The following is a 115,343-nucleotide window of genomic DNA, read 5'->3' on the forward strand; positions in this document are numbered from 1 at the left end:
CAAATTGTTTTTAAACACTCTCTACCATGTTGTACATCTTATTCAAGAGCTTCGTCAGAAGGGTCTGCTCCGCGCACAAACACGATGAAGTGTTGCTCGGAGCTTAAATAACCTGAATCTTCATCAGTTGCGGTGATGTGCGAAAGCGCAGGTCAGCTTGCATCTGATGTGTACGGGTAGAGAAGGCGGCCGGTGATGCTTCATCACCGGCCTTTTTGTATCTGAAATTTATCAGAAACGAGATGACAGTGAACGTTATCCAGGGGTCGGTGCATTGCTACCGACCCCTTTTTTTATGGTTTAAAAACATGAGTTTATTAGTGATTCAAAACCTGACATATCAGGTTGCCGACAAAGTATTATATCAAGATGCCAATTTCGCCCTGCACACCGGCGAGCACATCGGGGTGACCGGCCACAACGGCGTTGGAAAAAGTACCCTGCTGAAACTCCTGCAAGGGGAGTATTTACCGGATCAGGGGGAGATCCATTGGCAGCCGAATCGTGTGATGGGGTATCTGGATCAGCACGGGACGGTCAACAAGGCGTTGTCGATTCAGGATTACCTCGCTTCTGCATTTGCCGAGCTGTTCGAGGCGGAACAGATCCTGATGGCCTTGTACGAACAGATGGCAATCGATACCTCGACGGTGCTGCTCAACCGGGCTGCGGCACTGCAGTCGCTGTTGGAAAAAGAGCAGTTCTACACCCTGGATCACCGGATCACCCAGATTGCAGCCGGGTTGGGGATAGACCGCTTCGGACTCGAGACCCGGATGGGCGCGCTCAGCGGCGGCCAGCGGCACAAGGTGATGTTGGCTAAACTGCTGTTGCAACAACCGGATGTGCTGTTGCTTGATGAGCCGACCAACTATCTCGATACCGATCATGTCGAATGGCTGGGCGGGTTTCTCGAACAGTATCCGGGCGCATTTATGGTGGTGTCGCACGACATCGCATTTCTTGAGCGCATTGCCAATGGCATCTGTGACATTGACCATCAGCAGATCAAAAAATACAAAGGTCACTACGCCAAGGCGATGGCGCAGAAAGCGCAGGAGCAGCAGCATCTGGTCAAACAATTTGAAGCGCAGCAACGCCAGATTGAAAAGCTCGAGGCTTACATTTCCAAAAATGGTGCCGGGGTCAATGCGACCATCGCCAATGGCCGCAAGAAGCAGCTGGCCAAGATTGATCGGCTGGCGAAACCGGAAGAAAAGTCCACGCCGGCATTTCACTTCGCCGCCGCACCGCTGAACGCCCAGCGGGTGATTGCCACCCGAGGCTTGAAGATTGGCTATCAGCGACCACTGTTGCCGCCGGTGAACCTGGATATCCAGCGCGGCGAGAAAATCGCAATTGTCGGCTTTAACGGAATGGGGAAATCGACCTTACTGAAAACCCTGATCGGCGAGGTCGATGCACTCTCAGGCCAGGTGGAAACCGCCAAGGGTATCAAGTGGGGTTATTTTGCCCAGGACTTGTATTGGCCGTACCCGGACAGTACCCCGGTTCAGGTGGTGCGGGCGGCCAATGCTGCCCTGAATGATAAAATGGCCCATCAGCAACTGGCCCGGTTTGGTGTTTCCGGTCGCAAAGCGCAGCAAAGCCTGGCAACGCTGAGTGGCGGTGAGCAAACCAAGGTGAAGCTGTGCTGTCTGGCGGTGGAGAACACCAATGTCTTGATCCTGGATGAGCCGACCACGCATTTGGATGTCGATGTGAAATCGGCGCTGAAGGAAGCTTTGATGCGCTATGACGGTACCGTGGTGTTGGTCTCGCACGAAGCCGAATTTGTGCGGGGCTGGCCGGATAAAGTGTTTGATATTTCGCAGCTCAATCCGACTTCGGCGTAATCAACAGCAGACCATGACAACGGGCGTCCCGGTTAACACCTGGGCGCCCGTTTTGTTTTTTGTGCCGATGGTTTAGCGGCTCAGCTGAATTCTCGCAAAATGACTGTTGCTCTCCTGGATCTGGATTGCATGCAGCGGCAGGTTCGGATTCAGGCGCCATTGCGTCTCGTCAATGCCGAATTCGGTAAGGACACGCTGGCTCAGCTCCGGCACGATCGGCAAATAACTCAGGGCGACCTGTTGCAGCACGTTGGCGATCACAAAGCAGGTATTGATCGTTTGTCGGCGGTCCTGTCCCTTACTGATCAGCCATGGCGCCCGGTGGTGGAAAAAGGCGTTGAGTTGGTCCAGCAGCTGTTTGAGCACCAAAGTGACCTGGTAAATATCATAGTCCTGATAGTGCCGGATCACTTGTTCCAGCTGTGCCCGACTGGTGCTCAGCAATTGCTCACATTCATCATCAAGGTATTTGCCAAGGCTGCCTTCGAGCTGACCGTCAAAGTATTTCACGACCAGGGTGTTGTTGCGTTTCACCAGATTGGCGAAGTTGTTCGCCAGGTCGGCATTAATCACTTCTGCCAGCTCGTCAATCGCGACATTGCCATCGCGGTAGAGCGGTTTTTGCCGAACCAGGGCATAACGCAGGCCATCGGCGGTGAGCTGGTGGCTGAAGGTGCTTGGATTGACCGTGGTTTCCGGATTGGATTTGGAGATTTTCTGGCCTTCAATCGTCCACCATCCGTGTACCACCAGTTTCTTCGGCAGCGGCAGATCAAGCGCCAGTAGGAATGCCGGCCAGTAGAGCGCGTGGAATTTCAGGATATCTTTGCCCAGGATGTGCGCCGTGTTCGCGATTGCGGTACTGGCATGGCCGGTTTGCTGGATGGCGGTAATGTAGCTAAACAGCGCGTCTATCCACACATACACCGTATGTTCGCTGTGGTTCGGTACCTGTACGCCCCAGCTGTTATTGATCCGCGACACGGACAAGTCTTCCAGCGGGCCTTCCTGGAGCAGGGCGATGATTGATTCCTGAAAATGACTCGGGGTGATCAGATCCGGATGAGCCAGATAGTCATCCAGGAGTTGCTGGCGGTAGTTTTCCAACCGGAACAGGTAGGTTTCTTCAGCCACGGTAACAACCGGTTTTTTGTGGACCGGACAGTGCTCGTCCTCCAACTCACGCGGCGAATAATATTGCTCGCAGGCGACACAGTACTGACCGGAATAGGAACCCAGATAGATGTCGCCGCGTTCAAACAGTTGCTGCCAGACGTCGCGCACATGGGCTTTGTGCGCCGATTGCGTGGTCCGGATGAAAATGTCCGGTCGGATGGTCAGCTCAGGCCATAACGCGGCGAAGGTTTCTGCCTTGGTATCAACAAAGGTTGCGATATCTGTCGCGGCTGCCTGGGCAGTGGACGCAATTTTCTGACCGTGTTCATCGGTACCGGTGATCAGCACATTTTCCTCGCCGATGAGTTGGCTGAAGCGGTGGCAGATATCGGCAACAATACCGCTGTAGGCATGGCCCAGATGCGGCTCACCGTTGGCATAAAAAATCGGCGTGGTTACAAAAGAAGTCATCAGTGCGTCTCCATACGTAAAATGAAATCGCTGGAATGGACGCAGTCACTGAGGGTTTTGAGTGGGGTTCATTGGCGCACCATTCCAGTTTGTGAGTGTGGAATGGTGTTGCTTGGTGTTTTCTTTAGAACAAGCAGCCCATCCCCCGCAGCATTCGCTGAGAAGGCATGTGCATCATTGACATTAGGGGGAGTGAGATCTTGTTCATATGGCTCAAGTTAACAGAGACTTAGCGATGCGACAAGCCTGTTGTTACCGATAATTTTCCTTATTCATGAAAGAAAAGGGAGCAACCTGTGCTCCCTGGAGTGATTAGCGGTCAAATCGTTGGTGGGCTTGTTCAAGCGCATCAATATCATGGTTGCAAATCAAATCTTTCAACGCCTCGAACTTTTCCTCGGGCCAGTCGTAGATCTTCAGCGCCATCAGTCGGCGGATAGTCTCTTCCGGAAAACGCCGGCGGATCGCTTTGGCCGGGTTCCCACCGACGACAGTATAAGGCGCGACATTCTTGGTGATCACGCTATTGGCAGCGACAATAGCGCCTTCACCCACAGTGACTCCCGGTATGATCATTGCCCGCATTCCAATCCAGCATCCGTCTTCCAGCACCGTATCTCCCTTGGATTGATAAGCCTCTTCAATGCGATCCATGAAGGGGTAGAGGCTGAACCAGTCGGACCGGTGGGTATGGTTACCGCCCATCAGGATCACTGCTTCCGCACCAATACAGACGTAATCGCCGATGTAGAGTTTGTCGATCTCCCAGCGTGGCTCCCAGTGTTGACTGGCTTCATCGCCATGCAGGTAACGGACGACCGAGTGCTCGAAGCCCTGATCGTAAGCGTCACTGTAGTAACTGTGAGTGCCTTTCAGGATGATGTTTGGGTTTTTGACGGTCTCATGGAGCATTTCCATTTTGGACCAATGTTTGATTGTCATATTTTGTTCCTGTGGATGTCTCGCAGTACATGCGAGCTTGGATCAGCCGCAGAGACAGAACCTTACTCACGCATTGGGCGTATGTATGAGTTCAGGATGTTGATTCGGCGGCAGTGAATCAAAGAGGGATTCACTGCCCAAGCTAAGCGATTTGCGGACGCTTCAGGTAAGCGATTTGAACAGCGAAGATGCACGCGAGCAGACGAGCGAACTGAGTCATATTGAGCACCTCCGGTCAATATGGGTAAGCAATGGCGATCATAGGCCTGCCGGGTGAAAAGTCAAGCCTGCTGGTTGAATCATGAAAGTTGTCCAAATCAATGGCAGGTTAGTGCTTGCCGGTTTGATTTTGTTCATTTTCCAACGCTTTATCGGTGATCTCTTTGTACAGATTGATCAGGCTGGCAGCCAGGCTTTGCCATTCCGGATGACGCTCCATCAGCGGCATGGCACGATGTGCATCTTCCAAGACTTCTTTCAGAAACTGAATATCGAGATCATTCAGGGTTTCGCCGTTATCAACGCGTTCTTTCATCGATAATGCGCGGGGCAGGCGTTGCGATTCCATCCGTTCAGCCACTGCTTGCAAAATACCGGCATCTTTTTCTTCTTTGTCCATCAGTGTCCCACAGGTTCGAGTGTATCGATGAGGATATTGTAGTCGCTTCTCCCTGGGAAAGCGTCTGTCGACTGCTGAATTTGCTAGCCGGATCGAATGGGCCGTAAAAGAACTCTCGAGTTGGTGATGATGCGACAGCCGTCTTTCGAGGTATTTCCATAAACGCTGAGTGTACGGGTACAACACGCCATAGAATCGTTATTCTGAGCCATTGATCACACCGTATTTCACGTTTGCTGGCTAGGTTTAATGATGTCGTATAGCGAGCTTAGGTTCATATAGGGAAAGCAATGGCTTATTTAATCGTCTGCTGTGACGGGACCTGGAATGATCCGGAAAACAGCGATGATGGCGTTTCGAGCCCCACCAATGTGCGGCAGATCTTCAATTTCCTGCCGTCAAAGCCCGATAAGCAGGAAACTCGTTATCAGTCTGGTGTGGGTACCGGCGGGTTTATCGATCGTGCAGTGGGCGGGATTTTGGGCTATGGGCTCAGCGAAGACATCCGCGACTGTTATCAGTGGCTGTCCGATAAATATCAACCCGGCGATCAGATCATTTTGCTTGGATTCAGCCGCGGTGCTTATTCTGCCAGGAGTCTGGCCGGCATGATCGCCCGTTACGGTCTCATTGACTTTTCCTATGTGAAAGATGTCGATCGTGACAAAGTGGTAAAGCAGATCTATCGGGAAGGGTATCGCCGTCAGGAATCACGTAGTTATCTTGAAGTCCACTATCACCTCGATTTTTATCCTGATTCCGATCAGGTGAAATTTCTTGGCGTGTGGGATACCGTCGGTGCGCTGGGGATCCCCAATGACAAGGCATTGCTGGATCTGTTTGATAACCCGAAAAATTACGAGTTCCACGATGTTTGCCTGAGTCCCAAAGTCGAATGTGCTCGCCATGCGGTGGCGATTGATGAAGAGCGGGGCAGTTTTTGCCCGACGTTATGGGCAACCGGCCAGCATCCGGATGTCAAACAAGTCTGGTTCCCGGGTGTACATAGTGATGTCGGCGGGGGGTATCGGGAAAATGGGTTATCCGATGGTGCCTTGCAATGGATGATTGACGAGTTGAAACAGAAAGTTCCGGCTTTGCTGTGGGATCCGCTCCAGGTGTCGCAGGTCGTCCCGAATCCGCAAGATGAGCTGCATGAATCACACAAGGGCTTCATGAAAGTGTTGGTGACTGCGCCGCGTTCCATTCCGAACCTGGATCAAAAAAAGAGCCAGGAGAGCCTTCATACCTCCGTCCAGGCACGTCGTAAGCAACCGCCCCGTACCCATGGGCCCTATCGCTCCACCCAACTATTGTCACCGCAGCACCCCGTCACCGTTGATATTTACGCCAGGCACCAATGGTACTGGACCGGCATTTATTTAGAAGCCAACCGGACCTATCAGTTTAACGCGACCGGTGCCTGGGTGGATTCCAATATCCCTTGCGGGCCGGGCGGCACCATAGACAGTAAGTTTTCCCCGGGAGAATTGCTGCGCATGATGGGTACGCTGACCGGGAAACTTGAATCAGCCTTTAAAAGCATTTTTGATAAAGAGGATGCCAACTTTGTCGGCACCAAGCGGGTTGAAAGCTCGCCCTGGTTCTGCCTGATGGGCGCCATTGCCAACAGCGAAAACCCCGGCAAAGACGGCACCCACGGCCAACTGCGGATTTTCGAGATAGGGGAAAATGCGATGTTCACACCGAAGAAATCCGGTTATCTGTATTGCTTCGCCAACGACGCCTGGGGCTTTTACGGTAACAACCGGGGTTATGTTACGCTGACGGTAACGCAGGGGGATGGGGCGTAGGGTGGGTGTATAGGGGCAATATATTGTTATTGCCCCAAACCAATTTAGAGCTTAAAAGTTGAGACAACCTTTTGTGTCTTGGTTGACCTATTTTATCTAATGACTAACATTAACTTGGTCTGGAAAAAGTATACTTGGGTAAAGCAGAAGCATGCTCTATTTTACCGGGCAAGCCTCTTAACAGTGTGAGTACATTATTTGATATCGCTAAAAATTGATCGTATCAATAAAGCCCGTCAGTCGAGATACCAGTTTGTCGCATAAATCACTGAAAGGACGAGAAGGACTAGAAGAACTGGGAGGGCTAACATCCTTGCCAACTTTTTCATAAAGCTTGGTTTATCAAAGACCACGCCTTCTGCTTCCCTCACTCTTCTCTCTTCATCAAAATGCCACTTAATAGCTAAGTAGGCTCCAATACCTAATACAATAAGCTTAAAAGCTCCGGCAAAGTACGGAAAGATGTTAGCCCAACTGCCGTTCATTATCTATCTCCATCAGATTAAATATCGATTTTGCGTTAGCATAATCAAAGGTTCATGTTTAGTGCGCACCCAAAGTCAGGCGTTCTAGCCTGCGCAAGTCTACTGCTCGCGCTAGCTGTCCACAACTCTCTTTGCAATACCTGTAGTGATTGGTGGTTTGCTAAATTAGCAATAGCACTGGCAGATTGTTGTCCAAAACCGTGATAGACAAGGTTTGCGTTGCCTCTCGCCGTGATGCCCCTTGAGTTGTGCTTACGGCTGGCGAACCACCTTTTCCGCCTCCGTAAACTCTGGGAAAACCGCCTGAATAGAGGATACCCCCTTGATCAGAACTGGTTGCATATCCTCCTTGTTTGTGAGTAACTTAGCGAAAAGTTGAAATGAGCAGTTCAGGCTGCCGTGTTCACCAGTCGCCCTGGATTGCCGCTCTTTATTGGAGAAAACATGGAAGTACGATTCTTAGATCACGATTCAGATCACTCCGCGGTGCTTGAGGTGCTGCTGCAATTGCGACCAAGCTATGACATCGACTCATTGTCAGCCCAGATCAAAAAACAACAGGCGAACGGCTACCAGGTTGTTTACGTGAAGTCTCCGGACGGTATTCTCGCAGTGGCGGGTTATGTGGTGGGGGAAAAACTGGCTTGGGGCAAATATATCTACATCGATGACTTAGTCACCAATGCAAATCATCGTTCCAGTGGCGTTGGCAAGTTTCTCATCGACTGGTTCAAAGCGTATGCCCTGGAAATCGGGTGCGAACAAATCCATCTCGATTCCGGTGTTCAGCGTTTTCCAGCCCATAAGTTCTATTTACGGGAAGGGTTCCACATTGCGAGTCATCACTTTTCTTTGCTGGATGTGAAATGTTCGAACCTTTAATCGCTGATAGGGATGAACTGAAGCTGGGAATCTCGGCACCTGAAGCTGGCTCAGTTGATCAGGAATACTTCATCCCTTTAAGCCAACTTTCAAAGGCGCTGATACTGGATTCATCTTTTGATCTTCTGTTGGTTTCTGGTGCTTCTCCTCAGCAAGCGCAAATCGTCACTGCGTCCTGTGAAAAATCAGCAACCGTTGTCGCCTTTGTTGAAAGCCCATCCGCTGATATGACTGCGATTTGGGACGTTATGGTAAATCTTTCAGGCAAGCTCTTTTCTAATGAAATGCCGGATAATATTGATGTGGCTGATGTTCGTAACTTAGTTCAAGACTCTGATGTGTTGTTTGCTTTTAACTGTAAAAATACAGCAATCGATTATCTCGCGGATCAGGATTCAGGCGAGGTTGTCGGTGGGATTTATCTTGCCCATCGCCATACAGATTTAGCTGAATATGAATCAACCAATCAGCAACTGCTAAGGTATATCTCGGCGTATGGCTACTTAAGTTCAAGTGTTTACCGTCGTGGTCGCGCGGACAGTACGATCTTGCTGGGCATCAGAGCCTTGCTCTGATGATCCTATCCGTGGATACTGCACGGATGTTCGGCTCGGTCAGTGTAGCCTTCAGAAAGTGATATGGGATCGCCTGTGATGACACAATTGAACTGACCAAATGTATTAAGCCTGATGAGGGGAGAGCCCCTGTTATTCGTGATGTTTACAGGAGAAATTGATGATTGCGTGGCCTTGCGTATTTCACCTCGAAGGTGATGACGAACTGATTTATCTCGCTTCGGAATCTGAGTTCATCAATGAGTCGGAGTCGCTGATCTGGGGTGAAAACGACCGAGTCATCGATTCAGCCGGTCAAAGCTATGGCTTATTGTCAGGCGAAGCCGGCAATATTGAACTCAAGCCGTGTGGGCATCGGTTGGCACTCAGCGAGGTAACCGCGCTGGTGCAAGCGCATGAGTTTTCAAAAGCAGAAATGTGTCTGACCAAAATACAATTTCTATCCATTTCCGAAGCAATCAGCTCGGTGTCTTGAGACAAGTTAATATCCGATGTGGCGTGTGGCTCATCAGCTTGCCCTGGTGAATCGCTCTGTGGATACTGATATGATGTTTGGCTGAGTCTGTGCCATCTTCAGATTGTGGTTTGAGATCACCGCCGATAAGGGCGAGCCTGATTGATTCATGAGAGTACAACTGGGGGCTATATGTTTTTCACGTTGTTGTTCGTCACATTTGCTTTAGCAATCGCTGTCTCATTTTGTGTCGTTAAAATATTCGACAGTCCAATTGCCTCAATATTCAGTCGAATTATTCAGGACCCAATCAGCAGTGCATGGCATAAATACGTGACGTTTGCAGCCTATGTGGTGGGTATTTCTGGTGGGGTAAGAATATATCAGCTCGAAAGGTATATCAGCGCACCTCATAAAGATACGCAAATACTTGAACTCACCGTTGAAAGGTGGACGCTGGAAGTGTATCGAACCATTATTGAAACGCTTCAGGCAATTGCGTGGATGTATTTGGTGGTATTTATATTCGCATTAATTGCCTATGTCATCGTGCGAGGATTTGAGTTAAAGCATGGAAAACTTAACAGTTCAAAATAGTAGTGACGCGTGTCAAATAGAAAAAGACCTTTACGACGCAGCCGTTCAGCTCATCAAATCGCGTTATCCGGCAGGTTGGGGTGGTGCTGCCGCAGTGAGAACGGCTTCCGGCAAAATCCTCACCAGTATTGCGCCAGATGTGAACAATGACGCTTTATCGCTCTGTATGGAAGTTGGAGCGTACTTGGAAGCGCATAAGCTTAACGAAGCGGTGACTCATTCATTGTGCTTGTGTCGCGAAGACGAGCAGAGCGAATTTCTCATTTTATCCCCTTGTGGGGTTTGCCAAGAGCGTTTAGTTCATTGGGGGGGCGATGTGAAAGCAGCGATATCCACCGATAGTAATCATTTGGTTTTTAAAACGATACGAGAGCTGATGCCGCACCACTGGTCTTTGGTGAATGGTGATGTGTTGTAACAACACGAACTGGGGATACTTTCTCCGGTTCGTGATCAAGCTGATTACCTCTGTCAAAGCCTGATGAGAGAGCGAAGTTATGGGTGTGAGGTCTGGAGGAGAACAACGTGAAAGTTTCTGCATATATGGCGCAAAGCCTGGATGGGTATATCGCCGGACCAAATGGAGAACTGGACTGGCTTGAAGACATCGAGAATCCGGAGGGGAGTGACTTTGGCTTTGCCGAATTTATGTCCACTGTCGATGCATTGCTGATGGGGAAGCATACTTTTGAAAAAGTCGCTTCGTTTGGCTTCTGGCCATACGACAAGCCTGTTTACGTGGCCAGCAATTCATTGACATCTCTGCCTGAGGAGCTGGAAGATAAAGTCACGATTGTTTCCGGAAGTTTGTCGGATATGCTCGCGCAACTTGAGTCCCGCAATGTCAGATCCGTTTATGTTGACGGTGGTCAGCTGATTCAAAGCGCGCTTCGCCATGGTGTGCTCCGTGAAATAACCGTGACGACGATGCCGGTCATCCTTGGTGACGGTATTTCGCTGTTTGGCCCGTTAGAGAGCAAAGTGACATAATCTGACAGGTTGCCCTAACTCGGTTCTGCCCCTTTATGCGTTAGCCCTTTGACTCATTCACATCCTGTTCATGCACTTTTTCCCTAGTAAAAGTTATCCATTCTTCTAATGCTGTTCGCTGTGAATCCCTGTGATGTTCTACGGGGGTACTTTCAACGATCACATGAGGTCTGAGTGGTTATTGAAGTTAAAGTCGTTGAGTGTACAATGAAATAATAATAAGACATTAGGAATAGTAATTGTATGAATCAACGAATAATTAAAGCTATAAATACGTCAGTTGTAGAAGGAAACATACAGCAACTTACCCTATGGAAAGCTCAAGATGATTGGCGTAATTATGCGAAGGCATTCGGTGCATCGCGTAATTCCATAAAATTAGCGGATCTTATTGAAGAAAAACATCCTAGGTTATCTTCTTCAAAATTTCGCGCTGGAGGGCATGGTGAAAAAATTAATGCATTGTATTTGGCGAAATGGTTAGTTTTAGCGGCTTCTACGGTTGGGGCAGAACTTGCTTATTCGTCTTTGCTAGAACTTGAATCTTCATCAGATGTTGTGGTTTATAATATGTCACTGATTAGTGGGGTTGATTTTAAAGGGAAAGTAGAATTAATAGATGGTATTTATTTTTGTGATTTTGATAATTTACCCAGTACAATAAGGGAAAATGTAAATAACAAATTAATAAATTTATCTTCAAATATTTCATCTAGTGATAGAGTTCACCCGCCCTACACATTTCTATGTCAACCCATGGAAAGCAAATTACTTTCAAATGTTCTTAGTGATGCTAACATCAATACTATTAAAGGTTACGTAAATAACGAATTTTTAATAACTAATTTTCTATCTTTATTCGCTTCTAACCACGCTCCTTGCATTGAATTACGTTGGTGTATTTTAGAAGATGCCACACCTCTTTCTGGCATAATAGACACACATTCAACTCAATACTTAGAGGTTGTTAAGCCTAAACATTATGATTCATGGAATGGTATTGACGCTGAACAAATTACTCATTTATTTGAAAAATACTTTTCTATGAATGAGAAGCTTAGATTGCCTTTAGATATTTCTTTGGCGCGTCGCAGTCAGGCTATGAATACTTGGAATGATATAAATAAAGCTATTGACTTAGGTATTTCTCTTGAGTCGATATTAACAAAACCTGATACTAATGGAGAGCTAACTCTCCAAATAAAAATTATTGGTTCAAAATTGGCGTCTTCTGACCTTGGCAAGCGGAAGGAAATATCTTCTTTATTAAATGCAGCATACAGTATACGCTCCTCTGCCGTTCATAATGGCATTCTTAATGATTCTTACAAAGTTAACGGTCGAGGGAAATTAAAACCTAGTATTATTATGGATGAAACTTTTCCAATTTTGAGGGATTGTTTAGTAAAAATTATTGAAAAAAATGGATTAACTAAAGATGACTATGAAGAACTGTTTTTTTCGTAATTTTATCGCTATGTACAGAAACAGCAGTTCCGAATTACTTAGCTGATATTCTGAGTCGCTTACAAGTACAGATTCTATTTTAATAAATACGATGCTTCAGTTTCACGATGGTTAAGTATTAAAATAACTTTACTATACTTGAAGTTATCAATGAATCACTTGAATTGGTATGAATGCTAACTTGGAGTTGTACAGTTGTGAGTTGCGATACCAGCAGACCGTCTGTACCGGTTTAGTCATGACTTACGAGCAGATGTATAATATCGAGTATGAGCTACTACAACTCCACAATTCAGAATTTACTTTTGCTTACTTGCACTTAATTTCTCAGTGGCATCAATCAAGATAACGTGATCAGTCTTTAACCCTAAATCTTTGTACTCTTTAATATTTTCAATTAGTTGGAAGTATGATTTACTAGGATTTCCCGAATTGAGTACGATATAGATTCCTTTGTCAGTTTTTTCACTACGCTGGTATTGAGTTAGCTGATGAACTAGCCCATTGAGGACATTTTGGTTTTGGGATAGTTTAAGTTCTACGCAAATTTTTGAGCCGTTTCCTTGGGAAAATTTGAAATCAACGATACCATTTCCAGTACTTGTTTCTGGTGAGATATCGACATCATATAGCTCGCATATTCTGCCCAAAACGGCCTCGAATATACGTTGAAACTGCTTCTCTGGTTTGGAACTCAAACTTCGCCATAAACCTTTTTCTTCGACACGATGTTTAAATGACTCAATCTCGGTTAGTAACCAACTGTATAGCTCGTCTTCGTTCATCTTTAGTTGGAAAAAAGACTTTCTACTGTTCATTAGAAAACCAAAGTTATCATCAATTAGCCTCAAGTGATGTTGAATGCCGATAAAGTTCTTTGTTTCAATTCTACTGGCTATTTGAGAGCTTATATCAAAGAGATGTTCAAACATTAGCCAAGCTCTAAATACTTTGTGATCAGTCTCTCCTTCAAACTCATAATCAGCTATTAAATACTCGTTAAAGCCCTCTTCGTCATGGCTCCTGAAATAATCCAAGATTTGACTTTGTGCATAGAATTTTCGACTTTGATTGGAGTTGTACTTGAGTTTGAATGCTAGAAAGTCATGGAAGGTTGTTACTTCCATTCTCTCTATATGGGTATCACCATACGACGGAATATTATCGATGTTATAGTTGTAATAGCGGGCATTGCAGGTAGCTCTATCATACTCATGATAAACGGTTTTAGCTTCTGAAGAATTAGGGTTAATCAGAGGCGAGGTATACTTAAAGATGTGGTTCCTTTCGGTGACGATAGATGACTCAATACGATTTTTTAATTCTTTCATCTCATCAATCATAATCAAGTAGTCCCGCTGATTCTAAGCATTTGTTGATTGTAATTAATTTATAGATAATAAACAATTTAAAGTTGAAGGGACGGATGGGGCGTCTTACCTTTCGTCTATCTAAGTTTCTCTTACTATAGATAATCCATATATCGCTAAATTAGCAAAATCATTGACACGTTTTTGTCCAAATCCGCGCCAGCTCGTCTGGAGTAACTTGGGATCAGCAGCAGGGTGAGAGCACGTATGTTCACTTTTTGAACATCTGTGAATTTCCTTGGGCTGGTTGAGTATTTATTAGACACCTCATGCATTTCACACCTGTGGCAGATGGTTAAAAATTACTCTTTTTGTAGATCCCAACGTGCCTTTCGTGTGGCGACTTTACAATTTGTTAACTCACGCTCTCACCCTGGGATCAGCAGAATGCAAAATTGGGGTGTTTTTCGATAAGCGCCGAGCCAGAAACTCGACGCCTCTATCGTTAGATAGTTACCGCAAACCAACTGTGGTAATCATTACTCCGCTCAAGCACTCCCTTGTTAGAAAGTCGTATTAGGAACCTCACCCTGACGACGTAATCCATCCATCCCTCTACCTCTAGAATTTCGAGGGGATTAGATAAGCGCCGCGCATGAAGATATTCTGCCGCAAGCTGATAGCATGTGTTGTTTGGACGCTTTGGCGTCAGAGTGAGTTGGTTGGTCGTGAAAGCTTTAGAGATATATTGCATGGTAGCTCCTTCAAAATAAGTAAATGAATGAAGCCGTGATGGGGTATGTGAATCAAGGACAAGAACACCACGGCCAGAGCCTTTAGTGTCCAGACTACTATGCTAGAGTCATTGATGAGGGCATCACCACCATACTTGACCAGCTCCCAAATAGCAAGACTATGCTGTACTTAGCCAAGAATCCATTAGTTTTTATTATTAACTTTGCTACCTATTAATTGGCCTAGGCAACTCGCTTTTGTCCAGTTGTGAGTTACGATACAAGCAGTTCAACTATACGATCTAGTTGTAACTTTCCAGCGGATGTGTAAGAGCGAGTATGAGCGACTCTATATCAGGTGGTAGCGGCCTGATCGATGTGCTAAACGGCCTTATCACTCGATGACAAGCCTGCGTATTGCAGGCTTGTTTATTGTGCATCGCACGCACTTGTGCAGATGCCCTACTGAGTTGGGTCAATCGTTAGCGGCGTAAAGGTCGCCGTGGCATTGTTGCCTGCTGCCGTGTAGTCCGTATAGGTCTGGCCTTGGCGCAGGGTGTAGTAAACATCAATAAAGTCATCGTCGTTGGTCGCCCAGCTATCCGGGATCGCTTCCAGTACTTTGCCGGTGAGCTGTGGAATCACCGCATAAGCCTGCACTTCCGGATCGGGAATCGCCTTCAGGGCTGCGGTCGCCACTTCTAATAATGCGCGCGCTAAGTCTTTGTAGTTGGTACCGTCATCTTTCTCCATGAGCAGCATATCAGCCGCCGACCAGCGGTAGCGCTGCCAGTGGATCATCACCTGGTTCGGGAAGTAGTCTGTCTCACTGTAGTCCAGATACGGCATGTCGATGATATCCAACACCGGCTCATCACGGCTTGGATTCACCCCCGTCACAATTGCGTACACTTCCGCTTTGCCGGAGATCCAGGGTTCCTGATCATCTTTCAGGCGGATTTTGCTCAGCACCGTGGTTGAGATGCTGGGAACCTCTACTTGCGTATTAAAGTCACTTGCGGCCGCTGAAAACGATTGGTGTGTCATTGAGCGGGGTGCGGCATCGGGATGATGTTCCCCTTGCAAGCGTTTAATCTCATCATTCATTGCTTTGATACCGGCTTCCAGCTCTTTGCGGGAATTGGTATCAACGACGAGCACCGGGCGATCCGGCACCTCATAGACATCCAGTAGGTGAATATTGCCGTCGATATCGTAGGCTTCGATGTACTGCCAGTGTTGATCGTTCCCTTCCGGTTCCCAGGCAAAAAGCGGGGATTGGCCTGCCTGCCAGCGGGCCAGCATGGATTGATCCGCCAGGCGTAGTTCCATGATGGTGTCGGTATAGCTGTCGATGCCTTTTTCGACCCGTAAAGCCTCATCCATTGCCATCATCGACTGCGCAAATGGTGCCGCACGTTTGCTCTGCTTGAGTTCGTTGAGGGGCGCATTGAGCTGGTACTGGCTGATCGTGCGATGCAGAACTGGTGCCAGCTGCTGGTACTGCTGGCTCAAGCTCAAGGCTAAGGTGCGTTTGGATTCTGCTGTGGAGACTACCGTAGATGATGTGGATGCGATAGATGCGGGTGAGGCTGGTGCCGGAGATGCGTCTACCGCACCGGTTGCTAAAATCCCGGCCGCGATGGCAAGAGGTCGTGTCAGATACATTTGAGGGGTCCTTATAAGAGTTTTTATTCTAATTTATACGCACTGCAATGCAGCACATAAGTTTGTTTATGCCACTGAATGAATCAGGCGAGCAACAAGCATGTTTCTAACTGTGAGATGCGTTCAGTGAATGATAGCCATTCTCATAGGGAATGGCGTGGGTTGTGGCGGTTTAGCGTTTACCCGTCGCGCCGGATGCTGTCTAATATGAAAAACAACAACAGATAAACCAGATATGGCGTGTCGGGCAGTGCCCGGTGTTCGCCTTCAAATGACAGGGACTGACATGAGTGTATTGAATACTGAACAACTGATCCGTGACTTTCCGTTAGTGAACCAGCTGATTGCCCTGGAAGAGGTCTGCTGGTTTAACCCGAACAGTACAACGCTGGGGGAAGGCTTGCCTTATGTCGGACTGGAGCAGAAGGATATCCGTGATGCCAGTGACCGTCTGAAACGATTTGCGCCGTATCTGATGAAAGCGTTTCCGGAAACCGCGGCATCGAACGGGATCATTGAATCCGACGTTGTCGCCATTCCTGAGATGCAGCGTGCCTTGTCGGCGCAATACGGTACTGAAATCACCGGGCGACTGCTGCTGAAAAAAGACAGCCATTTGCCGATCTCCGGTTCGATCAAAGCGCGTGGCGGGATCTATGAAGTGTTAACCCATGCGGAAAAGCTGGCCATGGCGGCGGGCTTACTCACGGAAGCTGACGATTACAGCAAGTTGTTGAGTCAGGAATTCAGAGATTTTTTCAGTCAATACAGCATTGCGGTTGGCTCGACGGGCAACCTGGGAATGTCCATCGGCATCATAAGTGCCAAGCTGGGGTTCTCGGTGTCGGTACATATGTCCGCTGATGCGCGCGAGTGGAAGAAACGTAAACTCCGCTCGCACGGGGTGACGGTGGTCGAGTACGCACAGGATTACGGGGTCGCGGTGGCTCAGGGACGAAAAGAGGCCGAGCAGGATCCGAACTGTTTCTTTATCGATGATGAAAATTCGAAGACTTTATTCCTGGGCTATTCCGTTGCTGGGGAGCGGGTGAAACAACAGTTCGATGCGCAGGGAATCACGGTTGATGCCGAGCATCCGCTCTTTGTTTATCTGCCATGTGGCGTTGGCGGTGGCCCCGGCGGGGTGGCTTTCGGCTTGAAGATGGCCTTTGGCGATCATGTCCATTGTATTTTCGCCGAGCCGACTCATTCCCCCTGTATGCTGCTGGGCGTTCACACGGGCTTGCATGACGGCATTTCGGTGCAAGATATCGGGATCGACAACGTGACCGCAGCCGACGGCTTGGCGGTAGGGCGCGCTTCCGGTTTTGTCGGCCGGGCGATGGAAAGGTTGCTGGATGGGTACTACACCATCAGTGATGAGCGGATGTATCGCCATCTGGCAGAGTTGAGCCGGTACGAAGCGATTCAGTTGGAGCCGTCTGCATTGGCGGGCATGATGGGACCGGTTAGGGTCACCAGGGATCAGGCATACCGCGCGCGTTTCGGGCTTGATGAGCAGACGATGAAAAACGCCACCCATTTGGTCTGGGCCACCGGCGGCGGGATGGTACCGGATGAGGAAATGGCGGTCTATCTCGCTCAACCCCAAGATTAATCCTCACTCATCAGGCACGGCCCCGGCTGTGCCTGATGTCTTCTGGTGTTCACTTAAACATCATCTTTCTGAATCGACGCTCTCCAAATTTTCCGAGACTGCTTTAAAACCTGTTAAACAACAGGGAATTGCCACTTAGATTGGAAGCGGTTTATCACTTCTAATATGCGGTAAATGTTTTCATTATCATTTTCATCAATTGATCAAGAATCTGTAACGTAAATACTCTAACTTCGGCCATTCTTTTAGCAAAACAAAAGGATGTACCATGAATATCAAGCAGTGGACCGCAGCGCTTCCTTTGATGCTGGCCGCACCAGCCATGGCGGATACCGATGTGTATCTCACCAATAATTCTGATCAACCGCTATCGATCCAGATCAAGCACACGGGAAGCGATCAACTGCAATTGGGCGAGGAATGGCAGCAGCACACCCAAACATTAGGCCCGTGGGAAACCAAAGCAGTGATGAGCTTTAACCGGTGGGAAGGGGTGGAATCGGGCCAGACGTATCAGTTTGAGACGGTGGTTTCCAATGTCCGGGGTGAAAGCGTCACACTGTTCCAAAAAATGGCGGGACACTGGTACAACTCGACCATCGAGCACGGCGTCACCGCAGCGGATGTCCCGCTGGCCCTGAAAGATGACCGAAATGTCCATCGTTACCAATCGGCATCGTTTGGGGAACGCGCGGTCGAGCTCGCCTTTAAGTCAGAAAGTACGGCCCGCTACGACGATTTGTACTACACCATTACACCGGAAAAACAGGATGAAGGGGTCGATCCGGATGCCAATACCCTGAAGATGATGACGTACAACATCTGGATGCTGCCGGCGGTGGCCTCTCATATTGACGACCGGTTCGATATCATCCCGGCGCATGTCAAAGGCTACGATGTACTGGCGCTTCAGGAAGTGTTCGCCGGTGGCCGGGATGCATTTCTGCGCGAGCTTGCCAAGGAATATCCGTACCAAACCAAAATGCTGGATCAGGATGGGTTTAACATCCATGACGGTGGCGTGATGATTGTCAGCCGCTACCCGATTGTGAATCAGGCACAGTATGTGTTCCCGGATTGCAGCGGCACCGACTGTTTTGCCGATAAAGGGGTGAACTACGCGGAAGTGATTAAAAATGGGCAGGCGTATCATGTGTTCGCAACCCATACCGCGTCGTTCGATACCGATACGGCCCGCGAATACCGCCAGCGCCAGTTCAAACAAATGCGGGATATGGCCCGGTCACTGAATATTCCGGCTGACGAAACCGTGGTCTACAGCGGCGATTTCAACGTGAATAAGCTGAAATTCCCGGGAGATTATCAGCAGATGATGGCCAATTTGAATGCAGCCGAGCCAACCTACACCGGTTATACGGCATCTACATTTGATCCGCGCATTAATGACTTTGCCGGAGAAGCGCTGTCCGGCGGCGAAAATGTTGAGTATCTCGATTATGTGATGGTGAGCGAGGAGTACGGCCAGAAATCGGAAAACACCAACCGGGTCGATGTTCCGCGAACCACCGATGAGCGACTGTGGCAGCATTACAACCTGTCGGATCACTTCCCGGTTACGGCGGTGATTAAGTAATGGGGCGCATGTTCCCGATCCTCATGCTCGCCGCAATGGCGGGCATGTTTCTGGTGTTTGAATCGGACGAGGATGCCGAAGTGCCAACCGGCAATCGTACAGGGACGGCGGAATCTCGCGAAGTACATACCGTCGCTGAGCATAATTTCCCAGCCGCTGTGACCGGCCAATCGACGGAATTGACCTCGACAGTCGAACCAATATCAGTGACAGCGTCACAATCTCCTCTGCCGGCAAACCTCGAAGCGAACAGTCAGATCCTGAATCAAGCCTCTGGTCGTGAGCTGCGGGATGCATTAGAAGCATTCTGGTTGGCATGCGGTCAGCAAGAAAATTGCCTTCATCAGCTGCGCACGATGGAGGGCAGGCTGGATGCTGATAGATATGCTTTGCTGGCAGACTATCCGGCCATGAAAGGGGGATGGCAGCAAACACTGGGTGAGCTGGATTTGGCGCAAACGCCGGATATTGCCGAGCGGGTTGAAGCGGTGAAAACGCAGGCAATTGCCGTCTGGGGAGCCGATGCCGATCAGCTATTTGCGGATGAATTTGCGTTATACGATTTTAAGCTTGAATCCCGGGCACTGGCGGACGCACCACCAGAGACATTCATCGATCAATATCAAGCGCTGGTGGCGACATGGCAACATCGTGCAGGTGCTTTGGCCATCGACAGCAGTGCTGGCCGATATGAACAAGCGGTTGCGCTGATCCCGGTGAGCTACAGTCCGCAACAAAAGCAGCGCCTTCGAGCGCAGCTGGCACAGGTTTATTTAACGGACTTTGAGCAAGCGGCCATCACGCAGCGCCAGGAGCAAGTGGCGCAACAAGCGAAGCAGGTGAGTGACTATCAGTCTGCCCTGAGCCGGCTCAAACAGGATTTGGCCGAGCAGCGTGCGACGGACGCTGTGTCGATGCCGGAAGCTCAATGGCAAACCTATTCTCAGCAACAGATAGCCGACTTCCGCCGGGATTTCTTTGCTCAGTGATGTTTGTTGAGTACGGTTTGTCCAGCTTTCTGAGCCAAAACAGCTACAAAATCCGGCCATCTTTCATCTCAATCACACGGCTGGCGCGGCTGGCACGCGCCAGATCGTGAGTGACCATCAGGACGGTGACTCCTTCGCGATTCAGCGCCTCAATGGTTTGCATGATCTCATCCCCAGTGTGCTGATCCAGATTCCCGGTGGGTTCATCAGCCAGCAAGATCGACGGGTCGCCGACCAGCGCCCGGGCAATGGCGACCCGCTGGCGTTCGCCGCCGGACAGCTCCTGCGGCTTGTGGCAGGCGCGCCGGGTCAGTCCCACTTTCTCCAGCACAGATTGGACTTTGCAGGTGCGCTGCTGGCGGGTGAGTGGCCTGTAGAGCAGCGGCAGTTCGATGTTTTCCCGCACATTGAGTTGTGGCAACAGGTGGAAGGCCTGAAAGATAAATCCGATTTGGGCATTGCGGACACGGGACAAGGCGGCATCGGAGAGAGTGTTGACCCGGGTGCCGTCCAAGCGGTAGTTCCCCTGCGTCGGGCGATCCAGACAGCCGATAATTTGCAGCAGGGTTGACTTGCCGGAGCCGGACGTGCCGGTGATCGCGATGTATTCGCCGGGCATCACCATGAATGACACCGCATGCAGTGCGGTGACATCCGTCTGGCCCATCGGATAAGTCCGGCTGACGCCGTCGAGGTGAACCAGCGCGTCCGCGTGATCCCGAGGATCTTGCTTGTCAGACGTTTGGGGGCCAGGCTCTTGGTTGCCGGTCTTTGGGCTGCCTGGCTCTTGGTGACTAGGCTCTTGGTGACTAGACTCTTGGTGAATAGGCGCTTGGTAAATAGACGCTTGGTGCATCGCCCCTTGCCGAAATGGATCGGATGTAGATTTCATGGCTGAAGGTTACTCCTGTTTCAGGGCGCGGATAGGGTCGAGCCGCGCGGCGAGCAACGCGGGATAGAGCCCGGAGAGGATCCCGACCGCAGCGGCAGAGCCGAGCGCCAACAGTACGGCGCCGGGGGTGATCACCACGGGAAAGTCCCGTAAATGGGCGATGATTGCCACGAGTCCGCAGCCCAGGATCAGTCCGGAGAGTCCGCCGATGGTCGTCAGGCAGGTTGCTTCAATCAGGAACTGATTCCTGATGTCCCGGTTCGTGGCACCCACCGCCCGCCGCAGACCTATCTCTTCGGTTCGTTCCCGCACCGCGACCAGCATAACGTTCATGATGCTGATCCCCCCGACAACCAGCGAAATGGCGGCCACCGAAGTGAGCCAGAAAGTCAGCGTGCGGGTTGCTTCGGTCATGCTTTCCTGGATCGCGGTCAGATCGTTGATGAAGAAATCATTGGGTTGGCCGTCCGGAATCCGGTGCTGATGGCGCAAGACCTGCTGAATATCCAGCACGGTTTGCTGGATCCGGCTTGGATCCTTGACCCGCAGATGGGCATAGTGAATCGCCCCAGGGTGGGTCTGGCTCAGGCCAATCACCCGCAGCCGGGCCGTGGCGAGCGGCACCAGGACTTTATCGTCCTGATCGGCGCCGCCGGGGGCCTGTCCCTTGCGTTTAAGCACGCCGATCACCTTAAACGGTGTTTTACCAATCCGGATGGTTTTGCCGATGGCGGCTGTGAGGGGATCAACCGAGCTATCGCTGGTGGCGAACAGCTCCCGGGCAACGGTATGCCCCAGAATCGCGACTTTTCGGGCGCGGGTTGCTTCGCGCTCGGTAAACACGCGTCCCTGAGCCAGCGTCCAACCCCGAAGCTGAAAGTAATCTTGGGTGGTTCCCTGGATCAGGCTGATCCAGTTTCTGGCCTGATACAGCACCCGGCCGTCGGCGTAAATCGACGGTGCCGCAGCCTGTATCTCCGGAACTGCCTGGCGAATGGCTTCAATATCGCGGTCGGTCAGGGTCGGGGTGTGGTGTTCCAGTCGTACACCGCCGTTTTCCAGCATCCCCGGCTCGATAAACAACAAATTGGCGCCCAGGCTTTCGACGCGCTGCAGTACCTGATGCTGGCTACCGGCGCCGACACCAATCACGGTGACCACCGCCGCAACGCCAATCAAAATCCCGAGGATCGTCAGCAGGCTTCGCAGGCGGTGGCGGTAAATCGTGCGCAGCGCATGGGTGAGGTGCAGCCCGGCATACATCATTTGATCCCGTTAACTGTCTCGGCAACCGACGACACGGCTGCTTCTGGGGGATTGGAGATTGATGCGCGGGGCATTGTGTGAAGTGGGGCGGTTGTTTCACGGGTGTATTCCTGAGGCGTGTTTGGCGCTGCTGGGGTCGGGACAGGTTCGGCTTCGGCGTTGATTTCAACAATGGCCGTCATCCCGGGCAGCAGGGATTCGTCCGGATTCTCTGCCAGCAGCACCACGGTATAGGTTACCACGTTGTCGACGATGATCGGAGCGACCCGGATTTGCGTGATCCGGGCTTCAAATTGCCGCTCACCGTAGGCCGGTACGGTGAACACAGCGAGTTGGCCGATTCGGATCAGGCCAATGTCCGCTTCATCAATTCGGGCGTGGATCTCCATTTCCGTCAGGGTACGGGCTATTTTGAATAATTTTGGCGCTTCGAGACTGGCGGCGACGGTTTGTCCGCGCATGACTTCGCGGGAAAGCACCACACCGTCAATGGGCGCACGAATGGTGGTCCGGGCCAGGGCGACGCGGGCTTCTTGAAGCGCGGCTTCCTGATTTCTGACCACGGCCTGAGCCCGGTCCAGCTCGGCACGGGCTATCCAGACCTCAGTTTCGGCTTCATCCAGCGCATTTGCCGATGCGGCGCTGCGTTTGTTGAGGGTTTTGACCCGATCCAGTGAGCGCGAAGACTGACGCAGTGAGGATTTTCGGACATCGACGGTGGCTTTGGCATCAAGCAATGCGGCTTCCGCCTGCCGTAACTGAGCCTCGAAAAATTCCGGATCCAGGCGGGCAATCACTTGGTCGCGATGTACTTTGTCATTGAAATCCACCAGCAGTTCGGTGATCCGCCCGGAGACTTCAGAGCCGACTTCAACCTCGCCAACCGGTTTCAAGCTACCCGAGGCGATGACCAATTGCGCCAGCGTGGGATTCAGTGACAGCCCGGTCGGCTCAGCCCCGGAAAGTGTTTCGTCCAAGACCGGTTGGGAGCGGCCGGCGCTTTGGAAAGAATCGCATGCGGCGAGGAAGAAACAGAATAGCAAAACGACATAGCTGAGCCAGAAAGAATGGGGCATCGGTCTGAATTCTCCATATATTCAGCGGCTGAGAAACGGTGGCTTCTTCCGTGCAGTTCGCGGCAGAATACAGAACTGTCATGCCGACCAGGCGTCGGGATGAGGCAGCGGGCGCTTCAAGCGTCCCGCTGCGATCGGTATGAAAGATCGCGAGGTGAAGGCACGTACGATCTGCCTGCGCAATACTGCGGCTAGCCCCAGTATTTATCGCAGCGTTGCACAACATGTTTATTGTTCTTGTAATCTTTGTCCCGGTATTCATAGGACTTTTTAGAACCATAGTACTTGGTATAACGTTTTTTCGGCTTGTAGTCCTGATACTTGCTGTCTTTATGGACGTAGGTGTTGTAAGACTTTTTCGAAACGGAGCAACTGACTTTCACTTTAGAAGAGATATAACCGGAACTGTGAACGCCATAGTTGCTTTTGGCGTGCACACCTGTGGTCACAAGTGCAAGTGCTGCAAGAAGGCCAACTGTTTTTACATTCATTGTTTCAAATTCCTAATTATTTTATCTAAAGGGCACTCCTGTACGATTCTCTGGTCAATCCGTTTACCACGATATTATTTATAGGTACCCCGGATAGGCTCCGCAAAAATTCAGCGGAAATATCCGTTCCAATCTTGAGACGTCTTTATTGTTTATCAGAAAGGGGTAGATTATTGAGACAAATCGTCGGCAACGAGCGTCCTTTCATCGGTCTGCGTGACCACAGTTCCGGTTGGCGTGCGTCCTTGTTCGACAGGGGCCGTCTCAATACCTAGACTGATCATCAAGAGCCTGCTTTTGCCGCAGGCGAAATCCTGCATGGCTACGCGACCGACAGGCGCTGTTTTATGGCTACACATCCAGCTGATATCCCCAACGAAGAAACGCTTTCGCAACTGCCGGAAAACGGAGGTGGTTACTGGAACCGTTTGGTCTTTGAGCAAAGTCCATATCTGTTACAACATGCCGCGAACCCGGTGGACTGGTACCCCTGGGGCGACGCCGCGTTTGAAAAAGCCAAGCGGGAAAACAAGCCGATCTTTTTGTCGATTGGCTATGCGACATGCCATTGGTGCCATGTGATGGCCCGGGAATCCTTTGAGGACGCTGAAGTCGCGGCGTTGCTGAATCGGGACTATGTAGCGATCAAAGTGGATCGGGAAGAGCGCCCGGATATCGACCATCTACATATGACCGCTTGTCAGGCCATGACCGGCAGGGGTGGCTGGCCGCTTAGCTGTTTTCTGACCCCCGACGGTCAAGTGTTCTATGCCACGACTTATTTGCCGAAGCTGGGAAGCGGGAATCATCCCGGGATGATGGAATTGCTGCCGAGTGTGATGCACGCCTGGCTGACTCAACCGGAGATTCTGCGCAATGGCGCGATGCAGCTCAGCAACCGGTTTCGGGCACTGACGCAGCAGGCGCCGTCGGGAGCACTTGCCAGCCACATTGAAACTCAGGCGTTTGAATGGTTTGAGCAGAACTTCGATCCGTTGAATGGCGGATTTGGCCAGGCACCCAAGTTTCCGTCACCGCATCAGCACCTGTTTTTGCTCCGATACTGGCATCGTCATGGCACGCCACAGGCATTCGCCATGGTCCGGAAATCCTTGCAGGCGATGCGCCTGGGCGGACTGTTTGACCATGTCGGATTTGGTTTTCACCGCTACAGTACGGATAACCGCTGGCTGCTGCCTCACTTTGAAAAAATGCTCTACGATCAGGCGATGTTGCTGCTGGCTTATAGCGAAGCGTATGCAGCCACCGGGGAGACGTTCTACCACCAGACCGCCGGCGAGATTGTCCAGTACCTGACTACTCGCATGCAGCATCCGGGCGGGGGATTCTACAGCGCCGAAGATGCCGATATCGAAGGGGAAGAGGGGAAGTTCTACGTTTGGCGATATGAGGAGTTGAGCCGCATCCTGCCACCGGATGAGTTGACGTGGCTTGCCGGGCAATTTCATATTTTACCGCAGGGGAATTTCCTGGATGAAGCCACGGGTCGTCCGATCGGGGCGAATATCCTGCACCTCACGCGGCTTCCCCGCGAGCTGGCAGCCATTGCCGGCGAATCTCTGCCGGTATGGCAGGATCGTTGGACAGGGATCCGTCATCAGTTGGCCAGCCAGCGAATGCTCCGGGTGCCGCCGCTTTGTGATGACAAAGTGCTGACAGACTGGAACGGTCTGATGATTACTGCGCTGGCCCGCAGTGCCGGGTTGCGCGATGCCCCGGAAGATTTGCAGACTGCCCGGCAGGCCTTTGATTTTGTTTTAAGTCATTTGAACGACGAAACGGATCAGCTCAACAAACGGTACCGTAATGGCAAGTCCGGATTACCGGGCCTGCTGGATGACTATGCTGCTATGATCGGTGCGGCTCTGGCGTTACATCAGGCAACACTGGCATTCTCTTATCTGCGCCAGGCATTGCGTTGGATGGCAGTGGCGATCAATAAGTTCTGGGACCCCAGCCATGGCGGATTCTTCCTGACTGAATCGGATACTGAGTTGGCGGTGCGCGCCAAGGATGGTTACGACGGCGCTTCGCCGTCAGGCAATGCGTTAATGGCCCGGAACCTGGTGATGCTGTATCAGTTGACCGGACAGCGCCGTTGGCGCAATTACTTTGACAGCCTGGTGGGGGCTTTTGCTGATCAGGTGAACGCGTATCCGGCCGGATTCACCCTGTTGCTCAGTGCGCTGGATTGGATGAATCATCCCGGACCGAACCTGGTGCTGGCCGGTCCGGAGCCACTCGAAGCACTGATGGCGCCACTTCGGGGGCGGTATATGCCCAATGCGGTCTGGCTTGGTGTGGACGCGGCACATCAGGCTGAGCTTAGCCAGTTCGCGCCGTTTACTGGCCAGATGGAGACTCGGGAACCCGCTTTGTATGTTTGCCGGGGAACGGCCTGTGAGCTGCCGGTCACCGGACTGGAGCAGATCGCCGCCCGCTTACAAGCCCTGGCGGCAGAGTGTCGTCAGGCGGCGCCATCCGCATGAATTCAGGGCCGCATCGTCCTCAAGACAGCCAAGCGGATCCGCGTGCCGAATTCCATGCACCGGCATCCGATCCTGTCGCAACCGTCTTTGCCTATCACGAGCGCACCAAACATCAGTTTGATCGTTACGCCAGGGCGTTGGGGTATTTGGACTGGGTCAACCAGCCGTGCCCGTTTCGTCACTATGCCGGTAGTCAAACAATCGATTTACCGTTGCCAGAGCAGGACCTGACGCCTGGCTATGACGCCTTTTTTGCCGATCAGGCCATGACGCCACAGTCGGTTCATCCAACCTCGTTGTCCGCCTTCTTCTATTATTCGCTGGCTCTTTCCGCCTGGAAGCGGTATCAGCAGAATCGCTGGTCGCTGCGGGTGAATCCGTCGAGCGGGAATCTGCATCCCACCGAGTGTTATTTAATCGCGAATGCTTTACCCGGTTTCGCTGGACGGCCGGGGATTTATCATTACGCACCGCTGCAGCATCAGCTCGATTGCCGGGCCACATTGACGACTGCGGACTGGCAGGCTCTGATGGCGGAGCTTGCGCCGCGGGGGAGTGCATTGCCGGACGGAACTTTCCTTGTCGCGCTCAGCTCAATTCACTGGCGCGAAGCCTGGAAATATGGTGAACGGGCATTTCGGTACTGTCAGCATGACTGTGGTCATGCGCTGGCTGCACTGACGATCGCCGCCGGTCTGCAAGGCTGGCAACTTCAACTGCTGGAAGGGATCTCGGATCGGGATCTGGCGACCCTGACGGGCCTGGATCGCAAGCAGGATGGTTTTGACCCGACCGAGGTGGAATCGCCGGATTTGCTTGCCGTGGTGACCCCGGCGGGTACGCGCATCCAATCTGGCTGGTTGCCTTTACAAGACCTGATGAACACGATTGCTCATGCCGACTGGCACGGGCAAGCGAATTTGCTCAGTGACGCGCATCATCCCTGGCCTTGGATCGACAAGGTGGCGCAGGCTACACGCAAGCCAACAACAGACTCGGCCCCGGAAACAACAGCCAGCGCTGAGCCGGACAACATGGTTGGCGTTGAGCAGCCGCCGGAGGTCAAGCAGCATTCGGAGATCAAGTCGCAAACCGACCACTCGTCAATCACGGCAGGGCAGATCATTCGCCAGCGCCGCAGTGCGCTGGACATGGATGGTAACACCTACATCAGCCGTCCCCTGTTTTACGCCATCCTCCATCGCACGTTACCGCTCGAAAATCCCCGTTTGTTTGCTGCCTGTCGTTGGCCGCCCCGGGTTCATCTCGGGCTCTTTGTGCACCGTGTCACGGGCTTGCCGCCCGGACTATATGCGCTGGTCAGAGACGTGGCGGTGAACGCACAACTGCGTGAGGCGATGAATCCTGATTTTATCTGGCGAAAACCGACAGACTGTCCGCAATCCTTGCCGTTATATTGTCTCTGTGAGGGCGATGCCCGGGAAGTGTCTGAGCTGCTCAGCTGTCATCAGAGTATCGCCAGCGGCGGCGTGTTCAGTTGCGCGATGCTGGCCGAATTCGAACAACCGATCCGGACGCTGGGACCGTGGTGGTATCGGCGTTTGTTTTGGGAAACCGGGATGATCGGGCAGATGTTGTACCTGGAAGCTGAAGCCAGCGGGATCCGTGCCACCGGGATTGGTTGCTATTTTGATGATCCGGTCCATCAACTGTTCGGGATAAATGATCGCAGTTTTCAGAGTCTGTATCACTTCACCATGGGCGGCCCCGTCGAGGATACGCGTCTGGAAACCCGCGCAGCCTATGAGACCTATTGCCCGGATCAGGACGAGCCCTGAACTCATCAGCTTTGTCTCTGCTGGACATGCAAGCATAATAAAGCAGACAGCAATAAGAATAGATAAGGGATATCATGATGGAAAAAGTGCCGTTCGTGATCAGAACCATGGCCCGAGAAGAGGTTGATCTTGCCATAGAATGGGCCGCTCAGGAGGGATGGAATCCGGGACTCAACGATGCCGCCAATTATTACGCCGCCGATCCGAATGGTTTTTTGATTGGTTTGCTGGGGGATGAGCCGATCGCGACCATCTCGGCCATTCGTTACGATGCTTCATTTGGCTTTATCGGATTCTACATCGTGAAACCGGAATACCGTGGCCAGGGCTACGGCATTCAAATCTGGCAGACTGCGCTGGACTATCTCGAAGGCTGTAACATTGCGCTGGATGGGGTGGTGGCGCAGCAGGACAATTACAAAAAATCTGGTTTTCAACTGGCTTACCGTAATATCCGCTATGAAGGCGTCGGTGGTGGCCGTCATGAGACCGATCCTTTGATTGTTCCTTTGTCTGCGCTCTCTGTGGCTCAAATCCAAACCTATGAGCAAGATTTTTTCCCGGCACCGCGTCCTCAGTTTCTGCAAACCTGGCTCAGCCAGCCTTCGGCGCAGGTGTACGGGGTGCTCAAGGACGGACAACTGGGCGGATATGGCGTGATCCGCGCCTGTCGCTCAGGCTATAAGATCGGCCCTTTATATGCCGATACTCCGGAAATGGCCGGGCAGTTGTTTCGGGCGTTGAAAGCGACGGTGAGTGAGCACGATGCGATTTATCTAGACGTCCCGGAAGTCAATGCGGAGGCCGTGGCGTTGGCAGAACGTGAGCAAATGACGGTTTCTTTTGAAACCGCGCGGATGTATACCCAAATTGAGCCGGAACTGCCGCTCCATCGCATTTATGGCGTGACTTCTTTTGAGATCGGATAAGCGTCTCTGAAGAAAAGGCATTGCAATAGGGATCCGGCTTCGATTGAACGGGCACTCGGATGCCCGTTTTTCGTTCATTCTGGTTGATGTTTCAGGCGAATTGCTGCGAGTTTTGCTTGAGTTTCAGTTTGATCACCGGATAAGCGTTGCCGATGATCACCCCGCATCCCACCAGAACAATCCCGGCAGCCTGAGTCCACTCAATTCTCCCGCCATTGCTTATGCTGATCAGCACGGTAAATACCGGCATCAGGTTAAACAGGGAAGTCACCCGATCCGGGCCCAGATCCCGCGCTCCTTTCAGCCAGAAGTAATAGGCAACCAGCGTGCCGCCAAGCCCCATGTACACCAGAAGCGCGGCATCCTGAGTGGTCATCGCCTGAAAAGCATGGATGGGGGTATCAATGAGGCAGACGATCACTGACATTTGCAACATGCCCAGACTGAGCATCCAGCGCAATTGTTGGCTCAGCGGGACATGCGGGACCCAACGTTTGGCCAGGATGGTGTACAAACAACCGCTGATGAGGGCGATCAGCATGAGTAAATCACCGGGGTTGAAGGCCTGTGAGGTGAACTGACCTTGCGTGATGACCAGCAGGACACCGCCAAAACTGATCAGCGCCCCCAGGATGTGAAACCGGTAAATGTGGGTGTGCAGCAGGATTGCCGAAAGCAAGATACCGGCCAGTGGCATGTTGGCAGCCACAATGGCGGCATTGACCGGCGAGGTATATTGCATCGCATTGAAAATCGCAAAATTTTGGATTAGCACCCCAACCAGCGCAATGAAAAACAGCGCCCCTTTATCCCGGAGGGTCAGGGCAGACTCCGGCCCGGCGCGCATGGCTCTGAGTAACAGCAGGACCAGAGAGGCGACCGCTAGGCGCAGCGTGGCAGCCATGAAAGGAGATATGTCGCCATGAATGGCTTGAATCGCATTGAAATTACTGGCCCAGAAAAAGATGGCGAGCACTACGCCAAGCCAGGTAACGGTAGTTTTAGGCATCATCGACCTCAGGTTTGAATCAGAGGATGAAAGGATATAAATTGCATTTATGATTGTTAACTGACAGCTTTAAGAGGGTTTATCTCAAAAATGAAAGGTCACTCGCTGGACGATCTCCATCTTTTTGTACAGGCGACCCAATACGAGAGCCTGACCCAAGCGGCGGAGCGGTTGAATATTCCCCTGGCTACCCTGAGTCGACGGTTGAAGCGGCTGGAATCGCAGTTGAATTGCCGATTACTGAACCGAAGTGCCCACCATTTTTCACTCACGCGTGATGGCGCCCGCTATCGTCAGTTGTGTGAGCCCTTCATTCATGGCTTAGAGAATGTTCAATCACGGATTGAAGACGATCGACTGGGATTGTCCGGCAAGATTAAGATCTCCGCACCGATCAACATGACCCAAGTTTGGCTCAAGCACTGTATTTATGCGTTTGCCGAGAAACATCCGGATATTCATATCGAGCTGGATGTGCAGAATGAAAAAATTGATTTGCTCTCGAATCAGGTTGATCTCACTTTCCGGGTCGGCGATCGGATCGAGAGCGACTGGATTGCCCGCAAACTGTGGCAGCTACCGTTTAAGTTATGTGCCTCGACCGTGTATCTGGAGCAATATGCGCCAATCACCCATCCGTCTGAACTGGCCCAGCATCGTCTGTTGACGATCACCGCCGATGCCAATTGGGCGATGCAACATCAAACCACAGGCGAGACATTCCAGCTGGATCAAGGGTTTTGTTTCACTTCAAATGATGTACTACTGGTGCGGGATGCTGCCAGCCAGGGGCTGGGGATCGCTTGGATGCCGCCGTACTATTTTGAAGCCCACTCTGAAGTTCGTCACCATCTGGTTCCGGTACTGCCCGACTGGAAAGGGCACGACCGGGAAGTTTATCTGATGTACCGGGATCGGGAACACCGACCCACGAGAATCGAGGCTTTCATACAGCATGTGCTGGCCTGGAAGTCGGATCATTACAGACATTTAGAGATGAACTAAGGCATTTTCGCTGAGTTTGCCGTTCAGCCATGCCGTAAATTGGTTTGCAGCCGGATGGGCCCGGCTTCGCTCCGGGGTGATCAGGTAATACTCCAGACCGGGGAGCGTTGGGGCGGTGGCGTTCATTGCTGGCTCATGCGGCATTGGGACCAGCCAGCCGTTGGCCAGCGGGGTTTCGATCAGCAAGGGGCTGACCAAAGCGATGCCCTGACCGGCAAGGGCGGCCTGGATGATTTGGTTTTCTTCATCGAACTCGCGAATGGTGATGGGGTGGTGATTGGGGAACAGATTTCGGAGCTTTTGTTCATCATACACCGGGGGAAGCGCCGGATTTTTCCACCGGGTGCCCATGACGGTGGCTGGCATGGCCTCTGGCGAGGTGATACTTTGCCAGTACGCCGGTGTTGCATAGCACTGGAGGGATTCACGAAACAGCAGCGATGCCGTGGGATCATGCTCCGGCATAATCCCGTAGCGGATCACCAGATCCACCTGATGCGGGCTGGCCATATCCACCGGCTGATCATCGGCTTTAACCCGGACATCAAGGGTTGGGTGTAAGCTGTGGAACTCGGCCAGATGCGGGACCAGCCACATCGCGGCAAAGGCGGTTGTGGTCCCGATGGTCAGGGGAACGTCGCGACAAGTGATCTCATTGATGGTGTCGGAGAGGGCCCGCAGCATTTGATGGGCGATGCGGGCCAGTTGTTCACCATCCGGGGTTAATACGACGGCGCGGGTATGGCGCTCGAATAGTTTGACCTGAAGCCTCTCTTCCAGTGTGCGGATCTGGTGAGATACAGCCGTGGGGGACACATGCAGCTCCTGGGCCGCCGCTTTAAAACTCAATAATCTCGCAGCAGCCTCAAAGGTCCTGACACTCCTGAGCGGTGGTAATTGCGCAAACATAGCCCCTCTTATAGATGAGATTTTCTCACCTGTCTGAAAATTAATCCCTTTTGTCAAAATGTACTGCGTTGAAGAGAATGACCCTGTTCAGCACATTTTGTTACGACCAATCTGATTCAGTCGTTCTGACTGTGTTCAGTTTGGAATAAGGAGATTACCATATGAAAAAGTTACTTGTTATCGATTCCAGTGCCCGCCAGACAGATCATTCTGTTGCCGGATACAATTCAATTTCGAAACAACTTGGCACCTTGTTTATCGATGAGTGGATGAAGAAAAATCATCAAGACAGGGTTGTCTACCGGGATGTCGGCGCAGCGCCGCCAGCGTTTATCTCGCAAGATTGGATTGCTGCGGTGTTTACCCCGGAGGGGCAACGCAGTGCGGCACAACATCAATTACTAACACTCTCCGATGCTCTGATTGCCGAAGTTGAAGCCGCTGATGTGATCATCATGACTGCGCCGATGTATAACTACGGTATGCCGGCGGCATTGAAAGCCTGGTTTGATCAGGTGATCCGCATCAATAAAACGTTCACCTTTGATCGAAGCCGGGGTGATACACCACTTGAGCCTATCTTTCAGGGGAAGATCCTGGTGCTCCTGACTTCTGCGGGTGAATTCGGGTTTGAACCAGGTGGCAGCCGGGCGCATATGAACCATCTGGGCACTCACATTGAGGTGCTCAGCAAATATCTCGGGGTGAATGCATTTTATGAAATCCGTTCTGAGTATCAGGAGTTCGGCGATGCGCGTCATGAGCAATCGCTGGCTGCGGCCCGGGAAGCCGTGATTGAGCTGGCAGGCCGCTTGCGCGATTGCTAAGCGACCTCAGCTCCGAACCTTGCTGAGCGATCTGAAGCGACAACTGGATGAACGCTTAAGAACAGCAATACCCAAGATCAGCTAGGACTCCCTATCGATATGTAGTAATGTATATAACGCTATTTTTATTGATAAAGAATTCAGGAGTCAGGTTGTGAAAATGTTGAGATCCGGGTTGTTTGCATGTTGTGCGGTATTGGCGGCGGGAAGCGCCTCGGCGGCAGAGAAAGTCACGGTGTTTGCGGCGGCTTCGCTGACCAATGCGATGAAGGAGGTGGCAGCGCTGTATGAGCAGCAAACAGGGACCGGCTCGACGTTGTCGTTTGCATCTTCTTCGGCGCTGGCCCGACAGATTGCTCAAGGTGCTCCGGCCGATATTTATCTCTCCGCCAATGAAAAGTGGATGGACTATGTCGCGCAGCAAGAAGCCATTGAACCCCAGAGCCGCAAAACACTGCTGACGAATCGTCTGGTGATGGTGGCGCCGACAGGGTATCCGGCGGATCAGATTGAAGTCTCGGCCTCCTGGGATCTGACCGCTGCGCTGCAAGGAACGCGCTTGGCGACCGGCGATCCGAATCATGTCCCGGCGGGGATGTATGCCCAGCAATCGCTGGAGAGCCTGGGCCTCTGGCAGCAGGCGATGCCTTTGCTGGCGCGGGCCAATAATGTCCGCTCGGCGTTGTTGCTGGTGGAGCGTCAGGAAGCCCTGCTGGGGATTGTGTATAAAACCGACGCACTGGTGTCGGAGAAGGTGAAGATTGTTGCGGAGCTCCCGGCATCGAGTCATACCCCAATTTCTTATCCGGCAGCGCTGGTGAAGGGGCAGGCCGATGATGCGGTGAAGGCTTACTATGATTTTCTGCAATCGGATCAGGCTCGGGTTATTTTTGAGAAATACGGCTTTGGGGTAGCAGAGCGTGCTCTCTGACTATGAATGGCAGGCGCTGCTGCTGAGCTTGAAGGTTTCCGGTGTTGCGGTCATGGTCAGTCTGCCATTCGGGATTGGTTTTGCCTGGCTGCTGGCCCGACGCCAATTTTTCGGCAAGGCTTTCCTGGATGGGGTGCTCCATCTGCCGTTGGTCCTGCCACCGGTGGTCATTGGCTATTTACTGCTGATTGTACTGGGACGGCAAGGTGTGGTGGGGCAATGGCTCTACCACTGGTTTGGCATCACGTTCAGTTTCAGCTGGCGGGGCGCTGCACTGGCAGTTGCCGTGGTGGCGTTTCCTTTGATGGTCCGTTCAATCCGGCTGGCGCTGGAAAGTGTTGATACCAAGCTGGAACAGGCTGCCCGCACCTTGGGTGCGGGACCGCTCAAAGTCTTCTTGACCATTACATTGCCGTTGACGCTGCCCGGTATTTTTACCGGCACGATTCTGGCGTTTGCCCGGGCGTTGGGCGAGTTTGGCGCCACCATTACCTTTGTCTCCAACATTCCCGGCGAGACTCAAACCATCCCGCTGGCCATGTATTCATTTATTGAAACCCCGGGCGCAGAGAGCGAAGCGGCTCGCTTGTGTGTGATTGCCATCGGGATTGCACTGATCTCTTTGCTGGTGTCTGAGTGGCTGGCCAGATTGGCGCGTAACCGGCTGGAGGCTGCATGCTGACGCTTGAGATTCAAAAGCAACTGGGCAGCCTGACACTGGATGTGAATCTGGAGCTTCCGATGCAGGGGATCACGGCGATTTTCGGCCGCTCCGGCACCGGAAAAACCTCGTTGATCAATGTGATCAGCGGGCTGAGTCAGCCCGATCGCGGGCGCATCCAACTGGGCGAGCATGTGTTATGCGACATTGAACGTGGGGTGTCGCTGCCGCCGGAAAAACGTCGCATTGGTTATGTGTTTCAGGATGCCCGACTGTTTCCGCACTATATGGTGAGCGGGAATCTCACCTATGGCTGTCGGCAGTTTGATCAGACCCATTTTGATGATGTCGTACAATTGCTGGGCATAGAGCATTTGCTGAAGCGTTATCCGGCGTCGTTATCGGGCGGTGAGAAGCAGCGGGTGGCGATTGGCCGAGCACTGTTGAGCCGACCGGACATGCTGCTGATGGATGAGCCGCTGGCCTCGCTGGATTTGCCGCGCAAGCAAGAGCTGATGCCTTATCTGGAATCGCTGGCAAAGCAAGTCAAAATTCCGATTTTGTATGTGACCCACAGTCTGGATGAGATCCTGCGTCTGGCCGACCACATGGTGATGCTGAATCAGGGCAAAGTCGTGATTGCCGGTCATGTGAACAGCGTGTGGGGTTCGGCTGAAATGCGCCCCTGGCTGCCGGCCCGGGAACAAAGTTCATTGATCAGTGCCCGGGTAAATCATCATCACCCCAGATACGCCCTGACTCAGGTGGTGCTCGACGCGAATGCCAGTCTCTGGGTCGGACGCCTGAACCGGGCGCGCGGCGAATGGGTTCGGGTTCGGATCCATGCCAATGATGTGTCCCTGACCAAAGTCCAGCCAAGCCAAACCAGTATTCGCAACATTCTCAAGGCCAGCATCGATAAAGTACTGCCTGCGGATCAGGATCAGCATGTTGCGGTGCGGCTTCGGGTTGGGGAAGCTCGGTTTTGGGCCAACCTGACCTTGTGGGCGGCGGAAGATTTGCAACTGGCCGTTGGCGATGATGTGTTTGCCCAAATTAAAGGGGTGAGTGTCACTCAGGATGACTTGGCATAACTCTACTTGGGCGCAGATCTCACGCCGCCTCTGAAACGTTGCGTGACAGGGCGCAGGAGATAAGCCGGATGAATGCATCCGGCTTTTTGTTATCTGTATTTTGTCGCCATAACAATATTTCAACAAATAAATGTCAGCACAATATAAAAACTTGCCATAAATAAAAACGTCAAAAAAATAATTACTGTGATTTTTTTGTGACCCGTAAAGTTATATGTTCTCAATTCCCGTCATTGATTACTTCGTTAGGTTTTATTACGTGTCTAACGAGCAGAAAAAATATGTCTGGTTTACTTTCACTGATTGTCTGCTGGACTGTACATTAGAAGAAGTATGGTGCTGTGATTTTATCTGACTGTTTTGTTTGGTATTAAAGCTGGAGTTGTTCAAAAAATACACAGAAAAGATTTGTCAAAAGTCTGTCAGAATGGATAAAAAGTAATCGTTGCATATTGCCGTGTTCAGCATCCGGTCAGTATATTGTTTCGCACATTAAGGTTATCCGAGCATTTGCTCAGCTAATAATATTGCTTTCATAATAGACTTTTTTGCGAATCGAATAGCATCTAAGTGTATTTTGAAAACATAAATTCAACATATTAACTGGATGTACCCATGCGAACACTAGCACTCTTAATTCTTTCTTCGTTATTAGTTACAGGTTGTGGCGGCTCAGGTGGCGGCTCCGGCGAAAGTACAACGTCTAGCGGTAATTCCGGTAATGGTTCAGCCATTTCAGGCGACAACGGGTTTGATAACAGCTCAAATAGTTCGAGCACCTCGGGCAGCGGCTCTAACGCCGGTAATAGCGGTAGCACGGACAGCGGTGACAGTGCTTCAAATGGTGACTTCGCCGAGCAAATGCTGGCGGCAGTGAATGCGGCCCGTGCCGAAGCGCGTGACTGTGGTGGTCAGATGATGCCAGCGGTTCCTGCGCTGACTTGGGATTACTCGCTGGAGCAAGCCGCGTTCGTTCACTCCAGCAACATGGCAAACTATAACTTCTTCAGCCATACGGGACTCAATGGTGATTCACCAAGTGATCGTGTGACGGATCAAGGTTACAGCTGGTCAGCAACCGGTGAAAACATTGCCGCAGGTCAGAAGTCGATCGCTGAAGTGATGGATGGCTGGCTGAAGAGCCCGGGTCACTGTAAGAACATCATGGGCGCAAATTATACGCAAATGGGGGCGTCTTCCGTGACTAACTCCAGTGCGCAATACGGCATTTACTGGACTCAGGTGTTTGCCCGTCCGCGTTAATTTGCTGTAAATCACGCAGAATGAAAGAAGATCGCCGTCAGTCCACTTGGGCTTGCGGCGATTTTTTTATGGCTGGCTTTTGATGACTGGTTTTTTCTGATTGGTCTTTCATGACTGGCCAGTCGCCACGGGTGTGTCGGCCTGTGCCTGGCAAGTGCGGTCAAAATGGCGAATTTGCTCCAGCAGCCAGTGTGGATCATCGAGCGGTAAGTCATGACCTGCGCAAGGGTGCAACACCAGCGGAACTTGCCAGCGGGTCGCCAACATCTGACTGCAACTGACATCGACCAGCTGATCCTGGCGGGAGGCAACCAGCAAAGTGGGTTTGGTCGGTGAGACCCGGGCGTTAAAGCGGGCGGCAGCAGACAGCTGTATCAAGGCGTTTGAACGGTTCACCGGAAACTCTTGGCGCCAGCGGATCCACTGTTCGAGCTCCGCCTGGTGCTGCTCTGGGAAGTTTGAGGTTAGCTGCATGATGGTGGCTTCCTGAACAGCCGGCGGGCTGAATAGGGTGCGGCCAATCCGGGGCAGTTGTCGCCAGTTTAAACGGCGATAAAAGGGCGAATAAGGTCGAACACTGGTGTTGATCAACACCGCCGAATGGATTTCATTCGGGTAACCCGTCATCCAGTCCAGCGCAATCATTCCCCCCATGGAGATGGCAATCAGATCAATCTCATCCGTCTCATCCATCTCATCTATCATCGTGTCGTGCAGGTGTAGCTGACCGCGTAGATCATTGACCATGGCCCGGATACTGCCGGGGGACTGAGCCTGATAACGTGCCCCGTTGCCCGCCAGATCCAGACAAATGACCTGACGCTGCGGATAGTGTTGACACAACAGGGGGTAAAACGCGCCCCAGTGGCGTTGTTCGCGCAGTAGTCCTCGTAACAGGACCAGCGGACGAGATGAGACGGAGCGGCGCGTCGTTGGAGTGGAGGGCGGGCTGTGGTCCATGGCGGCGTCCTACGATAGTAATGAGAACTTACAGGCTTTGAGTTTACAGGCTTAGACTGAGCGGTGATGCGTCGGGATACCACAAGGCTCTGGCGGTGTCGGCATGACGCTGGCTGCTCTCCCCTTGATACCATGACGGATAAGCATAGGTCGCATTGATTAAAAACTCCATCAGCGTCAGATGGGTCCGCAACACCCGCTGGATACGATGTGGCTTCATGGGATGGAAAAGCCCCAGCCGGTCAATGAGCTGGAGCGGATTTTTACGCACCCAGCGCCAGGAACCCATTTCCAGGGTGATCGGCAGCAGATGAGTTCCGTTGGCTTCGGAGCGATCATACAGGTAGTCCCATAAATCCCCGTGGCAGGTGTAATGTAGGGCCTGGGGCTCAAAAATATAGTTTTGGTGCGGATAAGCGTTGAAAAACAGTTCTTTGAGGTGATAAACGTCGCCGATTTTTCGCATCGGCTGGGTCCGGCTTTTGGCATAGGGGAACCATAGCCGGTCTTTGCTGCCGAAACCGGAATGGCAATCCAGCGCCAGGGTCAGCGGGCGGTGCGCGGCTTCCAGGCTGATCAAATCAACCAGGGCCTGGGCTTCGGCTTCCATGGCATGTCCGAGATCCCCGCGATACCAGGGAAGATGTTTACTCAGCCGGTGGCCGCCCACCAGCCAGGCGGTTGGTTCCTGGCTGTCGAGGGGCGCATTACGCATCAAATCGACATGGTTGCCGTTGGAGCGATAGCGTTTCGCCATCCCCACCGGGTTGAGCAGCGGCAGGAACACCAGCCGAATGGCCTGGAGTTTCAGCTGCAGGGCGCTATCCCAGTGCAGTCGCTGGCACAGGCTGTTCATAAAAGAGATCACGACTTGCGAACCAATGCGTTCCAGTCCGTGAACGCCGCCGACAATCACCAGCCCTGGCGCCTCTGGATCCGGATTTCCGAGACTCACGGCGTAGAGTGGAATGGGTTGAGAATCAAGGTTGACGGTGGTGAGCTGGCGGGTTTCGACGGGCACTGCGCGAATATGGGGAAGCTGGTGTTTGATCAGCGCTTCCAGCTGGCCAAGTTCGGGCAGGCGGGCGTAGAGCATGGATGCGTGCAAATTCTGCCTCCCGAGGCGTATCCTTTGGGGTTTCCTCCTCCGGTGTCGGGGAGGAGAGCGTGACGTCCTTTGAATGATTTTAGGATGCGGGCAGAGTTTGACGCGAATATTTCAGTCAGGTAACAGTTTTATCTCCGGCGCTGGCTCTGTGGGGAGAGAGCTGCGCCGGGCGGATGCTGGGTGCGTTGGTTAACCCATTTTACGGTTGGCCTTAATCGCGGCTTCTAATAAATATTGTTGTACGCCGATGACCCATTGCGGCCGGTTGATATAGCGGCTGATCAGGTAAAAAGGGATCAGGAATACAAAGAGTGGCACGGACTCGTGGAGAAACGTCGAGGCAATCGCATCCTCATGCGAAAAATGGGTGAGGATTGCCAGAACGCCGAAAATACTGCCGAGCGTGACCAAAATTGCAGACAGGATCATGGTTATTCCCAGCAGATCCCGTAAGTAAAGTTTGGACGCAGTCATGATGATTCCCTCAAAAAAATAACGTTCAGTCCGTAAATCATACGCCCAAATGCACTTTGATATGTGATGTGTATCACACTCAAAAAATGCCGGGGAGGGAAAAAATTAATTCGTTGATTTAAAACAAATGATGACAACTTCGCGGGGGCGCTACAGCGCCCATTTGAATGCCTGGTGAAACTGAGCCTTGCCGTTACTGCCTATCAGCTGGCCGTGGGAAAGGATAATACGGTCAAAGGGCCAGGTCAGCACTTCCTGTAAGGACTGACGTAAGCGGGTTTTGTCTTTGAAAGTGATTCGCAAGTACAGCGGCATTGCCGGAGACTTAAAGCAGCCGTTCAGCAGTCCCAGCCCGATGGCGAGCGGGTGGGTTGAATTGCCGAGCCAGGCGAGGGTATCGCCGACAATCAGGGTTTGGGATTGCGGATCGCAAAACAGCACTTCTTCCATTTTATCGCTGCCGCGCAACAGGGTTTGATACAACTGATGGCGCCATAGCTCTGGTGTGGATGCACCCAGGGCATCATCGAAGACTAAATCTGTGCGTTTGTTTTGCAACCCGGGCGGCGCGAAAAAATAGGCGTTCGGGTAAGCCAGCCACCACTCCGACAGAAACAAATGATGGTTCATATTGGGGCTGACAATCGCATGGACCTGCCCAAGTTTGGATAACTCCAACTGAAGCTTGGTGGTCAGCTGCACCGGGGAGTGGATAAAGAGTTTGTTGTCGTTTAGCCGGATCACGGTCATTCGGGCACCAACAGGAATGCCGTTCACTTTGAACGGCATATCCTGGTACCAGATCCGGTTGGTGCTCCATTCGTTCATCGGTCATCCTTAACCTGTTCCAACGTCTGATCGGTCGACTTGTTCTTGTGCGATCAGAACCCCATTAGTTTCAACAGATTTTCCGCTGTCTCGATCGCCTGCTGGCGATTGGCAATGTTCAGTTTCTGATAGAGGTTTCGGATATGAGTTTTGATCGTTGTCGAGGCAACATCAAGCTCAGACGCAATTTGCTCGTTACTATAACCAGTGTAGATCAGTCCCAGGACCTGCCATTCCCGTTGCGTCAGCGGACTGGTCCGGATCAGCTCCGGAACATCCGGCAGGTTCAGTAGTTTCTCGACGAAATTCTCGTCGAAATGGACTGAGCGGTTGCGCTCTTTGCTGGTCATTTCTCGCAGGAGCTGACGGGCCCGATGCAATTCCAGTTCACTCAGACGTTTACTGTCGACTAGCTCTTGCAACAAGTCACTGATCTCCCCACCGTCACATAAAAAGATCCCGACCATGCCGGTACTGTTGGTCAGGACCAGGGCTTCATGCAGATGGGCCAGGGCCTGTGCCCGGTCATTCTGACGCTTGCTCAGGACGGCCTGCACCACCAGGTTGCGGTTCTTGTCTGTGATCAGATTATGCTTATCACAGCTGTCCAGCAACATGTCGAGGATCCGCTGTGCGCGCTCCAGTTCACCGACATTCACGCAAGCGCGGGCGATGTTGCGCCATTGCAATTGCTGGAAGTGGTTACAAGCGGCTTCCGGCTCTTCGGCGTTCTCCAGCCAGGACTGGATGCTGTCGATATCGCTTTTCAGCTGCCAGTAGAACAGGTTGGCCAGATCGGTATTGGCACGCCAGTCGATGTGGTACACCGAGCGATCCATCATGCTGTTACATAAGTCCAGATACCGAGCGGCTTTGTCCTGCTCGCCACGGGTAACGGCAATTCGGGCCAGCATCGAATAGGCGTGAAGTGATTTGGTTTCATCAAACGGCGCCAGCACTTCCAGGCTCTTCTGGGCGGCTTCCTCAGCCTCGTCAAGTCGGTTCCAGCACCACAGAATTTGTGCTCGTAAGCGGAGCAGGAATTCATGCAGCGGCACTTGCTGCAGGTGCTGCTCTTTCACCAGTTTGAATGCCTGATCCAACAGTTCAAAGGCGGACTGGACAAAGCCCTGAGCCAGCAGAATTTCACTCTGCTGCAGAATCGCCCACAGTGCCTGGTGGTAGACATGATACTGACGGGCCATCTTTTCGGTCTGCTGCATCATCGGCAGGGCACGACTGAGGTTACCGAGGCAATGATGCACTTCGCCAACCACGGAGGTCGCGACAATCCGGCTGCGGTAGGTGGTGGACGGCAGCTGACCGAGGGCTTGCTCGGAGAGCACCAGCGCATCTTCCGGTTTGCTCTGGTTGATGGCCACCTGGGCACGCAGGGCGTTGAACTCGCCTTGCAGGGCCTCGTCGAGTACCACATTGTGTTTTTGCATCTGGGCTTCGGCTTCGGCAATCAATTCACCGACATCATTGTAACGGTGCTGGCTCTGCATCAGCCACAGGCGCAGCAGGGCAAGGCGTGGGGTGCTGAACACTTGCTCCCGGTCGAGCAGGGCAATGCTGTCTTCGAGGAGATTCAGCTCGCCATGGTGGAACATCTCCCAGCCAAACTCCGTCAGAATATGCACACTGAGCTCTTTATCTTCGATTTTCAGCGCATGGAGCAGAGCTTGCTGGGGAGAGTTCTGTTTCAGCCAGGCTTTTGCCGCCAGGGAATGCAGCTCGGCGCGCTGCTGCGGAATTTGCGAGTAGCGTTGGTGGCGCAAGAACTCGGCAAACAGGTTGTGGAAGCGGTACCAGTTGTTATCGCCTTCCAGCGTATTGAGGAACAGGCCGAAGCGATTGAGGGATTCCAGCATCGCCAGGGCGTCGGTGCGGCCGGTCAGCTCTTGGACCAGTTCCGCATTGAACATATCCAGCACGGAGCATTGCAGCAGGAATTGCTGGGTTTCCCGATCCAGCTGATCAAAGACTTCTTCGGCCAGGTAATCCCACAGGTGGCCGCGATTAAAGCTGGCCATGGACACCGCTGATTCCACCAGGTTGTTCGGTTTTTGCTGGGCATGGAGCGCAATCAGCTGCAAGGCTGACGGCCAGCCTTCGACTTGCTCGCGCAGGGTGGTCAGTACATCGGACTCCACGCTGGTGGTTACCCGCTTGTCAAAAAAGCGCCGGGTTTCTTCTTCATCAAACGCCAGCAGGTGGTTATCCACCTCTATGAGCTGATCGCGTACCCGTAAGTTTGCTGTGCCCAGCGGTGGCAGGGTCCGGCTGGTCACCACTAAAGTCAGATTGTCCGGCATGCTTTTCAGGAAGAAGCGCATGCCGTCATGAATATCATCATTGTTGATGACGTGATAGTCATCGAGGACCAGATAGGTTTGTTGGTGGTATTCGCCGAGTTCGCCGAAAAGTTCGCTGAACAGGGTCGAAAGGCAGGCAAACTGGCGGCGTTCGGCCATCGCCTGGGTTTTCAGGCAGGCATTGCCGGTTGCTTTGTTGATGGCCTGAAGCAGGTAATTGGCGAACCGGAAGGTCTCGTTGTCGTTTTCATCGATACTGAACCAACCGGTGTGCGAATGTTCATTCAGCCATTGGGCCGCCATGGTCGTTTTACCGTAGCCGGCCGGAGAGCGAAATAACACAAGACGATAAAAAGGTGCCTGTTCAAGGGTTTCCAGCAAACGAGGACGCAAAATCGCATTATGAAGGCGTGCCGGACGGGTGAGTTTCGAAGGTATCCACATAGTCTTGTTGTCTTTGTAAGGTTTCAGGAATGAGCAATCGTAATTCGGGCTTTTTGGTTCTTTTTATTGTGATATCAGCCAACTTATTAAAATTTGATCTACGCCATAACTTTACCCGGCTTCATGTTTAATTCAGCAATTGTATGCCCTCTCATCCCTAAAATTATGAGAGCTATCACATATATTGAATATTTCACCAAAGATTAAGACCGCAGTTGCGCATCTGATTTAAGCTGGGTTTGTGAATCATGTTGCATTTGGTTTTCTTCGGCAGTCGCCCTCCGCCTCGAAACTTTGCAGAACGTCACAGAAAGGGAGGGTTCGGATGAACTACGCCCCTGCCACTCCTCCCTCATCCTCCGTTTTGCGGGAGGATGTTTTTAGGGGGGAACGAAGGCAACATGGACATCAGTTGGAAATCATCCTAGAGCGAGATTGAGCCATGTCTATGAATGGTCAGACAAAACAATTCGATAAGGCAGCATTCAAAGCAGCTGTCGAGAAACACCTTTCCACCACCTATGCCCATACTGCCGAGACAGCAACAACGCGGAGCTGGTACCTGGCGATGGGCCGTGCCTTGGCAGAAATCAGTACCAGCAGTCTGCTGGCGACGGAACAGAAGTTGGCCGCAGAAAATGCCCGCAGCGTGAACTACCTGTCGCTTGAATTTCTGATCGGCCGCCTGACCGGGAACAACCTGATCAGCATGGGTTTGTATGAGAACGTTGCTGAGGCAATGGAAGAGCTGGGTCAGAACCTGACGGATCTGCTGGAAGAAGAGCGCGATCCGGCGTTGGGTAATGGTGGTTTGGGACGCCTGGCGGCTTGTTTCATGGACTCACTGGCTGCTCAGGAATTTCCGGCAGTGGGTTACGGCCTGCACTACGAGTATGGCTTGTTCCGGCAGTCGTTTGTCGATGGTCGCCAGATGGAAGCCCCGGATGCGTGGCGTGGTCTCGAAGGCTACCCGTGGGAAGTACTGCGTCCTGAATTGTCGCAAACCGTGAGCCTGTACGGTCATGTAGAGACTTACACGGACGAGCAAGGCAATGCTTGCCGTCGCTGGGTACCGGGGATGACGGTTGAGGGTGTGGCCTGGGATCTGCCGATTGTTGGTTACGACAATCAGAGTGTTTACCCACTGCGTTTGTGGGAATGCCGTTCCAATGCACCGTTTAACCTGGCGCGTTTCAATGACGGTGACTATGTGGGTGCTCAATATCCTGCACTGGAAGCCGGGAACGTCACCAAAGTGCTGTATCCGAACGACAATCACGACCAGGGTAAAGCGCTGCGCCTGATGCAGCAGTATTTCCACTGCGCCTGTTCGGTAGCGGATATCCTTCGCCGTCATATCGGGGCAGGGAACACCATTGAAGATCTGGCCAAGCTGGAAACCATTCAGCTGAACGATACCCACCCGACGATCGCGATCCCGGAACTGATGCGTATTTTGATCGATGAATACAAGCTGGGTTGGGATGCGGCGTGGGCGATTTCCTCGAAGACGTTTGCCTATACGAACCATACCCTGCTGCCGGAAGCACTGGAGACCTGGAGCGAGTCGCTGATCGCTGAGATGCTGCCACGTCACATGGAAATCATCTTCGAAATCAACCATCGTTTCATGAAGCTGGTCGAGCAAACCTGGCCGGGTAACAATGAAGTCAAGCGCAAGCTGTCGATTATTCAGGAAGGCCCGCAGCGCATGGTGCGTATGGCGAACCTGTGTGTGGTCAGCACCTATGCCGTGAACGGCGTCGCAGCGCTGCACTCTGATCTGGTGAAACGCGATCTGTTCCCTGAGTTCAACGAACTGTTTCCGGGCCGCCTGACCAACGTCACCAACGGTGTCACACCGCGTCGCTGGATTAAATACTGTAACCCGGGCCTGTCTGCGCTGATCAGCGAGAAAGTGGGTGAGGACTGGCCGTTGAAGCTGGAGAAAGTGGCTGGTCTAGAGAAGTTTGCTGACGATGAAGCGTTCCAGAAACGTTACATGGCCGTGAAGAAAGAGAACAAGCAGCGCCTGGCCGACTGGGTGAAAGAGAACATGGATATCGACCTCGATACCAATGCGATCTTTGATATCCAAATCAAGCGTCTGCATGAATACAAGCGTCAGCACCTGAACCTGCTGCACATTCTGTCGCTGTATCACCGCCTGATCAACGATCCGACGTTTGACATGCACCCGCGCGTGTTCTTCTTCGGTGCCAAGGCAGCGCCGGGCTACGCGCTGGCAAAAGACATCATCTTTGCCATTAATCAAGTGGCAGAGAAGGTGAATCATGACCCGCGTCTGAAGGGCAAACTGAAAGTCGTCTTTATCCCGGATTACCGCGTCAGCCTGGCAGAAATCCTGTTCCCGGCAGCCGATGTCTCCGAGCAGATTTCCACCGCCGGTAAAGAAGCATCCGGTACCGGGAACATGAAGTTCGCGATGAATGGTGCTCTGACTATCGGCACCATGGACGGTGCGAACGTTGAAATGCGTGAAGAAGTCGGTGACGACAATATCTTTATCTTCGGCCTGTTGGTCGACGAGGTACAAAAACTAAAACAAGAGGGCTACGACCCTTACCGCTACTACCATGCAGATAGCCTGCTTCGTGCGGCGCTGGATGTCTTGGAGACCGATGAGTTCACCCCTGGGTATCCGGGCCAGCTGGCTGCGATTCGCCAGAATCTGCTGGAGGGTGGCGACCCTTACCTGGTGCTGGCTGACTTTGCGGATTACGTGAAAACACACGAGAAGATTGATGCGGAGTACCGCGATCAGAAAACGTGGGCACGGAAAGCCATCCTCAATACAGCCCTGATGAGCAAATTCAGCTCAGACCGGAGTATCCGCGATTATGCGAATAACATCTGGAAACTGGCACCGGTGAGCCGTTAAGCCACCTTGTGGTGATGACGTCTGAAAAGATATCAGCAATGACCCTAACATCGTAGCGGCCGCAAGGCCGCTATCGGAGAGAACGATGAAAGACGAACAAGTATTAAAACAAGTAGCTGACATGGTTGGTATTGCCGATAGTTATGTCAGTGCCTGGGGAGATGAAGCCAAGGTCGACCCTGAAACGATCCGTCGTTTGCTGGCCGCTTTGGGTTACGACACGAAAAGTGATGAAGCGCTGCTGGAATCCGCCAACAAGAAACTGCGCCCGGATGTGCTGGCGCCGGTGAAGGTGGTTCGCAGTGGTGAGCCGATGCACATTACGATGCACCTTGGCCTGAGTGCTCGCATCAGCGATTTCAGCTGGCGTCTGGAAACTGAGCAGGGTGAAGTGATGGAAGGCTGGCTGCAATCTCAGCTGATCAGCGATGATCGCGCCGAGGGCGGCCCGTTGGTCTTTGCCCTGCCAAATGAACTGGCCTGGGGTTATCACAAGCTGGAAGTGTACCGTAAGCGTCGTAAATCTCCGTTTGAAATGACTTTGATCGTCACCCCTCAGTCTTGTTACAAGCAAGAAGCCTTGCGCAATGACAAGAAACTCTGGGGTACCAGCGTTCAGCTGTATTCTATTCGGACCAATCATAACTGGGGCATTGGTGATTTTGGCGACCTGAAACAATTGGTGGCCGATGTTGCCGCGCGCGGCGGGGATTTTGTCGGCCTGAATCCGATTCATTCGCTGTTCCCGGCCAACCCGGAGGGCGCCAGCCCATACAGCCCGTCATCACGCCGTTGGCTGAACCTGATGTATATCGACGTCAGCTCCGTACCGGAATTCGGTCAGAGCGATGAAGCACAGCAGCTGGTCGGCAGTCAGGCATTTCAGCAGCGCCTGACTGAAGCGCGTGATGCAAACTGGGTGAACTACAGTGAAGTGTCCTGCCTGAAAATGGCGGTCCTGCCGATGCTGTTTGAGACCTTCTGTGAGCGCCATCTGGCCCAGAAAACGGCTCGTGCGCAGCAGTTCCTCGATTTCGTTGCGCAGGGCGGAGAGAGCCTGTTGCACCAGGCGGCCTTCGATGCTCTGCATGCACACCTGAAACAGGACGATGACAACGTCTGGGGCTGGCCGGTCTTCCCTGAGGCTTATCGTCACTTCGATAACCCGGCGGTCCAGACCTTCATGAAGCAACACGGCAAGGAAGTTCAGCTGTATATGTACCTGCAGTGGCTTGCCGACACGCAACTGGCTGAGGTCAATGAGCTGGCTGAAGAGAAAGGCATGGTCATCGGTCTGTATCGTGATCTGGCCGTTGGTGTGTGTGATTCCGGTGCTGAAACCTGGGCGGATCACGGCGCGCTGTGTCAGGACGCCAGTGTTGGTGCGCCACCGGATATCCTGGGGCCGCTGGGTCAGAACTGGGGCTTGCCGCCTCTAAACCCGGAAGTGCTGAAAGAAACAGCCTACGAGCCGTATGTGCAGTTGCTGCGCGCCAATATGCGCAGTTGCGGTGCTTTGCGAATTGACCACGTGTTAGGCCTGCTACGCCTGTGGTGGATCCCGAAAGGTGAGGGCGCGAAAAACGGGGCGTACATCTACTACCCGGTCGACGATATGATGGCGATCCTGGCACTGGAAAGTCACCGTCACCAGTGTACGGTGATCGGAGAAGACCTCGGAACTGTTCCGGATGAGATTGTTGATAAATTGGCGACTGCGGGCATCCATTCGTACAAAGTTTTCTTCTTCGAGACCGCGGAAGATGGCGGCTTCTATTCGCCGGCGCATTATCCGCAGCAGTCGATGGCGGCGCTGTGTACCCATGATATGCCGACCTTGCGTGGGTTCTGGCACTGCGACGATTTGAAAATGGGTCAGGAACTGGGGCTTTACCCGGATGAAGCGCAGTTGCAAGGCTTGTTCGATGGCCGTGCTGAGAGCAAACAGAAAATCCTTGATAGTTTGGCATGGCATGGTTATCTTCCAGAAGGCGTTGGGCATAATGCTGCATATGTCCCGATGGACCGCTACTTGAGTGAAGGCATGCAACTTCACCTCGCCGCAGGTGGTAGTGCGCTGCTGAGCTTGCAGCTGGAAGACTGGTTGGAAATGGATCAGCCGGTGAATATCCCGGGAACCGTGGACGAGTACCCGAACTGGCGTCGGAAGTTGTCAGCCACGTTGGATGATATTTTCACCCGCGAGCACATTATTGACCTGACTCGACGCTTGACCGAAACACGAGCCAAAGCCACCCACCAATAGTCAACCAGGAGTGACGTGTTGGACACCATGACAGTGACCCGCAAGAATAAGGAATACATGCAGCTCGAAAGAGCTGCATTTTCAGACCCGTTCTCTTTCTTAGGCCCGCAATACCAATCAGATGACCTCGCACTTCGGGTTTGGATCCCCGGGGCAGACAGTGTGGTTGCCGTCACTGCGGACGGTGAGCGATTCCCGATGATCCGCGAAGCAGACAGCGGATTTGCCTTGACGGATGAAGTGGATTTCACCACCGCCTTGTATCAGCTGGAGATCTGCTGGCCGGACAGTCGCCAGACGATTTATGACCCGTATCAGTTCCATCATCTGCTGCCAGCAGGTGAAGCTCTGACGACGCCTTCGCTGATGCATAGCGAGATGGGCGCGCAGTTGGTCACCCTCAACCGGGGCGGCCAGCCGGTTACCGGGGTCCGCTTCCTGTTGTTTGCGCCCAACGCTTCCGCGGTGAGTGTTGTGGGTCACTTTAATGGCTGGGATGGCCGTCGTCATCCGTTGCAAAAGCTGGATCAGGGTTTGTGGGGGCTGTTTATCCCGGGCCTGTCGGAAGGCGAACTGTATAAGTTCGAGCTCAAAGACAGTCAGGGCAAAGGGCTGCCGCACAAGGCCGACCCTTGGGGCTATCATGGTGAGCAATACCCGTCTTTTGCCTCTGTTGTTTATGATCAGTCCCGTTATCAATGGCGTGATCAGTCATGGCAATCCCGCCCGGTCACAGCCAAACACCAGCAAGCGCTGTCATTTTATGAATTGCATGCGGGCTCCTGGCGTACCAAAGAGAATGGCGATTTCCTCAATTACCGCGAACTGGCCGATGAGCTGATCCCGTATCTGACGGACATGGGCTACACCCATGTGGAGCTGATGCCGATTTCCGAGCACCCGTTCTATGGATCCTGGGGCTATCAACCGATTGGTTTATTTGCGCCGACCAGCCGGTATGGCTCGCCGGATGACTTCAAATATTTTGTCGATCAGTGCCATCAGGCCGGGATTGGGGTGGTGCTGGACTGGGTGCCGGCGCATTTCCCATCAGACGATCATGGCCTGGCGAACTTTGATGGCACAGCCTTGTTTAATGACCCGGATCCGCGTCGTGGTTGGCATCAGGACTGGCAAAGTTATATCTATGATTACGGCCGCGAGCATGTCCGTCGTTTCCTGGTCTCGAACGCTTTGTTCTGGTTTGAGCATTATCACATCGACGGTTTGCGGGTGGATGCGGTTGCCTCCATGCTCTATCTGGATTATTCCCGAGAGCACGACCAGTGGCTCCCGAATCACGAAGGCGGCAACGTCAATTTTGATGCCGTCAGTCTGTTGCGCTGGATGAATGAGGAAGTGTACCGTCTGTATCCGAATGCCATGACCATTGCCGAAGAATCGACGGCTTATCCCGGCGTCTCCAAGCCCACCGATCAGGGGGGATTGGGTTTCGGTTTTAAGTGGAATATGGGGTGGATGCACGACAGTCTCTCCTATATGAAAGAAGAGCCGGTGCATCGTAAGTATCACCACAATACGATCACCTTCCCGATGGTGTATGCCTTCAGCGAAAACTATGTATTGTCGCTCTCTCATGATGAAGTGGTGTACGGCAAAGGATCGCTGCTCAATAAAATGCCGGGTGATGAATGGCAGCAAACCGCCAACCTGCGTGCGTTTATGGGCTATATGTACGGCCAGCCGGGCAAGAAGTTGAACTTTATGGGTGCTGAAATTGCGCAAAGCGCTGAGTGGGCCCATGAAGGTCAGCTGGAGTGGCACTGGTTGCAGTATCCGCGCCATCACGGGATGCAGGCACTCGTTCGCGACTTGAACCATTTATACACCCAAACTCCGGCACTATACGAGCAAGATTGTGCCCCATCCGGGTTTGAGTGGCGCGTTCAGGATGACGCGGAGCAAAGTGTTTTGGTGCATGAGCGCTTTGCCCAGAACGGAGACAAAGTCCTGGTGGTGACGAACTTTACGCCGGTTCCACGGCAGGGCTATACCCTGGGTGTTCCGGTGGAAGGGGAATATGAGTTGCTGCTGAACACCGATGATTCGCTGTATTGGGGGAGTCAGGCGTCGGTGACGGCGAATGCCAAAACCAGCCCAATCCCGTGCCATGGACTACCTTATTCGATGTCGATTGATTTGCCGCCGCTGGCGACCCTGTTCTTTGCGTTCAAGGCAAAGTAGGTCAATATGTCCATCAGTGAATAGAATTGATAAAAACTCTTCAAGCCCGTGATCGTTATCGCGGGCTTTGTCGTTTTATAGGCCGGAAAATACGTGTAACCTAGGTCTGTTCGTTTTTTGTACTTAATGTGTTATTTTTTTGACTTTATATGTCAAATTTATCTCACATCAAAGTATTGCTGTGGAATGAATGTCATAATCATCGCGCAATAATGTTTCAGAAAAGTTACCTTCAATACTTCGTACGACAAAAATAAAACGACAAGAGATAAGAATGACAAAAACCACCCTCCAAAACTCGGCACTCAGTGGGGGCCGAGCTGTCGATTATTCAGATGCGGTTGATTTGATTTCAACCACAGACCCGAAGAGCTATGTGACTTATGCCAACCAGAGCTTTTGCGACGTAGCCGGTTATACCGAAGAAGAGTTATTCGGTCAGCCACATAACGTGGTCCGACATCAAGACATGCCGAAAACGGCCTTTGGCCAGCTGTGGAAATATGCTCAAGCGGGCAAAAGCTGGATGGGGGTGGTCAAAAACCGATGTAAAAATGGCGACTATTATTGGGTCTCGGCCTTTGTGACGCCGATCACCGATGCCAAAGGTCAGATCATCGAGTATCAATCGGTCCGAAGTCGTCCGAGTTCTGAAGAGGTCAACCGGGCAGCGAAAGCCTATGCCAGTTTGGATCAGGACGGTGGCAGAACATTCCGTTTTCGTCAGGGCATGTTGATCAATGCGTTGCTGGGGTCGGCGCTGACCGGCTCGCTACTGCCGATCTTTATCGATGTTCCTGTGATGTACTGTGCACTGCTGTCCTTGATTCTTCTGGCAGGTTTTGCGTTAAGTTTGCAGGCAAGTGCTCGGTTGAACACCATTCGCCAGCATGCACAGAGTGCGTACGATAACCCGCTGATGGAGCCGATTTACACCGGTAAGCTGGATGATTTCTCGCCGATTGAATTAGCGCTGCGGATGCGTAAATCTGAGCTTCGGGCCATTGTCGGCCGGGCCAGCGAAACATCGGGTGACATTTTGCTGTCGGCTGAAGATGAGTTTGCCAATGCGCAGCAAATCAAAACCAATCTGGCTCGCCAGACACAGGCGACGGAAGAGGTGAGTGTGGCGATGGGGCAGATGGCTTCGTCGATCCGTGAAGTGGCTGAAAGCGCGGCTCAGGCGTCAAACCTGACGACGCAGGCACAGGAAATGGCGATCAGCGGGCAAACCAGCGTGGAAACGACCATGGATTCCGTTCAGTCCCTGTATCGGGAGCTGGATAACTCGAAAACGGTGATCAACGCGCTGTCGGACAGCAGTCGCCAGATTGAAGGGATCCTGGACGTCATCGGCTCGATTGCCGATCAGACCAATTTGCTGGCACTGAACGCCGCGATTGAAGCTGCTCGCGCCGGGGAAGCCGGGCGTGGATTTGCCGTCGTTGCCGATGAAGTCCGCTCGCTGGCTCAGAAAACCCAGTCCTCGACCAGCGAGATCCATCAGATGATCAATCGGTTGCAACAAACAGCTGGCCAGGCGGTCGAGGCGGTTGAGCGCGGGAGTGAGTTGTCCGAGCACTGTCGTCAGCAGGCCAATGAAACCGGTGAGCGACTGAAGGAAATCAATGCAATGCTGGATCAGGTGACGGACAGCAGCCACCAGATTGCATCGGCCGTGGAAGAGCAGGCTGGCGTCAGCGATGAAATTGCGCATAATGTGGAGCAGATCAGCGATTTATCCGTAGCGACGGCTGAAACCAGTGATCGTTCTGTAGAAAGTACGCGGATGTTGGTTGAGCGGTTGGAGGCGTTGCAACGCCTGATGGTGCAATTCAAACGCGCCTGATACCGCCAAATTACGATGAGGTTTACCGGGGACGATTGGCTTTTGCCAATCGTCCTTTTTTCTCTTTCTTTCTTTTTACTTTTTAGTTCAGTTGGTGTTGAGGCTGGTGTTGCATTGATTCTAATGCGCTCACCCTGCGTTGCTGATGCGCGGGAAAGCTGGCTTCCCGAAGTTGACGGATTTCCGACGCTTGTTCCTGAGCTGTGAAACCGGGATCGGCGAGGATCGTGTCGCGACGAGCCAGATACTGCTGCAAGGTCTCCTGAAAGTGCTGTCGTTTTTGTGTGAGTTGAGTTAATCGCTCAGCTGCTTCTGGTCCGACTAAAGCTTGCTGTTGCAGGTAGCGCTCTTGCGAAGTTAGCGTATAGGTTTGCTGGAGTTGGCTGAGCAGCGTCGCATTGTGGTAGCTTTTCCGCAGATCCGGCGACAGACGGCTTAGCTCCTGTTGCCATAGTGTTTGATAATCCGCGTCACTGGTGGCCTGGCGTTTGAGGGCTAGCTGGGTCAAGGCCAGTTGCCTGAGCTGATTTTCTTCTGAAAATAACTGGGTTTGCTGCTCGGCAGAAAAGAATTGTTGTTGCAAGATCAGTAACTGTTCATGTAACACTTGCAGCGCCTCAGGCGCCAGAGTGTCGACATCCGGGAGATTCAGGGTTTGCAGGGCAGCCTTGTAATCCACAAATTGCTGGAACAAGGATTCGTCAAGCTGGTGAGATGTGGCCTGAGCTTGATTATAACTTTCCAGATGATCACTGATCGCGGGCAGGTTGACCTCACCGAGCCCTGACAGGAAATATTCGAAGGTATCCCGCGATGATTCGCGATCAACCTGAGTATCCAGCTGCGAAGCAGCCAGAATAGGAGACTCATCGGAGAATTGGTTGTCAGTGACCGCACCGACGGTCACTACCACACCCAGTACCGCAAGTACGGTCTTTTTCATGATTACAATCCTTGTAACTGTAAACGATTCGCGTGCTGACGATAGAGGGTCGTAGGTGCGGTCTCAAACAGGTGGGTTGCACCCAGCAGACCGTTGATCTCGTCTAAGTGGTTTATCTTATAATCGTTGCGGATCACTTTACCGAGATGGGTGCTACACTGGCCGACCAGACCGTCATTGGGCTCGTTAAAAGCCAGTCCCAGCACCATCATGGCGCCATCCGTTGGATCCAGCGCGTTGGTGAAGTTACTGACGCCGGTCCAGGAGTAGTAATACACCCCATTATCAGCCACATAGTCGCCTTCACCGCAGGCGGTTTGCGGCACCCCTTCCGGATATTTTTGATTGAAGGCCAGTGAGCCTTCGGTAGTCAGGGCTGCCAGGGACGCCAACGGATCCTGAGGCAGCGCGCTGCCGCCGGACAGCAGGTTGATGAGTGACACCAGCCCTTCAGCCAGGGTCACCGCAAAGTTTTCCGGTAAAGAGCCCGGCGCGACTTGTCCGCGGACAATATCAGCGATACGCGAGCCTTTGTGGACTCCGCCGACACTGGTCACGGATGCAACCAATTCAGGGGCAACCGAAGCGACATAGCGTGCGGTCGGTCCGCCATGGCTGTGGCCGATCAGGTTCACCTTCTCGGCACCGCTGACAGCAAGCACTTCTTCCACTTGCGTCAGCAGTTGTTCGCCGCGCAGCTCGGTGCTGTTGGTGGCAGACACTTGGGCAACGTAGACGGTTGCGCCGCTTTTGCTCAGCGCTTGCGGAATGCCGTAGAAATAGTCAATACCGGCGAGGGTATCAAAGCCAAACAGGCCATGAACCAGAACAATTGGATACTTTGTTTCGGTATAGCCTTTCTGGTCGAGGCTGCTCGCTGAAGTCCCGGCAAAACCGGTTAGCGGCAGCAGACAGAAAAGCAGTAGGGGGATGATACGTTTCAAAGTTTACTCTCCTTGTTAGACCTCCGATGAGTAAGATCTAGCCTAGTCCGTTTCGGTTGGAACGGACTGATAAATCACTGAATTGTGATCTGGTGCCAATTCACCGTCGGATTTTCAACAGGCATAAAAAAGCGGCCCATGAGGACCGCCTTGAGTAAATTTGTGTCGTGTAAGCTTGTGTAGCGCTGGGCTTACTTGAATTCAGCAGCGCGCATCCGGTTGAGCACGGCCATCACTTCAATCACCCGGGGTTTGGCCAGATCACCATGCTTCGGCATCATCTGGAACCAGTTTTGATCCAGCAACTTCGCAAAGGCTTTGCTTGGCGTATTTTCCCAGCCTTTTTGCTGCGCCAGCAGGAACCACAGCCAACCGACCGTATGCAGCTGACTGGCATCTGCGACTTGCTCCAGTGCTTGCAGGTCAATAAATTCGCGGCCGAAGCGCAGTGAATTCTTACTTTTCACCTGGATGCGGAACTTGCCGTCTTCCAGCATGGTTTGCAATGCGGAGCGGTTCAGTTTGCGGGTACGCGGCAGACACAGCTCAGTCGAGCCTTCCAATTGACGGCGAGTCGGGTGAGAGGCAACGACTTCGCGTGCTTTGTCCGTCACATCAATGGCTTCGTAGTTGTGCATCTGGATAACCGTGTCAGCCACATCCAGATAATCCCCGGATCCGCCCATGACCAGCAGTACAGATACATCCAGCTGGTCGCGGATCAGGGAGATCCGATCAACGAGTGGGGTGATTGGCTCATCGCTTTTGGCGATCAGCGCCTGCATCCGTTCGTCACGGATCATGAAGTTAGACGCTGAAGTATCTTCGTCAATCAGCAGGGTTTTCGCGCCGGCTTCCAGCGATTCCTGCAACCAGGAGGCCTGAGAAGTCGAGCCCGATGCGTTTTGCGTGCTAAAAGATGCGGTATCTTTACCCATTGGCAGGTTACTGATGTATGGCGTCAGGTCGACCTGGTGCACACAACGGCCATCCTCGGCACGGATTTTTGTGGCGGAATCATCAGTCACGATGTAGTCGCGACCATCCCCGGGAACGTGATCGTACACCGAGCTCTCAATGGCATTGAGCAGGGTCGATTTACCGTGGAAGCCACCGCCGACAATCATGGTAATGCCTTTCGGGATCCCCATGCCGCGGACTTTGCCTTTATGTGGCGCTTCAAGTTCAATCGCCAGTTTTTCCGGGCTGATAAACGGGATGGCGTCAGGCAGTGGCAGCTCGCTGTTCCCGGCAAGGCGTGGCAGAACAGACTCATCCGCGACAAATGCCACGAGGTTGTGCGCTTGAAGCTGGCGACGCAGCGCGACCTGATCTTCAACCGTTTCACAATGGCGTTTCAATTCATCCATCGGCAACTCACGCGCAATTGTTGCACGGCGGATGATTTTCGGCATGGTGAAGGTCAGCAGGTTCAGGGTTTTCTTGGCAATGATGGTGCGACCATCGGAGGGCAAATCAACGCGGAAGCGAAGCTCAATGCCTTCGTCGTCAAATACCACTGCTGTGCGATCCAGGATGGTTTGCCCCGGACGATCGATCTGAATTTCATTCACTTGCTGGGCAAGATCGGCAAACTGGCGGGCAATGAAATCACGGGCAGCGCGCTGGTAATCGGCAGACTGCTCTTTTAACCAGGCCAAATCGGTCAGGGACCATTGGCGACGAGCGCGGACTCGGGAAGCCGGGGCGAAGGGATCGGCCTGGGTTGTATCGATGAAAAAGTCGAAGTCAACGAAATGATATTCCCCGCGTAAGCTGGAATAGCTGCGGTAGTTATGACGGTCAATTTTTTGTAGTTTGGCTTCGAGTAATTGCATATCGCCTCGATATCGTTCGTTGATAATTCCGGGGGGCGGATTTTACACGAAAGGATTGTTAATCGGTATCTTTATCTCCTTTCGTTCCTGAAGCATAGCGGTTTTGACCCGTGAAACCATTTTCTCAATTCGGTTCTCAATTCAGTCGCTCATCCGGATAGGGGCAGTTGCTCGGTTTCCACTTTGGTCTAATTGTGAATTGGCGGGAAGGCGCTAAGTTGGTAGCTAGACGGAACACAGCAGGGAAGGGAGAAGTCATGCTGGAAACCTCATTGAAAATTGTGGAAATCATGTTGATCGCTTCCGGCTTGCTGTTGATCACCAAAAGTGTTTTTCAGTACGGCACGCGAACCCGGGACTGGTCCGGCGTTGTTAAAATGTTCTACAAGCGTGTCAGCATGAATGTTGCAGAATATAAAGCCTATCGGCTGGGAGTCAGTGCTTTCATCCTGGGTGTCCTGGTTCGGATTGTTAATCTGACTCTCTGGCCTTTCTAAACTTGTGTTACGGTGCACTCTTCCGGGCTGGAATGGACGCACCAGAGTGACAGGGTGACGGTGAGGCATCACCCAAGAGGTTCTCCGGCAGAATTTATCTGCCAGCAGCTATCCGGCACTGCAGCGTGATGTTTCGTGAAGTGATGCAATGATACGATCTTCCAACACGCATTAAGTCGTGCGTCATGACTCGGTTCGGGGGCGGGGGAGCACCAGTACCGCTTTGATGCCGCCAAGCGCGCTTCGATCTAAGGTCAACGATCCACGATAGCTGTGTGCGAGCTCATTGACGATGCTCAAGCCCAGCCCACTTCCCGGTGTTGTCTCATCCAGGCGGATCCCGCGTTGTAAAACGGTATGATAATCCTCGTCGTCCATCCCGGGCCCGTCATCCTCGATGGTGATACTGACGGTATGTGCGTTGCCTGCGGTTTGATGGACGCGGATCAGGTGACTGGCCCACTTGTAGCTATTCTCAATCAGGTTGCCCACCATTTCATCGAGATCGCGCGTTTCAACTGCGACAACCAGTTCGCTGTCGAGTTCATTGACCAGCGTCACGGCCCGCTCGGCGTACACCTTGTCCATCGCCATCGCAATGGCATCCACCCGAACAGCAGGGGCACTCCTGGCCGCTAAGACATTTGCAGCACCAGCCATCCGGGCCCGGCCGAGATGGTAGTCGATGTGTTGCCGAAGTTGCGTTAGCGCCGGAGTGAGTTGCTGTTGGTCTGCCGGGGTGAGGTTGGCCACTTCGTTGGTCAAGATAGCAATCGGCGTTTTCAGCGCATGGGAGAGGTTGCCGGCATGATTGCGAGCGCGCTCCAGCAGCTCCTGATAGTGAAAAAGCAGCGCATTGAGATCGTCAATCACAGGTTTGACCTCAATCGGGTAGGTCCCGGTCAGATCCCTGGCTTCACCATCCCGTACATGTTTGAGATTTTGCCGCAAGGTACGCAGGGGGAGCAGCGACCAACTGATCTGGAGCCAGATTAAAACCAGGATCCCGGCGGCCATGGTCAGCAGGATCAACCACAGCCCCTGGGTCAGTTGCTGTAGGGTCGCATTGAGCTTGGCTTGATCTGAAGCCACCATTAAGGTGACGGGCGCGTCACTTTCCGGTAGCAAGATTGTGCGTTGGACGAGCAACAGGGATTGCTGTTTCGGACCGGTATAACCGTTTTCTTCATTCCCGGCAATCCGTGCGTCCCACAAAGACCGGGAGCGGAACTGCTGGCCATTGACCTGAATGGTCCAGTAGAGCCCGCTGTATGGCGAGCGAAATCTCGGATTGGACAGCTTTTCCGGCAGGCTCACCCGACCGTCGGCACCGAATTCAACCCGTGCGGTGAGTTCATCGACATACAAAGCAAGCTGCTGCTGCTCCTGATCGATCAGGTAGCGCTTGATAAAGTTCGGCACCAGGTAACCGGCGGCCAGCGTGATCGTGATCAGCCATACGGCGGCTGCCAGTAGCAGACGACTGCGCAGACTGGGCAGTCGTCGGGTGATTAACTTATTCAGCATTGATCCGGTACCCGAGCCCCCGTACCGTTTGAATGGCTTGGCTGTCGATTTTTCGGCGGATCCGGCCGATGAAGACCTCTATTGTATTGGAGTCCCGGTCAAAGTCCTGTTTATAGATATGCTCAACCAGTTCGGTGCGTGAAATCACCTTATTGACGTGATGCATCATGTAAGACAGCACTTTAAATTCCAGCGCCGTGAGCTCAACGACTTCACCCCGATACAGAACTTTCGAAGTTCGGGTATCCAGGCTGATCCCATTGGCCTGGATCACGGGGGAGGCATTGCCGGAAGAGCGCCGGAGCTGGGCTCGCAAACGGGCCACCAGCTCCACCATCTGAAACGGCTTGGTCAGGTAGTCATCGGCCCCGGCGTTGAGGCCTTCGACTCGCTGGGTGAGCTCGTCACGGGCACTGAGGATCACCACCGGGCAGCTGACGTTTTCATCCCGGATCCCTTTCAGCACGGTCAGGCCATCCAGTTTCGGCAGGCCTAAATCCAGGACAATGGCGTCCCAGGGTTCGGAAGTGGCACGGTAGAGGGCATCGATGCCGTCTGTTGACAGCTCTGCAACCCAGCCGGTCTGCTCCAGCCCATGCACGATTTGTTCGCCCAGTGTCAGTTCGTCTTCGACAACCAGTATTTTCATTCAGCTACCTTGATGATGTTTTCCAGATGACGGCCTTTGATTTCAATCATAGTCAGTGATGTCGCATCATATTTCACTTTGATGATGTTGTTTTCGGGATCGATTAACTTGAGCTCGTACACCCATTGGTCGTCGTCTTCTTCAAGTTCTACCTTGATGATCCGCCCGTGGAGTTGCCGGCTGACCACGAGTTGCAGGGCGGCGTAGGGTTGAACCCGTCCCTGTTGTACCGCTTCGATGACTTCGTCCTGATCTTCGGAGATTTCCACAGACGGCGCGGCAAGCCCGCCAGGCGAGACCAGAAGTGCCCAGAGCAGGAAGCATTGAATCAGCAGTGGCCGTACGAATTGATTAATTAGCATATTGAGAGTGTAAGGTTGTGTTGATGAACCAAAAATGAATAGAGGCTTTACTGCCGTAATACTTTAACGTTTTTGTAAGATAATGGCGCGCAAAGGATAACAATTCAGATATTCAATGGGCGATTCAGTGATCTTATACTCATCCTTAAGGGTTACGACTAGCATATTATTCTGTGTGCATATATATTCAGTGAAGAAATCAAGTAGTTTTTAGTAGGATATTCTATGCGTTTAAGCCTCAAAATGAAGCTTGTGTTATCAAGCGTGTCATTGATCTTTATTACGATTCTGGTGTTTGGCGGCATTGCTTACCAGACACTCAAAGAGCAGGCCTGGCAGGCGATTGAAAGCGAAGGCCTGCGAACGGCACAAGCGTATAGTCGGGGCGTGGATGACTGGTTTCACGGGCGCCAGCTAGCCGTGGAAGCGACCGTGAACGCGATTGAACGGGATCCGAATCTGGACATCGTGGGCCATTTGAAGCAAACCCTGACCTCCGGCGGGTTTGGCCTGGCCTATTACGGGACCCGGGAAGGGGTGATGCACCGTCATGATCCGTCATTAAATAAAGCCGGTTATGATCCGCGTAGTCGTGGCTGGTACAAAGAAGCGTCTGCGGCCGGGAAGCAAATTACCACCATGCCGTATGTTAGCCATACCATGCAAACTCTGGTCGTGACTCTGGCAGAGCCTGTCTATGTGAAGGGCGAGATGCTGGGTGTGGTCGGTGCTAACCTGGCGTTGGATAAGCTGGTGAAGGACATTCTGGATATTCAGGTTTCGGGGGATGGTTATGCCATGCTGCTTGATCTGAACAGTGATCGGGTGGTAGCTCATCCAAATAAGGCAATGCAGATGAAGTCGCTGGCTGAGCTTGGCCGGGGCATGAATGTGCAGGATCTCAAGCAGGCAGCGGCGTCAGACCGGCTGCTGTTCACCCAGCTTGGTGGTCGGGACAAGGCCGTTGTGGTCGATGTGATTCCCAATACTGGGTGGGCCATTACCCTGGTTATGGATAAAGAAACGCTCGAAGCGCCTCTGCAAGCCTTGCTGATGCAGGTGATCCTGATTGGCCTGTTGATCCTGGTTACGGTTTCTGTTTTCACGGCCTGGCTGGTAGCTAAACTGCTTCAGGGATTGGATCGTGTTTCATCGGCGTTGTCTGATATTGCCGACGGTGATGGGGACCTGACCGTCCGTATTGCGGTTCATTCTGATGATGAAGTCGGTCGTCTGGCAGAGAATTTCAACCATTTCGTGTCCCGTTTGCATACCATGGCGGTGAATCTGCGTGATATTACCCTGCAGTTGAATCACTCCGCGGCGGAAACTGCGGGTGCTGCGGCTGAGCGAAGTGAACGAATCCGCCGTCAGCAGGACGAGATCACCATGGTGGCCACGGCGGTCACTGAGATGGCCAGCGCGACCCACGAAATTGCAGGCAATGCCGACAACACGGCTAAAACGGCTGAAAATGCGGTGGCCATGTCTGAAGAAGGTCATGCCCAGGTCAGCCAAAGCCAGTCGTCGATTGGTAACCTGGCGCAGGAAGTGAACAGTGCGGTGGGGATCATTGAGGATCTGAATGAGCATGCACTGAAGATCAGCTCCATTCTGGCCACGATCCGGGCTATCGCCGAGCAGACTAACCTGCTGGCATTGAATGCGGCCATTGAAGCGGCGCGCGCCGGGGATCAGGGCCGGGGCTTTGCTGTGGTTGCCGATGAGGTCCGGGTATTGTCGCAACGCACCCATACCTCAACGGAAGAAATCCAGGGCATGATCGAAACCCTGCAATCGACCACCAAGCAGGCAGTGATGGTGATGTCGGACAGCCATCACCTGGCCGAGACCAGTGTTCAGGATGTTGATGCCGCGGGCACCAGCATCAACAGCATTGCACGCGAGATCAATGTGATTAGCGATATGGCGACCCAAATTGCGTCGGCGGCGGAGGAGCAGTCAAGCGTGACCGCCGAGATCAGCCGCAACACCGAAGGGGTCCAGGAAGTTGCCAACCAGCTGGCGCAGGAAGCGCAGGAAGCGGCCAGTCAGGCGGATGGGCTGAAGCGTCTGGCCGATAAGCTGGAGCTCGAAGTGAAACGATACAAGCTGTAAGCCTGAACTGATGGCATGAATCACGAAGCCGCTCAACAGAGCGGCTTTTTTCTGCCTGAAGGGTGACAGGAGCATACATTTTCAATTCCATATCTGAAATCTGAAATCTGAAATCTGAAATCTGAAATCTGAAATCTGAAATCTGAAATCTGAAATCCGAAATCTGAAATCTGAAATCCGAAATCTGAAATCCGAAATCCGAAATCTGAAATCCGAAATCCAAGCCCGAAACTGCAAGTCCTAAGCTCCAAGACTAGCGCCTAGCTATCCGGGGAGTGTCGCTGACGAAGATAACGGGCGAAGCGGGGGAGTCCGTGGCTGGTATAGCCACTGTAGCGATACTGGATAGTACTGCCGAGCGGAGGCGGATTTTCCCGGTCGGCATCACTAAACCCGGAGCCAATCTTAAATTTTTGATTCTTTGCGGTCAGCACCCAAACAGAGCCCATCAGCCCTTCATATTTTCCCTGACCTTCCTCGTAACCCACGACAATGGCCTCGGCATCCTGGAAGTGTTTCAGCTTCAACAGCTGGCTTGAACGTCCCGGCTGATAACGGTTGTGTTGGTGTTGCAGGATCAGGCCTTCTCCCTGATTGGCGGTCAGGGTGTCTAATGCTGACTCCAGTTCGGGCAAGCTGGTATAGCGTCGTTGCGGCACGAGTTGGATAAACCGACGATCAATTCGGGTGATGAGTTCGGAAAGCTGGTGCAACCGCTCCTCAAAGGGGCCCTTGGCATCGGGCAAGTCAAAGGCCATGAATTGAATGTGTTGCCACTGGACCGGATCGGGCTGATGATCCAGCACAGTTGTCGTGACGCGCTGGAATTGGTGACGACCGGCCCAGAGCTCGCCATCGAGGGCAATGTGCTGGGGGAAAGCCGCCAGAAACCATTCTGGGGCATGAATGAGATTCCCTGTGCGGGTCACGAGTTGGGTACCGGTCCAGCGGGCACGAATGCCATCCAGCTTTTCGCTGACATAATAGGCGGTAATGTCATCCATCAGTCCGTTGGTGTGTTTCAGTTGCTCTGAGTCGAGGGTTGCGGGTTTCATCAACACCGGGGCATCGGCTGCCTGAAGATGAAACGGGGAAATCATCAGCGAAATACTTGCTGCTAACCGGGTTAAACCGGAGTGTGGGAAAATCCGGGTCGAATGTGTCATACGGGTCACCCATGGAAGTTGTGCTAATTGAAGTGACGTTATGGGGCCGATGGCGTTTGGTAAACGGCTTTTCTGGCCGTCACGCGAAAATTGCGGTGTCAGGCGAAAAGTCGCCGCAATTACCGGTAATACCGACCCTGCTGGTTGCGAGCAGCGTTCCAGCTTACTCGTTCATTTCCGGGTAAAAAAGTCAATGAATAACCACTGGATAACCTTGTTGAATATGGCTGAGGTTGGCAGGCTCGGGTAAAATCAGCGGCTTTGATGATTTAACCCGTCGACCCTCTTGATACAGTGACGTATAACCATGCAATTAGCGCAAACCTCTGTGGGTGATTTCCTCCGCCGAAAACAGATCGACCTTTCAGTCAGAACCTATCTGGTACATGCCATGAGCTTCATGGCGCTTGGCCTGTTTTCTTCGCTTTTAATTGGATCAATTCTCAATACCCTTGGGACGAAATTCGGTATCCCATTGTTTTCCGAGACTTTGTGGCCCATTGCCAGACAGATGACCGGCCCGGCGATTGGTGTCGCCGTGGCATATGCCCTGAAAGCGCCGCCGCTGGTGCTGTTTTCAGCCACCACGGCGGGGGCTGCCGGTGCGGCGCTGGGCGGACCGGTCGGGGCGTTTATCGCGACGGTCGCCGCCACAGAGTGCGGCAAGTTGGTTGCCAATGAAACCAAAGTGGACATATTGTTGACCCCGGCTGTGACGGTGCTCGTCGGTGTGGGCGTTGGCACCCTGGTCGGCCCGTCAGTTGCGGCGTTAATGACCGCTTTGGGTGATCTCATTATGTCAGCGACACAGTTGCAGCCGTTACTCATGGGGGCAGTCGTCGCGGTGCTGATGGGCATGGCGCTGACGTTGCCAATCAGTAGTGCGGCGATTGCCATTATGCTGAGTCTGAATGGTCTGGCCGCCGGGGCTGCGACTGTGGGGTGCTGCGCGCAGATGATCGGGTTTGCCGTGATGAGCTTCCGGGAAAACCGCTGGGGCGGCGTCGTTGCCCAGGGGCTGGGAACGTCCATGCTGCAAATGCCGAACATCATCAATAATTATAAAATCTGGCTGCCGCCGATATTGGCCTCAGCAATTCTGGGCCCAATCGCGACGGTTGTGTTTGCCATGGAAAATACGCCATTGGGCGCGGGGATGGGGACGGCCGGGCTGGTCGGTCAGATCCAGTCTTTCATTGCTCTGGATGGCGCCGGTTGGCAGGGAAGCGATATTTATGGGGCAATTATGTTGCTGCACTTTATCCTGCCGGCCCTGCTGACTTGGGGGATTGCGGAGGTGATGCGTAAGGCCGGATGGATCAAGCCGGGGGATCTGACGTTAGACCTCAACTCGAAGTAATCTGGTTGGTATCAGGAAGGGGCAGGATTCTGCCCCTTTTTTCATTCCTGCGGCGGCTCAATTTCAATAAATTGATAGAAAGCTGACATAACCTGGATATCTAACTGATATTATTCGTCTATTAATAGAGTCATGTTGGCCGGGCTGCTATGGGGCTTCTGCCGCGACCTGATTTGGAAAGGGATGATTATTTGTGGGTGTTACGGGTATGACATCATCTTGGAAAGCTTCATTACTGGCTGGGTTTATTCTCGGCGGTGTTCTTGCTTCGGCGGTTTGGCATCGGTCGCCGGGACCAACGCTGGAAGAGTATGAACAACTACAACAGAAAAATGCTGATTTGCTCACCAAGCAACAGCAGTTGGAAGTGCGCTTTGAGGCTTATCAAACCGAGCAGGCCCTGAAAGTTGAAGGGTTAAATGAGCAACTGACACAAGCCAAAGCGAACCTTGAGAAGCAGAAAGCCGTTTATGAACAGCAGTTTTCGTCGCTGAAACAGCAGCAGAAGAAGCTGGCGGTAACTAAAAAGCAGTTGGATACACAGGTGGTCGAACTCAAGTCGACCGCTGAGAAGCAGCAGGCCGTTCTGAATGACTCAAAAGCTTTGTATCAGCAGCAGTTGTTGTTGCAGAAACAAGTCGCTCAGGCCGAAGCGGATGTGAAGAAAGCCAAGCGGGTCGCGGATGAATTCAAGCAAGCCTGCGACGAGTTTAAGTCGGGTTCGGGCTGGAACTGGGTGTCCCAGGCTGACTGCGACAAGTTCAATGCCAAACTCCGGGCGGTGTCAGAGCAGGAAGCTCAGTTGACGGCATTGCAAAATGAGTTGGATGCGCTGAATCAAAAGATTGAAGTCAGCTTACCCAAGAAGTAAGCTCAAGAATCATATCAAATGGATAAGGCGAAGCTCAGGCTTCGCCTTTTTTTGAGGTCTTTTTTTTAAGGTCTTTTCAGGAGTGAAGTCACAATGAATCTGTTGCGCAATATCCCCGCTTCATTACCGGCTGAAGTGTTTGAAGATATCGTGAATACCCCGACGGTCCGGATTGAGCGGATCCTTTCCCGGGGCCATACAACGCCGGAAACGGATTGGTATGATCAGGATGAACATGAATGGGTGCTGGTGGTGAAAGGGGAGGCAAAGATTTTGTTTGAAGCCGACCAACGGGAAATCCATTTACAGGAAGGCGATTACCTGAATATTCCAGCCCATACCCGCCACCAGGTCTCCTGGACGCGCCCGGGGCAGGATACGGTTTGGCTGGCGGTGTTCTATCACTGAACGTGCGGCGTTCTGCGACAGGAAACCAGCGCCGGTTCAGCAGATTTGGCCCCTTTGACACGTTATTCCGTCACCCTGGTTTCTTCGTATACCACGTGGTTCAAAGTTTCGCTTCAGGTATTGCTCAAGGGGCTTGATACAAGCGCGCCATCGCCGTCGGGAAGTTTCTTTCTTCTGCGAGTTGCTCCGCTTTACGGATCACCTCAGCGGGATCCAGGCCAGTCATCATCGGCAATTGTTGCTCCAACGGTAAATCAAGCCCGACAAGGGCAGGAAGGAGCTGCTCCTCAATCAGCTGCTTGACGACTTGGTTCGCCGCAGAGAGGGCAGACGAAGCTTTGACAATTTCAGCCCGGGCATACCGTTGACCGGCAAATGACAGGTCGGCCGCGCGCAGGGACGGATCATCGCCCGGGATCTGCTGCGCGCCGAATAGCGGGTTCCCGCCGACGGTCGCTGTGTGGTAAGCCGGTACAAACTGGGTCATATGTTGAATGGCACGTGTCGTCCGGGTATGAATCTCATCGGGTTGCCAGCCTTCGCGAAGCTTGCGGTTAAAGCGCGCTTCCAGCATGGGTTGTGCACTAGAATGGCTGTTTCGGGCCAGCCCATCCTTGAACAGGGTAATGTCTGGCGTCATGCCATGTAGCTGGAAGTAGCCTTCCGGATATGGGGTCAGCTGCGCCATTCCATTGGGAGTCCCGCGCTCGCCGTGAAAAATCACTTCCGGCCAGACCCCTGTGCAGTCGGCCCAGTGGGTAATGTAGGCGGCTTTAAATTCGACCATGCGGTCGCGCGGCAGTTGCGCCATATCGTCGAGGATCCCGGTTCTGAAACCACAGGCGTTAATCAGATAATCGACCTCTGTGGTGTGGGTGCGGTGATCCTCACTTTGCGGGTCGTATTGCTGAAAGGCAACAGACCAGCGTTGGGTTTTCTGATCTTGTTCAATATCAACCACTTGGGCTTGCGTGTGTACCCGGCAACTCGGTAGTTGTTCGGCGGCCAGCACCGCAGTGGCCGCCAGGCGGAACACACTCAGGCCGTACTCCTGAACCAGCACCAGTGGGAACTTGAACGAATCAAATTCCAGGTTTTTGGCGACGGGGATCATCCAGTCGTCCAGGGAGGCCGGGGTTGTCGGGAGCGGCGCGAGCGCCAGTTGTTCCAACGCCTCACGGCTGTAGAGCTTGTAATACTGCTGCGGGTCGCCCAGCACTTCGTTGGCCGGGTCGTCTACAACCAATGCCAGGTAGGTTTGTTGCAGCCGCTGAAGCCTTGGCAGCAGGGCTTCCGGATCCCCAGGGTCGCGTTGCGGGACGGCAATGACAGTCGGACGGATGTTGGCAGCGTGTGGGAAGATTCGGAGTGTATCGATCGATTCGTGAAGCAGGGTCAGGCACTGTTGTTCAGAGATTTCACGGTACAGATTGCCGCCTGCGTGAAGGTGACAAATCGGCGGACCGTTCACCAGACTGGCACCGGCTTCGAATAGCTCAACCTCAACGCCCAGTTCAGCCAGGCGAAGGGCAATTGTCGAACCCGCGATACCACCACCGACAACACCGATCTTGAAAGGCTGCTGTGGGTCAGTGCTGTGGGAACCGTAAACATTCATCATCTGCTGAAAGTCGCTTTTGTCATACCTTGAGAATGGTTCCCATTTTACTGTGCATTGATCACGTTTTAAATACTTGCTGAAGCAGGTGAACAAAAATCAACTACTCAATAGACATTTACATTGTAAATGTGTGTTTCCTAACTGCTATCATCACAGCTGAGATATCTCTACAAAGCATAATTATTATTAGATACGCGCTTTGGCTCAGCCTAAGGATCTTGTATGACGACTTCAATATTAATTTGTGACGACTCGGCGCTGGCGCGAAAGCAGATGGCCCGGGCGTTACCTGCCTCCCTTGAGGCGACAGTGACCTTCGCGGTGAATGGGTTGGAGGCGTTGCGCTGTCTCGAAGCGCAGCAGTTTAATCTGATGTTTCTGGATTTGACGATGCCGGAAATGGACGGTTACCAGACGTTGGAAGCGATACAGCAACGGGGGCTCGACATCCCGGTGATCGTCGTGTCGGGCGACATTCAGCCTCAGGCCCAGGCAAGGGTCCAGGCCCTGGGGGCAAAAGCATTTCTGAAAAAGCCGGTGGATAAAAGCCAGCTCAAGGGACACCTGAAGGCGTACCTCGCCACCGAGCCTCCCGGTCTGGATACCGTGATCCAGCGGGTATCGACGCCGGCATTGAAGCGTCGGGATATTTATCTGGAGGTGGCAAACGTCGCGATAGGTCGTGCAGCAGATGCCTTGGCACGCCACTTCAACGTGTTCGTCAATCTGCCGCTGCCGAACGTGAATGTTTTCGAAGTCAGTGAGTTACAAATGACTTTGCGTCATTTGGCCAGCAACGCCCAGATGTCAGGCGTCTGCCAGGGGTTTAGCGGAGAGGGCATAGCCGGGGAAGCCCTGGTGCTGCTGAGTGATTCGAGCATGAAAGATCTCACCGCCATGATGAATTATCCCGTTGAAGACGAAGGCGACTGTGAGCTTGAGCTGCTGATGGACGTCAGTAATTTAATGGTCGGCTCATTTTTAAAAGGGCTGGGACAGCAGGCGGAAGTCAAGTTCCTGCAGAGCCATCCGGTATTACTGGGACAGCACCGGCCGATTGAAGAGATGATCTCGTTAACCGAAGGTAACTGGCGCAGAACCATGACGTTCGAAGTAAGTTACGGCCTCGAAGGCACACAGATCAAGTGCGATATGCTGCTGATGTTTGTCGATGAATCACTGCCCCTGCTTGATAACAAGCTGTCATACCTGATGGATGAGGACTAGACCATGTATTCGCTACCTGCAGAATTTGAACAGTTTCACTGGATGGTCGACATGGTGCAGCATGTGGATGTCGGGTTGGTGGTGTTGGATAAAAACTATACCGTCCATGTCTGGAATGGCTTCATGACCCACCACAGCGGGATACAGCCCCATGACGCGATTGGAAAAAACCTGTTCAGTGTGTTCCCGGAAATTCCGGTGTTCTGGTTTAAAACCAAGTCGAAACCGGTGTTTGAACTGGGTTGCCGTAGCTTCGTGATTTGGCGTCAGCGCCCTTTTTTGTTTAAGTGCCGCAATGTCCGGCCGATCACCCAGCAGGCACCATTTATGTATCAGAACGTGACCCTGAACCCGATGACGTCGCCGAAAGGTGAGGTGGACTATTTGTTTATGGCTGTTGAAGATGCGACGGCGGAAGCCATGGCGGAAGGGAGTCATTTGCGGTAAGGCGCAAAAAAGTACCAGTCTCAAACTGGAGAAAACCGTGAGGAAGTTTGATGTTTGAACCGTTTGTCAACAACCCATAACGGTTCTCAGTATTGAGAAACTTCGGTTCATATTCTGATTTTAAAAGGTTTTTCTCCATTTCAGATGTGCTGTTTGCTTGTCAATTGGTTGTTTTCGTTCTAAACCATAGTGGGTAGTGGTACGAAAATAACTAAGTAGGGATGTCTGATGATGACAAAAACGTTCAAAATTATTCCCCTTGCATTATTGGTATCGGGAGCCGTTCATGCGGCTACGGAGAACCCATGGTATGTCGGTGCGCGTATCGGTGGGACGAATTACGACAACTTTGACAAGGCACTGGATGGAGAAGAAAGTAATTTCGGAAAGGATGACTGGGGTGGCGGTGTTTTTCTCGGCTACCAGCAGAACGACTGGCTGAGTTGGGAAGGTGGCTATACCTATTTAGGCCAGGCTGACTACAACAATGGCGGTGGTGGCGTGGAAGTCCAGGGGATCGACCTCGTGGGTAAATTTACCTGGACGGTATCACCGGTGGTTGATCTGTACGGCAAGCTGGGTGGTTACATCTTTGACCTCGACAACAGTGTCAACAATCAGGACGAACAAGGTCTGGCGGCAACGGCCGGGGTTGGCGCGGAATATTTCTTCAATGACAGCTTGTCTACCCGTTTAGAGTATCAGTATTACCACCAGGTGGGTGACAGTGATCCCGGTGAGACAGACATCCACTTCTACGGCGTCAGCCTAGTCTATCACTGGGGTGCTCCGGTGCCGGTTGCGGTGATCGAACCAGCGCCGATGCCGGAGCCTATGCCGGAGCCGACGCCGATGGTAACCAAGGTTCCGGCGATTAGTGTCAACTTGCCCTTCGCGTTTGACAGTAAGTCGATCTCGCCCAAAGATATTGAGTTGATGAAGCCGATTGCACAGCGTTTGACGGAGTATCCGGATTCCAAGCTGTACGTCGTCGGCCATACCGATTCCCGGGGCACAGAAGCGTACAACGCGAAATTGTCTGAAGAGCGGGCCGCAGCGGTTGCTATGTATCTGAAACGTCATTTCGGACTGACGCAGGATCGGATTGTGGTCCAGGGTAAAGGCGAAAGCGAGCCGATTGCGCCGAATACCACCGAAGCCGGTCAGGCGAAAAACCGCCGGGTTGAGGTCTATACGCCAGGGTTTGAGCTGAGAAATTAACTGCAAGTTGGCTTGAGCAGGGGCCTGAGCGACTGCGAACGATGGTGAAGTCGTGTTATTCGGATTTACGCCGTCAGTTCAGACCGGAACGGCTGCAAACATAATTGGCATGTAAATCCGAGTGTTTTCAGACACTCGGATTTTTTATATGTGTTCCTCCATGCGCTGCTCGGGTGTACGTCGAAAATTATTTTTTGCTTGATAAAAAAATCATTAAAAGTGTGATTTAGGCTAGACAATCGGTTGCGTAATCGATATCATCACGCCCCGAAAAATGATGTTGGTCAACCCACGACCCCAATCAGCAACTGATCCTGTCAGTTGTCTTTCTTTTTTTCTAAAAGAGGGAGACATAAAAAGGATCAGAATCATGTCATCAGCGACTTCTTCGGTTGAATCTTCAGCCCGCACCAGTTCACAAACCGCAACCTGGCAAACGAAAGCCATACTCAGCGTAGCTTTTTTGATGGCGACCACTTCGGTCGGCCCGGGCTTTTTGACGCAAACCGCCGTGTTTACGAACATGTATCAGATTGATATGGCATTTCCAGTGTTTGCTTCGATCTTTATCACCTTTGGGATTGTCATGAACCTGTGGCGGATAGTGGGGGTTTCTGGTCTGCGCATTCAGGATATTGCAAACCGTGTCGCGCCCGGACTGGGCTATCCGATCGGCATTTTGCTGGCCTTGGGGGCGGTTGCGTTCAACTTTGGTAACGTCAGTGGTTCCGCACTGGGCCTGCAAGTGCTGACCGGTGTAGACACCGGCTGGGGCGCTTTGTTTACCGGGGTGATCGGCAGCTTGTTGTTCGTGATCCATAACGCTTCGAAGCGTATGGATCAGATGGCAAGTTATCTGGGCCTGTTCATGATTGTCTTGATCGCCTACGTCGCGATGACCAGCTTACCGCCCCTGATGCCGACGGTTATCGCGGCGGTTGCCCCGTCCGATTTCGGCAATCTGTTGCTACCGACCTTGACCATTGTGGGTGGTGCGGTGGGCGGATACTACACCGGTGCGCAGCGACTGGTCGATATCGGTCTGAAAGGTGAGGGCAATCTCGGGGATATCAAGCGTACCGCGTGGGCAGGAATTTCGATTGCCGTGATCATCCGGGTACTGCTGTTCATGGCGATTCTGGGTGTGTTGGTGACCGGGGTAACGCTGGATGCGAAAAACCCGGCTGCGGATGCCTTTCGCCACGGAGCCGGTGAGCTGGGATACTACATTTTTGGCCTGGTGTTATTTGTCGCTTCGATTACTTCTGTCGTCGGAAATTCCTACATGGCGGTGTCTTTGGTAAAAACGTTGTTTCCGGCGATTGCCCGCAACGAAAAAGCCTGGTGCGTCGGCTTTATTCTGGTGACCAGTCTGGGGACTGTCTTGATGAATATGCCGATCCTGCTCCTGATGCTTGCAGGGCTGGTGAACAGCATTATTCTGCCGATTGTGCTGGGAACGGTGCTGGTGGCGACAAAACGCAAAGACATTGTCGGTGACTACCGTCACCCGGTGGCACTGACCTTGCTGGGCGGTGCGATTGTGCTGGTGATGGGCGCGGCAAGTATCACCAATATCAGCAATTTCGTCGGAAAGTTCTTCGGCGCTTAATACCACCGCTGCCTGGCACACTCGCCAAACGGCATTGTGAAATTCAGAAAGCACAAATAAATCAGGAACACGGCCTAACCGTGTTCCTTTGTTATTTCTGCGCAACAGTTTCAGCCATGACAGGCTCAGTTGGCCGGACGCTGACAGTTGGGGCGCGGGGCGCTGTTGCTGGCTAATCGGCCGATTTCCGCTTTGAGATCACTAATGCGTGAAGCATGGGAGGGGTGGGTCGAGAGGATTTCCGGTGGTTGTCCCCGGCCTGAGGCGGCCGCCATATTCTGCCACAGCGTGATACTCTCATTGGGGTTAAAGCCGGCTTCCGCCATCAGGTGTAAACCAATGATGTCCGATTCGGACTCCTGAGCCCGGCCGTAGGGCATTAACACCCCGTACTGAACTCCCAGGCCCAGCCCGGCCATCGCGAGATCATGATATTGGGTACCACTGATCGCCAGGCTAGAAATCTGCAAACCGACATTCGCCAGCTGGCTTCGGGAGAGACGCTCATTGCTGTGCTGTGCCAGCACGTGGCCAATCTCATGGCCGATCACGGTTGCCAGCTGATCCTGCGTAGTTGCCACATTGAGTAAGCCGGTATAGACCCCGATTTTACCGCCCGGCAGGGCAAACGCATTCACCTGCTCGCTCTCAAACACCACCACTTCCCACTGACCGGGTTGGCTGCCGCCCAGCCTGGACGTGATCGCCTGGGTCACACACTGAACGTAACGGTTGGTGGCCGGATCCTGATTAATATTTTCCTGTTGTTTGATCTCCTCGAAGGAGCGGGCGCCCAGTTGAGACATGTCCTGGTTGGAAAAAAGCAACACCTGCTGCCGGCCTGTGGGTGAGCTGGCACAGCTTAAGAGAACGGCAGCGGCGGTACAGATAACAGCGGTGCGTATTGCGATCAGTAAATGCATGGTTCCGGCTCCTTCCATTCAATTATAGAAATAGTGAACGCATTGCTCACCTCTCCGGGTCGTGATCGGTAGTGGTTCGCCGGGCTGAGTGGTAACCTGTTGCGGTTTCAACACATTCTTCAATGATTGTAGGTATCAATATGTCGATATGGAAAAAGCAGTTTTCGCTGGAAAGCCTGAATCAGACGTCCATCAATACGCTGGTGGAGCATCTGGCGATTGAATATTGCGCGTTTGATGAAGAGAGCCTGAGCGCGGTCATGCCGGTCGATGCCCGGACCCATCAACCGTTTGGGATGTTACATGGCGGAGCCTCGGTGGTGCTAGCGGAAACATTGGGCTCTCTGGCGGCCAATATGTGTGTGGCTGAGGGGAAATACTGCGTCGGGCTGGATATCAATGCAAACCATATTCGGGCGGTTCGCAGCGGGATTGTCAAAGGCACGGCAAGGCCGGTTCATCTGGGCGCCACGACACAGGTGTGGCAAATCGAGATTGTCGATGAGCGGGACCGACTGGTGTGTACCAGCAGGCTGACGATGGCGGTACTCAATCATAAGAAGAAACCGCAGGAGGCTGAGGCACGATGAATGTGACTTTTTCTCAGGGGCGAATCATTGCCAATCAGCGGGAATTGGTGATTCGTCTGGAAGGCGCGGCCCGGATCACATTACAGGCAATGGTCGATGATATTCGGCTGATTGGCGGTGCGAATGTGGTCACGGCATCGGGAAGTGGTGTGAACTGGTCTGTTTGTCTGGATGATGAAACGCAATTGGCTGAGTTGGCAGAAGCAACTGGCATTGCTGTGGAATCTCGTTAAATTTTCAAGCCAATACAATTTTTTGCGAGAAGTGGCTCAGAAATTACAATTTTGTCTCAAATCTGCCCCAAACGTCTGGTAGCCCTGAATGAAATATAGGAGTCTCATTGTAACGAATAATTATAAGCATATGCGTTATTAGAATATATGTGTAGAAGGGATGCTGGCCCGGAGCCACAGGGCATCGCATGGGAGTGATTATGTTGAACCCACAGCTGAAGCAGGTTGCACAGCACACTTATCAAAGCCTGTTTGGTTGTCAACCCGAGCTATGTAGTTTTCAGGAGTCATTTTATGGTTGGGTGGTGTTCCTGGCGTCTCCGAAAGGCAAGGTGGTTGTAAAGTTTTCGAAAGAGGTCGGGCGGCTGGCCAAAGAGGTGAGTGCTTTATCGCGTTTATCGACAGTGATGGACTGCCAGATCCCCCGGGTCTTATTTTTTGGTCGGGAGGCCGGACACGATTACCTGATGCTGGAATGGCTCGACGGTGTGCCGGCGCATACATTGCCGGATGATCCCAAGCTGATCGAAGCCTTTCGTGAACATTATACTGACTTGCTGCTGTCGTTGCATGAGCATCGGGAAGCGTTGGGTTTTGAGCTGGCTGAAGATCAATACGAATCCTGTCTGATCCGGGCGTTTGAGGCCTGGATGCAGCCAGTGTACCGCTATGTTCTCAGTGATGGCTCTCCTTACTCAGCCCGATTGAAAGATCAGTTCACTCAGCTCTGGGGGCGGCGGGCAGAGATCCTGGCTCCCATCAATACGCATTCTTCGTTCACGCATAATGATTGTCATGTCGGGAATGTGTTATTTCAACCCCAAACCGGCCGTGTGGCTGTCCTGCTCGATCCGTTGGATGCCGGCTTTAAGCACCGGGAATTTGATGTGTTCCTGCTCGACGATGTCCGCCCGGATCTGAAGCTGATCGAACGGTATCATCAGAAAATGCCGCCTGCGGCAGGTTTCACGTGCCGACGCTGGTTTCTCAGTTTATGGCAAGATGCCAAGCATAGCCGGAATATTGGTTGGTATGATGAGCGTTGGTTGCTGACCAAAATGGCGCAATTCGAGCGGGCTTACGCCGGCGCTTAAACTTGCGAGTCAAGGATCTCTCTGCATATTATTGTGTTAAGAGGATGCTTTGGGGTGGAGAGTATGAGGATATTAACGGCCTGTGTTTTGACCATGATGATAGTCGGCTGTGCCCGGCAGGCTGCTGAAAAACAGGTTTCTGCACCAGAAGTGACGGAAAAACCGCCGTCAGAAACAGTGCCTGTGGCGCCGGTTGTGATCCCGCCTGCGCGACCGACGTCTGTCCCCCCGACAACACCGGTGATGAAACCTTCCCCTGAACCTGTGACCCCGACGCCTAAGCCTGCGGCAAAGCCGGCCCCGAAACCGGCTGTTGTGCCGGTTGTAACCAAAACACCGGACGGCAAGTTGATTTTAGGAGCAGAAGAGTGGCTCTGGCTCGATTCCAGTAAACAATATGAACGTGTGAAAGTGGACTCCGGTGTGAAATTATCCACACTGGGGGTTGCAGATTTGCAATCCTTTGAACGGGATGGGAATGATTGGGTTAAGTTTAATCACAGCGGTAAATCAGCTGAGCTACCGGTGGAACGTTGGATTAAGCGCAAAAACGGCGACCAAAAGCGACAGGCGGTGGTGAAAGTCCGGGCCAAGCTCGGGGAGCTGAATGAACTGACCGAATTTGCCCTGACTGCAGGCCAGGGGATCGTGCTTGGTGTGAATTTTATTCGCGATGTCGCGACGGTGGATACCTCGAGAAAGTTTGTACAACCGAAATCCAAAAGATAGGTCGCTCATGACAATGGTCATGATACAGGCAGGGTGAGTCACAGGATCAAATGGCCGGGAACGCCACCCGGCCTCATCAATGTACGGGGTCGCTAAGGCGTTTCGACCTCAACCTCGTAGCTGGTGAATTTACGGATATTAATCACACCGGTATCAAAGATCAGGTACTGGCCCTTGATCCCCTGTAGCTTGCCTTCAACGACCGGGTTCTTGTCAAAGTTATGCGAGCTGATTTTGGTCGGATATGCTAAAACCGGGTAGCGAATATCAACCAAGGATTCATCGAGCCGTTCAACAGCATCTTCACCATACAGAGCCAGCAGTTCATTGAGCCGCGCTTCGATATGCGGCATCAGGCGAGTCGCTTCGGCCTGCAAATCGATATCACTGTTGTCGCCTTTGAGCATGGCGCGCCAGTTGGTTTTATCGGCCACCAGTTCGGCCAGCGCAACTTCGATCAGTCCGGATAAATGACGGGTTTTGACTTTCAGGATCGGCAGCGCCTGGGTCGCACCTTGATCAATCCAGCGGGTTGGGAGTTGGGTATGGCGGGTGATCCCGACTTTCAGTCCCGAGGTGTTCGATAGGTAGACATAGTGCGGGACCATGCAGTGGGTGTCGCCCCAGTCAGGCTCACGACAGGTGCCCTGGGCATAGTGGCAGGTTTCTGGTTTCATGATACACATATCGCAGCGTGCCAACTTCTTCATGCACGGGTAACAGTGGCCCTGGGAATAACTTTTTTTGGTTTTCCGCCCACAGGCATCACAGTAGATATTCCCGGTATAGCTTAACTTGAGCACTTTCCCGATCAGTGGGTTCAGTGGCAGTCGCTCGTCGCCGACGGGAAGGGTGTACGCCACCTCATCGTCCAGCGTGGATTGCATTTTGCTCAACGTACCTAACATTGCATCCTCTTGAAATGATTTTCATCCGGGACCTGTTGTACGGTCCTCATTGTTATCGGTCGTTATACAATGCCATTTCGGTATTTGGTAGGGAAATAGCATGCCTTTTTAGGGTAACCAATATTTGCCGACCTGGATACCGGCGGCCTGTTTGATCGCTCAATAAGAGTCACATCCGGTTTGAAAACAGCGGATTTGATATGCACTCGAGTGAATTATTGTAAATGTTTGTAAGTTTAGAGACGTGTATGTTTACTGAAGGTTACGGCTTGGTATGATTCTCTTATCCATAAAAACAAAGAGATGGAAGAATAATGATGAAGAAAGTAATACTAGGTGGTGTGTTACTCGCAGCAACCAGTGCTTCAGCGATGCCGTTTGAGAAGCCGGAAGATGCCATTCACTACCGTCAGTCGGCCTTCAGCATGATTGCAGCGAATTTCGGTAATATGGCTGACATGGTCAAAGGTCGTCAAGACTGGGACCAGGCAAAGTTCAGCCAGCGGGCGCTGTTTGTGTCGCAGCTGACGATGATGCCGGGCGAAGCCTTTGAAATGAAGGGCTCAGATAAAGGTGAGACCAAAGCACGTCCGGAAATCTGGTCGGATTGGGACGGTTTCTCTGCCAAACTGAACAAGTTCCAGTCAGATATGGCGAACCTGGCAAAAGTGTCTACCGAAGGTGATCAGCGTGCGACCATGAAAGCGTTTGGCGTTGCTGCGAAAAACTGCAAGTCTTGCCACAGCGATTATAAATACCGCTAAGCTGGCAATGCCATACAGGCTGCTGTTGATAGCAAGCTGCTTTGATAACAGGTCGTTTGTTGATAGCAGACAGTTTGTAATTAACGTGTCGATGAAATGGCGCGGATAAATAAAGGGTAAAGCTCAGGCTTTACCCTCTTTTGTATGTGCCGATCAGAACAGGTAAGGGATGATGTCCTGAGCAAAGTTGACATAGAGTACAGCGCCAATTCCAGCGAAAATCACCCAACCTAGCAGGCCGTTGCGGAGTTTAGGTGCTGATGCTGCCGGCAGTGGTTTGGTTCCGACAATCATCGGCTTGATCAGGTTTTCCTTTTTGAATAAATACAGCATGATTGCCCCCAGATGTAATCCGATGGCAGCCAGAATCAGATTGAAGTTCAGGGCATGGAGCAGAGTGAACAAACTGCTGGTATCGGCCGACACATACCGGGCCAGTGGTCCTTCAGAGACAATATCGTCATTGGCGAACAATCCGCTGGTGAGCTGGAAACCCAGCAGCAGGAAGAACGTGATCACCATGTAGCCGCCAGCGGGATTGTGGCCGACAACGGGTGTCGCGTCGCCGGTATTGCGGCGGATGGACCGTAAATAATCAATCACTTTACCGGGTGAATGGACAAAATGGTGAAAGCGCGCAGTATCGCTGCCAATCAGCCCCCACAGTAACCGGGTCAGCAAGAGGGCCAGGAGCAGGTAGGCAATGGCAAAATGCCAGTCCATCAAACCCTCGGTACCGGTATACCACAAGCCAACCACGGACAGTGCCTGAAGCCAATGGTAACCGCGAACAAAACCGTCCCAAATCGGCGTTGGTGTTTTCATGGTCTGTATCTCTCAGGTTAGAGTATCGAATGGCGGTATTTTTACAAAAATCATACTTTTACACCATGATATTAAGCGCATGTTTTCATATCTTTACAATTTGTTATGCCGATCGGACGGCTTGGCTTTTTCTCACTGAGTACTGGAGGGAAGCGGATTGAAAACAGCCATGCGTATCGGGTTGGAGTAGAGGCACAGCGGTCATCGAACAAGAGCGCCCAAAAAAGCCTGCGGGCAGCAGGCTTTGGGGAGCGATATGTCCGAACGGATGCATCGGTCAGCGGTTTTGAATCCGGTTGTAATCCAGCAGACCGGAATCAATGGGCTGGTTTTTGCGATACAAGGTGTTGAGGGTATCACTGAATGCCCAGAAGTTCGGATCGGTTCGGCGTATGGCAAAGCGATCGAGCAACGCCTGGTATTCCCGCTCGGTGTGAACGGCATTGGCCTGAGTCGCCAGTGCCGGCAACTCTGCTTCCGTCACATGCCAGAAAGCGCCTGGGTAGCTACCCAGCAAGCCGGAGACCAGCGTTACATCGTCTTGTTCAAACAGGCGGTTGGATTCCTCATCGAACAAGCTGGAAATGTTCTTGTGAGCACTGTTGCGCACCAGTGTAAACAGCTGAGGATCGGCGTTCGGTGACGACGGCTCTACCATGATAAACGTCAGTTCCGGGAACAGGGTTGCCTGAGGGCCCTGAAGCTGATTCAGACGGCGAAGCGCACGCATCGCCTCCGGGCTGAGTATCGCATTGTTGAGGGCATAACGCTGACTGCTCACCAACTGCACCCGCGCTTGAAGACGCTGGTAAAGCTCGGCCTTCGGATCACCGGTGGTAAATTTGATCCCCGATGGCTGGCTGAATTCATTGATATCCCCTTGCAGGAACTCTTCCAGCGGCCGACTGGCATCCTGGTACCAGTTTGCCAGCTCTTGATGGCGAACGGGGGCCGGCAGGAGCGACAGGAAGTTCGACTCGCCTTCCATGCGCAGGAAATCCATATACATCCGGGTGATCAGCTGGTGGCCAAAATTCCCGTAGACGTCAAAGCCTGCCACCAGCAGGTAATGGATCCGCTCCAGCAGTGAATAATCCATGACCCAGGCTGTTTTCGGTGGTGTACCGACCAGGCCTTTGGTGACCGTGGCACTGTCAAAGTGACGGAAGACTGTCAGCACCGCGTGATCGTTATGGTCGTCACCGTCCCAGATCAGCTCGGTGGTTAAGTGCTCACCATGCTGAAACGTTTTATTGAGCAGCGCATTTTTGGCTCGCAAAAAGCGACCCTGCTGCTTGGAATAGGCGATCCAGTTTGCCAGGGGCAAGGTATTACTTTCATTTTCGGCCGGCATACTGAGGTTCTTGGCCTGAGCGTCATAAAACTGGTTGACGCTCGGAATATCCGCCATGTTCGGATCGACAAAGAAGACCCAGAACCGATCGTTAATCACATTTAGGGCCAGTTGACCCCGGCAGACCGGACCTTTGATAAAGCCGCGGATGGTGTTCTGGGCGTTATCAAGCATAAAGCGATACCGGGCATTGGCCGGTAGCTGGCTGAACGAGCGCATTGGATTGGCGGCCACTTCGGGCTGGTAGCCCGGCAGTGTGCTGACGGTGTATTCCGGCTCGAAGAATAATTGCTCATAGCGTGCCATCTTTGCAGCGCTTAAGGCATACGGCATATGGGTCTTATCAACAATGGTTTCGCGAACCTGGACAAAACGGTAGTAGACGCGATCCGTTTGCGGATCATCAAAAGGTCTGCGGGTTGCAATCACGTCGACAGGTTGTCCCGGCGCCGTTCGGGAGCGGACCAGTTTGAAGAAGATCGGCTGACCAGGTTGTTTCTCGAAATAAAGGTGAGAGACAAACAGGTGCTCATAAATATACCGGCTGACCAGCTGTGCTTTGAGCGAGTTGCCGTTCAGGAAGCGTTCCCATTGCTGAATGTCAGCCTGGATCGCCGCCGACGGCGGTTCGACACCGGCCATCGGCGCCCCGGCAGCCAGCCAATCCATCAAGAGCTGATGCTCTTGCGGCGCGATGTGCGGCAGGCCGTAAGGCATGCCCCATTGCGGGTAATTCTGTTCATATTGCGCCATTTCCTCAATGGTCGGGCATTGCTGATCCCGATCCAGGGAAAAATCCCACTGGGTGCTATCGAGCACGGTTTCACCCGGTAAAGGGTGGGCTTGCTTCAACTGGAGCATTCGGGCCATGACCCCGGCCTGGGTGTTGGCCTCCGGGGACTGGTTTCGTTCATTGAGTACCGGTGTAAATCCTTTGTCGCGCCATTGTGCGGTAGTTTGCGCATCAATGAACATGCGGGTGGTATTGGCCGCCAGCAGGCGGGTGCCTTCGTAAACTTTCTCTTTGCTGGCGCCGCGATCAATGCCTTCCGCCGAGGACATTTTCAGCTGGCAGGGCGCATCGTAACAGGCATGGCAGACCACACAGCGGTTCTCGAGCACTGGTTTGACTTCGTTGAGATAGCGCTGTGCCATTGGGGTCGCGGGTGGGACAAAACGCTGTTGCGGTGTTGGCGTACCATACAACTGGTCATAGTTGAAACCGGCATAGACGGCACAGCCGGAAAACACCAAGGTGCCGCAGGCAAGGGCAAAGCGTTTACTGTTTTTGAGAAAAGATAAAGACATGAAAATGCGCTGACAGATGGACATCAAGCCATTGTAAAGCTTGTCAACTGAGCAGCTCAAGAATTTATTTTAACATTGTTCAATTAGATGCGATGACTTGTAGATGCGATGAATTGCTGGGGCGGTGGGAGGGATTAACAGAAAAAAGGAAGCTTGGCTTCCCTTTTTCGATGGAGCTTATTTCTCGATGGCGATTATTTCTCGAAAATAGCCAGGAACTCGCGTTTCATCGGCGGGTGACGACGTGCTTTTTTCAGCTGCTTGCACATGTCTTTCACACAGTTGTGCAGCACCTTATCCAGCATCACAGCTTTATAGTCAGTGAATTCTTCGTCAGTCATATCGTCTGGTTTGCCGTTTTCTTCCATTTCACCCAGGAAATCAATGCCGGAGTAGCTTTGGCTCAGGGCAATCAGGGCGTGGAACTGCTCGAAGTTATCCAGAACGTTTTGGGCGCTGGTCGGCATTTGGTCCCAGGCTTCGCGGGAAATCGACTCAGAAGCTTTGTACACGTTCACTAGCATGTCCAACAGCTCTTCAGGCACTTTCTCAAACGCAACAACCTGGCTGAGCTCCGGCGAGCAATCGTCCAGGGTCAGTTTGGTTTCTTCAATGTTCAGTTCTTCTTTGTTTTCAATGTCAGACATAGCTATTTCCTGCATTGTGAATCGATTTTTAGAGGGGGCATCCTATAGAGCTGTTTTTAAAAGTCAACACTCCACATACTGAAACGCGGGCTCGGGCGATCTCTGCACCAAGTAGAGAGCAATGGCTTCAGGAAAAATATAGCAATGGCTTGTCCATAACGTGTTTAGTCAGACGTGAAAGTTGCAATCTGTGTCACGTTCAATTAAGTGCATTTGCTGAAGGGAGTAGATTCACTGGGTAATTTTTCGGTCTATGCTATAAATATAATCAGTATAATCTTTCTATATCAATGGGATGCTTACATGGATGCAATGCGTATTTTGCTCGTCGAAGATGTGCACCTGGAAAGAATGCAGTTGGCGATGCGGTTGCAGCGTCTTGGCCACGTTGTCGAGGCGACAGGATCGGGTCTGGAAGCGATTGAGAAGTACACCCAGTTTGATCCGGATTTGGTGCTGCTGGATGTCAGTATGCCGGATATGTCCGGCACGGAAGTCGCCAAACGAATGCGAGAGCTGTATCCCGACTGGGTGCCGATCATTTTTCTGAGCGGGCATGACGAACCGGAAATGATTGCGACGGCCATCGATATGGGCGGCGATGATTATCTGGTCAAGCCCGTCAATAAAATTGTTCTGGTTGCAAAGCTGAAGGCGATGCTGCGCATCGTCCAAATGCGGCGGGAACTGAAAACAACGCATGAACAATTAGCTTCGGCCAATGAACATTTGTCCCAATTGGTTAATGAAGATGGCCTGACGAAAGTGGCAAACCGCCGGTTTCTGGATCAGAAATTATCGGAGATGATTTCCTGGCATGGCCGGAATAATTTGCCGATGGCGATGGTCATGATCGATGTGGATCATTTCAAAGCGTTCAATGATTACTATGGACACCTGGAAGGGGATCGCTGCCTGCAAAGCATTGCGACAGATCTGAAAACGACCTTCAGTCGTGCCGGGGAGCTGGTGGCACGGTATGGCGGAGAGGAGTTTGTCGTTTTGCTCAGCCATTGCGACAAAACGCGGGCGGTGAAAGAGTGCGAACGTCTGAAGCAAAGCGTTCAGCAGCTGGAAATTCCGCACTCCCGGTCAACCACCGCTGAGCTGGTGACGGTCAGCCAGGGAATGGTGTCCTGGGTACCAACCGGACTGGAAACACCGGAAAATATGTACGAAATCGTTGATAAGGTGCTCTACAAAGCGAAAGAGCAGGGGCGGAACCGTTTTGTCGCGGCGGAATTTACCTGAGAAAGAGACGGGGATCACTGCGGCCGGGTGGATTGTTTGTTTTGTAATCGGTTGATTCATGAAGTGCTTGTCGTTCACGGGAGGCATGCTACTCTGCCTTTTATCAGTGCTGATCCCGCTCTGGGTTGTCAAGCCGAGAGCGGAATCAGTATTGGTATAAGAAGGAAGAAGAATCATGGATATTTGCTTTTCACCGACTGAAACCCGTGTGGTTGGTTGTTTGCTGGAAAAGGAAGTCACGACACCAGACCAATATCCGCTGACCCTTAATGGACTGACGACGGCGTGTAACCAGAAGAGCAACCGGGATCCGGTGATGTCGCTGGACGAAGCGACCGTGATGGACACGCTGGAAAGTTTAAAAGCCAAGCGTTTCATTCAGGAAGTGACCGGATTCGGCAGCCGTGTCGCGAAGTATCAGCACCGATTTTGCAATACCGAGTTCAGCACCCTGCAGTTTAAGCCGCAGGAGAAAGCGGTGATTTGTGTCCTGCTGCTACGCGGGCCGCAGACCGCAGGGGAACTGCGAACCCGAACCAATCGCTTGTGTGAATTCACGGATGTCAAAGAAGTTGAAACCGTGCTGGCCAAGTTGGCCGATCCGGAGCAGGGCGGGTACCTTGTCAAGTTACCGCGTGAAGCCGGAAAGCGGGATTCACGCTACATGCACCTGTTCAGTGGCGATATCGATCTTGAGTTAATGCAACAGGGTGTTCAGAGCACCGCAATTTCCCCGTCGGCGTCGGATGAACGCATTGCAGAGCTGGAACAAGATGTCGCGGCATTGAAACAGGAACTTGCAGCGCTGAAAGCACAGGTTGCGCTGCTGGCAGGCGATTAATTTATTGAACCCGACCCGTTCTGTGACTGGAGCGGGCTGACTCAGGCCCGGCTTCGTCCGGGCTTTTATGCGATCAACTTGAATTGCCATCGAAGCTTGTGACTGAAAACCGACAACGTCAAGAAACCACTAATGCTGAACGAAATGATGCGGTGCGCTGGTCTGTCTATTTGATCCGGACGGCAACCAATCAATTGTATTGCGGCGTGACCACAGATGTGGCACGACGATTCAGAGAGCATCAGGGCAGCCCGAAAGGGGCTAAGTACCTGCGGGGAAAAGGCCCGCTCCACCTTGCCTGGGCGGCGCCGGTTGGTGAAAAGCGAACGGCGATGCAACTGGAATATCGGATTAAACGACTCACCAAAGCCCAAAAAGAGTCTATTGTGAACCACACGCTGACTTGGCAGACCCTGATGGAGTAGTGTTCGTTTGCCGAGTATGTGTTTGAAGTGATGTACGCCGGAGTCAGCGATATAACAACGCTTTCCGGCGTTTCAGGATCTACTACGGGATCAACGATGCGGGATCATTTGCTGCGAGTCTCGCAAATGCTATTGCATCTTTATTTAATTTTCAGGTACTTAGTTATGGCACTGAAAGCCACCATTTATAAAGCACAGTTGAATGTTGCGGATCTGGACCGTCATGTTTATCTCGACCAATCGCACACACTGGCCTGTCATCCATCAGAAACCATCCAGCGGCTGATGCTGCGCCTGCTGGCCTGGGGACTGAATGCTGATGAATCGTTGCTGTTCACCAAAGGACTGTCCGATACCGATGAGCCGGATCTCTGGCGCCGTAATTTGATGGATGAAGTCGAGTTATGGATTGAGCTCGGGCTACCGGACGAGAAACGGATCCGTCGTGCGTCACACCGGTCGCAGCAAGTGATCATTTATACCTATGGTGATCAGGCGGCTTCCGTGTGGTGGCAGCAAAACAAAAACAAGGTTGCGCAGTTCGACAATGTTTCGGTGGTGTATATCACAGATGCTACTTTGGCTGAACTAGAAGCGATGGCGGAGCGGACCATGCAACTGCAATTGACCATTGAAGGGGAGCAAGCTTGGCTCAATGCTGCAGCCGGGAGCGCACACATTATCCCTGAGTGGTGGCGTCGCAGCGAGTAACTGCATGCTGCGCTTGGCTCCTGAGCCTGACGGGCAGCCATTGTTGGGCGGGTAAGTGCTGTCATGCTTGTTTCATCGAAGTGGGGCATGGTGGAGAAAGGATATCGAAATCAAGTAAGGATGAATGATGACTGCTCAAGTGCACACTCAAGCGCAGATTGTATGGGATTACCATTTACTCAACCACCCACTGGAAAAAGGCGACTGCCTGTTGGTGCTGTGCAGTAATGACATTCGCGTGGCCGAGCATGCCGCCCAGCTGTTTCTGGAGGGGCTCGCGCCCTACATGGTGTTCTCCGGTGGTGTCGGGCGATTAACCGCAGGTCTGTTCGAGCACTCGGAAGCAGAAGCGTTTGCTCAGGTTGCGGTGGACATGGGCGTGCCGGAGCATTGTATTCTGATTGAGCCCCAATCAACCAATACCGGCGAAAATATTCAGTTTTCCCGGGCATTGCTGGAAGCGAAAGGGCTGGATCCGCAGCGGATCATTGTGGTCCAGAAGCCGTTTATGGAACGCCGTAGCTACGCCACTTTCATGTGCCACTGGCCGGAAAAATCAGTCGTGGTGACATCGCCGCCGCTGAGCTTTGATGATTATCCGAATGAACAGCTTTCCTATTGTGATGTAATCAACGTCATGGTCGGCGATTTGCAGCGTCTTCAACGTTATCCGGCGCTGGGATTCGCGGTTGCGCAGGAGATCCCGACACATGTTTGGCAGGCTTTTCAGTCGCTGGTTGCGTTGGGCTTTGATGAGCACCTTCTTGAGGTTGAGGTTTAAAGTCGACTGCCTGTACCGACTCTGATGCAGGCAGACGATTTTAAAGGTCTAGCGCGTCACCATCTTCTGGATTTCTTTGGCGCGCGCTTCGTCGCTTTGTTCCTTCCGTGGTGGCACCATAATGCCTTTTTGGCACGCCGGACGTGCCGCAAGCTCACTGAGCCAGCGCTGCAGATGTGCCAGCCCTTCGATGCTGATCCCACTCCATTCATGAATGCGGACCCATGGCCAGGTGGCGATGTCGGCAATGGTATATTCCTCACCGGCAAGGTAGCGGTGTTCAGCCAACTGGCGATCCATCACTTCAAACAAGCGCCGGCCTTCGTGCTGGTAACGCTCAATCGCCGCGGGGATCTTTTCCGGAAAATAACGATAAAAGACATTGGCCTGTCCCATCATGGGGCCGACACCCCCCATCTGAAACATCAGCCACTGCATGACCTGAGAACGCTGTTTGGGATCAGTCGGAAGAAACTGGCCGGTTTTTTCCGCCAGATAGAGCAAAATCGCACCAGACTCGAACACGGTAAAATTGTCGTTCTCGGTGTCGATGATGGCCGGGATCCGTCCGTTGGGATTGATGGCTGTAAATGCGGGAGACTTCTGCTCCGCTGCCATTAAATCCAGCGGATGAACCCGGTACTCTATGCCCATTTCTTCCAGCGCGATGGATATTTTGTGGCCGTTCGGCGTCGCTGCCGTATAGAGTTCAATCATGACGCAAGCCTTAGCGGTTAAAGGATGGACGGCTGGTGACGCGCTGGTACCAGGCAAGCAGATGCGGCTGGCTGTCGTCGAGTTCGATATTCAGGTTTTTCATGAAGCTGCACAGGATCGCGGCGGTGATGTCGACGATTGTGAATTTTTCTCCGGCCAGATAAGGGCTTTGACTCAGGCGCTGCTCCAGCGTCGGCAGGAATCCGATCAAGCGTTGGCGCGACTCTTCTCCCCAGGCTGCGACGCAGTTTTCACGATCCTGGTAAATTCCGCTGATGTTGCGAAACGCTTGCATCGCGACCAACAGACCTTTCAACTCGACCACACGATGCCACATTTCAACCTGAGCTTTTTCCAGCGGTGTATCGCCAAATAGGGAGGTCTCTGCCGGGAAGGTTTCATCGAAATAGCGGCAAATGGCGACCGACTCGCAGATGGTGGTGCCGTCATCCAGTTCCAGAACAGGGATCAGGCCATTGAGGCTCTTTTCCCGAAATGAATCGCTCAGGTTCTCCCCACCGCGAATATCCACATGTTGTCGTTCGACCTCAATCTCTTTTTCAGCCAGAAATACGTTGACCCGACGCGCGCTTGGCGACAGTGCAAGTTCGTAGATTTTCATTATTCTTCCTTTATCAGAACGATCGTTTAGATTAAAATCTAATTCATATCAGAATGATCGGTCAAGAAAAAGATCGCTTGTTTAGCCGTCAAGAGAGGACAACATGGCCCGTACCAAGAATTTTGACCGCGAGGAAAAACTCCTCGAGGCAATGGCGCTGTTCTGGCAGCAGGGCTACGCCGATACATCGATCGCTGATTTGGTGAACCATTTGGGGATCAACCGTTTCAGCTTGTATAACGCCTATACCGACAAAGAAACGCTCTACCGGGAAGCGCTGGATTACTACCTGTACAAAATCTCATTTCCCAGGATCTCGCAGGCACTGCCTGAATCGGCTGGATTGGCTCAGTTAATTGATTACTTGAAAGATTTTGCCCAATTGCAACGGGAACAGCCCTGTGGTTGCTTTGTACAAAACGCCATTTTGGAGCGGGCATTTCGGGATGAGGACGTGCTGAAAGCTGGTGGGCTGTTGTATCAGACCTTGTCGGAGCGATTTCGCCAGGCTCTGGAAACCGCGCAGCAGTACCAGGAAATCAGCCCGACTCTGGATCCATTGGTCTTTAGCCATTTTTTGGTGATGCAGATACAGGGGATCCGTGTGCTGGGCAAGGCGAGACAGTACGAGATGATTGACCATGCGATGGCGGTGTTGCTGCAGGTGATTGAGGCGCAGCGGGTTCAGGCTCCCTGAGACAAGGAGCCTGACAAGTGGCGCTGGTGATGCTAGCGGGCGGCATTCATCCCTTGCTGCCAGAACGCGACTTCCATTCGGGTGGCGGTGCGGAAAATGTCACACAGTCGCTGTCCGCGCGTACTGCTCAGTGGAATTTCAGCCAACATACGATCCAGCCGCGCGATGGTTTCCTGGGTTCCGACCTGGAATTCGTCGCCACTGTAGAGTTCAATCCAACTGCGGTACGGGTTCCCCTCCAGACGTGTGGTTTCACGCTGGATGAGCTGATGCCCGATCACGGCGTAACCAATAGCGCAAGGGGCCAGCGCGGCGAACAAATCGACCCGATCGCCGGCCATCCCGGTATCCAGGACATAACGGGTATAGCTTACAGTACCGAAATCTTCCGGTTCCGCTTCCATATCGGACTCGGTCAGGCCCCATTGGCCGCAGTATTCCACATGGTGGTTCATTTCCGTATCCAGCAGGGCGGCCAGGCTTGGCAGCGGCTCCCGCATTTCTTCCAGTGTCCGGGACTTGAAAATGGCCAGGGCAAATGCGCGCGCGTAGTGTTTAAGAAACAAAAAGTCCTGCTTCAGGTAGTGCAGGTAGGCATGCTTATTCAGCTCGCCCGAGGCCAGCTGCTGGACAAACGGGTGCTCGATATAGTCCTGCCAGTCGTCCCGACAGGCGTTGATCAGGTCTTTGTGATTCATCGGTGTGTTCCTTGATGTCATGTGATTAGTAGGTCAGGACGTAATCTTTAGCTTGCGGGAGCGTGTGAATGATCTTGTGCTGCTTCATGAAGGCGGCATAGTCGTCATAACGCTTAAGCTCAACGGCACCCGGACGCAGAGCAAAACGGGTCAGCGTATCTTCCCAGGCCCGACGGTTGAGATCGTTATTGAGGGTGTCCGGCGCGTAGGCGACAAATTCCTGCCAGGCTTTCTCAGGGTGATTGATCAGGTACACGGTTGCTTTTTCAATCGCTTTGTTGAACTTGTTGATGGTTTCCGGATTGTATTTGTGTTTATTGGCCACAAAGATCAGCTCGTCATACGGCGGGACGCCATGTTCTTCCGGATAGAACGCGGTGGCTTCATAGCCTTCCAGTTCTAGCTGGTTCAGCTCGAAGTTACGCAGGCCGCCCCAAATTGCATCGACTTTGCCTGATGCCAGCGAGGAGGAGAGTGCCCAGCCAACATTGATGATTTTGACGGAATCCATCGAGACCTGATCTGAAGCAAGCATGGTGCCGATCGTGGCATCTTCACTGCCGCCGATTGCCACGCCGATTTTTTTGCCTTTCAAATCGGCGAGGCTGCGAATGCCGGATTTATCCAGCACAATCAATGAGTTCAGCGGGCCGGAAATGAGGGTGGCCGAGCGGACCAATGGCAGTTCAGCTGCGATGCTGGAGATCAGCGTACTTTGATAGGACACGGCCAAATCAATTTTCCCGGCAGCAACCAGTTTATCCGGAATGCTGGGATCAGCCGGCTCCTGAATCACCACTTCCAGTCCCTGCTCAGCAAACCAGCCTTTTTCCTGGGCCAGAATAATCGGGCCGTGGTTGGGATTGACGAACCAGTCGAGCATTAAGGTGACCTTTTCAGCGGCTGCCTGGAACGATGCCAGCGATAAGGAGATCGCGGCAACGCTTTGAAGTAACTGCTTTTTCATATGAATTTCCTGTTGATGTTATCTGTGTTATTGGTTTTGCCACGGAATGGCTTTTTTCAGCAGGCCGTCGGCAATGAAGTAAAAACTGATGGAGAAGAATGCCAGGATGAACAGGGCGGCAAACATCTCATCGACGAACATGCGGGCGTTGGCTTGCAGCATCAGATAGCCCAGCCCTTCGCTCGAACCCACCCATTCGCCGATGACTGCGCCGATTGGGGCCACCACCACAGCAACCCGAATACCCGAAGCCAGTGCCGGCAGGGCGGCAGGCAGGCGGATCTGCCACAGCAGCTGCCAGCGCGTGGCACCCATGGTGCGGGCCAGATCCAGATAGCCGGTCGGCGTTTGCCGCAACCCGTCGTAACAACAAGTGGTGACGGGGAAAAAGATGATCAGGGCGGCCATCACGACTTTCGAGGCAATGCCGTAACCGAGCCATAGCATCAGGATCGGCGCAATCGCAAAGACCGGAATGGCCTGGCTGGTGATCAAGATCGGCAGCAGCCAGCGGCGCAACGGGGCAAACAGCAACATTTGCAGGGCGAAAAACAGCCCCATCGCTAACCCCAGTAACAGGCCGAGTAATACCTCGGTGCTGGTGACCAGGGTGTGGTGCCAGAGCACATCAAACCGGGTGACTAGCTTGTTTAGCACTGCAACCGGTCCCGGCAGGATAAAAGGTGGCAGTGAAAACAGCATCACGGCAGCCTGCCAGAGACTGATAATCACCCCGAAGCTGATGAGTACCCGCAGTACTTTTCGGGAAAACCCGCTTCGGCTGATCGTCCGGGCCGACGCCGCAGGCGGCTGAAACGGCTGCAATGGCCGTTTGGTCATGGGCTCGAGGGTGTCCTGAGGAAGGCTGTCAGCCATAGTCACGCTCCAGTTGGTCAATAATCATCTGCTGGTGGGCCGCCATTTGCGCGTCAAATGATCGCGGCGGCACGGATTGCGGGACAGCCAATCGGGCCAGCTGTGCCGGGCTACCGGACATCAGGTAGATGTGATGTGCCAGCCGCAGGGCTTCCTGTGGATCATGGGTGATTAACAGCACGGTACGATCCTGCAATAACTCGGCGGCCAGGCTCTGTAGTTTGTGGCGGGTGACAGCGTCGAGCGCGGAAAAGGGCTCGTCCATCAGGACCAGTGGCTTGTCCTGCATCAGGGTCCGAGCCAGGGCCACACGCTGGCGCATCCCCCCGGAGAGCTGATCCGGTCTGACTGCATGGAAATCTGCCAGACCGACGGCCGCCAGCAACGACATCGCCCGGGTTGCATCCGGTGTTGTGGCGCCTGAACCCAGCCGCTGGCTGAGGCAGACGTTGTCCAGCACGGACAGCCACGGCAGTAACAGATCCTGCTGGGCCATATAGGCGACGCGGTCTTGCAATGGTTGCTCATCCGATGTGAGCAACTGTCCCTGCCAGAGCACCGCATCTCCACTCAGTCCGGCCAGGTGACGCAGCAGCGTGGTTTTTCCACAGCCGCTTTTACCCAACAGGCAAGTCCATTGTCCGGCCGGTAAGGTCAGGTTTAGATCATCGAAAACGGCGGTCGCTGCATCCCGGTAACGAAGCGAGGCATGATTCAGGCTGACCTGAACCGGGGGTGGGTGCCCCCCGACTGCTGGCGATAACATCATGCACGCTCCGGCTGGTAGTGCCCGTGAAAGAAGTGGTGAACCGGGCCGTGTCCGGCGCCGATTTGCAGTTCATCAGCATGGCGGATGGCTTCGGTGATATAGGTTTTGGCATGTTGAACGGCGTCGTTCAGTGCATAACCCTGGGCCAGGAAGGAGGCGATGGCTGCGGATAAGGTGCAGCCGGTTCCGTGAGTGTTGTGGGTGTCAATCCGTGGGTGACTGAAGCGGATCACCTGTTCGGCGCTGATCAGTAAATCGGTGCTTTCTTGTGTTTGGGATAGGTGGCCCCCTTTGAGCAGAACGGATCCGGCACCCAACCCGCGCAGAGCTTCGACCAGCTGCGCCATCTCGACTTCGGTCTGAGGAATATCTGTATTCAGCAGCGCGGCGGCCTCCGGCAGATTCGGGGTGATCACATCTGCCAGTGGCAACAGGGTTGATTTCAGGGTTTCAATCGCATCCCGTTGGAGCAGCAGATCGCCGCTGGTTGCAACCATGACCGGGTCAACGACCAGAAACTGAGGCTGGTACTGGCAAAGTTTATCCGCCACGGTCTGAATGATGGCGGCGTCACTGAGCATGCCGATTTTTACCGCTTTGACATCCAGATCACTGAATACCGTATCCAGCTGCTCGGCAACAAATTCCGGGGAAATATTGAAGATCCCGGTCACGCCTTGGGTATTTTGTGCGGTCAGGGCGGAAATGACAGAGCAAGCGTATCCGCCGGTGGCTGAGATTGCTTTGATGTCTGCTTGAATACCGGCGCCACCGCCACTGTCAGAACCGGCAATGGTTAACGTAATTGGTGTTGTTGATTGAGCTGCTGATTGAACGGCCATATCTACCCCTAACGATATCGCGCAGGGTAGCAGGTGTCCGGGATTGCCCGATAGAGCGCGGGCAGGGGCGAGACACGGTTGCTAGTTCCCTACGCCATTATTAAATGGATCAGGTTCAACGGGTCCCACCGAAGTGGTCTCAGCCTATGGCTCCCCGACTAACTTACCTAAATTGTTGATTCTTTATACTGGGCACGCAATTTTTCGTGCCAGAAGCGGATGTATTCTACCCTTGTTTTTCACAGCAGAGCAAACCGAAAAAGGAATTATTCTGACCAAGCGCTGAACTTTGCACCGCAGTGGTCTGTGGTTGAGAAAAATAGGGTTGAGAAAAAATAAGCTTGAGCATAAATTGGGTTGAACATGAATCGGGTTGAATGGTCGTACGAAGTAACAGACAACATCACACAGTTAGGGACATATCATGAGTCAGATGCATCAGGACAAGATTAACTATGTTGAGTTTCCGGCGGCCGATCTGGAAGCAACGAAGCAGTTTTTCCAGCAGGCTTTCGGCTGGGCGTTCACCGACTACGGTGAAGATTACACGGCATTTTCCAATCAAGGACTGGATGGCGGTTTTTATCGTGCCCCGCTCAAATCAACGACGCAGCAAGGCGCTGCGCTGATCGTGCTGTATAGCGCCCATCTTGAACAAACCCAAGCCAAGGTTGAAGCGGCCGGCGGCCAGATTGTGAAGCCGATTTTTGAATTCCCGGGCGGACGGCGTTTTCAGTTTTTTGAACCCAGTGGCAATGAGTTGGCGGTGTGGTCAGATCAATAATGGTTTCCCGCCATAACGGCGGGAAATTCGCGCATTAATCGTGATCCGGAGATCAACCCGGCTCAGATGACGTTTCAAGCGCTTTCGTTGTTTCAGGGGGAGCAGGGGCTTTAACTGCTTCAGCGACTCCAGGCCCCTTCGTGGCGTCAGGCTGCGTAAGCAAGTACTTATCCGGCGACAGGATGTTGTTGGGATCCAGGCTTTGCTTGAGCGTGGCCAGAAGGGCAAGGTTCTCTTTTCGCACGAATGGTTTGATCGTATCAAACAGCCCGGAACCGCTGCGGTATGGGCAGAACCCGGCGGATAACAGGGCTGCATCGATGGCCTGGTGGAAACGGGTTGCTTTTTCAATTTCCGGCTCGGATTTGCCGAATCGAATATTGGCAATCAGAACGACGGCACGTTCGCTGACATTGGTCATGCTGTAGCGCTCTTCATAGCCATATTCACGGAACAGCCGACGGCAGATACTGAGCATCTCGGAGATATCCTGTCGAGCATGGCTGCTCACCGCACAGATCCAGCGAAAATTCGCCGGAAATTCCGAGGTCTTCATTGCGGAACTGGCCGCCGGATGATCGAGCAGGGTCTGGATGGCCGCATCGGACGGAACGCCCAGCTTGAGATCCAGCACCAGTTTCAGGCTATCGATCATCGGGGATTTTAAGTATCGATTGATTTTGCACAGCATTCGCCAGCGAAAATCATCAAGAAACAGAATCTTTGCACCCGGGATCTGCTGTTTTAGGGTTTGCTTGACGTGTTTATACCGGGCTTTCACCACGCCTTTCGGCCCGGCCAGGGAGGTGGTGAGGATCCAGGCACCTGGTGCCTGTCGGGCTTGTTCACCCATGGCTCGGGTCATGCTGACCGTATGGACGCCACTGGTGATCACACCTTCCAGTTTCAGCTTGCCGATGGTGGCGACCATGTCGGGCGCATCATCTTCTTCCGGACACAAAGCGAAAACGGTGGCCTGATAGGCCGGTTTCGGCTGAAGTGCCAGCGTCATTTCGAGCACAATCCCCAAGTTTGACTGGCTGAATAATCCCTGCAGGACCGGCCCGGCGCCGTAGGGGTAGAGATGTTGTGCAACACTGTGTTCAAACATCCCCATCCCTGTCGTAATGATCTTGCCGGTTGGCAGGAGTACCCGCATGGATTGCACATGGCCGAAACGGTCCGAGTAATCGGTGTGTCCGAATCCGCGCTCCAGAATGTTGCCGACCATGCTGGTATGTAACCCGGCAGCGGTAATGTCCATTTGTAAGGAGCTGCTGGTATTTTGCAGGGCCGTGAAGAGCTGCGATTGCGTGATCCCCGGTTGGATCCGAACATAGGCTTGCGCATCATTGATTTCGAGGACTTGGGACAAGCGGCTGAGATTGACAATGACTTGCTGGGGATGCGTTCCTTGTGCGGTGCCGTAGCCCCAGTTCTTCCCTTGTGCGACCGGGTGAATGGTGAATCGATGTTGATTGGCAGCCTCAACGATGGCGATGAGCTCAGATTCCTGCTCGGGCCATACAACGGCTGACGGGGTACAGAGACTCCCATTGAGAGCCAGACTATACTCGTGCAGTGTTTCGGGATCCTGCGAGATTTGCGAAGCCGCGAAAATATTACTTAATACTGTGCGTAGTTCCATATCCCTTTATCCTACGGGTGCTTACCGACAGTTACCTCATCAATAAGGCTGCTAAAACAGAGTGTTAGATTTATATTGTGCAAAAAAAACACGTCATCGACAGCGGTGAGGGTAATGTTATGTGAACCTGATTGAATAAATGCACAAAAAAACATTCGAATGACCATAAATCACTTAATTGGCGTCTGGGTTCGGCGTAGGGTAGAGGCGTGTTTTACAGCAAGCAGGACCGGCAAGTCGCCTGATATCGTGAAGGTCGTCGGACAATTTATGGAACTGGATAAGCTAACCACGCAGCTCTGTGTGACGGAAGAAGAAAAAATCACAGCCTATAACATACGTTATCAGGCCTATACCACTGTTGGTTATAACCCACTGTGCACATCCGGCTTGTTTACGGATCCGTTTGATGCGGAACCGAATAACTTTACATTTCTACTGAAAGAAGGCACCAAGCCGGTTGCTACCGTTCGTGCGAGTGTTTTACACCGACCGATAGGGTGGACACAGGTGCCGTGTAAAGGCGGTTTCGAGCCGGAATTCGCTTTGTTAGAACAGGAGTACGATACGATTGTTGAGATGGGTCGTTTGGCAGTACTACCGGATGTTCGGGGTTTAGCTTCCCTGGCACCTTTGGCGCTATTCTGTTGTATCTACACGCTTGATGAGCGTTTTGGACGAACGGCGCTGGTGTGCGGATCAAGTAAGAAGCATCGGCGCTTTTACCAGCGGCTGGGCATGAAAAGTTTGTGTGATTTTGCACCACGACCGAATACGGCAATCGATCTGACGCTCATGGCTAAAACGTTAGATTTAGATGAGTTTATTGAAAGCGCCGGGGCGCATTTGGATGAAGCGACGATTCGCCGTCTCATTCCTCCTTTCCCGCATGTTGACGGGTGCCGTGACGTTTCTGAACAAGGATGAGGATTCAATGTTGCGAGAGCAGGAGGTTGCTGGCCTTTTAAAAAACAGGCGCATAAAAGCGCCTGTTTTGCCGATGACTTACGGTGAAATAAGCCACTGTGAATGAGCCATCGAGTGGCTTACATCTTTTTACAGTAAGCCGCGATGATCACCATGTTGGTTCCGGCAGCTTTGCCCGAGATGTGCAGTGGGTTGTCGGTCAGGCGAATGCCACGTACCGCTGTTCCTTGCTTAATCACCAGGCTCGAGCCTTTCACCGGCAGATCTTTGATGATTGTGACATTGTCACCAGCTTGTAGTGGTGTGCCGTTTACATCCAGGGTTTGTACGGCGTCCAGCGCTTCGAGTGCGATACCTTTTTCTGCCCACTCGATCATGTCTTCTTCCATATACAGCATGTCCAGCAGGTCCTGCGCCCAGGTTTCACCGGACAGGCGCTTGAGCATGCGGTAAGCCATGACCTGAACGGCCGGTACTTCACTCCACATGCTTTCATTCAGGCAGCGCCAATGGTTCTGATCCATGGTATCTGCGTCTTCAATCTGTCCACGGCAAGTTCCACACACCAGGACACAGCTGGCCGCTGTTGAATCTGGTGATGCCGGTACTTCATACATGCTCAGATTCTCTTCTGATGAGCACAGTTCACATTTGTGACCAGCACGTTCTTTCACAATAGTTTCAATTGTCATAAGGAATTGTCCGTAGATTTAATGTGGCGATATTATGCCAGCATTTTTCCAGAAGAAAAGAAATCCGGCGCTAGCAAGCGGGAAAGCCGGGTTTATTGACAATATTCAGTCTAAGAATTCTCCTATTTTGAGATTGTGTTGGCAAAAAAATGCTAGATTTATGGAGGAGACTGGCATCGACGAGAGAAAGCTCTACAATCAATCCCGCCTTATCACAATGACAATATAACCAAGGAATGATGATGAAAAAGGCTGTTTATCTTTTATCTGTTTTGGCTTTGGCCGGGTGTAATGAAGAGGATCTTAAAGATCTCGCAGAGGGAAATACAAAGGTTTTTACAATCACCGGAGCACGTGTTGCTTCCCAAATGGGAACGGTGAGCCCTGGGTACTACCGGGTGGATGCGATTGCCTCGGCGATGACCAATACTTCGCAGGATAAAATTCCGGCGGTCGTTAACCCGGAAGCGGCGTTGGCAAACCTCGGTATTAATATTGAAGGGGAAACCTGTGGTCGCATTAATATCACCGGGGAACTGTGCTTCGAAAGTGGGGATAGCGGCACTGGCGCCAGCTGTTTACCTGAGCAAATCGATATGTTGGGCTTGTCGGTTTATACCATCGATCTCGATAAGGTGAAAACGGCCAGTGATGCCGGGTTTTATCCGACTCTGGCTGCTGATGTCGGCGGGCTGTATGTTGATATTGACTACGACCAAATCACCTGTAGCCAACTGCCAACTCCGCAAAGTTAATCAGACGTTGACTGTCATCACGATTGCAGTCAGCGCAGTAAAATTGAGTCGGCCAGGATCACTGGCCGGTTTTTTCTACCCACTTCACCTCAAGCATCCATTGTATTTCAGCGGTTATCGAGCAAACTTCGAATCGCCTCGCATACCATTTTCATCACTGTACCCGGCAGGAATGAATACTGCTAACGTTCTGACTTTATAAGCAATTTCTGACTCCCAGAAGCTATCACTTTCCGGGGAAGTTCAGTTGCGCCCGTTGAGTCAGGAGTTTAATCGTGCTGAGAAAGAATATATGTGCTGTTGCCCTAGCCGCGAGCACACTATTACCCGCAGGGATGGTGACCGCGGCGCCGGTAGGCGGGTATGTTGTCGGGGGGGATCCGGTTTTACCCTCTGAAAATTACGGGTGGATGGCCTCCCTCCGTTTAGCGCCGAATCAGTTAAGCCATTTATGTGGTGCAACCGTGATCGATCGCCGTTGGGTGCTGACAGCAGCACACTGTGTTGTACATGAAGTGGAAGACGGCGTGTTTCAGGTCGTCCCTCCCAGCGCGTTGAATGTGATGGTCGGCTCCAACTACGCGCCGGTGGAAGATCCCGGGACCTTATATACGATCACTCATGTTGTGGTGCATCCGGGTTATACGCCCAACCCCGTGCTGAAAATCGTGCAGAATTCTGATGGTACTCAGACCGTGGATGTACTCAGCACGGCGCTGAACAATGATGTCGCGTTACTTCGGGTCGGACGGGAATTTGCCTCCACCATTCCAGTAGTGCGTCTGGCTGACAGCAATAAAGCAGATGAACTTGATTTGGTGTTGGGTCAGCAATGGTCAGATGCTGCTCGACCAAAAAACACCAGGGTCTCTGGCTGGGGCTCAACGCAGACGGATGGCACAGGTATGTCCGATCGGTTGCTGAAAACGGATTTATCTTTTGTTCCGATGGACGAGTGCTTCCAACGATTAGAGCTGGGCAATGAATGGAACTTCATTTTGGACAGCCCATTGAACCGAACCAAGCTGTGCACTTTGCCCCCGGAGGTCATTCGTGATGCAGAGGGGAGTTCGCTGGAGCATGGTGCGGATTCTTGTAAAGGGGATAGTGGCGGGCCTTTAAGAGCGCAGGATCAACTCGGGGATTGGTATCAGTTGGGCATTGTGAGCGGTGGCCCGGTGGGCAAATTGACTTGTGGTTCGTTGGCCCGCCCAAGCTTCTATACCCGGGTTGGGACTTATTATGACTGGATTACACAGCAGGTCGGCCGCTTGCCAGAGCATCCGATCACGGCACCGGATATCATCTCAGACTCCCCGAATTCAGGTACTGGTTCAGGAGATACCGGGGATGGCGGCACCAGTGGTGGCGGAACGACACCCGATAACGTGCCCAAAGATCAGGAAACAGTCGATCTGTCGAGATGCAATGCCGCTGTCGATGAAGATGCAATTGCTCACACCAACTGCAGTTTAAGTGGCGCGGATGCCGGGAGTTTGAGCTGGCAAATCCTGATGGGTTTGTTGGCCCTGATGCTATACCGAATTTGGAGGGCGCGAGCTTGGCGGCCTGGGGATAAAGCGCTTATCCACAAAAGCTGTGAATAACTCTGTGGGAAATGGCGGCAGGCTAACAACCGTGCTGGCTTCGGCAAAGTCAAGTCTGCAAGTGGTGAAAAAGTATGTAATTTCAGGGAGATTGACTACCCACCAAGTTGTGTAAATTACCGGCATTTCTGCTGAGTTTGGTGCAATTTCTCCGGAATTATTGGAATGGAACCCGAGTGAGGAAGGCGGAATTTTCAGGAGCGGTTCATGAGATTGCAGGTTTGGTACGAAGGGAAAGGCGGCCTCAAAAAAGGAGTGGCGCCGGGAGCGCCACTTTCTGATTATTTGCTGTAAGAACTCGCGATATTATCAATACGCTGGTTCGCACGCATTGCTTCTTGATACGCTGCGTCAGAAGCAGCACGTGCATCATTAACAGCACCTGCCATTTGGTCTTGCTGACTTTGCAACGCACCAACTTGATCAGAGAGCATATCGACTTTATTGGTGAGTTGCTGCATTTGATCAACTTCATCTGAGCTTGAACAACCAATGAGTGTCGCACTCAGAATAATACCGGTAAGGATAGATAATGAACGGTTCATTTTTCTTTCTTCTCCTTTGTTTGCCACTACAGACCGAGTGTTAAAGTATTCAGTCGGCAGAATTAGTATGGCATATGTTGCTCAAATTTCTTCTTCTTCACCTATTTAACGGAAAAAAATCTCTCTCATTATCGAGAAAACCCGCCGTAGCAGGCATTCTTCCGGGACCTGTGAATTTGAACTGGGATCAGTTCTTTACCATGCGGCAATACAACTGTAGGCATGTTCAGGAACCGGATACGGTCAAATTGCTGCTGATGGCGTCAACTAAGATTTCCGGATTCAGGGTGTGTTGAACTTTATCGACCAGGGTGCCGTCCGGCTGTAACAGGTAGAAGTAAGAGCTGTGGTCGACGGCATATTCTAGAGCAGAGTCTTTGAGTTCGGTACGCATATACAGCACGCCGTATTTTTGCGCCAGTGCTTTGGTTTGCTCAGCGGTGCCGGTCATCCCGATAATGTCTTGGTGGAAGTATTGTGCATATTGGGCACTTTTTTCCGGTGTATCTCGTTCAGGATCCAAGGTGATGAAAACCGGCCAAAGCTGTTTGCGTGTGTCGGTATCGAGCTTCTTGAGTGCCGCCGACATAACGGCCAGTGAAGTCGGGCAGACATCCGGACAATGGGTATAACCAAAGTAAACCACGCGCAGTCGTGGATCGGCAGGATTAAACAGATCAAGGGCATCTTTACCGCTTTCCAGGACTCCGGAGGCAGCAGGGGATACTGCAGTTGTGGCGGTTTCTTGTTGTGCGTCAACAACGAAGCGGGTCACTAAACCGGCAACGAGTGCCAGGGCTAATATAATCCACTGAAATTTCATTTGATCATCCTTAAAGAAACATGAAGCGGCGTCAGTTGACCCGAAGCTGATTGCGGCGTGATTTCACCGCGCCAGGTCATTTCATCTTCAGTACAAAATGGCAGCATCAATTGGCCGCTATACTCCCCCGCGGCATTCCGGGATAAGTGTAGCTGATAGATGCCCATCATCATTTCGTGCCCTTTGAGAGAGAGCACCAAGGTTTCGGTATCTGCAGGGAGGGTTGGCCAATTCACCCGGATTTCAGTTTCTTGCATCGGCCTGATGACATCGCTGGCGAGTTGGACACTGGCCGTTTGCTGTTGACAGGCTTGGGTGCTGAGTGAGCAGAAATCGTGTAAGTCGGCTTGGGTGAAAAGATTCTGGCCGGAACCTGAAAACTGAAACGCCCCCCAACCGATCACAGCGGCGAGAGCCACCGTCACGCCCGGGGTCCACTTTTTGAACTGCGACATGGTTACAAATCGTTGGTAAAGAAAGTAATTTCCGGAGTTTACCACTTTTGGCATCAAGCGGACGCCTGGGGCCGACGTTTTGTGATGGTGCGAGCATGGTGGATGTTTTGGCAGCGGTTGCCACAACGGTGCTTGTCCGTTGTGGCAACTATGATTGCCGGGGCTTAATTAGTCTTCGGCGACTTTTTCCAGCGCCCAGACCAGGCCGATACCCAGGAGCATGGCTGCGATTGCATAGCCGATGAGGGCCGGCTCACCGGTGAGCTGCTCAAAATTCAAAGGTGATAGGTTTTGCTCCAACAGCGGTACTTGTTCACCGCTTGAGTTGGTCCGCCAGGTGAGGGTTTCTTTCCAGGGCCAGATCTTGCTCAGAGTGCCAATCATCAGGCCGGTCAGGAAGGTCAGGGCCAAATCACGGTAATGACGTAGTACCCAGGACAACAAGTGGGAAAAGCTGAGCAAACCAATCACACAGCCCATCGCAAAGGTGCCGAGTGTGGCAATATCAACGGATTTGGCCGCGGTTAGGATCGGTCCGTACATGCCAAGGAGCAACAGGATAAAACTACCGGAAATACCCGGGAGGATCATGGCACAAATTGCGATGGCGCCGGCCAGCAGAATGTTGAGATGTGTCGGTTCAAGGCTCAGCGGGTGCAGCACGGTAATGCTGTAAGCAAATAAAGCCCCCATCAGGATCGCCACAAAACGATTGGCTTTCCACTGGGAAACTTGCTTAAACATATGATTGACGGAGACCAGGATCAGACCGAAGAAGAATGACCAGAGCGGAATCGGGTGGGTATGAAGCATCCAGGTAATCACCCGTGCCAGGGTGAAAATACTGGTCAGGATGCCGGACAGCAGCACGATCAGGAACAACCCATTGATATGCTCGAATGCGGCTTTGAAGCCTTGTTGGCGCCAGATGCCAATCAAACTTGGGTTAATCCGACGAATACTCTCCAGTAATGTGTCATAGATGCCGGTAATGAATGCAATGGTACCGCCAGAGACACCAGGCACGACATCAGCAGCGCCCATGGCCATCCCTTTGAAAAAGGTTAAAACTTTGCTCATGGTTTTCCGTTATATGCTTTGAATCCAGAATAGTCCGCCATTATAACGTGTTGCCGTACAAAATAGAGTGAAAATTAACGGTAAGTCTTGCGGAAAACCATGAATTCAGGCCAAGTTGGTCCGTCTGCCCGCGTACTGGGCCCCAGACGCGATGAAAGCGCACTTTGGAATGTGAGTCCCTGGAACATTGGAGCCGAGGGCACTGCTGTTGTGGGATAAGAAGGGTAAGCGGGAAGCTAGGTCATATTTTTTCGATAAATTTATCTAATGACTTGACGGTGTCGGGATTAGCTGTGAGAGTATGCGGTCATATTCAACTGGTAACTGTGCTGGTTGTTTAGTTGTACCCCGGTTGCTTTTCGTATACATCGGTAAAGCGAGTCCATTGGCCGGGAACAAATGTGTGAAAGATATTCAAAGGATAATACGGCTATGATACCGAGAGACGCGACACTCCGTGTTGTCAGACCAACCGATAACCTATCTCAACTGACTGAAATGTATAGCAAGGCGCTTGGCTTTGAGATGTTGAAACAGTTTAAAGACCTGGATGGTTACGATGGGGTGGTGTTGGGGCATTCCAGACATGCTTACCATATCGAGTTTGTTCAGCAGCATGGTGTAACGGCCGGTCGTGCCCCAACGCAGGATAACTTACTGGTGTTTTATCTCGACTGTAGTCGTGTCTGGGAACGTGCCTGTCGCGGGATGATCGATGCGGGTTTTACCGTTGTCGAATCCAATAACCCGTATTGGGAACGTGTCGGCAAGACGTTTGAAGATGTCGATGGTTATCGCGTGGTCCTGCAGAACCGGGATTGGGAAAGCTGATTAGAAAAAAGATAAAGCTCAGGTTATGCCTGAGCTTTCATGTTTGAGCATCAATGCTGTTTGGTAATGTCTGCGTAAGCTGATTTGAACATCAGCGCAAAGCCTTCCTGTGAAAGCTCTTTGGCGGTGATGTCTGCCGCGTCTAGTCTTCGATAACACTCACCCAGTGCCGCGATGGCAAAATCAAGCTCTGTTGTGCTGAGTTGTTCAGTATGCATGGCCTCTTCCTCAATCATGCGATATCGATCGGTGGCTCAGGGCCATCGTGTGATCACTGACCATAAACCCGTGTGTATGAATATGGACTGAATGTTCTTTGATTTGGTTTTTGAATAAATGATCAGTCGTACTCACACCATCCAGCTTATTGATTTGCTGCTAGCTTCTTGTCAGGAATCTGTAAAATGGCTGAGTTGATTCGTAAGAGGAATGTCAATTCCACATCATTTGGGTGATATTTATACACATTATGGGCGTACCTATGCGGCCGGCCTGATTCGGTCAGCCGCGGTGAAGGCATGCTGAGGTGAGCACCGGCTGAAATTTGCCGATGACGGGTGAGTTAATAACGCTGATCCAGGTCCATCAACTTTTGCAAGAACTCTTCAATCTGCGCTTCATTGTTGTTATGAAATTCCGTGGTGGTTTGATTAATCACGGATTCAGGATCTTCATTCATGGTGTGAAAATGATAAGTATTGTGAAAGTTGATATCCAGACTCACATGACTGTCCGATAAATTGATGTAGTAACCATCCTGGCTCTCGGTGCAGGTAATGCCTTCGAGCTGCGCGCCATGCTCCGTCGGGGTACCTTGTGTTTTTATTTTTTCGTACACGCTCAACAGGATACGTACGTCGACTTTGTTTTTCATTGTTGCCTCCACCGGATTGGACTATCTGGAAAACAAAACTGCAGTTTCATTCATAAATTTAGGCTGTTGACCAGCGACTGCAAGTTAAGGTGACGGAAGGTTAACGGAGATCAAGAAAGTTCTGGCAGGTCAGTTGAGTAAGCGTGTAAAGCTAAAAAAAGCTTTGATAAATATCATGATTTCATCGTGATCTTTTGTGAGTGAAGTGATAATTTGAACTGATGCAGAGCCACTAAATGGAACTTAACTCATGTTTAAGCAGCTTACTGAAGCACAATTGGATCCTATTTTGTCCCTTTCTATCGCTTATCGAGAAGATGCGCGAGCGGAGAAAATGGATTTAGGGATCGGGGTTTATCGCAACAGCCAGGGTGAAACGCCGATCATGCAGGCAGTTCAACAGGCACAGCAGAAGGTGGTAGAGACCCAGACGACCAAGGCCTATGTCGGCTTGGCAGGGAATGAGACCTTTAACCAGGCGATGATGGATTTGCTGTTGACCGACACATCAGCGCATCAACGTGCAGCAGGGGTGCAAACCCCCGGGGCCAGCGGGGCTTTACGGATGTTGGCTGATTTAATGCGCCTGGCGCAACCGGAGACGACGGTGTGGATTTCCGATCCCAGCTATGTCAACCACAAGCCGGTCATGGAAGCTGCGGGTTTGAAGGTGAAGTTTTATCCGTATTTTGATCGCGTGACCAAACAGGTGAACCGCGAAGCCATGTTGGCCGCGCTGGCAAAGGCCGGGCCAAAAGATGTGGTGCTGCTGCACGGATGTTGCCACAACCCAACCGGTGCCGATATTGCATTTGAAGACTGGCAGGCGATCACAGCCCTGGCCAACAAAAATGGCTTTATGCCGTTTGTAGATATTGCCTATCAGGGATTTGGGGATGGTCTCGAGCAAGATGCTGCGGGCTTAAAATATATGGCCGACCACACAGAAGAGATGGTGGTCGCGACCTCTTGTTCGAAAAACTTCGGCCTTTACCGTGAACGGACCGGAGCTGCCATTGTGATCAGCGATAGTTTAAAAGAGGCCCAGAAAGCGAAAGGGCGTATTTTGAATCTTGCGCGTTCAACCTATACCATGCCGCCGGATCATGGTGCAGCCTTGGTCGCCACCATTCTTACCGATGATGCGCTGACGGCGACCTGGCGTGAAGAGCTCTCACAGATGCAGGCCCGTTTGGTGAGTTTACGTGCGGGCCTGACCCAGGCGGTTCGTGCACAAGGCACAGATGCGTTTAATTTTATTGATCAACATAAAGGGATGTTCTCTGTGACCGGACTGAGCCCCGAGCAAATTGCGCGGCTCCGTGATGAGTTTGCCATTTACGCGGTTGGTGATGGTCGAATTAATATTGCCGGTTTGCGCGAGCAGCAGCTTGACTACCTGGCGCACGCGTTAGTGACCGTGTCACAATAATTGAGCACCAGTTGTTGCAAGAGGGGAGCCAAATTGGCTCCCTTTTTGATTGGTTTTCGCCCGGTCACTGGTGATGGGGACGAACGGATGACTTCAGTCAGGCGAGTGTGGTGCGTGCAGGATGGGCTGGCGTTGCTGCTCATCAATTTGATGTGCCAAAAATCGGGTCATTTCGGCAATGAGCGCCGAATGGTTTGCACCTGGTCGTGCACAAACGTCACTGATGAGTGCCAGTGCGGACAGTGCCTCCTGGCCGTTGAAGATCATGCCCGTGGCTGCTGGTTTCCCTTGATAAAAGCCGACGAACAGCTGCGCCGGGCTATCCGCTTCCAGCATGATTTGTGTCAGATACTCAATGACGGCTTCTTGCTCATGCGCATCAGACCACTGGCTGGCTCTGATCATCGAGAAGCGGATCGTTAGCGGGTGGCAGTCGACAGGATAAATGGACAGTAGGGATAAAGGCGTGTCGTCACGATCGGTCATCAACTGGTAGGAACCCGTCGCTTGCTGCGCCTGATAGATTGTCAGCCCTTCCTGACTCTGCGGGGTCGGAAATTCGGCCTCTGTGATATGGCTGGCCATCCATTGATTTTTCGAGTTAATCAGCTGTTCAATCTGTGACTGCATATTTTCTGTTCATTATCCGCGTTTCATTCCACCATACCCTATCTTGGCTCCGGAAGGTATTAAACCCGGGTTGATTGACCATTTTTTAGCTGATTTTTTAACATTCAGGCTATCGTCAATGATTCAGGAGCCAGAAGTTAATCGTTTGATGAGTCTCTAATTTCTGTTGCATCGCTACTGAAAAGTCGAACCAGGGGGCGGTGAGGTTTTACTCCCGATAGGGAGCTCTATATAATCAACCGATTTCATAAAATGTTGCAGGAGTCTGTGTGGCGGCCATCCAGCGCAAGGAAAGATACAGATTTACAACCTGGGATTTGGTCATCAGCCTGGTGTTATGCATCGGGATAGCCTGTATTACCTATTCCTTGAAAGGGGGGGATTATAATGACCACCTGATCATCGCGCTGGGCTATGGCACGGTCTGTAACTTAATCAGCCTTTTTGTCCGTACCTATTTTCCGATGTGGCGGGCTTTGACCCATTCTGTGGTCGTCATTACTGTGACGATCATGCTGGGCACTTTACATGCCCTGTTATGGCTTGTTTGGCTCCAACGTCAGGGGGAAGTTGCGGAAGTCCTGTCTTTGGTCTCCTTCGCGCTGTTTTTTTCCAGCTGTATTTATTATTTCTTCTACTGCCGTGAGAAAGCCTTGCTGTATAAGCATCAGTTGCGCCAGGTACAACTGGTTCAGGCTGAACATGAAAAGGCGCTGGTGGTCAGTCAGCTGAAAGTGCTGCAAAGCCAGATCGAACCTCATTTTCTGTTCAACACCCTGGCAAACCTCCAGGTGTTGATCGATGCCGATCCCAAGAAAGCGCAGTCCTTGTTACTGCGATTTACTGAACTGCTCCGCATCAGTCTCAAAAAAAGTCGCTGTGATCAGATCAAGCTGGAAGATGAGATTGAATTGCTGGAAGCCTACCTGGAGATCCAATCCATTCGGTTGGGCGAGCGGCTTCGGTATCGGTTTGTTGTTGCGCCTGACGTCGATACCTGCTGGCATATCCCGCCACACCTGTTGCAACCGTTGGTTGAAAATGCGGTTTGTCATGGTATCGAGCCTTGTCCGGCTGGCGGGGAAGTCGTCGTGTCCTTGTCTGGCGTGGAAGGACGGTTACAGATTCGCGTTGAAGATGATGGGGCCGGACTGGGCGGAAAATCTCTTCATAAAGGAAACGGGTTGAGTTTGGATAATATTCGCCAGCGTCTGAAAGCGTTGTATGGTCCCCAGGCATCGTTATCTATCGCCTCATCTGAGCGTGGCGGTGTGATTAGTAAAATTGAACTGATTCCCGGAGATGGACGATGACCCAAGCCTTAACCGCACTGATCGCCGATGATGAACCATTGCTGCGCCATCATTTGAAATCTGTACTGGGCGACGTCTGGCCTGAATTGGATGTGGTTGCCAGCGAGTCGGACGGTGCGGCTGCATTGGCGAAGATCCATGCTTTGCAGCCGGATGTGGTGTTTCTTGATATTCGGATGCCCGGTATCGACGGAATTGCCGTTGCCAGAGCTCTGAAGGAAATGGAGATGGTACCGGTCATCGTGTTCATCACCGCATATGATGAATACGCGGTGCAAGCGTTTGAGGCACACGCGTTCGATTACCTGCTGAAACCTTTGCATGACAAACGTCTGATTCAAACGTGTGAACGACTGAAAAACCAGGTTCGGTTATGTCATGCCGGACAAGGGCAGAGCACGGCTGGTGCCATTGCATCCATTGAGCGTCTGATGCAGAAAATGCAGTCACCGATGAACCCATGGTTACGCTGGATCAGGGCCAGTAAGGGGGATGAAATCAGTTTGGTTTCCGTTGATGATGTCATTTACCTCAGGGCTGAAGATAAGTATGTCAGTGTGTATACATGCGAAGGGGAATACATCATTCGTATGCCACTTAAAGAGCTGATTAAACAACTGGACCCGGATATGTTTTGGCAGATCCACCGTGCAACAATTGTCCGGGTGGAAGCGATTGAACGGGTGAAGCGTGACTTTACCGGGAAAATGTTTGTCTACCTGGCCGGCGGCCACGGAAAACTTGCCGTCAGCCGGAATGCCCAGGGGTTATTCAAGCAGATGTAACCCCGGTCGAATCAGGTTAGTGCTTATCAAAAAAGTCTTTGTTCCGGATGTACTTTCGCATGTAATGATAAGTGACAGGGCGAAGAAGCCAACTGATCAGGGACTTATACAGCCGGTAAGGGGTGGGAGAGTTCTCGTAGATCCGGCCTTCATGCAGCCAGAGAAGCTTGCCTACATGCCAGTACATAAAGGGGATGGGTGGTAAGAACGTCACGATATCTAAGTCACAACAGATCCGGTATGTGCAATGGTTGAGCTGATAGTGACGTTTAAAGCTTCTTAACCCGGCGGCAGGTTGTCCGAAGGTGACCACACGCTTGATCGCATCCGGGTGACTGGCAGACAGGCGATCCGCAACCAGGATCGCCATGGCACCACCGGAAGAGTGGCCGGTGAAGGTGACTTTCTTACCGGCGGCAATCAGCGGCGTGATGATTTTTTCGATATGCTGATAAACCGATAAATCCCCGAACTGTGGTTGATCACTGGCCTGACTCAGCTCGATACACTGTGATTCAAACAGATCGGGCGGTGCCTGGTACGGGCGGTGACGCTTGCTTTTTTGTGACAGTAAGAAATGGTAACCCCAGTGAATGTAGTAGCGGCGTTGGTGTTTTATTTGCTGTTTGGGCAGGCAAGCCATATTGAGCAGCCAATCCCAGAGGTTTTGCGAACCTTTGAAAACCACCACGACTTCGTTCTTTTCTCCCCAAAGCACCCGAATGATGGTTCTGCCCCAGCGGTCCGTGATCTCATATCGCCCGTCGGCACTGAAACCATAAATGGTATGATCGAACGTCGGCGGATAGGCAAGCTTGCAAAGAATGGCATATCGTTCATATTGATAGCGTTTTAGTGGCTTCATTCCATTGGGGGCGTCGTGAATATTGAATTCAGCTTAGCGGCCCTAAATAGCAAATTGATGACAACTGAGATGCGGGTCAGGTTTTCTAATATGTCATTTATCACCGTATATTCCTTTCATCTGGATAATTCACCATTTATCGCATGACACTTTACATTTTTCGACAAATGGATAATCTAAGCGACTGAAAATAAAACAATATCAGTTGGCAAAGTGTCTCTGCCTATGCCCTGACCTGCAGGGCATAGGATATCGCCCGAGATGCGCCTGATGTCGTTGCTAAGTCTGGCGTTCGATGGCGTACCGGGGAGACAGTCGATAGGATATGAAAGGTTTGGAGGGGGCACCGGAATTGAAGGTTCATGGTCTTGTCACCATTCTGACATGAGTTCGTCATTCGGTAATAGGTTGTTCTTGCTACATTGTTATTGCTCAATATGAAATTTAGCCAGTCGAGAATGTGCCGTAAAAATTTACGCTTTGTACATATTCTTAGTCTATTTTTCATGTAGCGTTTTAAACACTTTTCAGGGAGATCTTGAATGAGCAGTAACCCGAACAGCAAACCGTACTTGAACTGGATGCCACTGAAACCCGAAGACTATTTTCATTTTCAAACCCAATGGGTGTTTCAGTCAGCCAAGCAGCTCGAAGGTGTCATGGTGGCGCATGCCAGAGAGTCGATCAAAGGGACTCACCAACACACCCTGACCGTGCTCGAAGCACTGGATCAGGGGGTAAAACGGCAACAGAAAACATCTGAGCCTCAGCTATGTTTTCCGTTTGACCTGTTGGATAACCTGACCCGCTCTGCAACGAATCAGTGGCGCGCGGCAGTGGGGCTGGGATCTCCCAAAGAGTCTGCGCTTCAGGATGAACTGAGCAAACAGGAACAATTGCTGTCGCGGATGCAAAAGCAATTCAATCAGGAGAAATCGGCCCTTGCAGAAGCGTTGTCAGTGAAAGATGCGCAACATGAGCAGGTGAAGGCAGAAGCGGATAAAGCGACCAAAGCAAAGAACACGGCGCAGCGGGCCCAGCGGAAGGTGAAAGCAGAACTGGAAGCGAGCCTGGCGGAGCACGCTGTATTAAAAGAAGAACTGAATACGATACAAGAAAGATACGATCAACAGGCCTCTCAAAGCGAACAGCAGTTGGCGGGGTTGAAGGCAGAAAAAGAAAAATTGCTCGCTGAAACAGAGAGCTTAAAACAACAACTAGAGACGCTTGAGCAACAGGTGGCGCAATCATCGCAGTACGCGCCATAATTCTCACGCTTTCATTTCTCTTATAGCGCCTCGCTCACAGGGCGCTTTTTTTTACCCGGTCATAAATTAGCGCTTGCCTTTTCTTTTCGTCAGTCGTTATGTTTATTGATGTCTCTCGTGATTGAGATTCAGACGCAATAATCAAAAACAGAAGCAGCCAGGGAGTATGTGGGTATGGGTGAAAGGCAACGAGAAGTAACACTGAGATTTCTGGCTGAACCGGGGGACGTTAACTTTGGTGGTAAGGTACATGGTGGCGCCGTGATGAAGTGGATCGACTTAGCGGCGTACGCGTGTTCTGCAGGCTGGAGTGGGAAATATTGCATCACGGCCTATGCTGGGGGGATCCGTTTTGTCGCACCTATTCATGTCGGCAATCTGGTCGAAGTCAGTGCGAAAGTCATTTATACCGGCCGGACATCAATGCATATCGCGATTGATGTCCAGGCCAGTGATCCGAAAAATCTTGAGCGTCGGCTGACCACGCACTGTATCGTAATTATGGTGGCGGTTGATGAAGCCGGAAATCCAAGTCCGGTGCCGGAGTGGGTGCCGAAAACAGATGAAGACAAGCTACTGCGGGATTCTGCGATTAAGTTGATGAATATGCGCAAAGAAATCGGCGAAGAGATGGAAGCGCATGTGAAATATCTCAAGTCGAAAAACTAAGCGGCGATTCTCGGTAATAGCGACGGCCCTGGTTGATGACCGGGGCCGTTTTCATCCGGGCCGTTTTGATCCGAGCCGTTTTGAACCGAGCGAACCATGCTCGTTTAGCCGGGAGTCAGGTTTGTATCCTATGATGTTGCATCCTAAAGGAGAAATCACAGTGATGTTGGCACAAGAATTACAACGGCATACACCCGGATCGGCGCTGGTGGTGGAAGGTGGGGCCATGCGCGGCATTTTCGCTGCCGGCGTTCTGGATGCGTTTCTGGATCATCAGTATCGACCCTTTGACATCTGTCTCGGGGTGTCAGCCGGCTCGACGAATTTGGCCGCCTGGTTGGCGGGCCAACGGGGGCGTAACCGTACGGTGATCACCGACTATTCCTGCCGATCCGAGTTCATCAGCTTCCGACGATTTTTACGTGGCGGGCATTGGTTTGATCTGGATTGGTTGTGGGACATCACGCTGCGTGAAATTTGCCTCGATACGCCAACATTGATCGCTCAGCCGATTCCGTTGTTTGTGGTCACCACAGCCGTGGAAACCGGGGAAGCCGCCTATGTGCAGGCGACGGCCGCAAACCTAAATGAGTTGCTCAAAGCCTCCTGCTCTATTCCTCTGGCGTATCGCAACTTTCCGGTCATTGACGGGATGCCGATGACCGACGGTGGTGTGGCCGATTCTATCCCGGTGATCAAAGCCTATGAGATGGGCGCAAGAAAAATAACCGTGGTGCTGTCCAGACCGCTGGGTTACCAGAAGTCACCGATGCGGCATCCTTGGTTGATCAACAAACTGTTTCGCAACACACCCAAGCTGGCAGAGGCGATGCTGCACCGAGCCGAGCGGTACAATCAGGCGATTGCCTTTATCAATCAGCCGCCAGCTGATTGTGAACTGACGGTGATTGCTCCGCCACCGGAATTTTCGGTCGGGCGTACAACCACAGATCCGGACAAACTTCAGGCGGGCTATCGGCTGGGTATAGTTGCGGCCACCCCGTTGATATCGGGCTCGCCCGGATAATAGACCGAAAAGAAAAACGGGCGCGAAAGCCCGTTTTTTGGTTTGGTTGTTTAACCGTTTTGATTTTAAAGCGATTCGCTTTATCCCGCGCTTTATCCGACGACCAGGAAAAACACCGTGGTCAGAATAATCCCAATCAATGCGTAAGGTGCCTGTGTGATGGCATGTTGCATCGCTGTACAACCACTGCCTTGGGCCGACAGGACGGTCGAGTCACTGAAGAAGCAGGAATGACTGCCGGCCGCAGCTGAGGAGATGATCGCCCCAATCACCAGCGGCATGGAGACATCGAGCTGTTGCGCCAGTGGGAAGACAATCGGCATCGCGACGGCAAACAGCCCCCAGGAAGATGCGGTGGCAAACACCAGCATGGTCAGAATCACGAACACAATTGCAGGTAACAGCTGCGGCGACAGGATTGGCGCCACGGACTCAATCACGTACTGGGTCAAGCCGATTTGGTCGTTGACGGATTTGAGCATGAAGCCGCCGATCACGGTCGCCAGTGGCAGCAGCATGATTTTGATCCCTTCGTAGATCGCATCAAACATCGCGTTCATCGGCAACAGGTTCTGCACACCATATAAGAAGATGGTGAATAGGATAGCGACAAACACACCGGCCAGCAGGTCGATATCGTAGAACCAGCTGGCTGCAACCAAGACTACCATCGGCAGGATGAAGTTCATGATCCCCATCAGGCTATTGGGATGCTTCTTGATATCCGCACCGAAATCAATATCCTCTGCGCCGTCCGGCTTGGTCTGGCCTTGGGCAGCACGTTGCTCTGCCTTTTTCATTGCGCCCAGATCCGGCAACTTCTGCATGGCAACCAGAAACACAATCACCAGGGTCACCCAGCCATAAGCCATGTACGGAATCGCAGAAATATAGCTCGTCAGGCCGTTGCCGGACTCGGTGATGTGGTTGGCTTCGAGCAGGGAAGCGAAGAAAATCGCCCAGGTTGAAATCGGCACCAGGATACAAATCGGCGCGGCTGTAGAATCTACCAGGTAGGCCAGTTTTTCCCGGGAGATCTTGTAGCTGTCGGTGATCCGCTTCATTGAGGAAGAAATGGCGATGGCATTGAGATAATCGTCGATGAAAATCAAAATACCCAGCAGAAAAGTGAGGACCATCGATTGGCGGCGACTCTTCACCCGGGTCACCAGCGCTTCGCTGAATGACAGAATACTGCCGCCTTTTTCCAGCATGGTGATCAGCCCGCCCATCAGGCCACACACCAGGATAATCCAGCCGATGGTTTCATCCATCATGACCGTCAGCGCAATATCGACCACATTACCGACAATCTCTGTCGGCTCCACCATCAGCAAGCCGACAATAGCCCCGGCAAACAGCGCTTCGACGGTTCGGTGCGTCAACAGTGCAAAGGCGAGCACCACAGTGGTCGGTAACAGGCTGTACCAACCGTAGGGGGTGTCAGGCTCATGCAGGTTACCAATGATGATAAATCCGGCCAGGATGGCAAGTACCAGGGTCATCACGCTTAAGCGCTGAAAGGTTATTCCGCCTGAGGGTGATAATGAAGTTGTTTCTGTTGTCATCGAATTAGTCCTTTAATTGGGTTACGCAGAGTGAAGCATCCATTCAACTTCAAGCGGGGTGATGAATTGCTCAAATTCAACCAACTCACTTTGTTTGCATGCTAAATACAAATCAAGAAATTCCTTGCCGAAATATGAGGTCAGAACCTCACTGCGAGCCATCCTGTCCAGAGCGTCAGACATCCGTGTTGGTAGATCCTCGGCATCCGGGCTGGCTGGTGCCGGGCAGGCTTCCGGACTGAGGTGCTCGGCATGCAGCACGCCCGACAAAACAACCGCGGCCAGAATATAGGGATTGACGTCGGCCCCAGCGATCCGGTGCTCAAGGCGACGGTTGTTGGCATCACTTTTCGGAACCCGCAAAGCAACGCCACGGTGGTTATGGCCCCAGTTAACCAGAGTCGGGGTGAACATCCCTTTCGCGAACCGACGGTAGGAGTTCACGTTCGGACACAGCAGCGCGATGGTCTCCGGCATCATGTTGAGCATGGCGGCGATGGTCTGATAGAAGAAAGCGCTGGGTTCACCGGCAGGTGAAGAGAACCGGTTTCGGCCTTGCTCATCCAGGACGCTCAGATGAATGTGCTGGCCGCTACCGGCTTGATCTGCAAAAGGCTTGGCCATAAACGTCACGTCAAACCCGTGTTTTTGGGCCGCCTGACGGATAATCCGCTTGGCACTCAGCAACTGGTCACAGGCGGCGACCACATCCTGCTGGTGGAAAAAATTGAGCTCAAACTGTCCCGGAGCCGATTCCGCCAGCGCCCCGTCGGTATTGAGGTTTTGCTGCTTCGCGGCTTCATTGACATCGGAAAGGAAGGCGTCGTAGTCATCCAGATTATCGACATTGTAAACATCACAGTTGGCCTCGCGCTGTTCAGTCGCCGGGTTGATCGGTGGCTGGATCCGACCATTGGGATCTCGCTGCTTATCAATCAGGTAGAATTCCAGTTCCAGCGCAACCACCGGGAACTGCTGGCGGGCATGAAGCCGGGAGACAATGTCCAGCAGCACATTTCGCGCTTCATAGGGGCAGGGGGTGGCATCGTCCTGCGCCATCATTTGCAGTTGTGCTTGTCCGACTTCCGGGTTGAGTCCGGGCCGCAGCGAGCCCGGAATCAAATGACAGAGATGATCCGGCTCGCCAAGCGCTTCTCCGAGTCCGGCGCTTTCGACCACGCTGCCGGTCACGCTCAGTGAGTTGTTCGAAACCGGTAAATAAACCCCACGCGCCAGTTTCTTCGCCGCTTCAATCGGGATGCGTTTTCCGCGGGGAGATGCGTTGAGGTCATAAAATAACAGGTCGATATATCGAACATCTGGCCATGTTTGTATGAAATTTTGAACGTCCTGTATCGAGTCTTCCATGTTGATTTGCTCCGAGTATGGCGGATTTATTTAACATGGTATTAACCTATAGCTCGATATTTTTAACGATTCAATGCGTAAAAGGTATTTTTTGTGCGTAAAGTCACCAAGATGGACGTTTGATGTGAACTTTATGTTTTTTATTATTGCCAGTCTGTTTTTGCTTGGCTAAGGTTTTGTCAATTAAATCGAACAAAGGGTGAAAGGAATGAGCTCGAAACAACTGATTGCCGTGGTCTGTTGTCAAAAACAAGTCGCGGGCTACGATGTTCAGTCCGTCAATGAGTTTTATCTCAATGCAATCAGAGACTTTGGCGGCCTTCCTGTGTTAATCCCGGCCGGCAGTGATGAAGCGGACTTAGATCAACTACTGGCGACGGTTGATGGCGTACTCCTACCGGGCAGCCATAGTAATGTGGCCCCAGAGCATTACGGTGCCGACCATGAGGAGCCGAAGCAGGATCCGGGACGTGATCAACTGGCGCTGTACGTCATCCGTCAATGTGCCGTACTGGGTATTCCGGTGCTGGGGATATGCCGCGGCTTTCAGGAAATGAATGTTGCGCTCGGCGGAACCCTGCATCCGCAAGTGCATTGCAAAACAAATGCACTGGACCATCGGGAGCCGAATGATCCCGATTTCAGCGTGAAATACGCGGTTAGTCATGCGCTTGAGGTGATCCCGGGGGGGAATTTTGCAAACTGGCTGGGTGAGACGCGCTCGGTGTCGGTGAATTCACTGCACGGGCAGGGGGTCGAAACATTGGCACCGGCCCTGAAGATTGAAGCGGTTGCCCCGGACGGACTCATCGAAGCGTTCAGTTTGTCGAACCACCCTTACTTTATTGGCGTGCAATGGCACCCTGAGTGGTTCGCAACAGAATTATTTATGTCAAAATTGCTGTTTAGCCACTTTATTCAAGCGGCCCAAGCCCTTAAGGAATTAAGAAATGGAAAAACAGCAAATCGGCGTCAAGGTTGCGAGGCTTCGCAAGTTACATAATTTGTCACAGCGGGAGCTGGCAGAGCGGGCGGATATCACGCACAGCGCGATCTCATCCATTGAGAATGACAAAGTTAGCCCGTCAGTGAGTTCGCTGCAAAAAATCGTCAATGTTTTTTCAATGTCACTGTCGGAGTTTTTCACCAGTGATGAGCCGAATATTAAGCCGTCGGTGGTGATCCAACCGACCCAGTTTATCGAAATCGGCAATGAGTCGGTTTCCATGAAACTGGTGTGTGACGGCCGGGACAATCGGCGGATGGGGTTCCTCATTGAGGAATATCAACCGCACAGCAGTACTGGATTAAAAACCATTAAACACGAAGGGGAAGAGGCTGGCACTGTGCTCGAGGGAGAAATTGAACTCACCCTGGGCAAGGAGACTTATGTCATCAGGCAGGGCGAAGGTTACCTGTTTGATACCAGCATTCCTCACAAATTTACCAATCGTACGGATCAGGTATGCCGCTTGATCAGTGCACACACACCGGCAAGCTTCTAGCGCTTGCAGCGTTGAGGAAAAAGGGATGATCACGAAACAGCAATGGATAGAGCGAAAAAATGAGCTGGTTATAGAGTCACGAGCATTTATCAACGGCAGCTACCAGCCGGCAGTGGATCACAGCAGCTTTGCGACGATCAACCCGGCCACCGGCGAAACGCTGGCCCAGGTTGCCCGCTGTCAAGCCGCAGATGCGGATGCGGCAGTTGAGCTGGCCAAAAGCGCATTTCATCGTGGTGACTGGCGTCATTTAGCACCAGCGCAGAAAAAAACGGTATTACTCCAGTTTTCCTCACTGATTGAACAGCATCGGGATACCTTGGCGTTGCTGGAAACGTTAGATACCGGCAAGCCGATCAGCCATAGCTTAAGTGCCGATATTCCCGGTGCCGTGAATGCGATCCGCTTTTATGCTGAAGCGATCGATAAAGTGTACGGCGAAGTTGCCTGTACCGGTCCGGATGTGCATGCCCATATCCAGCATGAGCCGATTGGCGTGGTTGCTGCCGTGGTGCCCTGGAATTTTCCGCTGTTACTGGCTTGCTGGAAGCTTGGCCCGGCACTGGCGGCAGGCAACAGTGTCATTCTCAAACCTTCTGAAAAATCGCCGCTCACTGCGATTTACCTGGGTCAACTGGCCCATCAGGCCGGTCTGCCCGCCGGTGTATTTCAGGTGTTGCCGGGCTTTGGCCACGAAGTCGGTGATGCGTTAGCCCGCCATGCAGACGTGGATTGCATCACCTTTACCGGTTCTACCCGCATTGCCCGCCAGCTGATGATCAGCGCTGGTGAGTCGAACATGAAGCGGGTGTGGGCCGAAGCCGGTGGCAAAAACGCCAATATTGTTTTTCCGGACTATAAAAACTTGAAAAAAGCAGCCGAACAGACCGCTGCCGGCTGTTTCTATAACCAGGGCGAGGTGTGTGTTGCCGCTACCCGCCTGCTGGTTCATGAAAGTATTCAAGAGCAGTTCGTTCGCATGGTGCAGGAAGCCGCAAAAGCGTTTACTCCTGGAGATCCGCTGGATCCGGCGACCCGGATGGGCGCACTCATTGATGAGGGGCATAAGCAGGCTGTGCTGGATTATGTGGCGGCCGGGGAAGCCGACGGTGCCGTGAAATGCTGTGGTGGCGACGTTGAAGGAACCGGCGCTTTTGTTGCTCCGGTGATCCTGGAGCAGGTCAGCAATGACATGACGGTTGCCCGCGAAGAGATTTTTGGCCCGGTCCTGTGTGTGATCCCATTCCGCACCGAGGAAGAAGCGATCGCGATTGCTAACGATTCCCCGTACGGCCTCGGCGCTGCGCTATGG

109 protein-coding genes and 1 riboswitch (1 of these 110 cut by a window edge) are annotated in these 115,343 nt (G+C 52.4%); of the genes, 60 read left to right on the top strand and 49 right to left on the bottom strand.

What is annotated here, in order from left to right; all coding sequences use genetic code 11:
* Positions 1–308: 308 nt before the first annotated feature.
* Entirely contained in the window at positions 309–1,856 is a 1,548-nt protein-coding gene (locus tag NH461_RS17390) for an ABC-F family ATP-binding cassette domain-containing protein (RefSeq protein ID WP_261603879.1), read from the top strand.
* 72 nt (positions 1,857–1,928) lie between these two features.
* Here the strand turns inward: NH461_RS17390 and metG are convergent, their stop codons facing one another.
* From metG to NH461_RS17405, 3 genes are all read right to left on the bottom strand, one after another.
* Positions 1,929–3,443, bottom strand: a complete 1,515-nt coding sequence (gene metG, locus NH461_RS17395; protein ID WP_261603880.1) for a methionine--tRNA ligase — start codon at positions 3,441–3,443, stop codon at positions 1,929–1,931.
* A gap of 312 nt (positions 3,444–3,755) precedes the next feature.
* Positions 3,756–4,385 (bottom strand): CatB-related O-acetyltransferase, encoded by a 630-nt coding sequence (locus NH461_RS17400; protein ID WP_261603881.1) that lies wholly within the window; start codon positions 4,383–4,385, stop codon positions 3,756–3,758.
* A 328-nt stretch (positions 4,386–4,713) separates the two neighbouring features.
* The gene (locus NH461_RS17405; RefSeq protein ID WP_261603882.1) at positions 4,714–5,004 is read right to left on the bottom strand and encodes a hypothetical protein; all 291 of its coding nucleotides are present in this window, start codon (positions 5,002–5,004) and stop codon (positions 4,714–4,716) included.
* Positions 5,005–5,294: 290 nt separating this feature from the next.
* Between NH461_RS17405 and NH461_RS17410 the strand changes: the two genes are divergently transcribed.
* On the top strand, positions 5,295–6,818 hold the full coding sequence (locus NH461_RS17410; protein WP_261603883.1) for a DUF2235 domain-containing protein: 1,524 nt from the start codon (positions 5,295–5,297) through the stop codon (positions 6,816–6,818).
* A gap of 236 nt (positions 6,819–7,054) precedes the next feature.
* Here the strand turns inward: NH461_RS17410 and NH461_RS17415 are convergent, their stop codons facing one another.
* Positions 7,055–7,303: a hypothetical protein gene (locus NH461_RS17415; RefSeq protein WP_261603884.1), complete on the bottom strand. Its 249-nt coding sequence runs from the start codon at positions 7,301–7,303 to the stop codon at positions 7,055–7,057.
* 444 nt (positions 7,304–7,747) lie between these two features.
* Here NH461_RS17415 and NH461_RS17420 point away from each other — a divergent pair, with 444 nt between their 5' ends.
* The 7 genes from NH461_RS17420 (at position 7,748) to NH461_RS17450 (ending at position 12,268) form a co-directional block, all read left to right on the top strand.
* Positions 7,748–8,185, top strand: coding sequence for a GNAT family N-acetyltransferase (locus tag NH461_RS17420; RefSeq protein ID WP_261603885.1), 438 nt, complete (start codon positions 7,748–7,750; stop codon positions 8,183–8,185).
* Positions 8,170–8,760, top strand: coding sequence for a hypothetical protein (locus tag NH461_RS17425; protein WP_261603886.1), 591 nt, complete (start codon positions 8,170–8,172; stop codon positions 8,758–8,760). Before NH461_RS17420 ends, NH461_RS17425 begins: the two co-directional genes overlap by 16 nt.
* A gap of 160 nt (positions 8,761–8,920) precedes the next feature.
* Positions 8,921–9,235: a DUF4144 domain-containing protein gene (locus tag NH461_RS17430; RefSeq protein ID WP_261603887.1), complete on the top strand. Its 315-nt coding sequence runs from the start codon at positions 8,921–8,923 to the stop codon at positions 9,233–9,235.
* 171 nt (positions 9,236–9,406) lie between these two features.
* The gene (locus NH461_RS17435; protein ID WP_261603888.1) at positions 9,407–9,811 is read left to right on the top strand and encodes a hypothetical protein; all 405 of its coding nucleotides are present in this window, start codon (positions 9,407–9,409) and stop codon (positions 9,809–9,811) included.
* The gene (locus NH461_RS17440) at positions 9,786–10,229 is read left to right on the top strand and encodes a cytidine deaminase (RefSeq protein ID WP_261603889.1); all 444 of its coding nucleotides are present in this window, start codon (positions 9,786–9,788) and stop codon (positions 10,227–10,229) included. Before NH461_RS17435 ends, NH461_RS17440 begins: the two co-directional genes overlap by 26 nt.
* Positions 10,230–10,336: 107 nt before the next feature.
* Complete coding sequence (locus NH461_RS17445; RefSeq protein ID WP_261603890.1) at positions 10,337–10,801, top strand: dihydrofolate reductase family protein; 465 nt, start codon at positions 10,337–10,339, stop codon at positions 10,799–10,801.
* 243 nt (positions 10,802–11,044) lie between these two features.
* Complete coding sequence (locus tag NH461_RS17450) at positions 11,045–12,268, top strand: HEPN domain-containing protein (RefSeq protein WP_261603891.1); 1,224 nt, start codon at positions 11,045–11,047, stop codon at positions 12,266–12,268.
* 299 nt (positions 12,269–12,567) lie between these two features.
* Here NH461_RS17450 and NH461_RS17455 read toward each other — a convergent pair whose 3' ends face one another.
* A complete protein-coding gene (locus tag NH461_RS17455; RefSeq protein ID WP_261603892.1) occupies positions 12,568–13,611 on the bottom strand; it encodes a hypothetical protein in 1,044 nt (347 codons plus the stop codon).
* A gap of 1,163 nt (positions 13,612–14,774) precedes the next feature.
* The gene (locus NH461_RS17460) at positions 14,775–15,974 is read right to left on the bottom strand and encodes a DUF3103 domain-containing protein (RefSeq protein ID WP_261604566.1); all 1,200 of its coding nucleotides are present in this window, start codon (positions 15,972–15,974) and stop codon (positions 14,775–14,777) included.
* A 292-nt stretch (positions 15,975–16,266) separates the two neighbouring features.
* On the opposite strand from NH461_RS17460, the gene NH461_RS17465 reads away from it, so the two are divergent.
* From NH461_RS17465 to NH461_RS17475, 3 genes are all read left to right on the top strand, one after another.
* Complete coding sequence (locus NH461_RS17465; protein WP_261603893.1) at positions 16,267–17,598, top strand: D-serine ammonia-lyase; 1,332 nt, start codon at positions 16,267–16,269, stop codon at positions 17,596–17,598.
* Between the two features lie 268 nt (positions 17,599–17,866).
* On the top strand, positions 17,867–19,192 hold the full coding sequence (locus NH461_RS17470) for a sphingomyelin phosphodiesterase (RefSeq protein WP_261603894.1): 1,326 nt from the start codon (positions 17,867–17,869) through the stop codon (positions 19,190–19,192).
* Between the two features lie 8 nt (positions 19,193–19,200).
* Positions 19,201–20,181, top strand: a complete 981-nt coding sequence (locus NH461_RS17475; RefSeq protein ID WP_261603895.1) for a chromosome partitioning protein ParA — start codon at positions 19,201–19,203, stop codon at positions 20,179–20,181.
* A gap of 43 nt (positions 20,182–20,224) precedes the next feature.
* Here NH461_RS17475 and NH461_RS17480 read toward each other — a convergent pair whose 3' ends face one another.
* The 4 genes from NH461_RS17480 to NH461_RS17495 all read right to left on the bottom strand — a co-directional run bounded on the left by NH461_RS17480 (position 20,225) and on the right by NH461_RS17495 (position 23,906).
* On the bottom strand, positions 20,225–21,073 hold the full coding sequence (locus tag NH461_RS17480) for an ABC transporter ATP-binding protein (RefSeq protein WP_261603896.1): 849 nt from the start codon (positions 21,071–21,073) through the stop codon (positions 20,225–20,227).
* A gap of 9 nt (positions 21,074–21,082) precedes the next feature.
* Positions 21,083–22,339, bottom strand: a complete 1,257-nt coding sequence (locus NH461_RS17485; protein WP_261603897.1) for an ABC transporter permease — start codon at positions 22,337–22,339, stop codon at positions 21,083–21,085.
* Complete coding sequence (locus NH461_RS17490; RefSeq protein WP_261603898.1) at positions 22,336–23,415, bottom strand: efflux RND transporter periplasmic adaptor subunit; 1,080 nt, start codon at positions 23,413–23,415, stop codon at positions 22,336–22,338. The genes NH461_RS17485 and NH461_RS17490 overlap by 4 nt, the downstream gene beginning before the upstream one ends.
* Before the next feature lie 191 nt (positions 23,416–23,606).
* Positions 23,607–23,906 (bottom strand): hypothetical protein, encoded by a 300-nt coding sequence (locus NH461_RS17495; protein WP_261603899.1) that lies wholly within the window; start codon positions 23,904–23,906, stop codon positions 23,607–23,609.
* 347 nt (positions 23,907–24,253) lie between these two features.
* Here NH461_RS17495 and NH461_RS17500 point away from each other — a divergent pair, with 347 nt between their 5' ends.
* From NH461_RS17500 to NH461_RS17510, 3 genes are all read left to right on the top strand, one after another.
* Positions 24,254–26,416, top strand: a complete 2,163-nt coding sequence (locus NH461_RS17500; RefSeq protein WP_261603900.1) for a thioredoxin domain-containing protein — start codon at positions 24,254–24,256, stop codon at positions 26,414–26,416.
* The gene (locus NH461_RS17505) at positions 26,413–28,215 is read left to right on the top strand and encodes a SagB/ThcOx family dehydrogenase (protein ID WP_261603901.1); all 1,803 of its coding nucleotides are present in this window, start codon (positions 26,413–26,415) and stop codon (positions 28,213–28,215) included. The genes NH461_RS17500 and NH461_RS17505 overlap by 4 nt, the downstream gene beginning before the upstream one ends.
* A 74-nt stretch (positions 28,216–28,289) precedes the next feature.
* On the top strand, positions 28,290–29,144 hold the full coding sequence (locus NH461_RS17510) for a GNAT family N-acetyltransferase (RefSeq protein ID WP_261603902.1): 855 nt from the start codon (positions 28,290–28,292) through the stop codon (positions 29,142–29,144).
* A 91-nt stretch (positions 29,145–29,235) separates the two neighbouring features.
* Here NH461_RS17510 and NH461_RS17515 read toward each other — a convergent pair whose 3' ends face one another.
* On the bottom strand, positions 29,236–30,156 hold the full coding sequence (locus NH461_RS17515) for a DMT family transporter (RefSeq protein WP_261603903.1): 921 nt from the start codon (positions 30,154–30,156) through the stop codon (positions 29,236–29,238).
* An 87-nt stretch (positions 30,157–30,243) separates the two neighbouring features.
* Between NH461_RS17515 and NH461_RS17520 the strand changes: the two genes are divergently transcribed.
* Positions 30,244–31,158: a LysR family transcriptional regulator gene (locus NH461_RS17520; protein WP_261603904.1), complete on the top strand. Its 915-nt coding sequence runs from the start codon at positions 30,244–30,246 to the stop codon at positions 31,156–31,158.
* Here NH461_RS17520 and NH461_RS17525 read toward each other — a convergent pair.
* Entirely contained in the window at positions 31,144–32,067 is a 924-nt protein-coding gene (locus tag NH461_RS17525) for a LysR substrate-binding domain-containing protein (RefSeq protein WP_261603905.1), read from the bottom strand. The genes NH461_RS17520 and NH461_RS17525 overlap by 15 nt on opposite strands.
* A 161-nt stretch (positions 32,068–32,228) precedes the next feature.
* On the opposite strand from NH461_RS17525, the gene NH461_RS17530 reads away from it, so the two are divergent.
* From NH461_RS17530 to NH461_RS17550, 5 genes are all read left to right on the top strand, one after another.
* Complete coding sequence (locus tag NH461_RS17530) at positions 32,229–32,894, top strand: FMN-dependent NADH-azoreductase (protein WP_261603906.1); 666 nt, start codon at positions 32,229–32,231, stop codon at positions 32,892–32,894.
* 160 nt (positions 32,895–33,054) lie between these two features.
* Positions 33,055–33,825 carry a molybdate ABC transporter substrate-binding protein gene (modA, locus tag NH461_RS17535; RefSeq protein ID WP_261604567.1) on the top strand — a complete coding sequence of 257 codons (771 nt, stop codon included), beginning with the start codon at positions 33,055–33,057 and terminating at the stop codon, positions 33,823–33,825.
* Positions 33,815–34,507 carry a molybdate ABC transporter permease subunit gene (modB, locus tag NH461_RS17540; RefSeq protein ID WP_261603907.1) on the top strand — a complete coding sequence of 231 codons (693 nt, stop codon included), beginning with the start codon at positions 33,815–33,817 and terminating at the stop codon, positions 34,505–34,507. Before modA ends, modB begins: the two co-directional genes overlap by 11 nt.
* Positions 34,501–35,580, top strand: a complete 1,080-nt coding sequence (modC, locus tag NH461_RS17545) for a molybdenum ABC transporter ATP-binding protein ModC (protein ID WP_261603908.1) — start codon at positions 34,501–34,503, stop codon at positions 35,578–35,580. The genes modB and modC overlap by 7 nt, the downstream gene beginning before the upstream one ends.
* A gap of 615 nt (positions 35,581–36,195) precedes the next feature.
* Entirely contained in the window at positions 36,196–36,843 is a 648-nt protein-coding gene (locus NH461_RS17550; protein ID WP_261603909.1) for a CAP domain-containing protein, read from the top strand.
* Between the two features lie 108 nt (positions 36,844–36,951).
* On the opposite strand, the gene NH461_RS17555 is transcribed toward NH461_RS17550, so the two are convergent.
* From NH461_RS17555 to malT, 5 genes are all read right to left on the bottom strand, one after another.
* On the bottom strand, positions 36,952–37,803 hold the full coding sequence (locus NH461_RS17555; RefSeq protein WP_261603910.1) for an alpha/beta fold hydrolase: 852 nt from the start codon (positions 37,801–37,803) through the stop codon (positions 36,952–36,954).
* A gap of 43 nt (positions 37,804–37,846) precedes the next feature.
* On the bottom strand, positions 37,847–38,911 hold the full coding sequence (locus NH461_RS17560) for a M14 family zinc carboxypeptidase (RefSeq protein ID WP_261603911.1): 1,065 nt from the start codon (positions 38,909–38,911) through the stop codon (positions 37,847–37,849).
* A 189-nt stretch (positions 38,912–39,100) separates the two neighbouring features.
* Positions 39,101–39,385: a D-fructose-6-phosphate amidotransferase gene (locus tag NH461_RS17565; RefSeq protein ID WP_261603912.1), complete on the bottom strand. Its 285-nt coding sequence runs from the start codon at positions 39,383–39,385 to the stop codon at positions 39,101–39,103.
* Between the two features lie 150 nt (positions 39,386–39,535).
* Positions 39,536–40,213, bottom strand: coding sequence for a DUF4336 domain-containing protein (locus tag NH461_RS17570; RefSeq protein ID WP_261603913.1), 678 nt, complete (start codon positions 40,211–40,213; stop codon positions 39,536–39,538).
* 53 nt (positions 40,214–40,266) lie between these two features.
* The gene (gene malT / locus NH461_RS17575) at positions 40,267–42,975 is read right to left on the bottom strand and encodes an HTH-type transcriptional regulator MalT (protein ID WP_261603914.1); all 2,709 of its coding nucleotides are present in this window, start codon (positions 42,973–42,975) and stop codon (positions 40,267–40,269) included.
* A 442-nt stretch (positions 42,976–43,417) separates the two neighbouring features.
* Between malT and NH461_RS17580 the strand changes: the two genes are divergently transcribed.
* The 4 genes from NH461_RS17580 (at position 43,418) to NH461_RS17595 (ending at position 52,197) form a co-directional block, all read left to right on the top strand.
* Positions 43,418–45,877: a glycogen/starch/alpha-glucan phosphorylase gene (locus NH461_RS17580; RefSeq protein ID WP_261603915.1), complete on the top strand. Its 2,460-nt coding sequence runs from the start codon at positions 43,418–43,420 to the stop codon at positions 45,875–45,877.
* A gap of 85 nt (positions 45,878–45,962) precedes the next feature.
* Positions 45,963–48,143 carry a 4-alpha-glucanotransferase gene (gene malQ / locus NH461_RS17585; protein ID WP_261603916.1) on the top strand — a complete coding sequence of 727 codons (2,181 nt, stop codon included), beginning with the start codon at positions 45,963–45,965 and terminating at the stop codon, positions 48,141–48,143.
* 57 nt (positions 48,144–48,200) lie between these two features.
* Entirely contained in the window at positions 48,201–50,348 is a 2,148-nt protein-coding gene (gene glgB / locus NH461_RS17590; RefSeq protein ID WP_261604568.1) for a 1,4-alpha-glucan branching protein GlgB, read from the top strand.
* Between the two features lie 274 nt (positions 50,349–50,622).
* Positions 50,623–52,197 carry a methyl-accepting chemotaxis protein gene (locus tag NH461_RS17595; protein WP_261603917.1) on the top strand — a complete coding sequence of 525 codons (1,575 nt, stop codon included), beginning with the start codon at positions 50,623–50,625 and terminating at the stop codon, positions 52,195–52,197.
* Positions 52,198–52,279: 82 nt separating this feature from the next.
* On the opposite strand, the gene NH461_RS17600 is transcribed toward NH461_RS17595, so the two are convergent.
* From NH461_RS17600 to NH461_RS17610, 3 genes are all read right to left on the bottom strand, one after another.
* Positions 52,280–53,140 carry a lipase secretion chaperone gene (locus NH461_RS17600; RefSeq protein ID WP_261603918.1) on the bottom strand — a complete coding sequence of 287 codons (861 nt, stop codon included), beginning with the start codon at positions 53,138–53,140 and terminating at the stop codon, positions 52,280–52,282.
* Between the two features lie 2 nt (positions 53,141–53,142).
* Positions 53,143–54,084, bottom strand: a complete 942-nt coding sequence (locus tag NH461_RS17605) for a triacylglycerol lipase (RefSeq protein WP_315903260.1) — start codon at positions 54,082–54,084, stop codon at positions 53,143–53,145.
* A 191-nt stretch (positions 54,085–54,275) separates the two neighbouring features.
* Positions 54,276–55,922 carry an ABC-ATPase domain-containing protein gene (locus tag NH461_RS17610; protein WP_261603919.1) on the bottom strand — a complete coding sequence of 549 codons (1,647 nt, stop codon included), beginning with the start codon at positions 55,920–55,922 and terminating at the stop codon, positions 54,276–54,278.
* Between the two features lie 257 nt (positions 55,923–56,179).
* Between NH461_RS17610 and NH461_RS17615 the strand changes: the two genes are divergently transcribed.
* Complete coding sequence (locus NH461_RS17615) at positions 56,180–56,419, top strand: CDK5RAP3 family protein (protein ID WP_261603920.1); 240 nt, start codon at positions 56,180–56,182, stop codon at positions 56,417–56,419.
* Between the two features lie 183 nt (positions 56,420–56,602).
* Here NH461_RS17615 and NH461_RS17620 read toward each other — a convergent pair whose 3' ends face one another.
* From NH461_RS17620 to NH461_RS17630, 3 genes are read right to left on the bottom strand one after another with little or no spacing between them, the layout of a single operon-like run.
* A complete protein-coding gene (locus NH461_RS17620; RefSeq protein ID WP_261603921.1) occupies positions 56,603–57,946 on the bottom strand; it encodes an ATP-binding protein in 1,344 nt (447 codons plus the stop codon).
* Positions 57,936–58,595, bottom strand: a complete 660-nt coding sequence (locus tag NH461_RS17625; protein ID WP_261603922.1) for a response regulator transcription factor — start codon at positions 58,593–58,595, stop codon at positions 57,936–57,938. The genes NH461_RS17620 and NH461_RS17625 overlap by 11 nt, the downstream gene beginning before the upstream one ends.
* Entirely contained in the window at positions 58,592–58,957 is a 366-nt protein-coding gene (locus NH461_RS17630; protein ID WP_261603923.1) for a PepSY domain-containing protein, read from the bottom strand. Before NH461_RS17630 ends, NH461_RS17625 begins: the two co-directional genes overlap by 4 nt.
* A 225-nt stretch (positions 58,958–59,182) precedes the next feature.
* On the opposite strand from NH461_RS17630, the gene NH461_RS17635 reads away from it, so the two are divergent.
* Positions 59,183–61,075 carry a methyl-accepting chemotaxis protein gene (locus tag NH461_RS17635; RefSeq protein ID WP_261603924.1) on the top strand — a complete coding sequence of 631 codons (1,893 nt, stop codon included), beginning with the start codon at positions 59,183–59,185 and terminating at the stop codon, positions 61,073–61,075.
* A 260-nt stretch (positions 61,076–61,335) separates the two neighbouring features.
* Here NH461_RS17635 and NH461_RS17640 read toward each other — a convergent pair whose 3' ends face one another.
* Positions 61,336–62,241 carry a DNA ligase gene (locus NH461_RS17640; RefSeq protein WP_261603925.1) on the bottom strand — a complete coding sequence of 302 codons (906 nt, stop codon included), beginning with the start codon at positions 62,239–62,241 and terminating at the stop codon, positions 61,336–61,338.
* Positions 62,242–62,252: 11 nt separating this feature from the next.
* On the opposite strand from NH461_RS17640, the gene NH461_RS17645 reads away from it, so the two are divergent.
* The 4 genes from NH461_RS17645 to NH461_RS17660 all read left to right on the top strand — a co-directional run bounded on the left by NH461_RS17645 (position 62,253) and on the right by NH461_RS17660 (position 64,880).
* Positions 62,253–62,426: a hypothetical protein gene (locus NH461_RS17645; protein ID WP_261603926.1), complete on the top strand. Its 174-nt coding sequence runs from the start codon at positions 62,253–62,255 to the stop codon at positions 62,424–62,426.
* A 122-nt stretch (positions 62,427–62,548) separates the two neighbouring features.
* Positions 62,549–63,601 carry a PTS transporter subunit IIC gene (locus NH461_RS17650; protein WP_261603927.1) on the top strand — a complete coding sequence of 351 codons (1,053 nt, stop codon included), beginning with the start codon at positions 62,549–62,551 and terminating at the stop codon, positions 63,599–63,601.
* Positions 63,602–63,809: 208 nt separating this feature from the next.
* Positions 63,810–64,472: a chromosome segregation ATPase gene (locus NH461_RS17655; protein ID WP_261603928.1), complete on the top strand. Its 663-nt coding sequence runs from the start codon at positions 63,810–63,812 to the stop codon at positions 64,470–64,472.
* A 93-nt stretch (positions 64,473–64,565) separates the two neighbouring features.
* On the top strand, positions 64,566–64,880 hold the full coding sequence (locus tag NH461_RS17660) for a cupin domain-containing protein (protein WP_261603929.1): 315 nt from the start codon (positions 64,566–64,568) through the stop codon (positions 64,878–64,880).
* A gap of 124 nt (positions 64,881–65,004) precedes the next feature.
* On the opposite strand, the gene NH461_RS17665 is transcribed toward NH461_RS17660, so the two are convergent.
* The gene (locus NH461_RS17665; RefSeq protein WP_315903261.1) at positions 65,005–66,501 is read right to left on the bottom strand and encodes an NAD(P)-binding protein; all 1,497 of its coding nucleotides are present in this window, start codon (positions 66,499–66,501) and stop codon (positions 65,005–65,007) included.
* Between the two features lie 222 nt (positions 66,502–66,723).
* Here NH461_RS17665 and NH461_RS17670 point away from each other — a divergent pair, with 222 nt between their 5' ends.
* The 4 genes from NH461_RS17670 to NH461_RS17685 all read left to right on the top strand — a co-directional run bounded on the left by NH461_RS17670 (position 66,724) and on the right by NH461_RS17685 (position 71,008).
* Complete coding sequence (locus NH461_RS17670) at positions 66,724–67,728, top strand: response regulator (protein WP_261603930.1); 1,005 nt, start codon at positions 66,724–66,726, stop codon at positions 67,726–67,728.
* 3 nt (positions 67,729–67,731) lie between these two features.
* Positions 67,732–68,175, top strand: coding sequence for a PAS domain-containing protein (locus NH461_RS17675; RefSeq protein WP_261603931.1), 444 nt, complete (start codon positions 67,732–67,734; stop codon positions 68,173–68,175).
* A 228-nt stretch (positions 68,176–68,403) separates the two neighbouring features.
* On the top strand, positions 68,404–69,396 hold the full coding sequence (locus NH461_RS17680; protein WP_315903262.1) for an OmpA family protein: 993 nt from the start codon (positions 68,404–68,406) through the stop codon (positions 69,394–69,396).
* A gap of 370 nt (positions 69,397–69,766) precedes the next feature.
* Complete coding sequence (locus NH461_RS17685) at positions 69,767–71,008, top strand: NRAMP family divalent metal transporter (protein WP_261603932.1); 1,242 nt, start codon at positions 69,767–69,769, stop codon at positions 71,006–71,008.
* Positions 71,009–71,133: 125 nt separating this feature from the next.
* On the opposite strand, the gene NH461_RS17690 is transcribed toward NH461_RS17685, so the two are convergent.
* Entirely contained in the window at positions 71,134–71,931 is a 798-nt protein-coding gene (locus tag NH461_RS17690) for a M48 family metallopeptidase (RefSeq protein WP_261603933.1), read from the bottom strand.
* A 140-nt stretch (positions 71,932–72,071) separates the two neighbouring features.
* Here NH461_RS17690 and NH461_RS17695 point away from each other — a divergent pair, with 140 nt between their 5' ends.
* From NH461_RS17695 to NH461_RS17710, 4 genes are all read left to right on the top strand, one after another.
* Complete coding sequence (locus NH461_RS17695; RefSeq protein ID WP_261603934.1) at positions 72,072–72,521, top strand: hotdog fold thioesterase; 450 nt, start codon at positions 72,072–72,074, stop codon at positions 72,519–72,521.
* On the top strand, positions 72,518–72,754 hold the full coding sequence (locus NH461_RS17700) for a DUF3389 domain-containing protein (protein ID WP_261603935.1): 237 nt from the start codon (positions 72,518–72,520) through the stop codon (positions 72,752–72,754). Before NH461_RS17695 ends, NH461_RS17700 begins: the two co-directional genes overlap by 4 nt.
* 200 nt (positions 72,755–72,954) lie before the next feature.
* Positions 72,955–73,848: a phosphotransferase gene (locus NH461_RS17705; protein WP_261603936.1), complete on the top strand. Its 894-nt coding sequence runs from the start codon at positions 72,955–72,957 to the stop codon at positions 73,846–73,848.
* A gap of 63 nt (positions 73,849–73,911) precedes the next feature.
* Positions 73,912–74,577, top strand: coding sequence for a RimK/LysX family protein (locus tag NH461_RS17710; protein ID WP_261603937.1), 666 nt, complete (start codon positions 73,912–73,914; stop codon positions 74,575–74,577).
* A gap of 92 nt (positions 74,578–74,669) precedes the next feature.
* Here NH461_RS17710 and NH461_RS17715 read toward each other — a convergent pair whose 3' ends face one another.
* Positions 74,670–75,485, bottom strand: a complete 816-nt coding sequence (locus NH461_RS17715; RefSeq protein ID WP_261603938.1) for a DUF2797 domain-containing protein — start codon at positions 75,483–75,485, stop codon at positions 74,670–74,672.
* 314 nt (positions 75,486–75,799) lie between these two features.
* Between NH461_RS17715 and NH461_RS17720 the strand changes: the two genes are divergently transcribed.
* Complete coding sequence (locus NH461_RS17720; RefSeq protein WP_261603939.1) at positions 75,800–76,249, top strand: c-type cytochrome; 450 nt, start codon at positions 75,800–75,802, stop codon at positions 76,247–76,249.
* A 153-nt stretch (positions 76,250–76,402) separates the two neighbouring features.
* Here NH461_RS17720 and NH461_RS17725 read toward each other — a convergent pair whose 3' ends face one another.
* The 3 genes from NH461_RS17725 to NH461_RS17735 all read right to left on the bottom strand — a co-directional run bounded on the left by NH461_RS17725 (position 76,403) and on the right by NH461_RS17735 (position 80,383).
* Complete coding sequence (locus tag NH461_RS17725) at positions 76,403–77,074, bottom strand: cytochrome b/b6 domain-containing protein (protein ID WP_261603940.1); 672 nt, start codon at positions 77,072–77,074, stop codon at positions 76,403–76,405.
* A gap of 277 nt (positions 77,075–77,351) precedes the next feature.
* Positions 77,352–79,736 (bottom strand): fatty acid cis/trans isomerase, encoded by a 2,385-nt coding sequence (locus NH461_RS17730; RefSeq protein ID WP_261603941.1) that lies wholly within the window; start codon positions 79,734–79,736, stop codon positions 77,352–77,354.
* A gap of 194 nt (positions 79,737–79,930) precedes the next feature.
* Positions 79,931–80,383 carry a DUF3069 domain-containing protein gene (locus NH461_RS17735; RefSeq protein WP_261603942.1) on the bottom strand — a complete coding sequence of 151 codons (453 nt, stop codon included), beginning with the start codon at positions 80,381–80,383 and terminating at the stop codon, positions 79,931–79,933.
* Positions 80,384–80,686: 303 nt separating this feature from the next.
* Between NH461_RS17735 and NH461_RS17740 the strand changes: the two genes are divergently transcribed.
* The 5 genes from NH461_RS17740 to NH461_RS17760 all read left to right on the top strand — a co-directional run bounded on the left by NH461_RS17740 (position 80,687) and on the right by NH461_RS17760 (position 84,392).
* Entirely contained in the window at positions 80,687–81,634 is a 948-nt protein-coding gene (locus NH461_RS17740) for a diguanylate cyclase domain-containing protein (protein ID WP_261603943.1), read from the top strand.
* Positions 81,635–81,809: 175 nt separating this feature from the next.
* Positions 81,810–82,475, top strand: coding sequence for a YceH family protein (locus NH461_RS17745; protein WP_261603944.1), 666 nt, complete (start codon positions 81,810–81,812; stop codon positions 82,473–82,475).
* Positions 82,476–82,573: 98 nt separating this feature from the next.
* Positions 82,574–82,900: a GIY-YIG nuclease family protein gene (locus tag NH461_RS17750; protein ID WP_315903263.1), complete on the top strand. Its 327-nt coding sequence runs from the start codon at positions 82,574–82,576 to the stop codon at positions 82,898–82,900.
* 165 nt (positions 82,901–83,065) lie between these two features.
* Positions 83,066–83,611, top strand: a complete 546-nt coding sequence (locus tag NH461_RS17755; RefSeq protein ID WP_261603945.1) for a YaeQ family protein — start codon at positions 83,066–83,068, stop codon at positions 83,609–83,611.
* Between the two features lie 127 nt (positions 83,612–83,738).
* Positions 83,739–84,392, top strand: coding sequence for a YdcF family protein (locus NH461_RS17760; RefSeq protein WP_261604573.1), 654 nt, complete (start codon positions 83,739–83,741; stop codon positions 84,390–84,392).
* A 48-nt stretch (positions 84,393–84,440) separates the two neighbouring features.
* Here the strand turns inward: NH461_RS17760 and NH461_RS17765 are convergent, their stop codons facing one another.
* Positions 84,441–85,109: a glutathione S-transferase family protein gene (locus NH461_RS17765; protein ID WP_261603946.1), complete on the bottom strand. Its 669-nt coding sequence runs from the start codon at positions 85,107–85,109 to the stop codon at positions 84,441–84,443.
* 10 nt (positions 85,110–85,119) lie between these two features.
* A complete protein-coding gene (locus NH461_RS17770) occupies positions 85,120–85,731 on the bottom strand; it encodes a glutathione S-transferase family protein (RefSeq protein WP_261603947.1) in 612 nt (203 codons plus the stop codon).
* A gap of 103 nt (positions 85,732–85,834) precedes the next feature.
* Here NH461_RS17770 and NH461_RS17775 point away from each other — a divergent pair, with 103 nt between their 5' ends.
* Entirely contained in the window at positions 85,835–86,428 is a 594-nt protein-coding gene (locus NH461_RS17775) for a TetR/AcrR family transcriptional regulator (RefSeq protein WP_261603948.1), read from the top strand.
* Positions 86,429–86,460: 32 nt separating this feature from the next.
* Here NH461_RS17775 and tenA read toward each other — a convergent pair whose 3' ends face one another.
* The 5 genes from tenA to thiD are packed head-to-tail and all read right to left on the bottom strand — an operon-like array spanning position 86,461 to position 90,580.
* On the bottom strand, positions 86,461–87,126 hold the full coding sequence (gene tenA / locus NH461_RS17780; RefSeq protein WP_261603949.1) for a thiaminase II: 666 nt from the start codon (positions 87,124–87,126) through the stop codon (positions 86,461–86,463).
* Between the two features lie 25 nt (positions 87,127–87,151).
* Positions 87,152–88,093 carry an ABC transporter substrate-binding protein gene (locus NH461_RS17785; protein WP_261603950.1) on the bottom strand — a complete coding sequence of 314 codons (942 nt, stop codon included), beginning with the start codon at positions 88,091–88,093 and terminating at the stop codon, positions 87,152–87,154.
* 27 nt (positions 88,094–88,120) lie between these two features.
* Entirely contained in the window at positions 88,121–88,933 is an 813-nt protein-coding gene (locus NH461_RS17790; protein WP_410000137.1) for an ABC transporter permease, read from the bottom strand.
* A 28-nt stretch (positions 88,934–88,961) separates the two neighbouring features.
* Positions 88,962–89,735, bottom strand: coding sequence for an ABC transporter ATP-binding protein (locus NH461_RS17795; protein ID WP_261604574.1), 774 nt, complete (start codon positions 89,733–89,735; stop codon positions 88,962–88,964).
* Positions 89,735–90,580 carry a bifunctional hydroxymethylpyrimidine kinase/phosphomethylpyrimidine kinase gene (gene thiD / locus NH461_RS17800; RefSeq protein WP_261603951.1) on the bottom strand — a complete coding sequence of 282 codons (846 nt, stop codon included), beginning with the start codon at positions 90,578–90,580 and terminating at the stop codon, positions 89,735–89,737. Before thiD ends, NH461_RS17795 begins: the two co-directional genes overlap by 1 nt.
* Positions 90,581–90,649: 69 nt before the next feature.
* Positions 90,650–90,747: riboswitch (TPP riboswitch) on the bottom strand.
* 266 nt (positions 90,748–91,013) lie between these two features.
* On the opposite strand from thiD, the gene NH461_RS17805 reads away from it, so the two are divergent.
* Positions 91,014–91,364: a VOC family protein gene (locus NH461_RS17805; protein ID WP_261604575.1), complete on the top strand. Its 351-nt coding sequence runs from the start codon at positions 91,014–91,016 to the stop codon at positions 91,362–91,364.
* A 52-nt stretch (positions 91,365–91,416) separates the two neighbouring features.
* On the opposite strand, the gene NH461_RS17810 is transcribed toward NH461_RS17805, so the two are convergent.
* Positions 91,417–93,012, bottom strand: a complete 1,596-nt coding sequence (locus tag NH461_RS17810; protein ID WP_261603952.1) for an FAD-binding oxidoreductase — start codon at positions 93,010–93,012, stop codon at positions 91,417–91,419.
* A 270-nt stretch (positions 93,013–93,282) separates the two neighbouring features.
* Between NH461_RS17810 and NH461_RS17815 the strand changes: the two genes are divergently transcribed.
* Entirely contained in the window at positions 93,283–93,939 is a 657-nt protein-coding gene (locus NH461_RS17815) for a GNAT family N-acetyltransferase (RefSeq protein WP_261603953.1), read from the top strand.
* Between the two features lie 119 nt (positions 93,940–94,058).
* Here the strand turns inward: NH461_RS17815 and NH461_RS17820 are convergent, their stop codons facing one another.
* A complete protein-coding gene (locus NH461_RS17820; protein WP_261603954.1) occupies positions 94,059–94,631 on the bottom strand; it encodes a PhnA domain-containing protein in 573 nt (190 codons plus the stop codon).
* Between the two features lie 242 nt (positions 94,632–94,873).
* Between NH461_RS17820 and NH461_RS17825 the strand changes: the two genes are divergently transcribed.
* Both NH461_RS17825 and NH461_RS17830 read left to right on the top strand, forming a co-directional pair.
* A complete protein-coding gene (locus NH461_RS17825; protein ID WP_261603955.1) occupies positions 94,874–95,386 on the top strand; it encodes a hypothetical protein in 513 nt (170 codons plus the stop codon).
* 275 nt (positions 95,387–95,661) lie between these two features.
* On the top strand, positions 95,662–96,993 hold the full coding sequence (locus NH461_RS17830; protein WP_261603956.1) for a S1 family peptidase: 1,332 nt from the start codon (positions 95,662–95,664) through the stop codon (positions 96,991–96,993).
* Positions 96,994–97,274: 281 nt separating this feature from the next.
* Here the strand turns inward: NH461_RS17830 and NH461_RS17835 are convergent, their stop codons facing one another.
* The 4 genes from NH461_RS17835 to NH461_RS17850 form a co-directional block, all read right to left on the bottom strand.
* Entirely contained in the window at positions 97,275–97,538 is a 264-nt protein-coding gene (locus NH461_RS17835) for an Lpp/OprI family alanine-zipper lipoprotein (RefSeq protein WP_036821101.1), read from the bottom strand.
* Between the two features lie 226 nt (positions 97,539–97,764).
* Positions 97,765–98,361, bottom strand: coding sequence for an SCO family protein (locus NH461_RS17840; RefSeq protein WP_261603957.1), 597 nt, complete (start codon positions 98,359–98,361; stop codon positions 97,765–97,767).
* The gene (locus NH461_RS17845) at positions 98,358–98,870 is read right to left on the bottom strand and encodes a hypothetical protein (protein ID WP_261603958.1); all 513 of its coding nucleotides are present in this window, start codon (positions 98,868–98,870) and stop codon (positions 98,358–98,360) included. Before NH461_RS17845 ends, NH461_RS17840 begins: the two co-directional genes overlap by 4 nt.
* A 114-nt stretch (positions 98,871–98,984) precedes the next feature.
* A complete protein-coding gene (locus NH461_RS17850; RefSeq protein WP_261603959.1) occupies positions 98,985–99,896 on the bottom strand; it encodes a DUF368 domain-containing protein in 912 nt (303 codons plus the stop codon).
* Between the two features lie 432 nt (positions 99,897–100,328).
* Here NH461_RS17850 and NH461_RS17855 point away from each other — a divergent pair, with 432 nt between their 5' ends.
* Positions 100,329–100,727: a VOC family protein gene (locus NH461_RS17855; RefSeq protein WP_410000128.1), complete on the top strand. Its 399-nt coding sequence runs from the start codon at positions 100,329–100,331 to the stop codon at positions 100,725–100,727.
* A gap of 50 nt (positions 100,728–100,777) precedes the next feature.
* Here NH461_RS17855 and NH461_RS17860 read toward each other — a convergent pair whose 3' ends face one another.
* On the bottom strand, positions 100,778–100,945 hold the full coding sequence (locus NH461_RS17860; RefSeq protein WP_261603961.1) for a hypothetical protein: 168 nt from the start codon (positions 100,943–100,945) through the stop codon (positions 100,778–100,780).
* Positions 100,946–101,289: 344 nt separating this feature from the next.
* Entirely contained in the window at positions 101,290–101,601 is a 312-nt protein-coding gene (locus NH461_RS17865; protein ID WP_261603962.1) for a DUF3081 domain-containing protein, read from the bottom strand.
* 250 nt (positions 101,602–101,851) lie between these two features.
* Here NH461_RS17865 and NH461_RS17870 point away from each other — a divergent pair, with 250 nt between their 5' ends.
* Positions 101,852–103,033, top strand: coding sequence for an aromatic amino acid transaminase (locus NH461_RS17870; protein WP_261603963.1), 1,182 nt, complete (start codon positions 101,852–101,854; stop codon positions 103,031–103,033).
* Between the two features lie 93 nt (positions 103,034–103,126).
* On the opposite strand, the gene NH461_RS17875 is transcribed toward NH461_RS17870, so the two are convergent.
* Entirely contained in the window at positions 103,127–103,663 is a 537-nt protein-coding gene (locus tag NH461_RS17875; protein WP_261603964.1) for a hypothetical protein, read from the bottom strand.
* A gap of 269 nt (positions 103,664–103,932) precedes the next feature.
* Here NH461_RS17875 and NH461_RS17880 point away from each other — a divergent pair, with 269 nt between their 5' ends.
* Both NH461_RS17880 and NH461_RS17885 read left to right on the top strand, forming a co-directional pair.
* Entirely contained in the window at positions 103,933–104,976 is a 1,044-nt protein-coding gene (locus NH461_RS17880) for a sensor histidine kinase (RefSeq protein ID WP_261603965.1), read from the top strand.
* The gene (locus NH461_RS17885; protein WP_261603966.1) at positions 104,973–105,761 is read left to right on the top strand and encodes a LytR/AlgR family response regulator transcription factor; all 789 of its coding nucleotides are present in this window, start codon (positions 104,973–104,975) and stop codon (positions 105,759–105,761) included. The genes NH461_RS17880 and NH461_RS17885 overlap by 4 nt, the downstream gene beginning before the upstream one ends.
* Positions 105,762–105,777: 16 nt before the next feature.
* On the opposite strand, the gene NH461_RS17890 is transcribed toward NH461_RS17885, so the two are convergent.
* Positions 105,778–106,626, bottom strand: coding sequence for a lipase family protein (locus NH461_RS17890; protein ID WP_261603967.1), 849 nt, complete (start codon positions 106,624–106,626; stop codon positions 105,778–105,780).
* Positions 106,627–107,168: 542 nt separating this feature from the next.
* On the opposite strand from NH461_RS17890, the gene NH461_RS17895 reads away from it, so the two are divergent.
* The 3 genes from NH461_RS17895 to NH461_RS17905 all read left to right on the top strand — a co-directional run bounded on the left by NH461_RS17895 (position 107,169) and on the right by NH461_RS17905 (position 109,590).
* Complete coding sequence (locus NH461_RS17895; RefSeq protein ID WP_261603968.1) at positions 107,169–107,894, top strand: hypothetical protein; 726 nt, start codon at positions 107,169–107,171, stop codon at positions 107,892–107,894.
* 174 nt (positions 107,895–108,068) lie between these two features.
* The gene (locus tag NH461_RS17900; protein WP_261603969.1) at positions 108,069–108,563 is read left to right on the top strand and encodes an acyl-CoA thioesterase; all 495 of its coding nucleotides are present in this window, start codon (positions 108,069–108,071) and stop codon (positions 108,561–108,563) included.
* A 163-nt stretch (positions 108,564–108,726) separates the two neighbouring features.
* Positions 108,727–109,590 (top strand): patatin family protein, encoded by an 864-nt coding sequence (locus NH461_RS17905; RefSeq protein WP_261603970.1) that lies wholly within the window; start codon positions 108,727–108,729, stop codon positions 109,588–109,590.
* A 92-nt stretch (positions 109,591–109,682) separates the two neighbouring features.
* On the opposite strand, the gene NH461_RS17910 is transcribed toward NH461_RS17905, so the two are convergent.
* Positions 109,683–111,158, bottom strand: coding sequence for a Na+/H+ antiporter NhaC family protein (locus NH461_RS17910; protein WP_261603971.1), 1,476 nt, complete (start codon positions 111,156–111,158; stop codon positions 109,683–109,685).
* A gap of 21 nt (positions 111,159–111,179) precedes the next feature.
* A complete protein-coding gene (locus tag NH461_RS17915; RefSeq protein WP_261603972.1) occupies positions 111,180–112,526 on the bottom strand; it encodes a glutamine synthetase family protein in 1,347 nt (448 codons plus the stop codon).
* Positions 112,527–112,734: 208 nt separating this feature from the next.
* On the opposite strand from NH461_RS17915, the gene NH461_RS17920 reads away from it, so the two are divergent.
* The 3 genes in view from NH461_RS17920 to NH461_RS17930 are tightly spaced (at most 25 nt apart) and all read left to right on the top strand, a layout consistent with a single transcriptional unit that may run on beyond the window.
* Positions 112,735–113,529, top strand: coding sequence for a gamma-glutamyl-gamma-aminobutyrate hydrolase family protein (locus tag NH461_RS17920; protein ID WP_261603973.1), 795 nt, complete (start codon positions 112,735–112,737; stop codon positions 113,527–113,529).
* Positions 113,477–114,031, top strand: coding sequence for an HTH-type transcriptional regulator PuuR (gene puuR, locus NH461_RS17925; RefSeq protein WP_261603974.1), 555 nt, complete (start codon positions 113,477–113,479; stop codon positions 114,029–114,031). Before NH461_RS17920 ends, puuR begins: the two co-directional genes overlap by 53 nt.
* Before the next feature lie 25 nt (positions 114,032–114,056).
* A protein-coding gene (locus NH461_RS17930; protein WP_261603975.1) for an aldehyde dehydrogenase crosses the window boundary here: on the top strand, positions 114,057–115,343 show its 5' portion. 210 nt of this gene lie beyond the right edge of the window; 1,287 of the gene's 1,497 nt are visible here — the first part of the coding sequence; it begins with the start codon at positions 114,057–114,059; the stop codon falls past the right edge of the window.

Origin of the sequence: Photobacterium sp. TY1-4 (assembly GCF_025398175.1) — a bacterium.
Taxonomy (GTDB): Bacteria; Pseudomonadota; Gammaproteobacteria; order Enterobacterales; family Vibrionaceae; genus Photobacterium.

Coding starts and splice junctions, on each gene's coding strand:
- NH461_RS17700 (WP_261603935.1), top strand. CDS start 72,518: ATGAATGTGACTTTTTCTCAGGGGCGAATCATTGCCAATCAGCGGGAA.
- NH461_RS17525 (WP_261603905.1), bottom strand. CDS start 32,067: ATGTTTGCGCAATTACCACCGCTCAGGAGTGTCAGGACCTTTGAGGCT.
- malT (WP_261603914.1), bottom strand. CDS start 42,975: ATGTGGATACCTTCGAAACTCACCCGTCCGGCACGCCTTCATAATGCG.
- NH461_RS17650 (WP_261603927.1), top strand. CDS start 62,549: ATGCAATTAGCGCAAACCTCTGTGGGTGATTTCCTCCGCCGAAAACAG.
- NH461_RS17735 (WP_261603942.1), bottom strand. CDS start 80,383: ATGTCTGACATTGAAAACAAAGAAGAACTGAACATTGAAGAAACCAAA.
- NH461_RS17555 (WP_261603910.1), bottom strand. CDS start 37,803: ATGGACCACAGCCCGCCCTCCACTCCAACGACGCGCCGCTCCGTCTCA.
- NH461_RS17515 (WP_261603903.1), bottom strand. CDS start 30,156: ATGATGCCTAAAACTACCGTTACCTGGCTTGGCGTAGTGCTCGCCATC.
- NH461_RS17715 (WP_261603938.1), bottom strand. CDS start 75,485: ATGTTAGGTACGTTGAGCAAAATGCAATCCACGCTGGACGATGAGGTG.
- modC (WP_261603908.1), top strand. CDS start 34,501: ATGCTGACGCTTGAGATTCAAAAGCAACTGGGCAGCCTGACACTGGAT.
- NH461_RS17885 (WP_261603966.1), top strand. CDS start 104,973: ATGACCCAAGCCTTAACCGCACTGATCGCCGATGATGAACCATTGCTG.
- NH461_RS17660 (WP_261603929.1), top strand. CDS start 64,566: ATGAATCTGTTGCGCAATATCCCCGCTTCATTACCGGCTGAAGTGTTT.
- malQ (WP_261603916.1), top strand. CDS start 45,963: ATGAAAGACGAACAAGTATTAAAACAAGTAGCTGACATGGTTGGTATT.
- NH461_RS17580 (WP_261603915.1), top strand. CDS start 43,418: ATGTCTATGAATGGTCAGACAAAACAATTCGATAAGGCAGCATTCAAA.
- NH461_RS17455 (WP_261603892.1), bottom strand. CDS start 13,611: ATGATTGATGAGATGAAAGAATTAAAAAATCGTATTGAGTCATCTATC.
- NH461_RS17775 (WP_261603948.1), top strand. CDS start 85,835: ATGGCCCGTACCAAGAATTTTGACCGCGAGGAAAAACTCCTCGAGGCA.
- NH461_RS17805 (WP_261604575.1), top strand. CDS start 91,014: ATGCATCAGGACAAGATTAACTATGTTGAGTTTCCGGCGGCCGATCTG.
- NH461_RS17645 (WP_261603926.1), top strand. CDS start 62,253: ATGGAAGTTGTGCTAATTGAAGTGACGTTATGGGGCCGATGGCGTTTG.
- NH461_RS17600 (WP_261603918.1), bottom strand. CDS start 53,140: ATGAAAAAGACCGTACTTGCGGTACTGGGTGTGGTAGTGACCGTCGGT.
- NH461_RS17415 (WP_261603884.1), bottom strand. CDS start 7,303: ATGAACGGCAGTTGGGCTAACATCTTTCCGTACTTTGCCGGAGCTTTT.
- NH461_RS17530 (WP_261603906.1), top strand. CDS start 32,229: ATGAAAAAGTTACTTGTTATCGATTCCAGTGCCCGCCAGACAGATCAT.
- NH461_RS17845 (WP_261603958.1), bottom strand. CDS start 98,870: ATGCCAAAAGTGGTAAACTCCGGAAATTACTTTCTTTACCAACGATTT.
- NH461_RS17785 (WP_261603950.1), bottom strand. CDS start 88,093: ATGAAAAAGCAGTTACTTCAAAGCGTTGCCGCGATCTCCTTATCGCTG.
- NH461_RS17870 (WP_261603963.1), top strand. CDS start 101,852: ATGTTTAAGCAGCTTACTGAAGCACAATTGGATCCTATTTTGTCCCTT.
- NH461_RS17860 (WP_261603961.1), bottom strand. CDS start 100,945: ATGCATACTGAACAACTCAGCACAACAGAGCTTGATTTTGCCATCGCG.
- NH461_RS17485 (WP_261603897.1), bottom strand. CDS start 22,339: ATGATGTATGCCGGGCTGCACCTCACCCATGCGCTGCGCACGATTTAC.
- NH461_RS17495 (WP_261603899.1), bottom strand. CDS start 23,906: ATGAATGTAAAAACAGTTGGCCTTCTTGCAGCACTTGCACTTGTGACC.
- NH461_RS17865 (WP_261603962.1), bottom strand. CDS start 101,601: ATGAAAAACAAAGTCGACGTACGTATCCTGTTGAGCGTGTACGAAAAA.
- NH461_RS17795 (WP_261604574.1), bottom strand. CDS start 89,735: ATGTTATCGCCAGCAGTCGGGGGGCACCCACCCCCGGTTCAGGTCAGC.
- NH461_RS17920 (WP_261603973.1), top strand. CDS start 112,735: ATGAGCTCGAAACAACTGATTGCCGTGGTCTGTTGTCAAAAACAAGTC.
- NH461_RS17440 (WP_261603889.1), top strand. CDS start 9,786: ATGGAAAACTTAACAGTTCAAAATAGTAGTGACGCGTGTCAAATAGAA.
- NH461_RS17730 (WP_261603941.1), bottom strand. CDS start 79,736: ATGTCTTTATCTTTTCTCAAAAACAGTAAACGCTTTGCCCTTGCCTGC.
- NH461_RS17855 (WP_410000128.1), top strand. CDS start 100,329: ATGATACCGAGAGACGCGACACTCCGTGTTGTCAGACCAACCGATAAC.
- NH461_RS17640 (WP_261603925.1), bottom strand. CDS start 62,241: ATGACACATTCGACCCGGATTTTCCCACACTCCGGTTTAACCCGGTTA.
- NH461_RS17420 (WP_261603885.1), top strand. CDS start 7,748: ATGGAAGTACGATTCTTAGATCACGATTCAGATCACTCCGCGGTGCTT.
- tenA (WP_261603949.1), bottom strand. CDS start 87,126: ATGAATCACAAAGACCTGATCAACGCCTGTCGGGACGACTGGCAGGAC.
- NH461_RS17475 (WP_261603895.1), top strand. CDS start 19,201: ATGTTCCCGATCCTCATGCTCGCCGCAATGGCGGGCATGTTTCTGGTG.
- NH461_RS17705 (WP_261603936.1), top strand. CDS start 72,955: ATGTTGAACCCACAGCTGAAGCAGGTTGCACAGCACACTTATCAAAGC.
- NH461_RS17510 (WP_261603902.1), top strand. CDS start 28,290: ATGATGGAAAAAGTGCCGTTCGTGATCAGAACCATGGCCCGAGAAGAG.
- NH461_RS17890 (WP_261603967.1), bottom strand. CDS start 106,626: ATGAAGCCACTAAAACGCTATCAATATGAACGATATGCCATTCTTTGC.
- NH461_RS17520 (WP_261603904.1), top strand. CDS start 30,244: ATGAAAGGTCACTCGCTGGACGATCTCCATCTTTTTGTACAGGCGACC.
- thiD (WP_261603951.1), bottom strand. CDS start 90,580: ATGGCCGTTCAATCAGCAGCTCAATCAACAACACCAATTACGTTAACC.
- NH461_RS17400 (WP_261603881.1), bottom strand. CDS start 4,385: ATGACAATCAAACATTGGTCCAAAATGGAAATGCTCCATGAGACCGTC.
- NH461_RS17470 (WP_261603894.1), top strand. CDS start 17,867: ATGAATATCAAGCAGTGGACCGCAGCGCTTCCTTTGATGCTGGCCGCA.
- NH461_RS17570 (WP_261603913.1), bottom strand. CDS start 40,213: ATGAACGAATGGAGCACCAACCGGATCTGGTACCAGGATATGCCGTTC.
- NH461_RS17595 (WP_261603917.1), top strand. CDS start 50,623: ATGACAAAAACCACCCTCCAAAACTCGGCACTCAGTGGGGGCCGAGCT.
- NH461_RS17915 (WP_261603972.1), bottom strand. CDS start 112,526: ATGGAAGACTCGATACAGGACGTTCAAAATTTCATACAAACATGGCCA.
- NH461_RS17745 (WP_261603944.1), top strand. CDS start 81,810: ATGGATATTTGCTTTTCACCGACTGAAACCCGTGTGGTTGGTTGTTTG.
- NH461_RS17680 (WP_315903262.1), top strand. CDS start 68,404: ATGATGACAAAAACGTTCAAAATTATTCCCCTTGCATTATTGGTATCG.
- NH461_RS17565 (WP_261603912.1), bottom strand. CDS start 39,385: ATGACTGCGTCCAAACTTTACTTACGGGATCTGCTGGGAATAACCATG.
- NH461_RS17635 (WP_261603924.1), top strand. CDS start 59,183: ATGCGTTTAAGCCTCAAAATGAAGCTTGTGTTATCAAGCGTGTCATTG.
- NH461_RS17430 (WP_261603887.1), top strand. CDS start 8,921: ATGATTGCGTGGCCTTGCGTATTTCACCTCGAAGGTGATGACGAACTG.
- NH461_RS17770 (WP_261603947.1), bottom strand. CDS start 85,731: ATGAAAATCTACGAACTTGCACTGTCGCCAAGCGCGCGTCGGGTCAAC.
- NH461_RS17450 (WP_261603891.1), top strand. CDS start 11,045: ATGAATCAACGAATAATTAAAGCTATAAATACGTCAGTTGTAGAAGGA.
- NH461_RS17725 (WP_261603940.1), bottom strand. CDS start 77,074: ATGAAAACACCAACGCCGATTTGGGACGGTTTTGTTCGCGGTTACCAT.
- NH461_RS17630 (WP_261603923.1), bottom strand. CDS start 58,957: ATGCTAATTAATCAATTCGTACGGCCACTGCTGATTCAATGCTTCCTG.
- NH461_RS17875 (WP_261603964.1), bottom strand. CDS start 103,663: ATGCAGTCACAGATTGAACAGCTGATTAACTCGAAAAATCAATGGATG.
- metG (WP_261603880.1), bottom strand. CDS start 3,443: ATGACTTCTTTTGTAACCACGCCGATTTTTTATGCCAACGGTGAGCCG.
- NH461_RS17710 (WP_261603937.1), top strand. CDS start 73,912: ATGAGGATATTAACGGCCTGTGTTTTGACCATGATGATAGTCGGCTGT.
- NH461_RS17825 (WP_261603955.1), top strand. CDS start 94,874: ATGAAAAAGGCTGTTTATCTTTTATCTGTTTTGGCTTTGGCCGGGTGT.
- NH461_RS17390 (WP_261603879.1), top strand. CDS start 309: ATGAGTTTATTAGTGATTCAAAACCTGACATATCAGGTTGCCGACAAA.
- NH461_RS17895 (WP_261603968.1), top strand. CDS start 107,169: ATGAGCAGTAACCCGAACAGCAAACCGTACTTGAACTGGATGCCACTG.
- NH461_RS17670 (WP_261603930.1), top strand. CDS start 66,724: ATGACGACTTCAATATTAATTTGTGACGACTCGGCGCTGGCGCGAAAG.
- NH461_RS17505 (WP_261603901.1), top strand. CDS start 26,413: ATGAATTCAGGGCCGCATCGTCCTCAAGACAGCCAAGCGGATCCGCGT.
- NH461_RS17835 (WP_036821101.1), bottom strand. CDS start 97,538: ATGAACCGTTCATTATCTATCCTTACCGGTATTATTCTGAGTGCGACA.
- modA (WP_261604567.1), top strand. CDS start 33,055: ATGTTGAGATCCGGGTTGTTTGCATGTTGTGCGGTATTGGCGGCGGGA.
- NH461_RS17655 (WP_261603928.1), top strand. CDS start 63,810: ATGACATCATCTTGGAAAGCTTCATTACTGGCTGGGTTTATTCTCGGC.
- NH461_RS17615 (WP_261603920.1), top strand. CDS start 56,180: ATGCTGGAAACCTCATTGAAAATTGTGGAAATCATGTTGATCGCTTCC.
- NH461_RS17405 (WP_261603882.1), bottom strand. CDS start 5,004: ATGGACAAAGAAGAAAAAGATGCCGGTATTTTGCAAGCAGTGGCTGAA.
- NH461_RS17850 (WP_261603959.1), bottom strand. CDS start 99,896: ATGAGCAAAGTTTTAACCTTTTTCAAAGGGATGGCCATGGGCGCTGCT.
- NH461_RS17625 (WP_261603922.1), bottom strand. CDS start 58,595: ATGAAAATACTGGTTGTCGAAGACGAACTGACACTGGGCGAACAAATC.
- NH461_RS17765 (WP_261603946.1), bottom strand. CDS start 85,109: ATGATTGAACTCTATACGGCAGCGACGCCGAACGGCCACAAAATATCC.
- NH461_RS17500 (WP_261603900.1), top strand. CDS start 24,254: ATGGCTACACATCCAGCTGATATCCCCAACGAAGAAACGCTTTCGCAA.
- NH461_RS17755 (WP_261603945.1), top strand. CDS start 83,066: ATGGCACTGAAAGCCACCATTTATAAAGCACAGTTGAATGTTGCGGAT.
- NH461_RS17550 (WP_261603909.1), top strand. CDS start 36,196: ATGCGAACACTAGCACTCTTAATTCTTTCTTCGTTATTAGTTACAGGT.
- NH461_RS17675 (WP_261603931.1), top strand. CDS start 67,732: ATGTATTCGCTACCTGCAGAATTTGAACAGTTTCACTGGATGGTCGAC.
- NH461_RS17790 (WP_410000137.1), bottom strand. CDS start 88,933: ATGACCAAACGGCCATTGCAGCCGTTTCAGCCGCCTGCGGCGTCGGCC.
- NH461_RS17435 (WP_261603888.1), top strand. CDS start 9,407: ATGTTTTTCACGTTGTTGTTCGTCACATTTGCTTTAGCAATCGCTGTC.
- NH461_RS17690 (WP_261603933.1), bottom strand. CDS start 71,931: ATGCATTTACTGATCGCAATACGCACCGCTGTTATCTGTACCGCCGCT.
- NH461_RS17760 (WP_261604573.1), top strand. CDS start 83,739: ATGACTGCTCAAGTGCACACTCAAGCGCAGATTGTATGGGATTACCAT.
- NH461_RS17465 (WP_261603893.1), top strand. CDS start 16,267: ATGAGTGTATTGAATACTGAACAACTGATCCGTGACTTTCCGTTAGTG.
- NH461_RS17695 (WP_261603934.1), top strand. CDS start 72,072: ATGTCGATATGGAAAAAGCAGTTTTCGCTGGAAAGCCTGAATCAGACG.
- NH461_RS17905 (WP_261603970.1), top strand. CDS start 108,727: ATGTTGGCACAAGAATTACAACGGCATACACCCGGATCGGCGCTGGTG.
- NH461_RS17740 (WP_261603943.1), top strand. CDS start 80,687: ATGGATGCAATGCGTATTTTGCTCGTCGAAGATGTGCACCTGGAAAGA.
- NH461_RS17490 (WP_261603898.1), bottom strand. CDS start 23,415: ATGCCCCATTCTTTCTGGCTCAGCTATGTCGTTTTGCTATTCTGTTTC.
- NH461_RS17815 (WP_261603953.1), top strand. CDS start 93,283: ATGGAACTGGATAAGCTAACCACGCAGCTCTGTGTGACGGAAGAAGAA.
- NH461_RS17685 (WP_261603932.1), top strand. CDS start 69,767: ATGTCATCAGCGACTTCTTCGGTTGAATCTTCAGCCCGCACCAGTTCA.
- NH461_RS17820 (WP_261603954.1), bottom strand. CDS start 94,631: ATGACAATTGAAACTATTGTGAAAGAACGTGCTGGTCACAAATGTGAA.
- NH461_RS17810 (WP_261603952.1), bottom strand. CDS start 93,012: ATGGAACTACGCACAGTATTAAGTAATATTTTCGCGGCTTCGCAAATC.
- puuR (WP_261603974.1), top strand. CDS start 113,477: ATGGAAAAACAGCAAATCGGCGTCAAGGTTGCGAGGCTTCGCAAGTTA.
- NH461_RS17410 (WP_261603883.1), top strand. CDS start 5,295: ATGGCTTATTTAATCGTCTGCTGTGACGGGACCTGGAATGATCCGGAA.
- NH461_RS17910 (WP_261603971.1), bottom strand. CDS start 111,158: ATGACAACAGAAACAACTTCATTATCACCCTCAGGCGGAATAACCTTT.
- NH461_RS17840 (WP_261603957.1), bottom strand. CDS start 98,361: ATGAAATTTCAGTGGATTATATTAGCCCTGGCACTCGTTGCCGGTTTA.
- NH461_RS17425 (WP_261603886.1), top strand. CDS start 8,170: ATGTTCGAACCTTTAATCGCTGATAGGGATGAACTGAAGCTGGGAATC.
- NH461_RS17720 (WP_261603939.1), top strand. CDS start 75,800: ATGATGAAGAAAGTAATACTAGGTGGTGTGTTACTCGCAGCAACCAGT.
- NH461_RS17610 (WP_261603919.1), bottom strand. CDS start 55,922: ATGCAATTACTCGAAGCCAAACTACAAAAAATTGACCGTCATAACTAC.
- NH461_RS17900 (WP_261603969.1), top strand. CDS start 108,069: ATGGGTGAAAGGCAACGAGAAGTAACACTGAGATTTCTGGCTGAACCG.
- NH461_RS17620 (WP_261603921.1), bottom strand. CDS start 57,946: ATGCTGAATAAGTTAATCACCCGACGACTGCCCAGTCTGCGCAGTCGT.
- NH461_RS17480 (WP_261603896.1), bottom strand. CDS start 21,073: ATGAAATCTACATCCGATCCATTTCGGCAAGGGGCGATGCACCAAGCG.
- glgB (WP_261604568.1), top strand. CDS start 48,201: ATGCAGCTCGAAAGAGCTGCATTTTCAGACCCGTTCTCTTTCTTAGGC.
- NH461_RS17665 (WP_315903261.1), bottom strand. CDS start 66,501: ATGATGAATGTTTACGGTTCCCACAGCACTGACCCACAGCAGCCTTTC.